The sequence below is a fragment of the Mesorhizobium sp. M6A.T.Cr.TU.017.01.1.1 genome (assembly GCF_004023115.1).
Lineage (GTDB): Bacteria > Pseudomonadota > Alphaproteobacteria > Rhizobiales > Rhizobiaceae > Mesorhizobium > Mesorhizobium mediterraneum.
This window is the reverse complement of sequence record NZ_RZTA01000002.1, coordinates 1-115,343: the sequence shown is the minus strand read 5'-3', so window position 1 is coordinate 115,343 and position 115,343 is coordinate 1. Positions and strand designations below refer to the sequence as shown.

The window sequence follows — 115,343 nt, the reverse complement described above, 5'->3', positions numbered from 1 at the left end:
AAATATACGGGAACCATAACCGACCCGGAAACCGACAAGACCTATTCAGGCAAGGCCTCGGTCTCAGGCGCCTCGCTCAAGATGAGCGGCTGCGTGCTCGGCGGGCTGATCTGCAGGAGCCAGACCTGGCACAAGCTCTGATCGTTTCCGCTGCCACAAATTGAAAACGGGGCCGCGAAGGCCCCGTTTTGCTTTCGCCGTCTGTTTGGGACGGATCGATCGTGCGAGCCGCGCGCCTTCTGCACTTAACAGCAATTTTTGCGCGTCCTTCGTCCGTATCACCAGCAAGATCGGGGACAGCAGCAAGACTGCGGCGACGCTCGTGGCCGGCGACGGCGCGGTGGGCGGCGGGCACTCAACAACTCGTCAATGAATTTGAACCGCAGATGAACGCTGGCATCAGAGCCGGTTCAGTCGGGCTCGGGCATTTTCGTGCGTATTGAAGGAGACACCACGCAATGCTCGCTCGCCGCTTCACCATCGTCTGCCTGCTGCTGAGCCTGTTCGGAATGTTGTTCGCCATCCTCGTCGCCGAGGCAGGCCGTCCGGCCCGCTCCCTGGACCAGGCCAATTCCTGCCAGTTCGGTTGCGTGAACCATTTTCGCCCCTGAACCGACAAAGACCTCGAGAGACAAAAGCAAAAGCCATGAACCGCATCGTCGCCAACGCCCTGAAAACCCTTCGACTCCTGCCGCGGGCGGCGCTTATCCTGGCCGTCCTTTCGGCGCCGGTTCTGGCCGTGCCCTCGATGCGCGCCGATGCCGGCTCGACGATCGAAGCGCCGGCGTTGAAGAAGAACGGCGTCGGCTTTGTGCTGTTGATCAGCCTGCGGCGTGGTTAGAGCCAATCGACCTTCATCGAAATCCCAATCGACCTTCATCGAAATCACTGAAAAAGAAAAACGATGTTTTGGCCGCGTTCAAGGCGGCATACCCCTCCCAACCGCAAGGCCAAGCCTCTATATTGGGTCATGGAAAAGCGAATCTATCCCCAAGCCATAGACTCAGTCGTGATGCCGGAGCCGTTTGGCCGGCAGAGCTTCAATGATGCTGGAAAGGCCGTCGCGGCCTTGCAGGTCCTTTACGACCGCAACACCAAATTCCTGCGCGATTCGTTTACGGCGCTCGCTGCAGGCGGCGACAACAACAAGCGCTACCGGGCCTTCTATCCCGAGGTCGGCGTCACCACGACTTCGTTCACCCAGATCGACTCGCGGCAGGCATACGGCCATATGCCGACGCCTGGCCATTTCTCGACCACCATCACCCAGCCTGCCCTTTTCGAACGCTATCTCATCGAACAGCTTAGCCTGATCATGCGCAATCACGGCGTTCCAGTCACGGTTTCGGAATCGACGACGCCCGTCCCGCTGCATTTCGCGTTCCTGGAAGGCTCCCATGTCGACGGCACCGCAGCCGAGCGCATCAGGCGGCCGATCCGTGACCTGTTCGACGTGCCGGATCTCGACGGCACCGACGACCAGATTGCCAACGGCACGTTCGAAGTGGCGTTAGGCGAAGCCAGGCCACTGGCGGCGTTCACGGCGCAACGCATCGACTATTCGTTGCACCGGATGTCGCACTACACGGCGACCAGTCCCCAGCATTTCCAGAATTTCGTGCTGTTCACCAACTACCAGTTCTATATCGACGAGTTCGTCGCCCGCGCGCATGAGCTGATGGCGAAGGGCGGCGGCGGATATGTCGAATTCGTCGAGCCGGGAAACGTCGTCACCAAGGCTGGGCAAAACGCGCCTGGCGCTGGGGTGGCGCCGCCGCGCCTGCCGCAGATGCCGGCCTATCATCTGAAGAAGCCGAACCATGGCGGCATCACCATGGTCAATATCGGTGTCGGCCCCTCCAACGCCAAGACTATCACCGACCACATTGCGGTGCTCAGGCCGCATGCCTGGGTGATGCTCGGCCATTGCGCCGGCCTGCGCAACACCCAGGCGCTGGGCGACTATGTGCTGGCGCACGCCTATGTGCGGGAAGACCATGTTCTGGACGACGACCTTCCGGTCTGGGTGCCGATCCCGCCGCTGGCTGAAATCCAGGTGGCGCTGCAAGAGGCGGTCGCCGAAGTCACCGGCCTTTCCGGCTACGACCTCAAACGTATCATGCGCACCGGCACCGTCGCCACCATCGACAACCGCAACTGGGAGCTGCGCGACCAGCGTGGGCCGGTGCAGCGGCTGTCGCAGTCACGAGCGATCGCGCTCGACATGGAATCGGCTACGATCGCAGCCAATGGTTTCCGTTTCCGCGTGCCCTACGGCACCCTGCTTTGCGTCTCCGACAAGCCCCTGCATGGCGAATTGAAGCTGCCTGGCATGGCGACCGAGTTCTACAAGCGGCAGGTGGCACAGCATTTGACCATCGGCATCAGGGCGATGGAAAAGCTGGCCGAGATGCCGATGGAACGGTTGCATTCGCGCAAACTCAGAAGCTTTTCGGAAACGGCGTTCCAGTAGGACCGATCGGCTTCATCGGCCGGAGCATGGCCGTAGCATGATAACATCGCGGCAGGGCATTTCGTCATCTTGATTGGCTGCATTTCTGCCGATAAGCAAAGTAGATGGCACGCGTTCGAAACATGATGGCGTCGGTGGCATTCGTCGCAATGCTCGGCTGCTCGGTTGCGCTGGTGGCCGGGTTTTTCGGAACGCTGCATCCGGCCTTCGATTCCTTCGCCCATTTCCGCGTCCATCTTGCCGTACTGATGGCGCTTTGCGCGCTGCCGCTGCTCGTGACTTCATTTCGCCTGCAGGCGGCCACAGCGCTGCTCTTTGCCGTGGCTGCCTTTGCCACCACGTCGAACGCGCTGCCCGTGCCCCGCCTGTGGCCGGTCCAGGCAGCCTACGAAGTTAACCCCGGTGACCAGACGGTCTACCCCGATGACCAGCCGGTCTATCGCCTGCTGCAGATGAACCTGCGGTTCAACAATCCGACGCCGAAGAAAGTGCTGTCGCTGATCGGCCGGACCAATCCGGACGTGATCACTCTCGATGAAGTGTCGGAGATGTGGACGACCGAGCTTGGCTATATTGCCAGCGCCTACCCCTACCGGATCCTCTGCCCCTACCCCAATGGCGTGTTCGGCGTTGCGCTGCTATCCAGACGACCGTTTGCCGCCGGTACGCAACCGCGCTGCGACAGGCGCGGTGCGATGGCCATCGCGACGGTCGATTTCGGCGGAACCGACGTCGACGCAGCCGCCATGCACCTCACCTGGCCATGGCCGCGCAACCAATCACGGCAGATCGGCGGATTGTCGGAGGAACTCGCCTCGCTTGGCGAGACGTCGATCCTGGCATGCGATTGCAACGCAGTGCCGTGGAGTGCCGCCGTCCGGCGCGTCGCGGATCTTGGCAAGCTGACCATGGCGCCTTCGCCGGGGCCGACCTGGCTCTATATCAAGCTGCCGGACTTCCTGCGCTTCGCCGGACTGCCGATCGACCAGGTTTTCAGCAAGGGCGCGGTTCTCGTCCATTCGGTGTCGAGGCTGGAAGGCACAGGCTCCGATCATCTTCCGGTGATGGTGGAATTCTCGCTTAGGCCGGAAGAGAAAAAGCCGGTCGACGAAGATGAAACCGCGACCGCATCCGTGACACAGAACGGCAAGTTTCGAAGCTGAGCGCCTACTGCTTGCGCAGGGCACCAACGAGGTGCTCGACATGGCCGCCGTCGCGATGCTCGCGCGCGTCGAAGGCGTTCTGTTTCGCCTCGTATTCGGCATAGACGTCCTTGATCCGGCGCCTCGCCTCGCGGTGCGTCTTGCTGCACAACCAGTTGTCGGCGAACTCCAATCCAGTGATCGATTTCTCGGTGGCCCGCATCATTGTCCTGGCGATGCGGCCGTGGCTATGCTCGTGGGCACGAACGCCCGCGAAAAACCGCTTCCAGCGCTTCTGAAGCGCCGGCGTCGCGGCTGAGGCCATGCGGGGCAAGGTGTAGGTGAGATCGAGTGTCCCATTGGCCTGCCGCAGATGGCAGACATCACCCTCCCTGCGAACCTCAAGGTCCCAATTTACGGTATAGGCGGTCAGCGCGATGGCGTGTGTCATGAAGCCGTGCCTCTTTGGACCCTTGCGGTCCATGGCCTCGATCAGGGCGGCGCCCGTGGTTCCTGATATGTCGTAGGTCCGGGTCTTGACCAGCACCTTCGTGTCAGCCGATGCCGATGGTGCGAAGCCGCACAAGGCGCCAATCGCTGCAAGGCACGTCAGGATCGCCACGCGCATGGTCATCTCTCCGGGTTAGGAAGGAAGGGAACCACAAGCGCCGCGCCGCTTCAACGTTTTTTAGAGGCCGCAAATGTAGCGGGCCTCACCGACTGACGGTCGAGACCGACGCGGCGATTCTGGCGGACTGCCGTTTGATAAGCTACATGTTCTGGTAGACAGGTCCCTCGCCACCTTGTGGCGGCACCCAGGTTATGTTTCGGTTCGGGTCCTTGATGTCGCAAGTCTTGCAGTGGACGCAGTTCTGCGCGTTGATGACGAAGCGCACGTCCTTCGCCTCGGGATCGGCGGCGGCGTTGCCATCCTTGTCGACCCATTCGTAGACGCTGGCCGGGCAGTAGCGTGTCGAGGGCCCAGCAAAGACATCGTGCTCGGAACGCTGCTGCAGATCCATATCCGCGACCAGCAGGTGGACAGGCTCGTTTTCCTCGTGGTTGGTGTTGGAGAGAAACACCGACGACAGGCGGTCGAAGGTGAGCACGCCGTCCGGCTTCGGATAGACGATCTTCTTATGCTTGGCGGCCGGTTCCAGCGTCGCATAGTCGGCCTTGCCGTGCTTCAGCGTGCCGAAGGGCGAAAAGCCGAACAGCGTGTTCAGCCACATGTCGAGGCCGCCAATGCCGACGCCGACGACGGTGCCGAAGCGCGACCACAATGGCTTGACGTTGCGCACCTTCTTCAAATCCTTGCCGATGTCGGTCGCCCGCCATGCCGCCTCGTAAGAAGCCAGTTCGTCATTGCTGCGACCGGCGCCGATCGCCTCGGCGACATGCTCGGCCGCCAGCATTCCTGAGAGCACGGCATTGTGCGAGCCTTTAATGCGCGGCACGTTGACGAAGCCGGCGGCACACCCGATCAGCGCGCCCCCGGGGAAGGACAGTTTCGGCACCGACTGCCAGCCGCCCTCTGTGATGGCGCGGGCGCCATAGCCCAGCCGCTTGCCGCCCTCGAATGTGCCCTTGATCGCCGGATGGGTCTTGAAGCGCTGGAACTCGTCGAACGGCGACAGATAGGGGTTCTTGTAGTTGAGGTGGACGACGAAGCCGACCGCCACCTGGTTGTCCTCCAGATGGTAGAGGAAGGAGCCGCCGCCGGTCTTCATGTCGAGCGGCCAGCCGAAGGAGTGCTGGACAAGGCCCGGCCGGTGGTTCTCCGGCTTGACCTGCCAGAGCTCCTTGAGGCCGATGCCATATTTGCCGGGCTCGCGGCCGTCGGAAAGATGGTATTTGGCGATCAGCTGCTTGGCCAGCGAGCCGCGCGCGCCCTCGCCAATCAGCACGTATTTACCCATCAGCGCCATGCCCGGCGCGAAGCCCGGGCCATGCGTGCCGTCCTTCTCGACGCCCATATCGCCGGTGACAACGCCGGTGACCGCGCCTTCGTCACTGTAAATAAGGTCCACGGCGGCAAAGCCCGGATAGACCTCGACGCCCAGCGCCTCGGCCTTGGTCGCCAGCCAGCGGCAGACATTGCCGAGGGAAACGATGTAGTTGCCATGATTGTTCATCAGCGGCGGCATCAGGATGTTGGGCAGACGGAACGAACCGGCGGGGCCGAGGACCAGGAAATGGTCTGCCGTCACCGGCGTCTTGAAAGGATGACCCTCTTCGTCACGCCAGCCCGGCAACAGCCGGTCGATGCCGATCGGATCGACGACGGCGCCGGACAGGATGTGGGCGCCGACTTCGCCGCCCTTTTCCAGGACGACGACGGAAAGCTCGGGATTGACCTGCTTGAGACGGATCGCGGCGGCGAGGCCGGCCGGACCGGCGCCGACGACGACCACGTCGAATTCCATGCTTTCGCGTTCGATATCGCTCATCAACCCCTCACTGCCCAGAGTGCCGCGCGCCCATTGGACGCGCAAAGGACACTCTGGCAACTTTTATTTTCGCATGATCCTTTCCAAAAAGTGATTTCATTTTTTGGGGTCATGCGAGCGCATTTGCGCATCTTGCTGGCTTATCCGCTGCATAGCGCATCAATTCGCGACGCGAAACCGGCGCTGACGTGACAATGCCGATTTCGTCAAAAAGTCGCGCATCGTACTACAGAATCGCGATTTGGGGTCCACCCGAACATCGATCTGGGCCAGGCTCATTTCCAAGGAGAGCCGTCGCCCTCACGTTTTTAATTGTTCGACGGCTTGCTTATCGTCCATACTTCGCGCCATGCGCATATACGGGCCGACTGGCTTTTCATCGACGCGCTTTTTTTCCTCGCCCGGACGGATTTGCCGGGCGCTCGTTTTGGCCCTTTTGCCGTTGGCGCCCATTGGCGCACATGCCGAGCCGCAAAGGGTCTGGGCGGCCGGAGCCTACTCCTTTTCTGACGAGCTCGGCGGCTTCCGCATCACCAGCGCCTCGGGCGTCGGGACAAAGGAGGACCCGCTTGTCATCACCGAAGAGCTCAATTCGGCAACACCGGTGACACTGACTATCCGCACGACAAAGCCGATCCAGCCGTTCGGCACCGCGGGCCAATTTGCCAACGGCCTCATGTATATGCGCATCGACGTGCTCAACAACAGCGGCCAGGCCTGGGTCGAGTTCCAGTTCGAACTCCAGGAGGTGCTCCACCGGCCGAGCGTGTTCGGCGACGGCCTGTCATTCGACCAGCGCAACAAGACGCCTGATAACATCTGGTCGAGCAGCTTTGCCGATTTCGATCGCGACTTCGAACCCTATGATCGGCTGCTGTTCAAGAGCGGCAAGATCGACCCCCTGAAGACAGCAAAATTCGATTACCTGATCACCGACTACACACCGCGCTGGACGTTCTATCTGGTGCAGGATCCGCGTATACCGTCGAGCTGAACTTGCAAATTCCTGCCGCGCGGCCGAATGTGAAGGCATGACTGCCGTTTCCCGAGACAACCGACCTGATATCGCCGACCTTTTGGCCTTCTACGCCAGCGCGGGCGCCGATGAAGCGCTCGAAGACGAGCCGGTGAACAGGTTTGCCGAGGCTGCGTCAAAGCCACCTGGGCGGGCGCCAGCGACGGTTACGCCGCCAACTGGTGAAAACGCCGCACTGCCACGCTCGACCAGCGTGTCACGCGCCGAAATGGGCGAAAGGCAAGCTGCGGCACCGGCGGTGCGCGCGCCGTCGGGCACAGCGACGGTGCCCGACGAAGCGCAAGCGGCATTGGCGCGCCAGTTGGCAATGACGGCCGCAACCCTGGACGAGCTTCGCCAGCACATGGCGGCGTTTGACGGCTGCAATCTCAAGTACACCGCCAAGAACCTGGTGTTCGCCGACGGCAATCCGAATGCCGCTGTCATGCTGGTCGGCGAGGCGCCCGGCCGCGACGAGGACATAGAGGGATTGCCGTTCGTCGGCCGCTCGGGCCGGCTGCTCGACCGGATGCTGGCTGCGATCGGCCTCGACCGCACATCGGCTTACATCGCCAATGTCATCCCCTGGCGGCCGCCGGGCAACCGCACGCCGACACCGCACGAGACCGAGATTTGCCGGCCGTTCATCGAACGGCAGATCGAGTTGGTCAATCCGAAGGTGCTGGTCAACCTGGGCGGCCCCTCGGCAAAGACCCTTCTCAACACCACCGAGGGGATCCTGCGGCTGCGCGGCAATTGGCGCGTCCACACGACCGCTTCCGGCATTGCCATTCCCGCCATGCCAACCCTTCACCCGGCCTATCTCTTGAGAACCCCCGCGCACAAGAAGCTGGCGTGGCGGGATTTCCTTGAGGTGAAGGCGAAACTGCGGGCGCTGGGTTGACGACCAGCGTTTCCTCGCCCCGCAAAGCCGGGAGAAGCGCCATAACCTGCCAGGTAATTGAAATGCATCCGCTGCAGGCCTAGTCATGCGCTCATGACAGCAACCCAGACGTCCGCCGGCAGCCTCATTCGCGAATGGCGCACGCGCCGGTGCATGAGCCAACTCGATCTCGCCATGGAAGCCGAAATCTCACAGCGGCATCTGAGCTTCGTGGAGAGCGGTCGCGCGGCACCTTCGCGCGACATGGTGCTGCATCTGGCCGAGCAGCTCTCGATCCCGCTGAGGCAGCGCAACCAGCTCCTGCTGGCCGCGGGTTTTGCCCCTAGCTTCAGCGAGCGCTCGCTCACCGATGCCTCGCTGGCGCCGGCGATGGCGGCCGTCGAGATCGTGCTCAAGGGGCACGAGCCCTTCCCAGCCCTCGCTGTTGACCGGCACTGGAACCTGGTGTCGGCGAATGCCGCCATCGGCCCGTTCCTGGCCAATGTCGCCGAGCCCTCCTTGCTGAAGCCCCCGGTCAACGTGCTGCGACTCAGCCTGCACCCGGGTGGCGTCGCGCCGCGCATCGTCAACCTCGCCGAATGGCGCGCGCATCTTCTCGACCGGCTGAAACACCAGAACGACGCCTCAGGCGACCCGGTCCTGGTCGAACTGGAACGCGAGCTTCGGACCTATCCGTCCGGCCTGAACGGCGCACGACCGGTGCCGGTCGAGCCGAACGCAATCGTGCACCCGCTGCGGCTTGCCCATGGCGATGCTGTGCTGTCGTTCATCAGCACGATCACCGTGTTCGGCACGCCGCTCGACGTGACGCTGTCGGAACTGGCGATCGAATCCTTTTTCCCTGCCGATGAGCAGACAAGGACGGTGCTGGTGCGATTGGCGAAGGAGCGGGCCGAGCCGTTCTGATCATCCTTGCGGCGGGGTCGCCTGTCGGGTGCGCGCACGTTCGAGGCCAAGCTGGCGCTCGCGCCAGATGATAAAGATACCGGCGGCAACGACGATCAGGCCGCCGATGAGCATATGAACCGTCGGGACGTCGCCGAAAGCAAGATAGCCGACGGCTATGCCGAGTATCATAGACGTGTACTCGAAGGGCGCCACGACCGAGGCCTCAGCATGGCGATAGGCTGCCGTCATCAGTATCTGAGCGACCCCGCCGCAAAAGCCTGACACAACCAGAAGGCCTGCCTGCACCGGTGTCAGCGCCTGCCAGCCGAACGGCAGCGAAAGCAACGCCAGGACGCTCGCCGTCACCGAAAACCACAGCACGATGGTTGCCGTCGGCTCGCTCTGGACGAGATTGCGCACCAGCAGCATGGCTACGGCCGAGATCGCGGCCGCGACCAGGGCGGCGATGACGCCGAGCACCTCCTGATCGCCGAGTGCTGCGCCCGAGCTCAGCAGGGTCAGTTCCGGCCATGAGATGACCAGCACGCCGACCAATCCGACCGCAACCGCGCTCCAGCGATAGACGCGGATCGCTTCGCCGAGGAAGATCGAACTGAACACCACCACCAGCAGCGGCTGTGCGTAGTTCAGCGTGATCGCCTCGGGCAGCGGCAGACGCGTCAGCGCGAAAAAGCCGAGGCCCATGGCGCAGACGCCAACAACGCCGCGCGCAATATGGTTGAGCGGGCGTTTGGTGGAAAATGCGGTGCCAAGCTTCCCCTGGAAGGCCAGGAAGATGATGATAGGAAAGATGGCGAAGAAGGAGCGGAAGAAGACGATCTGGCCCGCCGGTACGGTGCCCGCCGCCTTGATGCAGGACGACATGCCGACAAAGACCGCCACCGACACGATCTTGAGCATGATCCCGGTCAGCGTGTTGTGTCCGCCGGGATGATCTGTAGGGCTCACTTAGCAGTTGCTTCCTGGATCGCTGCCCAGATGCGCGCCGGCGTTGCCGGCATGTCGATGTGCCTGATGCCGTAGGCGCGAAAGAGTGCATCCGTCACCGCGTTGAGCGCGGCTGGCGTCGCTCCGATCGTGCCGGCCTCGCCGGCCCCCTTGATGCCCAGCGCATTGGTGGTCGATGGCACATTGCGGGTCTCGAAATGGAAGAACGGTAAATCGTCGGCGCGCGGCATGGCGTAATCCATGAAGCTCGCCGTCAACAGCTGCCCGTCCTCGTCATAGACCGTGTTCTCGGTCAGCGCCTGGCCGATGCCCTGGACGACGCCGCCATGCACCTGGCCAGCTAGCAGGATCGGGTTCACGGTGACGCCGAAATCGTCGACGATCGTATAGCGAACAATCTCCGTCGTGCCGGTGTCGGGATCGATCTCGACCTCGCAGATGTGGGTGCCGTTCGGATAGGTGCATTCGTCCTGCACGAACTCGCCAAAGCCTTTGAGATCGTCCGGGTTCTTGGCGGCCTTGGCGATGCTCGAAAAATCGATCGTGCGATCGGTGCCGACGATTCGGGCGACGCCGTTGGACAATTCGATGTCGCCGGCCGAGGCTTCCAGTTCATCCGCGGCGATGCGCTTGATCTTGTTGGCCAGATCCTCACCCGCGCGAGAAGCTGATACACCGCCAAGAGGGATCGAGCGCGAGCCGCCAGTGCCGCCGCCGGCCTTCAGCTCGTCGGTGTCGCCTTGGCGGACCTGGATCTTGTCGATATCGAGATGAAGCTTTTCCGAGAGGAATTGCGCATAGGCGGTCGCATGTCCCTGCCCGTTGGTCTGGGTGCCGATCTTCAGCGTCACCGTGCCGTCGCCGTTCAGTTCGACAAAGGCCGGCTCAGAGCCCGGAAACGCACAGGCCTCGATATAGGTCGCCATGCCGATGCCGCGGATCTTTCCTTCAGCCTTCGACTGCGCCAGCCGTTCCGGGAACGCCTGCCACTCCGCCTGTTCGATGGCGCGGTCCATATGGCCTGCGAATTCGCCGGTATCATAAAGGCGGTCGGTCTGGGTGCGATAGGGAAACTGCGCAGGCCGAATGAAATTGCGCCGGCGGATCTCTTCGACGGGAAGGCTGAGATCGTGGGCGCAGGCGTCGACGAGCTTTTCCAGCAGGAATGCCGCTTCCGGGCGGCCAGCGCCGCGATAAGCATCGACCGGGCAGGTATTGGTGTAAAGGCCGGTCACCGAAACATCGAGCGCCTGGATATCGTAGACGCCGGTCGACATGGTGACGCCGATATAGGGGATGAACGGGCCGTATTGCGAGATGTAAGCGCCGATATTGGCGAGGAGATCGACCCTCATGCCGAGGAAGCGGCCGTCCTTGTCCATCGCCATCTCGGCGGTCACGACATTGTCGCGGCCTTGCGCATCGGTGAGGAAATGCTCGGTGCGGTCGCCGGCCCATTTGACCGGGCGGCCAAGACGCTTGGCAGCCTCGAGCACCAGCGGATGCTCGCGATAGACGAAGCTTTTCGGTCCGAAGCCGCCGCCGACATCCGGCGTGATGACGCGCAGCTGGTTCTTCTTGATCTTGAACACATCGGCCAGGATGTACTGCATCGAATGCACGCCCTGCGAGCCCGTGGTCAGCACGAAGCGGTTCTCTTGCGTGCTCCACTCGCCGATCGCCGAGCGCGGCTCCATGTAGTTGCAGACCAGCCGGTTGTTGATGAATTCGATGCGAGTGACATGCGCCGCCCCGGCGAATGCTGCCGCGGTCTTCGCCTTGTCGCCGATGTGATAGCTGAAGGCGCGGTTGGAGCCGAGTTCCGGCCAAACCAGCGGCGTGCCTTCGTCAAGCGCCGTGGCGGTGCCGGAGGCGGCATCCTCGCCCTCGTAATCGACCTCGATCAATTCGGCCGCGTCCTGCGCCAGCGCGCGGCTGTCGGCGACGACGAATGCGACGGCGTCGCCGACATAATTGACCCGGTCGCGGCAAAGGACCGGAATGTCGCGGGTCGGCGCCTTGGTGCCGTCCGGCTGCCTCTGCATGACGCCGGATTTCAGCTTGCCGAGATGAGCAAGATCCGCACCGGTCAGCACCAGATGGACGCCAGGTGCCGCCTTGGCCGCCTCGGTCGAACCGATGGTGAAGCTTGCCTTGGCCACCGGCGAGCGCAGGACGTAGCCGTGCAGGAGGCCGGCCGGCTGGATGTCGTCCGTATAGCGACCGAGACCTTTGAGGAAGGCCTGGTCCTCGCGACGCAGCACAGATGCGCCCATGCCGAATTTCGGTGTGACCACGGTCATGGATACCTCGCGATGATGTGGAGAACGAGTGCCTGAAATAGGCATTGCGCCAGTTTTGTCGAGTGACGGTTTCGTGTAAAGAGCGCGGGCTTCAAATTTTTAGACCAGCGGACCCACTTGCCGCTGCGGGAATCGACAGGAAACCCCACCGAATGCGCACTGACACCGGCCAGGTCTTCAAGCTCGAAGACTATCGCCCCAACGACTATCTCATTCCGGAAACCAGCCTGACTTTCCGCCTGTCGCCAGAAGCCACGCGCGTCACCGCCGAACTGACGGTCGAACGCCGCGACGGCGTGGCGGCGTCAGTGCCACTGGTGCTGGATGGCGATGGCCTGACGCTCAGCCGCATCGCAATCGACGGCCGGACACTCGCGCCGATGGATTTTTTTGCCACGCCCGATCAGCTGACGATCACCACGCCGCCCGCAGCACCCCGCTTCCAGCTCCTGATCGAAACCGAGCTAGCGCCGGCACACAACGAAGCCCTGATGGGCCTCTATCGCTCCAGCAACGTCTATTGCACGCAATGCGAGGCCGAGGGCTTTCGGCGCATCACTTATTTTCTCGATCGCCCCGATATCCTGTCCGTCTATACGGTGCGCATCGAGGCGCGGCGCCACGAGGCGCCACTGCTTCTTTCCAACGGCAACCCGGCGGGCAGCGGCGAACTTGCCGACGGCTGGCACTATGCGGTCTGGCACGACCCCTTCCCCAAGCCGTCCTATCTATTCGCACTGGTGGCGGGCGCGCTCGGCAAAGTCGCAGACAGCTTCATCACGCTATCCGGTCGCAAGGTCGATCTCGGCATCTATGTCGAGCCGGGCAAGGAGCGGCTCGCCGGCTACGCCATGGACGCCCTGAAGCGGTCGATGAAATGGGACGAGGAGGCGTTCGGCCGCGAATACGACCTCGACGTTTTCAACATCGTCGCCGTGTCCGACTTCAATATGGGCGCGATGGAGAACAAGGGCCTCAACATCTTCAACGACAAATATGTGCTGGCCGACCAGGAGACCGCCACGGATGCCGATTTCGCCAATATCGAGGCGATCATCGCGCACGAGTATTTCCACAATTGGACTGGCAACAGAATCACTTGCCGCGACTGGTTCCAGCTTTGCCTGAAGGAAGGGCTGACGGTTTTTCGCGATCACGAATTCTCGGCCGACCAACGCTCGCGAGCGGTAAAACGCATTGCCGAAGTGCGCACGCTCAGGGCGCATCAGTTTCCCGAAGACCAGGGGCCGCTGGCGCATCCGGTGCGGCCGCGCCGCTACCGCGAGATCAACAATTTCTACACGGCGACGGTCTACGAAAAGGGCTCGGAAGTGGTGCGCATGATCCGCACCATTCTCGGCGCCGAGACGTTCCGGGCCGGCATGGACCTTTATTTCCAGCGCCATGACGGCGAGGCTGCGACGATCGAGGACTTCATCAAGGTGTTCGAGGATGTGTCCGGCCGCGACCTGTCGCAATTTTCGCTCTGGTACCATCAGGCGGGCACGCCCAATCTGACGATCAGTTCGACGCACAATGCGGCAGCCCAGGAATTCACGCTCGAGATCGAGCAGTCGGTGCCGCCGACGCCGTCCGAAAGCCGCAAGCGGCTGATGCACATTCCGCTGGCCTTCAGCCTGGTCGGCGCCGATGGCAAAGCGATAGCCTATAACGGCGTCGAGGGAGCTTCCGTCGAGGACGGCGTTATCCACATCCGCAAGCGCCGGCACATGGTGCGCTTCTCGGGCGTTGCCGAGCGCCCGGCCATGTCGCTCAACCGCGGCTTCTCGGCGCCGGTGACGCTTTCCGTCGAGCAGAAGGCCGACGATCAGTTCTTCCTTGCCGGCCATGACGACGATACCTTCTCGCGCTGGCAGGCGTTCAACACGCTTTTGACCGACTCCCTGATATCCGCCTTCCGCCAGGTCCTTGGCGGCAAGCAGCCCAATTTCGCATCACGGTTGACCGATCTTGCCGGCAAGATAGCCGGCGACGAGACACTTGAGCCGGCCTATCGAGCGCTGGCTCTGGCGCTTCCGAGCGAAGCCGATATCGCCCGTGACATCGGCAAGAACATCGACCCCGATGCCATCCTCTCGGCCCGCGAGGCGCTGACGGCCGCGATCGCCGAGACCAACAGCGAGATATTCTCCCGCCTCTACGATCGACTGGCCGACAAGGACGCTTTCAGTCCGGATGCGGCGAGCGCCGGGCGGCGGGCGCTGCGCAACATCCTGCTCGACTATCTCTCGCTGCTGCCGGGAAGCGCGGCGCTTGCGGCCCGGCATTTCCAGTCCGCGACCAATATGACGGACCGCGCCGCTGCATTGACCGTGCTTGCGCTCCGCCACAGCGGTTCGCCCGAGACGGTCAAGGCACTGGCTGACTTTGGAGCGAAATATGCGACCGATCCTCTGGTGATGGACAAGTGGTTCCAGATCCAGGCCAGCGTGCCAGGCCCGCAAACCATTCATGCGGTGCGCGCCCTGACCGGCCACCCGGCCTTCTCTATGGCCAACCCGAACCGGGTGCGCTCGCTTGTCGGCACGTTTTCCAGCGCCAACCAGACCGGCTTCCATCGCGCCGACGGCGAAGGCTACCGGTTTTTCGTCGAAACGGTCTTGCAGGTCGAAAAGCGCAACCCGCAGTTGGCCGCCAGGCTGGCGACGGCACTCAGATCATGGCGCTCGCTCGAACCTGCCCGGCAGGCCAAGGCAAGGGAAGCGCTGCGATCGATTGCCAATGTCGAGAACCTGTCGGCTGATTTGCGGGACATCGTCGAGCGCACTCTTGCGTGATCCCTCCCCCTTGAGGGGAGGTTGGACAGCCGCCGAAGGCGGATGGACGGGTGGGGTCGCTGCGGCAGTGCGCGGCCTCGACCGATCCCACCTGCCTCGACCCTTGATTCAAAGATGGAGCGCTTCGCCGACGACCCCTTCCGGCCCTACGGGCCACCCGCCCCTCAAGGGGGAGGGAGATCGGCGGATTTAGCCATTATTTTAGTCGATTTTTAATCTTTTTTCGCCGCGCCTCTGGACAAGGCGAATCACCTTTGATTCTTTAGCTGAAGATTCGGAAGTGCGGCGTCGCCGGATCGTCAAGCAGATTCAAAATCGGGGAGAGCCATTTATGGCGAAGGCGGACGCGTGGGGCGCGCCCGGAGGGACGGCTTTTGAGCGGCGTGAGGCGAGAAGCGATGGTCTCGCCGGCAATGCGCGGCTCATCGCCGAACCCGCCTACCGACGGCTCCTGGCAGCCGAGCCACTGTTGCGCCGATCGATACCGGCCCTGATCATCATTTTCCTGCTCGTCATCGCGGCGCTGCGGTTCCTGTCGCTGATGAACGAGCGCGACGACGTGGAACGCGACGCCAAGGCGATCCTCTCGCTCGCGGCGGGCCAACTGGCCAGTTCGATTAGCGTCGATGCGAAGATGGCGCCGGGCGCGACGCAGGACCTGTTGGAGGGCATTAGCCGTCAGGGCGCCATGGGCCGAAGCCACGTGCTTGCGGTCACCGACGGCGCGCTCAAGATCATTGCCGTGACACCGCTATCAACGCGCTGGGAGGGGCGACCGCTCGACGGCATCGTCCAAGGCGGTCAACCGCTGTTCATGTTCGGCGACCGCGCCGGCGTCATGGAGGTCAGCATCGGCGGTCAGGACTGGTATGCGGCAGTGAGCCTGGCAAGTGGCGGGAAAGGCGCTGCCGCAGCGCTCGTTCCGCAGGAAGCGGTCTTCGACACGTGGCGCAAGACCGTTTCGCTCAACGTCACCCTCTTCGTGCTTACAGCCGGCGTGCTGATCATCATCCTCTACGCTTATTTCGGCCAGGCGGCGCGCGCCCAGGCCGCCGACCGCATCTATCTCGAAGCGCACCAGCGCATCGACATGGCGCTGGTGCGCGGCCGCTGCGGCCTGTGGGACTGGGACATGGTGCGTGGCAAGATGTACTGGTCGCGCTCGATGTACGACATGCTGGGCTACGAGCCCTGCGACACGATGCTGTCGTTCGGCGAGGTCGACGAGATCATCCATCCCGAGGACGGCGACCTGTTCGAGCTTGCCAACAGGATCGTCGCACGCGAGATCGATCACATCGACCAGGTGTTCCGGATGCGCCATGCCGACGGACAATGGGTGTGGATGCGCGCAAGGGCGCAGGTGATCGACCCGGAAGCGCCGGAGATCCAACTGATCGGCATCGCTGTCGACGTCACCGAGCAGCGGCACCTGGCGCTGCGCTCCGAGGCCGCGGATCTTCGTCTGCGAACGGCCATCGAAAACATCAACGAATCCTTCGTGCTCTGGGATTCCGCCCAGCGTCTGATCATGTGCAATTCCAAGTACCAGCAGGATAACGGCCTGTCAGATCGCGACGTGATGCCGGGCGCCTCGCGCGCCGTTCTGGAGGAACGCATGCTTGCCTTCGCTTCGGAGCGGCGGCTTGCCAACACCAACGGGCAGCAAGGCGGCGTGACCTTCGAGCGGCAGCTTGCCGATGGCCGCTGGCTGCAGGTCAATGAGCTCAGAACCAGGGACGGCGGCACCGTCTCGGTCGGCTCCGACATCACCCAGATCAAGCTGCACCAGGAGAAGCTGGTAGACAGCGAGCGCCGGCTGATGGCGACGATCCACGACCTCAGCCTTGCCCGCCGGGCGGAGGAAGAGCGGTCGCGCGAACTGGTCGAGCTCAATCGCGAATACATGAAGGAAACCGAGCGCGCCGAGGCCGCGAACCGGGCCAAATCCGAGTTCCTGGCGAACATGTCGCACGAACTGCGCACGCCGCTCAACGCGATCATCGGCTTCTCGGAGCTGATGGAACAGGCGCTGTTCGGGCCCTTGGGCTCGCCGCGCTACGAGGAATATGCCACCGACATCAACGGCAGCGGCAAATATCTTCTGGGCGTCATCAACGACATCCTCGACATGTCGAAGATCGAGGCCGGCCAGTTCTCGATGGATCAGGAGGAAATCGACCTCTGCCCGCTGATGAGGGAAACGGTGCGCGTCATCTCGCTGCAGGCAGCGGAAAAGTCGATCACTGTCGAAACACGCATCCCCGATTCACTGACGCTTTTCGCCGACCGCCGAGCAATCAAGCAGATCGTCATCAACCTCCTGTCGAATGCGGTGAAATTCACCGGCCAGGGCGGCCGCATTGCGGTAAGGGCCCGCAACACATCCAGCGCCCTGGTCCTGACGATCGAAGACAATGGCTGCGGCATCCCGAAGGAGGCGCTGAGCAAGCTCGGGCGGCCGTTCGAGCAGGTGCAGAACCAGTTTTCCAAGAGCCATGCCGGATCCGGCCTTGGCCTTGCCATCTCACGCTCGTTGGCCGAGCTTCAGGGCGGCGCCTTGAAGATCCGCTCCACCGAAGGCACCGGCACGATCGTGTCGGTGCGCATTCCGATCAAGAAGTCGACGCAGCCGGTCAGGGCGGCGGCCTGACCCTCAGTTGTCGTGAAGCGGTTGGAACTTTCGGGAACGCCGGAGGGACAGCGCCCCCGATGCTCTCGCCGAAACAGCCGTTTTGACGTTACGCCCTCATGGTCGTTTCGCACGAAGCAGAAGGTCGAAATCTTTCCTGACCTTTTGCGACGTCTCCTTGAGGTGCGCTTCCAGCACACCGAAATCCGGCAGGTCGGTGACCGCCAGAAGCAGATCCGAAAGCCCCGGCGGAACGTCGTCCCGTTCGAACACGCCGGTGAGGCAGAGCCGTATCATCTGAGTCAGCGCCAGATAGAGCGCATAGGCATCGCAAAGCTCCTGCCTGACCTGGGCTTCAGCGAAATCCGGCGCCAGCCTCGACAGGACTTCCGCTGTCCCGGTGACCCGGCGGCCGGCTTCGACCTTGCCCGTGATCACCGCCACCTGCGCGATGAATTCGAGATCGATGAGACCACCCTGGATCAGCTTGATGTCCCAGAGATCGCGCGGCGGCTTCTCCTTCTCGATCATCGCGCGCATCTCGGACGCTTCGGCCATCACCTTGGCGCTGTCGCGCGGCAGGGCAAGCACCGCCGCCACCTCGGCCTCGACCTCGGTGCACAGCGCTGGATCACCACCGATCGCGCGAGCCCTGGACAGCGCCATGTGCTCCCATGTCCAGGCGTCCTGGCGCTGATACTTCTTGAAGGCATCGACATGGGTCGCCACTGGCCCCTTGTTGCCGGACGGCCGCAGGCGAAGGTCGAGCTCGTAGAGAACGCCCTCGGCGGTCGGCGCGGACACGGCCGATATCAGCCGCTGCGTCATCCTGGAGTAATAGTGGGACGGGGCGAGCGGCTTGTCGCCGTCGGATTCTTCGGCATCGGTGTCGTGATCATAGAGCAGGATGAGGTCGACGTCGGAGCCGGCCGTCAGTTCGCGGCTGCCGAGCTTGCCCATGCCGAGCAGCGCAACAGTGCCGCCAGCGACGCGGCCGTGCCGCAGCGCGAACTCGGCGATGACCGCCCGCAGCGCCGCGTCGATGGTAAGATCGGCCAGATCGGAAAAGGCACGGCCGGCGCGGACCGGATCGATCGAGCCGGCAAGCAGCCTGACGCCGATCAGGAATTTTTGCTCGGAAGCAAAGATACGCAAGCGGTCGAGCACGTCCTCATAGGCCCTGTCGCCTTCGAGGAAGGCGGCGAGACGCGCCGAGAGATAGGCGCGGTCCGGCAGCTCGGTCAAAAGGGCCGGATCCAGCAGGCCATCGAACACGTGCGGGCGGCGCGTGATGATAGCGGCCAGCCGGGGAGCCGCGCCCATGATCGTCGCCATCAGCTTCAGCAGAGCGGGATTGGACTGGAGCAGCGAGAAAAGCTGGATACCGGCGGGCAGGCCGGCAAGAAACTCATCGAAGCGTATCAACGCCTCGTCCGCCCGGCGCGTCTGGCCGAAGGATTGCAGCAGCGCCGGCGTCAGTTCGGTCAACCGCTCGCGCGCCTCGGCCGACCGGGTGACGCGATAGCGGCCGAAATGCCAGCCGCGGATAACGCGGCAGATGTCGCTCGCCCGCTGGAATCCCAATCTCTGCAGGGTCTGCAACGTGTCGGGATCGTCGACATCGCCGGTAAAGACCAGATTGCCGATGCCCGCCGAAAGCTCGGGCGCGGTTTCGAAAAGCGCTGCGTAGTGGCGTTCGACCTGATGGAGTGCAGCGCGGAACGCCCCGGCAAAGGCCGCCGTATCGGCAAAACCGAGCATACGGGCTATGCGTTCAAGCCCTTCGTCATCTTCCGGCAGTATATGCGTCTGCTCGTCGGCGACCATCTGGATGGCATGCTCGACGCGGCGCAGGAACCAGTATTGCCGGGCGAGCGCGTCGCGTGCATCGGCCGTGATCCAGCCGCGTGCCGCAAGTTGGCCGAGCATCGGCACGGTCTCGCGGCCGCGCAGCTCGGCGAAGCGGCCACCGGCGATGAGCTGCTGGGTCTGGACGAAGAATTCGATCTCGCGAATGCCGCCGCGGCCGAGCTTGACGTTGTGGCCCTTCACGGTGATCTCGCCATGGCCCTTGTGGGCGTGGATCTGGCGCTTGATCGAATGAACGTCGGCAATCGCCGCATAGTCCATGTATTTGCGCCAGATGTAGGGCTGGAGGTCCTTCAGGAACGCGGCACCGGCGGCGAGATCGCCGGCCACCGGTCGCGCCTTGATCATGGCAGCGCGCTCCCAGTTCTGCCCGCGCGCCTCGTAGTAGCGCAGTGCCGCCTCGACCGGGATCGCCAACGGCGTCGAACCGGGATCGGGACGAAGCCTTAGGTCGGTGCGGAAGACATAGCCGTGTTCGGTGCGGTCCTGGAGAATGCGGACCAGCCGGCGCGTCAGGCGCGAAAACAGCTCCGTCGCGTCGAGCGGATCGACGACGGCAGGTGCCTGCGGGTCGAAGAAAACGACGAGGTCGATGTCGGAGGAGAAGTTCAGCTCATGCGCGCCAAGCTTGCCCATGCCGAGCAGAATCCAGCCCGACCGGCGCGCCGGATCCTCGGGGTCCGGCAGGTTGAGCTTGCCTTGTCCGTGCGCGTCGCGAAGCAGAAAGTCGACAGCAGCGCGGGTGCAGGCGTCGGCAAGACTGCTGAGCCGCCGTACCGTGACGGCGGTTTCAGCCTCGCCTGCAAGATCAGCCAGTGCGATCAGGACATGCGCTTCCGCTTTCCATTGCCGCAGCTCCATCATCAGGCTGCTTTCGGAGATGGCTTCCGCCCGCGCGGCCTTGTCGATCGCCGTGCCGATCGTAATCAGCCGGGCCTCGACGGTTTGATCGAAAAGCGCATCGAGTATCTGCGGGCGGCGGCGCACTGTGTCGCGCAGAAACGGCGACAGGTCGAACACCGCGGCAAGGAAATCCTGGACGGCGCCCTTGCCGGCGAGAAATTTCGCCAGCCGAGTAAGCTCCTCTTCCTGCGCAGTGGAAGCGATTTCCGACAATTCCCGCCTGACGCGGTTCTGATCCAGGGGAACGAGCTTTGCCGCCGGCTTCAAGAGCCAGTTGGTCTGTTCCGCAGCCGCCCTCACCGCCATCAGCGATCCTCCCGTTCGGGAAAACTCATGACGACGGACAATCCGGGATCGGCCGGCAGAAGATCAAGCCGTCCGTTGTGGAATGTCATGATTGCCTTGGCGAGGCTGAGGCCCAGGCCGGAACCCGGCTGCGAGCGACTTTTCTCCAACCGCACGAAACGCTCGGTCGCCCTGGCGCGATCGGCATCGTCGGGGATGCCGTGGCCGTTGTCTGTGACGGAAAGCCTGATTTCCCTGCCGACGCGATCGAGCGCCACGCGGACGGACGGCTTGGCTGTCGAGTCGGTAGAATATTTGATCGCGTTGTCGACGATGTTCGACAGCGCCTGGCCGATCAGCTCGCGATTGCCTTCGACGGCGAAGGCATCCTGCACCGAAGTCTCGAGTGTCACCCCCGCCTCCTCCGCCACCGGCTCGTAGAGCTCGACGACATCGCGCACGGACGCAGCCAGATCGACCCGGCTGGTGCTTTCGGAGGAATAGCCCGCCTCCAGCCTGGAGATCATCAGGATGGCGTTGAAGGTTTTTATCAGCTGGTCGGACTCGGCGATGGTCCCTTCCAGCGCCTGCCGGTAGTCGGCGGCCTTGTACTTACCGGAAAGCGTCGCCTCGGCGCGGTTGCGCAGCCTAGTCAGCGGTGTCTTCAGATCGTGGGCGATGTTGTCGGAGACCTGCTTCAGCCCTTCGTTGAGCGTGGCGATCCTGGCCAGCATGGAATTGAGGTTTTCGGAGAGGCGGTCGAACTCGTCGCCTGCGCCGGTGACCGGCAGCCGGCCGGAAAGATCGCCGCCCATGATGCGGCGGCTCGCCTCCGACACCGAGTCGATACGCTTCAGCGCCGCGCGTCCGACAAAGAACCAGATCAGAAGCCCGCCAAGCCCCATCATGCCCAGCGCCAGCATCAGCGCGCGGCGGATGACGGCGCGGAACCGCTCCGGCTCGCCGAGGTCGCGACCAACCAGCATGATCATCTGGTTCGGCAGGCGCAACACCAGCGCAATGGCGTTATGCCCCTTCTCGCCCTCCACTTGCACTTCGTTCTGGCCGGACTGGGTGTCGTTCGGGTCGGCGACCGGATTGCGTTGCCGCTCGAGCTCGGCCTCGCCGAAGCGCCGGTAGGAAAACGGCTCTGTCGTCCAGCCTTCGGCCTCGAGAACGCCGGGCTCCAGGCTCTGCACGTTTCCGGTCAGGATCTGGCCGTTGGTGTCGGCGATCAAATAGAGATTGGCGCCGGGCTGGCGGGAGCGCTGCTCGACCACGCGGACCAGCAGCGGCAAGCCGCCGCGCTGATAGGCCCGGGCGAGGCCGAGCACCTCGTCGTTGATCGTGTCCTGGGTCTGGCCGGTCAGCATGCGCGCCGACAGCGAGGTCATGTAGAAGACGAGCAGCACCGCGCAGATGGCGAACAGCAGGAGATAGAGCGCCGAAAGCCGCGCTGCCGTCGTCCTCATGATGGCCGGCATGGAAAGAGCCATGCTACCCGCTCTTGAGCATATAGCCGGCGCCACGAACCGTGTGCAGGATCGGCTTGTCGAAGCCCTTCTCGATCTTGCCGCGCAGCCGCGAGACGTGAACGTCGATGACGTTGGTCTGCGGATCGAAATGGTAGTCCCAGACATTCTCCAGCAGCATGGTGCGCGTCACCACCTGGCCGGCATGGCGCATCAGATACTCCAGAAGCCGGAACTCGCGCGGCTGCAGCGTGATCTCGCGCGCCGCGCGCCGCACCGAATGCGAGAGCCTGTCGAGCTCAAGATCGCCAACCCGGTAGACGGTTTCGGCTTCCCTGGCGCTGGCGCGGCGGTTCAGCACCTCGACCCGGGCCAGAAGCTCGGAAAAGGCATAGGGCTTGGTCAGATAGTCGTCGCCGCCGGCGCGCAAGCCGGTGACCCGGTCGTCGACTTCGCCGAGTGCCGACAGGATCAGCACCGGCGTCGTGTTGCCTCTTGATCTCAGACCGGCGATGACCGACAGGCCGTCGCGGCGCGGCAACATGCGGTCGACGACCATCACGTCATAGTCGCCGGAATCAGCGAGCGCGAAGCCGGTTTCGCCATCGCCGGCGACATGGGCGGTGTGTCCGGCCTCAGTGAAGGCTTTCTGGAGGTAATCGGCCGCTTCGCGATCGTCTTCTATGACGAGAATCTTCATGGGACCGTTATACGCGATTTCGCTGGAAGATTGAGTGGCCGGCATATGCATCGTGGCCTCACCAGAGCGTATCGCGAACAAAGTGATTCAAGGATACGCCGTAAGTCTTTGTTTTGGAATGTCGTTGTCCCAAAGCCACCGGCACCCTCGGATCAAGACCGAGGCGGGCTTTTGGGCGACATGCTTCGTTGTTTGAGCATGTCGTCATCCCAAAACCGCTTCACACTTTTGGGCGACATGCTTCGTGTTTGAGCATGCCGTCATGCTCTGTTCGAGCGGCAGCGGGCGATGGGAGTCCGCTGCCGCTGGGGAACACGATGACTGACTGACTAACGTATTCAGGCCCCGTGCTTTCCGGTGCGGCGGCTCGGGGGGTGTTGAAAACCGCCGCACCGGAAAAGTCTGGAACGTCAGCCCTTGGCGACAGGCAGCGCGACGAAGCGGTTGCTATCGTCGCGGGTGATCTGCATCAGCACCGCCTTGCGGCCCGACTTCACCGCGTCGGCCATCGCCTTGGCGACATCGTCGGTGCCATTGACCTCCGTCGAATTGACCGAGGTGATGACGTCGCCCGGCTGGATGCCGCGATCGGCGGCATCGCTGTCGGGGTCGACATCGGTCACCACAAGCCCTTTGCCATCGTCGGATCTGGTGACGGTGAGGCCGAGATCGGCCAGCGTGTCGGCCTTTGGCGGAGCGGAAGGCTGCTGGTCGGCCGAAGCCTGCTTGTCGCTCGAAGGCAGCGTGCCGAGATCGACCTTGACGGTCTCACTCTTGCCGTCACGCCACAGCGTGACCTCGACCGGTTTGCCGGGCTGGTAGGCGCCGATCAGACGCGCGAGTTCCTTCGGCGAAGCGACGTCCTTGCCGTCCACCTGAGTGATGACGTCACCGGCTGATATACCGGCCTTCTTGCCCGGACCATCGTTCTGGGCGCTGGAAACGAGCGCGCCCTTATCGGACTTCAGCCCAAGCGATTCGGCGATTTCGGAGGTGACCGGCTGGATCTCGACGCCAAGCCAGCCGCGCTGGACGGTGCCGTCCTTCATCAGATCCTGCACGACAGCCTTTGCCGTCGAGGCAGGAATGTCGAAGGCGATACCGACGCTGCCGCCGGACGGCGAGAAGATCGCGGTGTTGATGCCGACGACCTGGCCGTTAAGGTTGAAGGTCGGGCCGCCCGAATTGCCGCGGTTCACCGAGGCGTCGATCTGGATGAAATCGTCATAGGGGCCGGCGCCGATATCGCGGCCACGAGCCGAGACGATGCCGGCGGTGACCGTGCCGCCGAGGCCGAACGGATTGCCGACGGCCACGACCCAGTCGCCGACGCGAACCTTGGAATCATCGGCGAAGTCGACATAGGTGAACTTGCCGTCGCCTTCGACCTTGAGCACCGCGAGATCGGTGCGTGGGTCTGTGCCGACCAGCTTGGCGTCGAGTTCCTTGCCGTCATGCATCACCACCGTGAAGGACGAGCCATCTCCGACGACATGGTTGTTGGTGACGAGGTAACCATCATCGGAGATGAAAAAACCGGACCCCTGGGCGACCGGCCGCGGCTGGCGGTTCTGATCACGGCGTCCGAAGCGCCGCATTCCATCCTGGCCCCCCTGATCGCCAAAGCCACGGAACTCCCTGAAGAAGCGGCGCAATTGCGGATCGTCGGGAAGATTGCCGAAGCCGTCGGGCAGGTCGGAGCCGTCGTCGGCGGTCGATTCTATCTTGGCTTTGACGCGTACACTGACGACCGCCGGCGAAACGCGCTCGACCACATCGGCGAAGCTCGGGACCTGCGGCGCCTCGACACGCACGGCCTCGGCCAGGACCGGGGCTGTCACGGTGGCAACCGCGCCGAAGCCGATCGCGCCGGCAATGGCCACTGAAGCTGCGGCAGCCATCAGGCGTTTGCGGGTGCGGGGATATGAACTGGGGGCAATATTCATGGGTCTCGTATCCTCTTCAAGGGATGCGCTTCGGTCGGCATCCTCGGGCAAGAGAAATAGAGGGGCGCACATTACGGCGCCATTTCCGGTGCATGAAACTTTCGTAATGTTTGCGGGGGCCGCCGCCTTCAGTCCCGGTGCAAAATAGTGTCCAGCTCCGCCTGTTCCTCGGCGGTCAACGCATTGGTTGGCGCTGAGCGGCGCGAGCGGGCGCCGAGCACGATGACGGCGCCGCCGGCAAGGAGCAGAAGGATCGGCGTGCCCCAGAGTAAAGCATTGCGCAGGCTGAAGCGCGGTTTCAACAGCACGAACTCGCCGTAGCGGGAAACAATATAGTCTATCACCTGCTGGTCGGTGTCGCCGGCAACGAGGCGCTGGCGCACCAGCACGCGCAGATCGCGGGCAAGGTCTGCATCGGATTCATCGATCGACTGGTTCTGGCAAACCATGCAGCGCAGCTCTTCCGAAAGCGTCCGCGCCCGCGTCTCGAGCGCCGGGTCGGCCAGAACCTCGTCGGGCTTCACCGCAAGTGAAGCGCCGGCAAACAACAGCGTCAGCAGCAGGATCAGCGAGGCCAGTGAAAATCTTGCGGTCATGGCAGGCTCGCGGAAGGCACTGCGCCGGTCGACTTGCGGCGGCGCGACGGTGCCCCGACGCGCAGGCGCCGGTCCATGAGCGACATCGCAGCACCTGCCATCATGACCAGGCTGCCCCCCCAGATCAGCGTCACCAGCGGCTTCCACCAAAGCCGCACCACGACGGAGCCGTCGGTCCCTTCGTCGCCAAGCGAGAGGTAGAGCTGGCTGAACCCAATCGTCTTGATACCGGACTCGGTCGTCGTCATCTGTCGGACCGGATAGGAGCGCTTGGATGAGGTGATTATGGCGGTTGTGCTTCCATCGGCGTCGAGCAGCGCAAAGCGGCCACGATCCTCGCTGTAATTAGGCCCCTGAGCGGGATAGAGCCCTTCGAAACGCAGCGTGTGGCCGGACAGTTGCACGGTCTCGCCCGCATGCATCGACAATATCTTCTCGGTGCCGAAGCAAAGCGTGCCGACGATGCCCAGCGTCGTCAGCCCGAGGCCGAGATGGGCGAGCGCGGTGCCGAAGACCGAACGCGGCAGGCCGGCGAAGCGCCTGAACATGGTGCCGGTTGCGACAGTGCCAAAGCCGGACTTGACGGCAATATCGGTGAGCGCGCCGCAGATCAGCCAAAAGGCCAGGCCGACGCCAAGTGCTGCGAACACCGACGCGCCGTCGATGAACAAGGCCGTCACCAGCACGGCCAGAAGCGCTGCGGCGAAGGCCGCCATCAGGCGCTGGGCGACGGCGAAGATGTCGCCGCGCTTCCAGGCCAGCAGCGGCCCGAACGGGACCACGACCAGAAGCGGCACCATCAGCGGGCCGAATGTCAGGTTGAAGAACGGCGCGCCGACCGAAATCTTGTCGGCTGAAACGGCCTCGACCGCCAGCGGATAAAGCGTGCCGATCAGCACGGTGGCGGTGGCCGTGGTCAGGAACAGATTGTTGAGGACCAGCGCCCCTTCGCGCGAGATTGGATGGAACAGGCCGCCGGCCGTCAGCCTCGACGCGCGAAAGGCGAACAGCGCCAGCGATCCGCCGATGAACAGTGTCAGGATGCAGAGGATGAACACGCCGCGCGTCGGATCGGTGGCGAAGGCGTGGACCGAAGTGAGCACCCCGGAGCGCACCAGGAAGGTGCCGAGCAGCGACAGCGAGAAGGTCAGGATCGCCAGCAGCAGCGTCCAGATCTTCAGGGCCGAGCGCTTCTCCATGACGATCGCCGAGTGGAGCAGCGCCGTGCCCGCCAGCCATGGCATAAAGGAGGCGTTCTCGACCGGATCCCAGAACCAGAAGCCACCCCAGCCAAGTTCGTAATAGGCCCAGTAGGAGCCCATGGCGATGCCGCCTGTCAGGAACATCCAGGCGACCAGCGTCCATGGCCGCACCCAGCGCGCCCAGGACGCGTCGATGCGGCCTTCGATGAGGGCGGCGACCGAGAAGGAAAAGCAGATCGAGAAGCCGACATAGCCGAGATAGAGCAGCGGCGGATGGATGGCGAGACCGAGATCCTGCAGGATCGGATTGAGATCGCGGCCCTCGATCGGCGCCGGATTGAGCCTGGCGAACGGGTTGGACGTCGCCAGGATGAACAGGAAGAAGGTGGCGCCGATGGCCCCTTGCACGGCCAGCACATTGGCTCGAAGCGTCGCAGGAAGATTGCTGCCGAAAGCAGCGACGAGCGCGCCGAAGAAGGTCAGGATCAGCACCCAGAGCAGCATCGAGCCTTCGTGATTGCCCCAGGTGCCGGTGATCTTGTAGATCAGCGGCTGCAGCGAATGCGAGTTGTCCCAGACATTGGCCACCGAAAAATCGGACGTTGCATAGGCTATCGCCAGCGCCGCGAAGGACAGAGCGGTCAAGGCGAAGCCGGTCACCGCGACCGGACCGCCGACGGCCATCATCTTCTGGTTGTTCATGCGCGCGCCGAACAGCGGTACCAGCGTCTGCACCAAGGCCAGCGCAAACGCCAGGACCAGCGCGAAATGTCCGGTTTCAACCAAGGCTGTTACTCACTCTTGCTCTCCTGCCACACGCCCTTGGCCTTGAGACCGTCGGCCACCTCCTTGGGCATGTAGTTCTCGTCGTGCTTGGCCAACACGCTGTCGGCGACGAAGACGCCGTCCGGGCGAAACGTGCCTTCAGTGATGACGCCCTGCTCCTCGCGGAAAAGGTCGGGAAGAATGCCGGTGTAGGTGACTTTCACCTGCTTCTGATTGTCGGTCACCGAAAAGGCGACAGTGGCCCCCTGGCCGCGCTCGATCGTGCCTTTTTCGACGAGGCCGCCGAGCCTGATACGCTGCCCGGGCTGCAGGCTGGCGGTGGTCAGATCGGCGGGCATGTAGAAGTAGGAGGCCTTCTGGCCGAGCGCGTAGAAGGTCAGACCGGTGGCGGCACCGAGAAAGGCCAACCCTCCGGCGATCACCGACAGTCTTTTCTGCTTGCGCGTCATGTTTTACTCCGTCGCCGTCAGACCAAGCGAGACGGCAAAGGCGGTGAATTTCTTCGCTTCCTCACTATCGGAGCCAAAAACGGCGATACCGCGATTGAGCGCGTCGCGTGCCTGATCGGCCTTGCCCAGCACGACATAGGAACGAATAAGCTGCATCCATCCTTCCGCATCGCGCGGGTTTTGACGAAGTTTTTCATCAAGTCCCGCAACCATGGTGTTGATCATCGCTTCCCTGTCCTGCGGCGACATCGACGAGGCGGCATCGACATCCCCGGCGCCCGGGCCTTTTGCAGGCTCTCCCGAAGCGACGCTCCGCTTGGCGGATTCGGCCAGTGCCTGCTCGACGGCGCCGCGCCAGGCTGAGTCCTGCGGCAAGGCCGCTAGCATTTTCTGCCAGCCAGCTGTCGCCTCCTCAATGCGGCCTTCCTGCGCCATGCCCATCGCGAGATAAAAGCTCGCCTTCGGATTTGCCGGATCGAGCTTCAGCGCCGCCTCGAAAGCGGCCTGAGCGTCGGACGAAACAATGCCGCCCGCTGCGTTGGCGATCGCCTCGCCGAGGCCTGCCTGGCGGGCGGCGCTGTCACCGTCGAGGCGAATGGCGTTGCGATAGGCCGTCACCGCATCGGCGAAGCGCTGCATGCGCAGATAGATGGGCGCCAGAACGTCCCAACCCCTGCCATCGGACGGATTGGCGGCAAGGTGAGCCTCGGCGCGTGCCACCAGCTCGTCCACCGAACTGTCGGCGGGATTCTTGGTCAGCCGCTCGCTGAGCGGCTGCGACGGCAGATCGGGCGAGCCCAGCTGGCTGTACAAGCCCCAACTGACCAGCGGAACCACCAGGACCGCGGCCGTCGCAACCAGCCTGGTCGCCATCGACGGCTGCCGCGCCGCGGCCTTGTCGGCCGGATCGGCCCCGGCCCCGGCATTGTCCAGGCGAAGGATGCGGCGAGCGATTTCGGCACGCGCCTCTTCGGCCTCCGCCGGCTGGATCAGGCCGCGCGCCACGTCTCGGTCAAGCTCCGACAGCTGGTCGCGATAAACTTCAAGGTCATGATCGCTGCTCGCCGAACCATCCTTCGGGCCGCCGGCCAGCGGCAGCAGAACCGCCAGGCTTGCACCCAGCGTGAGAATGGCAGCTATGACCCAGAACAGCATGCTTCTTCCAATAACGGCAGAGCCCTGCCCTGCCAACACAGGCATCCTGCGACGCTTTGACGGCAGGTGCGTCGCATGTGCTTGATTGATGTCAACCGGACCTATCCGCCCAGTCGTTACGTCAGCGGCGTCCAGCTGCCATCGGCGTTGCGGCAAGCGGTTCCGCGCGCGGTGGCGCCGGCGGCCCCGGTAAAGACCGTATGGGTGTATTGCCGGCAGTCCTGCGAGCCGACACGATAGGGCTGGGCGGCGACAACCTCGCCATAATGCGCCGACCGATCGCTCTTCCACGTCACCTTCTGGCCACTCGCTGTGTACTCGAGCGCCTTGTATTCCGCCTCCAGCGCCTTGCGCTTCTCGGATTCCTTCAAGCCGGCACCGATCGATCCGCTGACGAGGCCGCCGCCCATGGCGGAAATGATCGTCGTCGCGATCTTGCCGTCAGTTGGCGGCGTGACGGCAGGCTGCGGCGCCACCGTGGGGGCCGGGCTGTTGCCCAGCGTCGTGCAGCCGGAAACGGCCAGCAGTGCGGAAACGAGCGCGACGCGAATCTTCATGCCAACAACCGGTTTTCTTGAGTTAGAGCTGGGAGCCGCGCCATCGGGGAAGTCGGTGTGGCCATTAGTGTTGATGTTTGTCCGAAATTTGGCCGCGGCCGACGCTCCGGGACCAATCGACATGCCGCCATATCACGCACCGTCGATCAAGCATCATTGAAGGCTCCGCAATCGAACCACTGCCTTCAACCCGCCCATGCCGGACCGTTCCAGAGCCAGAACGCCTCCATACTCATTGACGAGGTCGGCGACAATGGCAAGTCCAAGCCCGGTCCCCGGCTTGGTCTCGTCGAGCCGCCGTCCGCGCCTCAGCGCCTCGCGCGCCTTGTCTTCGGGAATGCCCGGGCCGTCATCCTCGATACTGATCTCGAACAGATTGACGGCACCCTCCTTGCCGGCGCCACTCGTCTTGTCGGAGATTGGTGCCACCGACACTGCGACCGCGCTCTTTGCCCATTTCATGGCGTTGTCGAGCAAATTGCCAAGCAATTCTTCCAGATCCTCACGTTCCCCGGCAAAGACGATATCGACTGCCGGCAGCGAAAGCGAGAGAGCAGTCTGCGGGTTGAGTTTTTGCAGCACGCGCACCATGCGCTGGACCAGCGGCGCCACCGGCGTACGGTAGACGACGCTGTCGCGTTGCGCCGCGACGCGGGCGCGCTGCAGATAGTGGTCAACCTGCTTCTGCATCGAGGCGGCCTGCTCGGCTATGAGCTTGCCCTTGGCGCCGCCAAGCGCCCGCCCCTCGTTGATCAGCACCGCCAGCGGCGTCTTCAGCGAATGGGCGAGGTTGCCGACCTGCGTGCGCGAGCGCTCGACAATACGCTTGTTGTTTTCGATCAGCGCGTTGGTCTCGTTGGCAAGCGGCTCGATCTCGGCCGGGAAGCGGCCGTCTAGCCTTTGCGCGGTTCCTTCCCGCACCATGGCGAGAGCGTTCCTGACCCGGCGCAATGGCTGCAGGCCCAGCAGGATGGCGATGGCGTTGATGGCGATCATGCCGACGCCGAACAGGGAAAGATAGGTCAGAAGGCGACGCTGGAAGGCGCCTATCTCCTGCTCGAGCTCGGTCTGGTTGCCCATGACACGGAAGCGCGCCGCGCGATTTTTCGCGTCGAGAACGAATTCGCTCTCGAACACTTCCAGCTCCTCGCCATTGATGCCTTCGGTGGCATAGCTGCGCTGGAAGCTGGCATTGAAGGGAACCTCGGCGACGCTTGGCGACGGGATCGTCTTGGTCATCGAGGAGGAGTGCAGATCGCCGCGCACGCCTTCCGACGCAGGCTCCACCGACCAGTACCAGCCGGAATTCGGCTCCGAGAACCGAAGATCGCCAAGGTCGGGAGCGCCGGTCAGCGAACCGCCTTCGGACACGCCGACCGAGCCGATCAGATTGAACAGATGCGCCGACAGCAAGCTGTCGAAACCGCGCTCGCTCGCCTGGCGATAGAGCGTCGTGATCAGCGTGAAGATGACGACCAGGGTGAGTATCGCCCAGACCGTGGAAAAGGCGATCACCCGGAACGCCAGCGAACGCGGCCAGAACCGCAGCGAAAGCGGCGTTCTTGCAGTCTGTTTGAGCGGTTCCGCCTTACGCCTCCGGCTCACGCATTCGATAGCCCATGCCGCGAACGGTTTCTATCATGTCGATGCCCATCTTCTTGCGAAGCCGCCCGACAAAGACCTCGATTGTGTTGGAATCGCGGTCGAAATCCTGATCGTAAAGATGCTCGACCAGCTCGGTGCGGGACACGACCTCGCCCATATGGTGCATCAAATAGGCAAGCAGGCGGAATTCGTGCGACGTCAGCTTCAGCGGCACGCCGTCGACATCGGCCTTGGAGGCCTTGGTGTCGAGCCGCAACGGCCCGCAGGTCAACTCGGACGACGCATGGCCGGCCGCGCGCCGGATGAGCGCGCGAACCCTGGCCAGCACCTCTTCGATGTGGAACGGCTTGGTGACGTAATCGTCGGCGCCGGCGTCGATGCCGGATACCTTGTCGCTCCAGCGATCGCGCGCCGTCAGAATCAGGACCGGCATCTTGCGGCCGCCGCGTCGCCAGCGCTCAACCACACTGATGCCGTCCATCTGCGGCAAGCCGATGTCGAGCACCACGGCGTCATAGGGCTCGGTATCGCCAAGGAAATGCCCTTCCTCACCGTCGAAGGCCCGGTCGACGACATAGCCGGCATCGACCAACGCGTCTGATATCTGCCGGTTGAGATCCTTGTCATCTTCGACGACCAGTACGCGCATGCTGGGATCAACACCTGTTGAAGAATTGGTCAGATATAGGCCGATTCCGACACGCTGGGAAACGGCGGGTCAATTCTGCGGAACGACGATCTCTGTGCGGCGCGGGCGCTGCCCGTCCTTGCCTGGAACCAGCACGACGATGACGCAGACCGGCTGGCCACCGCGCGTCGACTGTGATGCCTTGGCCAGCGTGCCGCCATTCTGCTCGGCGACCTGCTGACCGATCGCGTAGCAGTCGGAGGCAGCCAGGACGACCGGCCGGTTCTGCTCGGGCACGACGACCGGCAGCGCCGTCGCCTGCGATGCGAACAGAGCGGCCGCTGATAGCGCCAATGTCGCGGTTCGGAAGTGGGAACGAAGCGTTTTCATGGTCAGCGTTCTAACGCATCGGTGCTGAACGTGAAATGAACAGTGAACGCCTGCAACACATGCCTATCCCACCCCTGAAACGCGAGACAACCGACCTTATGATTTCGCCGCCCCAACCCGGCAAAATTCATCGAAGCGCCAGTCTAGACTGTGTTGCAGCCATATTGAAAGCGCGTCAGGCGTTTTCTTCCGTCACGGCGCGAAAACGCAGCAGCCCGTGATAGGCCGAAAGGTCCTCGTCGTAACGGCCCTCGGTGAATTCGAGCCTGAGATTGAGTCGGTGATGCTCGTCGAGCGCGAGCGCCGCATCCTGGAGCCGGGCGCTGACCATGTCCATCACATCGAGCATTTCTTTCCTGGCCTCGGACTTCGACCAGAAATGCAGCGTGAAAAGCTGCTCGGCGTCGTTCTCCATGCCCGTTGTCCAGTCGTAGACGCTGGTCCGGCCAAAGGTGACATAGGGAAACGGGACATTTTCCGGGGCATGGTCGAACAGTTTAGCGCCGCCCAATGCCGCTGACAGGAAACCATCACCGTTCAGCGTTTCGAACAAGGCCTTCTGCAGCGCGGCCGCCGGCGCGGTCATCGTCTTCTCCCTCGCCCGTCACGACTGAACAGGCCTTCACCGTCAGCGATTCCTGCTTGCAGCGTAGCCGCGTTGACGTTCTGGCGCCAGATCACGGGACGGTCGGGATTTATCGAAAATCGGCTGCGGTCAGCACGTACATGCTCTTGCCGGTACGGGCATAAGCATTCCTTGCGACGTCATGTATGGGACCGACAGCCGCATCGAAGGCGGCGAGATATGTGGCTTCGGCTGTCGCCGTCCCCGACGGTGCCGTCGAGATGGCATCTGCATCGACAAAGAAAGAAATCTGGGACATGCCGTCATAGCCGACGAAGCGGATCCGTCGGCTCGCTTCGTCGTAGCTGCGGCTTTGGTTTGGAAATGTCAGGCTCATGACTTGACGCCGTTAAGCGGCCCCCGCCTTCTTGACTGCCGCCCGCTTTTTCTTGGGGGCGACGGGATTGAGGGCCTCCGCGGCGCGGTCGGCCTCTTCCTTGGCCAGCCGCAGCGCCCGCAGCCTTGCCGTCTTGATGATCCTGGCCTTGGCTTCCGAAACATATTCGGCCGTTGCCTGGTTTCGCTCCGCGGTTTTCTTCTGCTTTTCCATGAAGCGCGCCTCAGCTTTTTCCATTATATTCTGACTGAATTCCGCCATCGATAAAATCTCCTTCTTGACTGAGATTATGAAAGTGAGTTTCTCATCTAAAATAGGTACTCGGATAGAAAAAATCAATTCCAGGATTATTTTATGCTCATCGAATTCATGGGAATGAAACTGCTAAATAATACTGTCAATAGTTTCCGATAAAGGACTAATATTTTTTGGCACTCCTATCTATCGAGTGCCAAAACGCCTATACAAGGGCGTGGCCGCCTAAGCCGGCCCCAGAAAGAAGTTCCCATGAAATTCCGGCCACTCCACGATCGCGTCGTTATTCGGCGCGCCGAAAGCGATACCAAATCCAAGGGCGGCATCATCATCCCCGACAATGCCAAGGAAAAGCCGCAGGAAGGCGAAGTGATCGCCGTCGGGCCAGGCGCGCGGGACGAAAGCGGCGCGCTGATCGCACTCGATGTCAAGGCCGGCGACCTCATCCTGTTCGGCAAATGGTCGGGAACCGAAGTCAAGATAGACGGTGAGGACCTTCTGATCATGAAGGAGGCCGACATCATGGGCATCATCGACAAGAGCGAGATGGGCATCACCGACAAGATCGTGGCTGCCAAGAAAGCCGCCTGATTGGAGCGCCGCGCGTCCTCTTGGACGCGCAGAAGATGCTCCAAGTTTTTGATTCAGGCGGGTGCTGCCAGCGCCTTGCCACAACCAATTGAACGGGACGAAAAAACATGTCTGCCAAGGAAATCAAATTCTCCACCGATGCGCGTGACCGGATGCTGCGCGGTGTCGAAATCCTCAACAACGCCGTCAAGGTGACGCTCGGCCCCAAGGGCCGTAACGTCATCATCGACAAGGCCTATGGCGCGCCGCGCATTACCAAGGACGGGGTGACGGTGGCCAAGGAAATCGAGCTTGCCGACAAGTTCGAGAACATGGGCGCCCAGATGGTGCGCGAAGTGGCCTCGAAGACCAACGATCTCGCCGGCGACGGCACCACCACCGCCACGGTGCTTGCCGCTTCCATCCTGCGCGAGGGCGCCAAATTCGTTGCCGCGGGCATGAACCCGATGGACCTCAAACGCGGCATCGACCTTGCGGTCACCGCCGTCGTCAAGGAAATCCAGGCACGCGCCAAGAAGGTCAAATCTTCCGGTGAAATCGCGCAGGTCGGCACCATTGCCGCCAATGGCGATGCCACCGTCGGCGCCATGATCGCCAAGGCGATGGACAAGGTCGGCAATGACGGCGTCATCACTGTCGAGGAAGCCAAGACCGCAGAGACCGAACTCGACGTCGTCGAGGGCATGCAGTTCGACCGTGGTTATCTCAGCCCCTATTTCGTCACCAATGCCGAGAAGATGCGCGTCGAGCTGGAGGACCCTTATGTCCTCATCCACGAAAAGAAGCTTGGCAATCTGCAGGCGATGCTGCCGATCCTCGAAGCCGTGGTGCAAAGCGGCAAACCGCTGGTGATCATCTCCGAGGACGTCGAAGGCGAAGCGCTGGCGACGCTGGTCGTCAACAAATTGCGCGGCGGCCTCAAGGTCGCGGCAGTCAAGGCGCCGGGCTTCGGTGATCGCCGCAAGGCGATGCTGGAAGACATCGCCGTGCTCACTGCCGGCCAGATGATCTCGGAAGACCTTGGCATCAAGCTCGAGAACATCACCATCGACATGCTCGGCCGCGCAAAGCGCGTGCTGATCGAGAAGGACACGACGACGATCATCGACGGTGCAGGCGAGAAGGCCACGATTCAGGCGCGTGTCCAGCAGATCAAGGGGCAGATCGAGGAAACCACTTCCGACTACGATAAGGAGAAGCTGCAGGAGCGGCTAGCCAAGCTCGCCGGCGGCGTCGCGGTCATTCGCGTCGGTGGTGCGACCGAGTCCGAGGTCAAGGAAAAGAAGGACCGTATCGACGACGCGCTGAACGCTACGCGCGCGGCGGTGGAAGAAGGGATCGTTCCCGGCGGCGGTGTTGCTCTGCTGCGCGCCAAGGCCGTGCTGAACGGGCTGACCGGAGCCAATGCCGATGTGACGGCGGGCATTTCGATCGTGTCGAGAGCGCTCGAAGCGCCGATCCGCCAGATCGCCGAGAACTCCGGCGTCGAAGGTTCGATCGTTGTCGGCAGGCTCATGGACAGCAAGGATCACAACCAGGGTTTCGATGCTCAGAACGAGATCTATGTCGACATGATCAAGGTCGGCATCGTCGACCCGGCAAAGGTGGTGCGGACCGCGCTCCAGGATGCCGGTTCGATCGCGGCATTGCTGATCACTGCGGAAGCCATGATCACCGACATTCCAGCCAAGGATGCCGCGCCTGCGGCCGGCGGCGGCATGGGGGGCTACTGACCATCGCCTAGACAAGCCTGCAGCGCCCGGCCGGAAAGGCCGGGCGACCGATCCCAACACCAACCAGGAAGGAACTGTTCCGTGGCCACACAAAGCAGCAAGCCATCTCTCGCGCGTCGATGGGAAGATTACCAGCCGGCCAAATCCACGCTTTTGTGGGCATGTGCGGCAACCGTCGTCGCCACGCTGATCATCGGTTTCAACTGGGGCGGCTGGGTGACCGGTGGCACCTCACGCGCGCTGGCGACAACCGCCGGCGACGTGGCGCGCGGCGAGCTGGCCTCGGCGGTCTGCGTCGATCGCTTCAATACGGCACCCGATGCCGCCGCCAAACTTGTCGAGTTCAAGGCCATAACCGACAGTTACAAGAAGCGGCAGTTCATCGAGACGGGCGGCTGGGCGACCATGCCCGGGAAAACCTCGCCCGACAGGCTGGGTGCGCAAAGCTGTGCGGTCGCTCTCGCCGCCTGATATCATCGACCTCTCCGAGAGAAACGAACTCTACACGAGAGCCTGAAAGAAAACCGCCGGGGCATCTCCCCGGCGCGCGGCCCGCCGGCAAGGAGATCGATCCATGATTGCGTTCGTCCCGAAGCCAAATGCCGTCGCGACAATCAAAGCGGTTGAGGAAAGTCGCTTCGATCGCATTCGTAGACTTGCCGATAAGCATAGGAAAGCTGACACCGGCACGATACGCCGCGACCCGCAAAAGACCGGCGACAAACGCCCTATGTGACGCCCGCGTGCCGCCACCTCACGAAACCGGTGCCGCACCGCCCTCTTCGGTGCGCCGCGCTATGAATTCGTCGAGGACGTCTGATGTGACAGCGGCCGAGGGCGGTGGCCGGAAGTCGGCCAACAGTCGTTTCCAGATGCCGGTGGCGCGCTCCGTGGCGGTTCTTGACCCGGCCTGCGTCCAGTTGCCGAAATTCGACCAGTCGGCCACCAGCGGCTCGTAGAATGCGGTGCGGTAGCGCGCCATTGTGTGTCCGGCCGAGAAGAAATGCCCGCCCGGCTGCACTTCCGCGATGGCCTCGAAGCCGATCGCGTCCTCGTCGCCAGGCGTCGCCGCGCAGAGTTCGGCGACCGTCTGCAGCGCCTCGATATCGGTGATCAGCTTCTCGAAGGAGACGCTCAGCCCGCCTTCGAGCCAGCCCGCGGCATGGATGCAGACCGTGGCGCCAGCAAGCACCGAGCCCCACAGCGCGAACTGGGTTTCGTGGGCTGCCTGCGCGTCCGAAATGTTGGCGGCGCTGCCGCCACCGGACCGCCAGGGAAGGCCGGTGAAGCGCGCAAGCTGACCGGCGCCGAGCGTCGCCTTGATGTGCTCCGGTGTGCCGAAGGCCGGCGCTCCGGATTTCATGTCGACATTGGACGAGAAGGAACCATAGACGACCGGCGCGCCTGGCCGCACGATCTGGGCCAGCGTCAGCCCGACCAGCGCTTCGGCATGCTGCAGCGTCAGCGCGCCGGCCACCGTGATCGGCGCCATGGCGCCGGCCAGGCAGAAGGGCGTGATGATCAACACCTGCCCCGCCTTGGCAAAGTCGATGATGCCTTGCGCCATCGGAATGTCGAGCTGACGCGGCGAATTGGTGTTGATGACGGTGTAGCAATAGGCCCCCGAACGGAATTCGTCCTCGGACAGGCCGCGCGCCAGCCGCAGCATCTCGAACCCGTCCTCGACCTGCGGCGTGCCGCGCGCGAAATGAACGGGAACTTGTCGGACAGCGTCAGCTGAGCCCGGTTGACGGCATAATGGCGCAAACGGTTGTCGATGTCCTGCGGCTCGATGCAAGGCCCCAGCATATGCAGGACGTCGAAATGCTGCACCAGCCGAATGAGATCCTCGAAAGCGGCAAGCGTCCCCGGCCGCCGGCCGCGCTCTAGATCGGTGACGTTCGGCGCGCCGGATCCCGCCAGGAACGTCATCGAGCCGAGCTCGAGCATCAGGTCTCGGGCACGGTCGCCGGCGTGCGCCCGGATCGATTTCGGCGCCGAGGCCAGCGCCGCCGCGACGATGTCGCGGCCGAGGCGCACCATCTGACTGTCCTCGTCGACCAAAGCGCCGGCACGGGCAAGAATGAGACGCGCTTCCGGCAACAGCACCTTGACACCGAGTTCCTCGAGCACGCGCAGCGCCGTGTCGTGGATCGCGGCGACGTGGTCGGCCGAAAAGACAGGCTGCGGCAGGAACGGGTTCTTCAGCGAACGATAGTCCGGCCGGCGGCTGCTCTCGCTGCCAGCCTCGCCGGTTCGTCCGCGCCTGCGTTCGCGCCTGAGGTTGCGTGCGGCGTCATCGACCATGGCGGATACTCCTCATTGCCGTATTGCCTTGCCCTGGGGATCGTAGGGAGAGGCCGCGATGACGCGCGCCGGCCGTTCGTTAGAGGCGGCAGGATACTTGCACTGTACATATGTGTCTAGTATGGTTGTATGCAGCTCTCCCCCATGCCTATTGTGCGGCCATGATCATGATTGCTCCGCGGGACGAGCCGGCGCCCGGCAACATCAAGGTGACGCGCTGGGACTGGATCAGTCTTGCGCTCCAGACATTGATTTCAGACGGCATCGAAAGCGTGCGCGTGCTGCCGCTCGGCCAGAAGCTCGGCGTTTCGCGCTCAAGCTTCTACTGGTATTTCGATAGCCGTCAGGATCTGCTCGACCAGTTGCTTGCCCATTGGCGGGATACCAACACCAAGGCGATCGTCGAACGCGCGCAGCGGCCCGCCGAAAGCATCATCATCGGTGTCATGAACGTGTTCGAATGCTGGGCGGACGAGCGCCTGTTCGATCCTAGGCTCGACTTCGCCATCCGGGAATGGGCGCGTCGCTCCGATGACGTGCGCCGGGCAATCGACCAGGCCGACAATGACCGCCTGGGCGCGATCCGCGACATGTATCGCCGGCATGGCTATGATGAAGAGGATGCCTTCATCCGCGCCCGGGTGCTCTACTACATGCAGATCGGTTATTATGTGCTTGACCTCAAGGAGCCGGTCGAGGCGAGGGTCAGTCATCTCGCCGCCTACCTGCGCAGTTTCACCGGCCAGGAGCCAAGCGACGCCGACGTGGCGCATTTCATGCGCTTTATCGCGGCGCGGTAATATTGAAAGCGGATGCGCGCCTGCAAAGCGGTGGAGGTGGCCCCTCAAACTCCTATCTAGAAACTGTAACGCGCAAGTCTACCTCGCCCTTGTGAGCGGCGCCAAAATGAACGAATAGTCTTGGTAGGCGCGTCGCCCTGAAATTGCCCCGTGCAGTTTCTCACTGGGAGGCGTAGCCGCAGCCGGATCCTGGAATGGCCAGTCCTTTGAAACCACGCAAGAGAAGAGGTCCGATTGCCGCAAGACTGCTGGCTGCGGATGCGTGGTTCGATTCCTCGCTCTACGAGATCGGCTTCAAGGCGCGCCGGTTCTGGGAAGCGGCCACCATTTTTTTCCGGCGCTTCCGCGTCTCCGGCTGGCGCCGCGGCATCATCGAACTGTTGAGCGAGGCCTTCACGCTCGGCGCCGGCGGCATCGTCGTCATGCTGGCGCTTGCCCTGCCAGCCTTCCAGGAGACCGCCGGCGACTGGCGTGCCCAGGGTGATTTCGCCGTCACCTTCCTCGATCGCTACGGCAACGAGATCGGCCAGCGCGGCATCATCCAGCGCGATTCTGTGCCGGTCGACGAGATGCCCGACCAGGTCATCAAGGCGGTGCTGGCCACCGAGGATCGGCGTTTCTTCGATCACCACGGCATCGATGCGCTCGGTCTTTCGCGCGCGATCTTCGCAAATGTGCGGGCGAATTCCGTGGTGCAGGGCGGCTCGAGCATCACCCAGCAGCTGGCCAAGAACCTGTTCCTGACCAATGAACGGACATTGGAACGCAAGATCAAGGAAGCCTTCCTGTCGCTGTGGCTCGAGGCCAATCTGTCGAAGAAGGAGATCCTGCAGCTCTATCTCGACCGCGTCTATATGGGCGGCGGCACCTTCGGCATCGAAGCGGCCGCTGATTTCTATTTCGGCAAAAGCGTCAAGGATCTGAACCTCGCCGAAGCGGCGATGCTGGCCGGCCTGTTCAAGGCACCGACCAAATACGCGCCGCACATCAACCTGCCTGCTGCCAGGGCGCGGGCCAATGTGGTGCTGTCCAATCTCGTCGAGGCCGGCTTCATGAGCGAGGGCCAGGTGCTGCAGGCGCGGCTGCATCCGGCCGAAATCGTCGACCGCGGCGAGCAGAAAAGCCCGGATTACTACCTCGACTGGGCATTCGAAGAGGTCAAGAAGATCGCGGCGAAATCCGGCCAGCATTCGCTGGTCGCTCATACCACTTTCGACGCCAACATCCAGAAGGCGGCGGAAGAATCGATGGAGTTCCATCTCCGCCAGTTCGGCAAGGAATACAACGTCACCGAAGGCGCCATGGTCGTCATCGAAACCAATGGCGCAGTCAGGGCGATCGTCGGCGGCCGCGACTACGGCGCCAGCCAGTTCAACCGCGCCACCAAGGCGCTGCGCCAGAGCGGCTCATCGTTCAAACCCTATATCTATGCAACGGCGATGGAGCACGGCTTCACTCCGGACTCCGTCGTTTCCGGCGGGCCGATCTCCTGGGGCAGTTGGTCGCCTCACAATTACAATGGCGGGTCGGCAGGCAAGGTCACGCTGATCACGGCGATGGCCAAATCGATCAACACCGTGCCGGTGCGGCTGGCCAAAGATTATCTCGGCATCAAGCCGATCAAGGCGATGGCGGAAGCCATGGGCGTCGAATCGCCGCTCGAATCGCACAAGACGATGGTGCTCGGCACTTCGGGCATGACCGTGATGGACCAAGCGACAGGCTATAGCGTCTTCGCCCAGAACGGCTTTGTCGGCTCCCGGCATGGCATCACCCAGCTCGTCACCCATACCGGCGAGATGGTTTACGATTTCGCCAAGGATGCGCCGCCGCCGCATCGTGTGCTGTCGGAACAGGCGCTGAAATATATGAACACCATGCTGGCGGCGGTGCCGGTGATGGGCACGGCGCGGCGCGCTGCCCTTCCCAACATCGTTTCGGCCGGCAAGACCGGCACCACGCAATCTTACCGTGATGCCTGGTATGTCGGCTTCACCGGCAACTATACGGCTGCCGTGTGGCTCGGCAATGACGACTTCACCCCGACCAACAACATGACCGGCGGTTCGCTGCCGGCGATGGTGTGGCAGCGGCTTATGGTCTATGCGCACCAGAATATTGATCTCAAGCCGATCCCCGGTCTCGATCATCCCTTCGTTGACGAAAAAATTGCCGCCGAGGCCGAGGACGCGGAAAAGAAGAACGCCGAGCAGGCAGCGGCCGACGCCGCCGCCGAGCGCCCGCCGGTGCTGTCCAGCCAAACCACGCGGGCGCTCAAGGACATCACGAGGCTGTTCCAGTCGGCGCCCGTTCTCAAGGCACCTGCGACGCCGGAGACCCTATCGGCGCTTTGACGCCCGCACACGACCGATCATGCTCGCGCCGGCAATTCCACAGAGGTCCGCTTGCCATAGCCCCCTGCCCCGCGATATCCCCGAGCGGCACTCCTCTTTCCCGCGGCTCCTCATGCTCAAAAACGCATTCCTGACGCTCCTCGCGCTTGCCATAACCATCGGCGGCGGCGGCGGCAGTGTCTGGTACGCTCTCAAGACGCAGGATGGCATCGGCGCGATCCGGATCGGCCCATGGACGGCGTTTCCCGATATCGGAACGCAGGCGGCGGACCCCTATTCGAAAGCCCGTGTGGCGCGCGAGGGTGTGCTGGCGCTCGGGCAGGCAGAGGGCCTGTCTTTTGTCGCCGAACGCGATTCCGGCGGCGAGCAATTGAAACGTCAATGCGCCTATGAAATAGAAGGCGGATTTCCCACGGCCCGGTTCTGGACCCTCTATGCCACCGATCAGTCGCTCGGCGTGATCGAGACCGAAAAGCCGAGGCTTGCGGCACTTCAATCCTACCAGGTGCTGCGCCAGCCCGACAATTCGGTGGTGATTTCCGTCGGCCACCGCCCCGCGCCCGGCAACTGGCTGCTTTCCGACGGCTCCGGTCGGATGTATTTCGTGCTGACATTCTACGATACGCCGATCGCCAGCAGCACGGGTCTTTCGGATATCACGCTACCGCAGATCCTGAAGGTCGGCTGCAATGCGTAGGCTGCTGCACGCGATCTTGCTCGGCCTGCTTGGCGCCGGTGTCGTGCATATCATCGTGCTGCTGCTCGTCCCGGAATTTTCCGAACGTGACGCCTGGTCGCGTCTGGCCATGGCCTCGGACCTCTATAGGATGACCAGGCTGGACGCAGAGGCCGGCGGCACGCCGGTGGTAAAATCCGTCGATCCACTGTTTTATGCGGCGGCTTGCCGGTTCGATCTGTCCGAAGGGATCGTGCGGGTCAAGGCACCCGGAAACGTCCCGTTCTGGTCCGTATCGGTCTATGACCGCAGCGGCCACAACATCTATTCCTTCAACGACCACAGTGCGACCGGAAGAGTGCTGGACAGTATCGTATTGACGCCGGCGCAGATGATCGAGATCCGCAAGAATCTTCCCGAGGAATTGCAAGGGGCAATCTTCGTCGAGGCGCCCATCGACGAAGGCATGTTCGTCATCCGCTCCTTCGTGCCCGACGACAGCTGGAAGCCGGTCGTGTCACGGTTTCTCGAGCAGAGTTCCTGCGAGCTGCAGGATTTCTAAAGGGATCCCGAAACTCAGTGGTGCGGAACAGGCAGCGTCCCTGACGAGCCCGGCTTGTCCAGACCGGCGCCTGTCCGGGTCTCGCCCGTCAGTGGCCGTTGCTCATAACGGACGCCGGGGAAAATGATCACCGCCGCCGGCGTACCGGTGTTTCGTTCTGCTCGATTGGTTGCCGCCGTTCGCGGCACGAAAGACAGTACCATGCCCATGGTTCGTGCATTCCTCTCGGTTGCCCCGGAGCACAACGCAACGCCTCCAATCTGATTAAGGACGGCAGTAGGTTAACGGAACGCTAACGGATCGCCGCTAACTTGATCTTTGTTCTTGCGAAATGCGAAACCGACACAGTCCCGGTCGAGCATGGTCCAGATTGTGTCGAGTGTCAGGCGTATCCTTCGTGTCAGCTTCGGATTTCAGGCAAATCGCTATACGGGCTGAATCGGGAAAGGCTGAAAGGCTGTTCCGTGCCGCGGTGTCGGCGTTCTGTTCGCTCACCCGCCCTTCGCGCCGGGAGATCGCACAGCTTGAAGATCTGACGCTTCCACTTTTCGCCAATGTGTCGGTCGAATCGCGCCGCTACGTCGCTGCCGCCCTTTCCGAGTGCGAATATGCGCCCACGGCGCTGGTCCGGCGGCTTTGCGAGGAGCCGGTCGACATCGCCGCCCCGCTGCTCATCCGCTCGCGCGCGCTCAGCAACATCGATCTCATCGCGCTGATCGGGCGGCACGGCCTGCCGCATGCGCGCGCCATTGCGCGCCGCAAGGACCTGAACCCGACCATCGCCCACCTGATCAAGGCGCTTGAAAAGCCGACGCTGGTGAGCGTGCGTCAGCCGGAGGCGATCGCTAAGACGGCGCCCGAAAGCGCCGAAGTCGTTGTGCCCGGCCCCGAGAGGCAGCAGGAGCCCGGCGCCGCCGCCGAAAATGCAAGGCGCCGGCTGCGGTCGATGATGCATGCCGACGCGGAGAGCGGCGGCGCAACCATCAATCCGTTCACCGGTGCTGAAACCTATGTCAAACTGCGCGAGACGGCGCTGACCGGCAACGCCGCATTCTTCCAGACAGCACTGGCCGACGCGCTCGAAATCGATTTTTCAACGGCGCGGTCGCTCACCGCAACCCAGAACTACACGTCGCTGCTGGCCGCCCTGCGCGCGCTCGACCTCAGCGAAGACAAGGCGTTCCTGATCACCGTTGCCGTCTACCCCACAGAGTTTCCGCATCCGCAGGCCATCCGCATCTTCCTCGACCGCTACCGTCTGCTGCGTCGCGATGCAGCGCTGGACAGGGTTCGCGGCTGGAAGGCCGAGATACTGTCGAAGGCCATTCGCAGTACCGGACCCGTTGCGGCAAACGCCGACATCCGTAAGGCAGACAGCGACAATGCTGCCATCAGCCTTAAGGTGCGGCGCGTCTGAAGAGATTCAAGCGACGCGCCTTAAGTTTTTTGTTTTTATGCATGTCGTTATCCCAAAACCGCTGCGCACTTTTGGGCGACATACATGAAGGCGCGGCGCGTCTGAAGAGATTCAAGCGAACGTTTCAAGCCTTTGTCTTTCATGCATATCGTTAGAGCGACTTGACGGAAATAAGCTCCTCGACGGGAACAGCGCCGGCCTCGATCTCGACCACCCAGATGTCGGGATCGAATTTTTTCTCCCTTTCCAGTCGCGCGTCAAAGACGGCGGCATCGTCGCCAGCGCCGAGCAGGCTGAAAAACCGGTCGTCGGGTTTGGCTGAATCGTAGCTCGTCTGCGGCGCCGGCCCAAACAGGGCGATCTCGCCCATGCGGCCACGCGCCAGCACGAAGACCGCGCCGGCCTCGGTCGCGCCGCGCTTAACCACGGCGGCGAAGCCCCCGGCGCTGAAAACCCGGCGCAAAAGGGCCGACACCCACAGATCGGTGGTTACGCGCATGGCAAGGTTCTGGACGACATCGGACGGTACTTAGAGCAAAGGTCCGAAAACCGAAATCGGTTTTTGCCCATCCGGTTGGCGAACGCCTCGACCGTCAGGCGTCGACTGTCAGTTGGTCAGGCCGATCTCGCGCATCTTGACGTAGACGACCTCGTCGGGCTCGCCAGTCTCCGGTAGCCCGAACAGTGACTGGAACTCCTTGATCGCTGCCTTGGTGCGTGCCCCGACCACGCCATCGAGCTGCATGTCGTCATTGCCAAATGCCTTCAAACCGGCCTGAATCTTGATAATGCGGGCGTCAGGTGCCTGCGCCGACGCATCCGCCGGCGCCGAAGCGGAAACGGGAATCGCGGCCATGTCGTCCGGGCGGGGCGCCGGATGCGGCACGACCGTCGAGGCGGTTGGCGTGGCGCCTAGTTGATCGAGCAGCACACTGTCGATCTCGCCGGAAGCGTTGAGCCCGACCTTCTGCTGATAGGCCTGTATGGCGTTGCGCGTGTTGGGGCCGGAAATGCCGTCGACGGTGCCGGAATAGAAATCGAGATCCTTCAAGATGCCCTGGACCTGCTTGACGACTGGATCGCTCTTGATCGGTGCCGGAGCCGGGCCGGGCCGCACGATGTTGATGGTGGTCTCTGGCTCGTCGGCGTCTGCGCGAGGAAAGCCCTCTATGCTCCTGGTCGCGAAGAACGCGCCGGCATGAGGAAAAGGCTGATACCACAGGGCATTCGCCGAGACGTAAAACAGCGTCACCAGGAAGGCGGTCGAACCGCCGACCAGAATCGGATTGCGCGAGATCAGGCTGCCGACGGCGACCGCGCCACCCTGGAAGGCATTGCCGCGGCGCTTGACCGCCTTAGGCTGTTTTGCGGAGCGAGCCATGCCTGTCCCCTTTCGTCTCCGCCTTGGCCACGGGCATCGGCAGCACGCCGGGCTTGTCCGTCGAACGTCCCTTCGGTCCGTTCACCGGCAAGCTGATCGTTACTGTGGTGCCCTCGCCCGGCATGCTTTCGATCGACATCGTGCCCTCGTGCAGCGCCACCAGGCCCTTCACCAGCGACAGGCCGAGCCCGGTTCCCTCGAAGCGGCGCGTATAGTCGTTCTGGATCTGCATGAACGGCTTGCCGAGATTGGCAAAGTCTTCCTCGGCGATGCCGATGCCGGTGTCCCTGATCCAGAAATGCAGTCGCGAGCCGATCCGCTTGGCGCCGACGATGACATCGCCGCCATCGGGCGTGAACTTGATGGCGTTGGAGACGAGATTGATGAGTATCTGCTGCACGGCACGGCGATCAGCGTTTATCTCGCCGGCATCCGGTGCGATCTGAGCCTGCAGATCGATGTTTTTTGCCTCGGCCTGCTGCCGCATCATGGACTGGCACATTTCGACCGCTTCCACGAAACGGAACGGTTCCGGCTCGGCCGCGTAGGCGCCCGATTCGATCCTCGACACGTCGAGTATCGAGGTGACGACGGCAAGCAAATGCTGGCCGGACTCCTTGACCAAGCCGACATATTCCTTCTGGCGCGGATCCTTGAACGTGCCGAACATCTCATGCAGCAGCATGTCGGAGAAACCGATGATGGCGTTCAACGGCGTGCGAAGCTCGTGGCTGACGACCGCCAGAAACCGTCCCTTCGCCACTTCGGCAGACGCGGCCGCCTCGTTCGCAGCGGCAAGCTCTTCGCGCAATCCGGCGACTTCGTCGTTTTCGCGCAAGACGAGCGTGAAGACGTCCTGCTGCTCCTTCGCCCGCGTCAGCTCAAGGGAAAACGGCCGGTAATTGTCCGCCGTTGGGCCGTGGCCGTTTTGCGGCAGCCGGACGCGAAAATCGAGCCGGCGCGTCGACGCGCCATCGCGCATGTCGGCCAGCGCGCTGAGGTATGCGACGCGATCGGACAGATGGATACGATCGAACAGGCCAGTACCGAACAGCAGCTCCGGCTGCAGTTTCAGGATCGTGCGCGCTTTTGCCGACGCATCCAGAACCTCGCCATGCCTGCCGACCCGCAGGACAACGGCGTCGATGACGTTCTCGAGCCGTTCGTCGGTCGCCGGATCAAGCTGCGCGCCGGCCGGGCTGCCAAGTCTCGCGACGCGGGGAACGAGGGTGAGCGCCCAGGCCAGCGGCAGCAACCAATGCCACGCAGCGATTTCTGCCGCGCCGAACGGGAAGACGGAACCGGCAAAAGCCTGCAGCACGATAGCGACAAATGCGGATACCGCACCCCACAATGCAGCGCGACGAGACGCGCCAATCCACCAGGCTTCGAACGGGAGCGCCACGACAAGCATGGCAACTGGAGAGGCCAGACCGCCCGCCGCGGCAATGACGCCGGCAAGGGCAAGACTGCCCATCGCCAGGGCGACCTGGCTGGCGAACGCCATCTTACCCGATGCTGCCACCAGCAAGGCGGCAAACCAGCAAAGGCCGAAAGCCGCAAAGATCGCAGCCATGGTCAGGGCCGCGCCCATGCCCGAGGTGACCAGCGTGACTGCTGCACCTGCGGCGAAGAACGGAGCGGCCAGCATGACACCGATAAACCGGCGCTGGCACCGGCGATCGTTCTGTCCGAGGATGGACGGATGAACCATACGTTCGCAACCGGCTGCCATCGCGCCGGGCAACTCAACGTATCTGGCCCCGATCGAACTCAACTCAACGCACTCGCACCCGGTCGTGAACAGCCCTGCTTCGCAGGTTGCTTTTGTTGCTCTGAAACTCGCATCCAGCGTTTAAGGAATGGATAAGGCGGGACCGACCAATGCCCGGCCTGAGGCAAATATTGGGAGACCGGCGCGGCAAAACCTGGGCAATTGCAGCCATAGTAAATGGAGCGTTATTCGGGCGGATCGTCCTTCTGCCTCTGACAGTCGCCACCGGCACGCCGCACTTCTGGGAAATACCTATAGAAAACAGCCAGATGGATGGTTAACCCCAAGTGAAGAAAATCATCTGGATTTGAGGCAAACGCATTGCAAAATGCTTCGTTTCGAATTTGCCTAAAATTTGAGGAAAATTTTCGCTGACCAGGCAAGCCGTCCTTTGCGCGTCTATGCCACTATCGTATCCAAAGAGGTCATGCCGCACGAATGCATGATCCGATCACGGATGAGAGGCATACAGATGGGCTTTCTGATAAGAATGGCTTTCTGGTTTTCGCTGGTGCTTCTGGCGCTGCCGCTGAATGTCGGCTCCGACGAGACAGGCCACCAAAGCGTCGGGCCGATCCAGGCCTTGTTTGCGGCGCGTGAAGCGGTCGGCGACATTGCCGGCATATGCGAGCGCAAGCCCGACGTCTGCGAGACCGGCAAGTCCGCAATGCACACGATCACCGCCCGAGCCAAGGAGACCGCCAAGATCGCGGCCGCCATGTTGGACGACAAGACCGCCGAACCCGACACTGCGACGACGACCGGCAGCGTGCCCGAAGACATCGTCTTGCCCGCAAAAGTCGACCTGCCGGCGAAGAACTGAGACATTTTGTCAGCGCATCTGTCGCTGCATCGCAGGCCCTCCGCCCTCTCGACGCCTATGGTGTTTTTCCTCTTTTTCCGTGACGCGGCGTCGCCGGATGACTATATCCGGGGTGATGACCACGACGATCCAAACGATCCGCGACGACTTCTCCCTGCTTGACGAGTGGGAAGACCGCTATCGCTATGTGATCGAGCTGGGCGAGGCCCTGCCGCCGTTTCCCGATGAGAAACGCAACCCCGCCAACAAGGTGCCTGGCTGCGTCAGCCAGGTCTGGCTGACCACTGAATATGGACCGGGGCCCGACCCAGTCGTCACCTTCGCCGGTGATTCGGACGCCCATATCGTGCGCGGCCTCGTCGCTATCATGCTGGCGCTGTTTTCGAGACGACCCGCCAGCGAGATCCAGAAAACCGACGCGGAAGCCACGCTGAAGGCACTCGGCCTCGACGAGCACCTGTCGCCGCAACGCGCCAATGGTCTTCGTTCTATGGTCAAGCGCATCAAGCGCGACGCCGAGGCGGCCTTGAGGCAGACCGCCTGATTAGGCCACAGCGGGATTGGCCTGCATGATGGCGAGCCCTCGCATATGGCGCAACCCCTATCGATTGCTCCAGCAATGCCCCAAAAGCAAAACGGCGCCCGAAGGCGCCGTTGATCGTCTAACCCAGGTTGGGAAAGACAGCCGGTATCAGCGCCCCTTGCGCTTGCGGCCGAGACCCATCTTCTTGGCAAGCTGTGAGCGGGCGGCAGCATAGTTGGGAGCAACCATCGGATAGCTTGCGTCCAGGCCCCATTTTTCACGATACTCGTCGGGCGTCAGACCGTAGTGGGTCATCAAATGGCGCTTCAGCGACTTGAACTTCTTGCCGTCTTCAAGACAGACGATGTAGTCGTCATGGACGGAGCGCTTCGGGTTTACTGCCGGCTTCTGCTTGTCGGCAGGAGGCTGTTCACTGGCCCCGCCCACGCGCCCGAGGGCGGCATGGACATCGGCGATAAGGCTCGGCAGCTCGCCGACCGGCACCGGATTGTTGCTGACATAGGCGGCTACGACATCGGCCGTCAATTCGATCAGCGCATCACTATTTCTGGAAGGTGTTTCGATAATATCCATGGCTTCATGGCCCCAACGAGAGTTGTTTCTATCCGCGCCCTATTTTTGGCAGGTCGGGCACCGCGCGAAATTTTTGCAGGAAAGAGCCTCTGCGATTCGCGTCGCAGCATTCTAATGAGCCAGTGCACCAAGTAAGTCAATTCGCTTCTTGTGCTATATTCATCGATGTTAATAAAATATTCCACGATCAGCTTCAATCTTTCGTGCACTCTGTAACTTTGCGATATTTTCTGGTCAGACCAGTGGCGGCTGACGCAGCGTCAAGCTGCCGTTACATCCGTGATGGACAGTAAAAATATCTGAATGCTTGGCTATGCTTGGTTGTAGCGTAAGCTATTTGGTTGTTTTCAGAGTCTACGAAACCATAGGTTGCGATTTATCCCTGCTGTCTGCGAGCAAGCCGGAAATCGGCGCTGCGGACCGGCACCGGGCCTTCATTGTGGCGTGATGTACTTTCCATAGACCCAGCCGGTGACGAAATTGCCGCTTTGGGCCGGATCGTGCCAGACTTCGCACCAGCGATAGCGGACCTTTTCCACCTGCTGCGAGGCCGGCTGATTGGCGATGTCGAGCAGGTTTATGCCGCCGGTGCATTTGCCGGTCATCTGCAATACGGCACCGTTGGGATAGGCGGCCTGCTTCTGCGATGACCCGGCCGGATATTTGCGCACGTTGAGTGTGTCGCCAAACGGAACGTTGGTCACTTGCCAAGCTGCGAACACGGTTGCATGAGATTGGCCGGTAAAGGCCAAAACAGTCGAGGCGACGGCGAAAGCCGCGGCAGCGTGAAAACGGAATTTCATTTTTTCTCTCTCCTCCGGCTCATCTTCTGGAGCTCGGCGCAAAACATATATTCCGGCTCTTGAACCTGCGCTGATCGGCGTGTTCATTCTCCATTCAAGTAACTTCCACAGCGAGACGCAATGACCAGAACCCCAGCATTTCCGACTGTCAGCCCGCCACAACCAGAGAAGCGACCGGTCTTCGATATACATCATGGAGTAAACCGGACGGACGACTATGCCTGGCTGAGAGCCGACAATTGGCAAGAGATGTTCAGGGACCCGTCCCTGCTCGACGGCCAAATCCGCGCCCATCTCGACGCCGAGAACGTCTATCAGGCAGCGTTGATGGCCGACACCGCCCAGTTGCGGACGCAGCTTTTCAAGGAGATGAAGGGCCGCATCAAGGAAGACGATTCTTCGGTGCCGATGAAGGATGGGCCATACGCCTACGGGTCATCTTTCAAGCTTGGCGGCGAGCAGCCGCGTTATTTCCGAACACCGCGCGATGGCGGCGACGAGCAGATCCTGCTCGACGGCGACCTCGAGGCCGAGGGCAAGGCCTATTTCCGCCTCGGCGGCGTCGACCATTCGGCCGATCACGGCAAGCTCCTGTGGGCGTTCGACGCCAAGGGCTCTGAATTCTTCACGCTTCGCGTGCGCGATCTCGCCAGCGGCGAAGAGTTGCCGGATAGGATCCCGGACACAGGTGGCGGCGGCGTGTGGGACGCAGGCAACGACGGATTTTTCTATACCCGTCTCGATCCCAACCACCGTCCTTCCAAGGTGCTGTTCCATACCCTTGGCGACAGTCATGAGAACGACCGGCTGATCTATGAGGAAACCGATCCAGGCTTCTTCATGAATGTCGGCGGCACGCGCTCCAACGAGTGGATCATGATCGGCATCAACGATCACGAGACGTCGGAGTACCGACTGATGAGCGCCAGCGAGCCGTTCGCCGAACCGAAGCTGGTTTCGCCGCGCGAGACCGGCCTGCAATACGACCTCGAAGAAGGCGGCGACATCTTCTTCATTCTCACCAACGCCGACGGCGCCAAGGATTTCAAGATCATGACGGCGCCGGCGAACGACCCGGTGCGTGCTAACTGGCAGGAACTGGTGCCGCACGAGGCGGGCCGGCTGATCCTCTCGGTGATCGGCTTCAAGGACCATATGGTCAGGCTTGAACGCAAGGAAGGCCTTCCGCGCATCGTCGTGCACGATCGCAAAAGCGGCGAGGAACACCTCATCTCTTTCGACGAGGAAGCCTTCTCGCTCGGCCTGTCGGGATCCTATGAATACGACACCGAGATCATGCGCTTTTCCTACTCGTCGATGACGACGCCGGCGCAGGTCTTCGACTACAACATGCGCACCCGCGAACGTGTGCTGCTGAAGACCCAGGAAGTTCCGTCCGGTCACGACCCGGACCATTATGTGACGCGGCGGCTGATGGCGCCCGCCGCCGACGGCGAACTGGTGCCGGTCTCGCTCATCCATCACCGCGAAACACCGCTCGACGGATCAGCGCCTTGCCTGCTCTACGGCTACGGATCCTACGGCATCACGGTGCCGGCCGCGTTCAACACCAACTGCCTTTCACTGGTCGATCGCGGCTTCGTCTACGCAATTGCCCATGTCCGCGGCGGCAAGGAAAAGGGTTACGGCTGGTACGACGACGGCAAGCGGGCGCACAAGATGAACACGTTCACCGATTTCGTCGCAGTCGCACACCACCTCGTCGCCGAGCGCTACACGGCCCATGACCGCATTGTCGCCCAGGGCGGCTCGGCCGGCGGCATGCTGATGGGCGCGATCGCCAACATGGCGCCGGAATGTTTTGGCGGGATCGTGGCCGAGGTTCCGTTCGTCGACGTGCTGACCACGATGCTCGACGCGACCTTGCCGCTGACGCCACCGGAATGGCCCGAATGGGGCAACCCGATCGTCTCGGAGGAAGACTACCGGACGATCGCAGCCTACTCGCCCTACGACAATGTCGCCGCGCTCGACTATCCGCCGATCCTGGCGCTTGCCGGCCTCACCGACCCGCGTGTCACCTACTGGGAACCGGCCAAATGGGTAGCGCGGCTGCGCGACCGCAAGACCGGCGACAATCCGGTGCTGTTCAAGATCAACATGGACTCCGGCCATGCCGGCGCATCCGGCCGGTTTTCCAGGCTCGAGGAAATCGCCTTCACCTATGCCTTTGCGCTGAAGGTAGCGGGCAAGGCCACCACAGCGCCGACCGCCCTTATGGACGCGCAAAGGGCGCTGTAGGAGCTTGATCTTGCGCATGATCCTCAGCGGAAATTCGATTCCGATTCCGGGCCATGCGCTACTGATTTTCTGCTCGCAATTGCGATGGCCGCGCGCTACCCAATGCGCGGCTTTTCGCGGCCGCGCCAACCAAAATCACCCAGTCACTCCAAAGGGTCTGCCATGTTGCTCGTCGACGTCTATCTCGACAAATCGCCTATCCAAGGCATTGGTGTTTTTGCCAAGAACCACATTCCCCGTGGCACACTGCTTTGGAAGCTCGATCCCAATTACGACCGGCGCATCCCTGTCGAGACCTATGAGCGCGAAACCGGGCCGATCAAAGCCTATCTCGATCGCTATTCCTATCCCGACCGGCGCGACCCCAACTACATCGTCTTCGAAGCCGACGACGCGCGCTACATGAACCATGCCGATGACCCGAATTGCGACGTCGCCTCGCCCGAGGAGACATATGCGTTGCGCGATATCGCGGCCGGCGAGGAATTGACCTGCGACTACAATCATTTCTTCGAAACCGGTTTCGATTTCCTGGGCGATCGCCACCCGTAATCGAACATTAGCTCGAAGGCTGCTTGCGTGCCGGATAGCCGTTGGGATGCGGCGGTATGGCCTTCAGATAGGCTGCGATCGCCGCGCGGTCCTCGGGCGTCAGCTCGGCCATGTTTCTCTGCACATCGACCATAGCGCCACCCACGGAATCGAAATCCGGCGTGAAGCCGGTTTCGAGATAGTAGGCGATATCGGTCTCTGACCAGTCACCGAGCCCGCCTTCGCCCGAAGTGATGTTCGGGACGATGCCGCTGCCTTCGGCGGCCGCAGCACCCGCTAGCCACTGGCTTTTCTTGCTGCCACCGATGAAATCCCGCGGCGTATGACATTCGCCGCAATGGCCAGCCCCTTCGACCAGATAGCGACCTGCCAGCACCGGCTGCGGCGTCCCGTCCGGAAAGGAAACCACCGGCTGATCGCCCAAATAGAGACGTTTCCACAGCCCGATGCCGCGACGGATGTTGAACGGGAATCCTAGCGCATTGGGCGGCGCCTTGCCGGTGACAGCGGGGAGCGTCTTCATGAAGGCATGGAGATCGGCAATATCGGTCGGCTTCATGCGCGCGTAGGATGAATAGGGAAACGCGGGGTAAAAATGTTCGCCGCCCGGCGACACACCCTTCAGCATGGCGTTGGCGAGGTCTTCCACCGACCAGGCGCCTATACCGTCCTTGGCATCCTGCGAAATGTTTGGCGGCACGAAAGTCCCGAACGGCGTCTTGAGTTGGAGACCGCCGGCCAGTTGAAGGCGGGTATCGCCCTGCGAGCCTGGCTTCGCATGACAGGACGTGCAGCCGCCGGCATAAAAAATACGCTTGCCCCTGGCGGCATCGCCGGGGCCGAGCTGCGCCAGGGTCTCAGTGTCTAGCCTGACCGGCGCCGACAGGAACCAGCCGGCAACTGCGCCGGCGGCGCCTAGAAGAAGAGCGGCGCCGACGAGTTTTTTCAGCAGGCGCATCGCCCGCTATCAGCCCTTCTTTATCCTGTAGGTCTGGTGGCAGGTGCCGCAATCACCGCCAATGGTATTGAACTGCGCCTTCAAGGCATCGACGTCGGCAGGGGCGGCGGCCGCCGCAGCCTTGACGTTGGCGAGATACTTGCCCTCAACCTCCTTGAAGCCGGCCATATCTTCCCAGATCTTGGGAGCAGCCGTGGTGTCGCCGGTGTCGCTGCCCGCCGGGAAAAAAGTGTCGACGTTGGCATGGAATTTCTCCGCGTTGGCCTGCAGCGCCTGCAATGCCGTCAGCACGGCGGCGGCATCGTAAGGGGCCTCGCCCTTGACAACTTTCGACAATTGGCCGGCGATCTTTCCACGTTCCTTCATCAGGGCCTGCCGGTCCTGGATCGGATCGGCAAACGCCGCCGAACCGGCGAAGGCGAGCATCGAGATGGCGAGGATAAGCTTTCTCATTCAACTGGCTCCTTGGTGAAGACGTTTTCGGGTAAAGGTCGGTACCGATCGATAACGGCAAAGGTGGCTTAAAAATTCCGGAAATTCGCCTCACGCTTGTGTGAATTTTTGCGACAGTCGTTCTTGTGTGGAAATGAGCGACCGATCTCGAGCCAAAAGAAAAGCCCCGTTTCCGGGGCTTTTCTGCAACTCGAACGGCTTACGCCTTTTCGTATGTCTCGAGAACGTAGTCCCAGTTGATGAGACTGTCGACGAAAGCTTCGAGATATTTCGGCCGGGCGTTGCGATAGTCGATGTAATAGGAGTGCTCCCAGACATCGACGCCCAGGATCGGCGTCGCGCCATGGACCAGCGGGTTCTCGCCGTTCGGGGTCTTCGAGATCGCCAGCTTGCCGTCCTTGACCGAAACCCAGGCCCAGCCCGAACCGAACTGAGTGGTTCCGGCGGCGATGAAGTCCGCCTTGAATTTGTCGTAGCCGCCAAGGTCGCTGTCGAATGCCTTTTGCAGCGCGCCCGGCAATTTGTTGCCGCCGCCGCCCTTCTTCATCCACTTCCAGAAATGGATGTGGTTGTAGTGCTGGGCGGCATTGTTGAAGAGCCCGGCATTCTTGCCGAAGGACTGTTTTACAACGTCTTCGACCGACAAATCGCCCAGGCCGGCTTCGGCAGCCAGCTTGTTGCCGTTGTCAACATAGGCCTTGTGGTGCTTGTCGTGATGGTACTCCAGCGTCTCCTTCGACATGTAAGGCTGCAAGGCCTCGTAGTCATAGGGCAAGGCGGGCAGTTCAAAAGCCATCGGTCGTACTCCTCGTGGAAAAAATCCGGTGTCGATACCGGACTAACATAGGTCTGGATTGATGTGGAGCAACTCCGGAATGAAGCGCCGGTTCGCTTTTTAGCCAGTCAGCTTTAGCCAGTCATCCGGCCGAAGTCGAATGCGCCCAATCCCAATAGAGTTCGCGCGCCTTCTTGGCTACAGGCCCGGGTTGTAGATTGCGGTCCTCGATGCGGGTGACCGGCACGACTTTCGAATGGTTTCCCGTCGAGAATATCTCGTCTGCTTCGAGGAAATCGCGCACCGACAGCGTCTTCTCGGTGGTCTTGAACCCGTACTCGCCAAGCAGCGTCATCGTCCGCGAGCGGGTGATGCCGGACAGGAACGTGCCATTCGGCGCCGGCGTCAGGACATGGCCGTCCTTGACCAGGAAAATGTTCGAGGTTCCGGTCTCGGCGACATTGCCCAACATGTCGAGCACCAAGGCGTTGTCGAAGCCGCGCATCTTGGCTTCGAGGATGGCACGGCCGTTGTTGGGATAGAGGCAACCGGCCTTGGCATTGGTCGGCATGGTTTCGATGGTCGGGCGCCGGAACGGCGAGACGCTGACCGAAAAGCCCGCTGGCGAGATCATCGGCGATTCGTAGAGGCAAAGGCAGAAACGGGTCGAGGCCGGATCGGCCGGCACGCCCATGTAACCACCATGCTCGGCCCAGTACATCGGCCTGATATAGACCGCCGTCTTGCCATCGAACTTCTTCAGCCCGTCCCAGGTTAGCCCGACGATTTTTTCGGTGCTCATGGATGGTTTGAGGCCGAGCGCGATCGCCGAGGCGTTCACCCTCGCGGCGTGGCGATCGAGGTCGGGGGCGACGCCCTCGAACCAGCGGGCGCCGTCGAACACGCTGGTGCCGAGCCACATGGCATGGCTGCGCGGCCCCAGAATGGCGACGTTGCCTTCGTGCCAGTCGCCGTCCACGAAGGTCCATGTCGCGGATTGCGCCGCAGTCGCCAGTGTCATCGCTTGGTTCCGTTTCAGAGCTGTCCTGTGTCGCCAATGGAAGATGCTTTGGCGTCTGCCGTCAACGGGCATCGCTGAGATTTGTTGAGGCCAGCGCTATGTGAACTGCAATCTGTGCTTGCGCCTTGCCCTGCCTCGCCGCAAAACTGTCATCATGCACCATGCGGCTTACGTTTTCGACGCCTACGGCACGCTGTTCGACGTGCATGCCGCCGTACGCCGTCATGCCGACCAGATCGGGCCAGACGGCCAGCTGCTTTCGGAGATCTGGCGCGCCAAGCAGCTGGAATATTCCTGGGTGAGGACGCTGATGGGCGCCTACGCCGATTTCTGGCAACTCACCGAGCAGGCGCTCGATTTCGCCTTGCGTAAGGTTCCCTCCGCAGACAAGGGGCTCAGGGCCAAGCTGCTCGACGCCTATTGGCGGCTCGACTGCTATCCGGAGGTGCCGGCCGTGCTCAAGGCGCTCAAGGCATCGGGCGCGAGACTGGCGATCCTCTCCAACGGCTCGCCTGAAATGCTGGAAGCGGCGGTCAAATCCGCCGCGCTCGACCAGGTTCTGGACGACATCTATTCCGTCGATGCCGTCAGGCGCTTCAAGACCGATCCGTCGGTCTACGACTTGATCACGACAGGCTGGCGCCTCTATCCGGGCGCGGTGTCGTTTCAGTCATCCAACCGCTGGGACGTCGCCGGCGCGACCAAATTCGGCTTCCGGACAGTCTGGATCAACCGCTCCAACCAGCCCGAGGAATACCGGGACTTTCCGCCGGCCCTGATCCTGCCCTCGCTCGAAGGCCTGTTGGCCGGAGGCTAGCGCATGACCCCAAAGTCGGAATCGATTTTTGGAAAGGATCGTGGGCAAAGTAAAAGTGCCACAGCGTCCTTTACGCGTCCAAATGGACGCGGCGCCGTAGGCCTGTTGCCTCGGTGCAACAGCGGCGGCGCCGTCACAGCTTTGCCTTTGTTTGTCCACCCTCAGGCCAGAATCGGAACCGCCTATCGCGCCGGGGCATTGGTAGGGCTGGCGCCGTAGTGATCGGCGTATTCATGTTTTGTTTCGATTTGAGACCTAAAAAAAGGCAACCATGTCCACAACCGAAATCGAATCCTATCGCCTGAGCCGTCGCGGCTTTCTCAACGCCGCTGCGCTCGGCGCCGCCTCGATTGCGGTTTCCGCCTGCACCACGGTGGGAGGGCAGCCGGTTCAGCCTCCGCCGCCAGTCAGTGTCGAGCCGCCGCTCCTGGACTATGCAACAATGTACGCTCCGGTCAGCGACGGTGGGTTCGACCTCCCGGGCATACCGTTCGAGAAAATCGACGAGCAATTTCTGCGTCAGATCGTTCCCGATCCGACCGGCCAACGGCCCGGCACCATCGTCGTCGATACGGCCGGCCACCACCTCTATCTCGTGCGTCCGGGCGGACAAGCCATCCGTTATGGCGTCGGACTGGGTCGTGCCGGTTTCGAATGGTCGGGCGACGCCGTCGTCCAATGGAAGCAGAAATGGCCGAAATGGACCCCGCCGGACGAAATGATTGCCCGGCAGCCTGAGCTCGCAAAATACAGCGCCGACAATGGCGGCATGCCCGGCGGCCTCACGAACCCGCTCGGCGCGCGTGCGCTGTATCTCTTCCAGGGCAACCAGGACACACTTTACCGCCTGCACGGCTCGCCGGAGTGGAACTCCATAGGTAAATCGGTGTCATCTGGCTGCGTTCGCTTGATAAATCAGGACATTATCGATCTCTACGACCGCGTGCCCGGCAAGGCGCCGGTGATCGTTACCTCCGGTATCGGTGAACCGATGGATGCCCCAGCAAACCGGAAGGCCATTCCGATCGATGACGGCGTGCCGGAAGGATCGATCCTGCTCGGCGCGGCCAGAACAATCTCGGACTCGATTTTCTGAGCTGGTCGAAAGTGCTGGAGGAGCGGACATTCGCCCTTCTCACTGTCGATCCGGACACGCCAAAGCATTCACGCACCCCGCCGAGTTCTCTGCCGCCGTCACTTGGCGGAATCTCGAAACACGCCGGCGTCCACGTCGAGCATGAAGCGGCTCACAAGAGCCGCGCATTCTCTATGATGGGTTTCCAAAAGCTGGTGTCCGCTTTCGAAGACGTGGATCTCCAGCGCATCAAGGGTGCGGTTGTATGCCATGATCTCGTTGATATCAAAGAAGGGATCGTGCCTACCCCAAAGCAGAAGGCACGGCGGCTGATGCTCGGAGTGGTAGGCCCGGATGGTCGGGAAACGCGCAATGTGCGACCCGTAATCGGAGAAGATCTTGAACTGGATATCGATGATTCCGGGCCGCGACAGACGCTCCCAGTCGAGATGCCAACCCTCGGGAGGATAGAGAGACGCCAGGCGCTCCGGCTGCTCTCCGACATACTGGTATCGGGTCGTCTCGAAATTCATCCAGTCGGGGAGCTTGGCCCTGTTCTCCTCGGTCGGGTCGGCAAAGAACGCCTTCGGGGCGTCCCATCCCTGCCCCAGCCCCTCCTCATGCGCATTGCCGTTCTGGACAATCAGACCACGGATGCGGTCCGGCCGGCGTGTTGCGAGGTGATAGCCTACCGGGGTGCCGAAATCGTGGATAAACAGGAAGAATCCCTCGAGGTCCAGCGCAGCGAGGAACGCGTCGATCGTGTCGGCAATGTTCTCGAACGTGTAGTCGTAGGCATCGGCGGATGGCGCGGAGGAGTAGCCGAAACCAGGCAGATCCGGCGCAAGGACATAGGCGGTTTCCGCCAATGGCTCGATGATGTTGCGATACATGTAAGACGAGGTCGGATAGCCGTGCAGCAGCAGGATCGCCGACCTCGCCGGGTCGCCGGCATGCCGGTAGAAGATGTCCAGGCCTTTGACATCGATGGTCTCGTGGCGGGTCTTGTGGTGATGGTTTTGCATCTCTCATTCCTCCTTCTCGTGCCGGACGTGACATCGCCCTGGCCTCGAAACCGGATTTCCATATTATAGCGGTTACAGTGCTTGTAACCGGATAACAGGTCAGACGAGGTTAGGTTCCGTGGCGAACGCACATACGCAATGGGTGCAGGAGCACTTCATTGGCGGGCACCCCGCCCTCGACCTGGCGAACGCCGTGTTCAATCGGCGGGTGCCCGAGCAGGATAACGAACTGCTTAAATCCGCCCGGGACATCGGAAACTGGTTCAAGGCATCGGGGCTTGCAGATGCTCGCCAGGCAGAAGCGGTCGCCAGCATAACGGGCGAACCGCTCATCGAACGGGTCCACGCGGTGCGGGAGGCGTCGGCCCGGGTCTTCGGGGCGATCGCCGCGGGCCGGCCCCCCGCGATGGAGGCGCTGAGCTTCCTGTTTTCCGGTGCGGCAAGCGGGCTTGCCGCCGGGTCCATCTTACCGACCGACGCGCGACCGGAACTCACTTTGGTCGAGTGGCGGAACCCGGCCGCCGTCACGGCCTTCCTGGCCGTGCTGTCGGTGGAAGCCTTCTTCACCCTGTCGCGGGAAAGGCTGCGCTCCTGTCCGCGCTGCGGCTGGCTTTTCCTGGACACGTCGCGAGGCGGGAAACGCCGCTGGTGCAGCATGCGGACTTGCGGAAACCGCGAGAAGGTGTCGCGCCACAGGGAGCATGCCTAACCGAACGGCTTCATCGTGATGTAGCGGCAGAGACAAGACCACAGCGGATGCCGTCGGCCGCCACATCTATCTTGGCGCTACCGCGTCCAGTTGCGCAAATGCGCTATGGCTGCTCAGGTTCGGACCACGTCGAGGCCCGCGGAAGGCTGAAGGTCCGCTTCCAAGAAATCAAGCCTCAAAGCTGCCAATCCTGCTTCGGCCCAGAAGCAGTCATCAAAAAGGAGCCGAACTCGCCGGCTGAACTGGCCAAGAACTCTCGTGAATAACCGAGGTTTCTCGAGCCTACATGGCAGGTCAACACGGTTGTCCAGTCATCCTCCGGCAAGACGCGGCAGCAGGAAAATTTCAGCACCTTCTGGCAATTCCTTCGACCAGGTATCGCGATAGATCGTCCCGTCTATGGCGACGGCAATGCCGCGATCGATCAAGGGCTCCAGGCCGGGATACTGTTCAGCCAGCTTCCTGAACAGCTCCCTTATGTCCTTTGCTTCGATGTCGACCTTGTTCTTGCCTCCGGCGGCCGCGCCAAGCGATCCCCAGAGCGTCACTTCAACCATCAGCCTGCCCGTTCGGCCTCGATCGCCGCCAGGATGCGCGGCGGCGACATCGGGATATGCGTCATCCGCACGCCCGCGGCGTTCGACACCGCATTGGCGATCGCCGCCAGCGGCGGCACGATCGATGTCTCGCCGACGCCGCGCACCCCGTAAGGGTGGTTGGGGTTGGGGATCTCGAGGATCTGCGTGTCGATCATCGGCAGGTCCGAGCAGACCGGGATGCGGTAGTCGAGGAAGCCAGCATTCTGAAGCCGCCCGTCCTTGCCGTAGATATACTCCTCGTTGAGCGCCCAGCCGATGCCTTGCGCGGCGCCCCCCTGGTACTGTCCCTCCACATAGGTCGGGTGCACCGCCTTGCCGGCGTCCTGGACGACGGTGTAGCGCAGCACCTTCGTGGCGCCGGTCTCGGGATCGACCTCGATATCGCAGATATGGGTGGCGAAGGAGACGCCCGCGCCATCGGCGACGAGTTCGCTGTGGCCGGCAATCGGCCCTCCAGTTTTGCCCGACTCGGCCGCGATCTCCTTCAGCGACAGTTTTCCGAGGTTGCCGTGCTTCTCGCCCTTGGCGACCGCATGGCCCTGTTCCCAGGCCACGTCGTCGACGGAAATGTCCCACATCTGCGCGGCGCGTTCCCGCAGGACCTTGATCGCGTTGCGGGCGGCCGAGATCGTCGCCATAGAGGACGAGAAGGTGCCCCGACTGCCGTCCGTCATATCATTGTAACCGAGGCTGGAAGTATCGGCGACCACCGCCTTGACCTGCTCATAGGCGATGCCAAGTTCTTCCGCGGCCACCAGCGACAGCGAAGCGCGCGAGCCGCCGACGTCAACGGTTCCGACGGCAAGCGAGACCGAGCCGTCCATGCCGATGTTGAGGTCCGTACAGGTCTGGCCGCCGAAGTTGAACCAGAAGCCGCAAGCCATGCCGCGGCCCTGGTTCTTGCCGAGCGGAGCCTTCATGTGCGGGTGGTTCTTCGCCGCTTCGAGCGTCGGGCCGATGCCGATCGGGCCATATACCGGGCCGTAGGACGATCTGGTGCCCTCCTGCGCGGCGTTTCTGATCCGGAATTCGACCGGGTCCATGTCGATCTCCTTGGCCAGTTCGTCGATTGCGCTCTCCACCGCGAAGGCAGCCATCGGCGCTGACGGCGCGCGATAGGCGGCGGTCTTCGGCCGGTTGACCAGAACTTCATAGCCGACCGTCTTGACGTTCTCGAGCCTGTAGCAGGCAAACGCGGTCATGGCACCGATCTCGGCCCACATGCCGGCATAGGGGCCGCAGGAATAGCGCAAGGTCGCCTCGGCTGCGGTGATCGTGCCGTCCTTGCGGGCACCGATCTTGACGTCGATCGAGGTGGCACTTGTCGGCCCAGAGGCGCGGAACACCTCGTCGCGCGTCATGACCAACTTAACCGGCCGGCCAGCCTTGCGCGACAGCGCCAGCGCCACCGGCTCGGCCCAGACATGAGTCTTGCCGCCGAAACCGCCGCCGATCTCCGACGAGGTGACGCGCAGCTTCGAGGCTTCCATGCCAAGCAACTGGGCGCAATGCTGGCGATAGACGAAATGCCCTTGCGTGCAGACCCAGAGGTCGGCGGTCCCGTCGGAGCTGACATTGGCCACGCAGGCATGCGGCTCGATATAGCCCTGATGCGTCTGCTCGGTCTTGAAGGAACGTTCGACGACGAAATCGGCCTGGCCGAAACCCTCATGGATGTCGCCATGGCCATACTGGGTGCGCTTGGTGACGTTGGAAGGCTTGACGGGCTTCTCCTCAAGGCCCTCGGTGAAGATCGCGTCGTTGAGCAGGGGTGCCGTGTGCTTCATCGCCTCGTCGACATCGGTCACATGCGGCAGCACCTCATAGTCGACCTCGATCAGCTTCAGCGCTTGCCTCGCTATGCGGGCGTCGACCGCTGCGACCGCGGCCACCGCATGGCCGTCATAGAGCGCCTTCTTGCGCGCCATGCAGTTGTCGAGGATGTCGTACATGGCGGCATCGCCATCGGTGAGGTCCGGCAGGTCGGCGGCGGTGATCACCGCCTTGACGCCGGGGAGCTTCTCCGCCTTCGACGTGTCGATCTTCCTGATCGTGGCGTGGGCGTGCGGGCTTCTCAGAACACGCCCGACCAGCTGGCCGGCCATGTTGAAATCCGCGCCGTAGCGGGCGCGGCCCGTCACCTTGTCGACGCCGTCGGGACGGATGGGGCGAGTGCCGACGGATGTGAAATTGCGTCCCGAATAACGCGGATCGAAATTCATCGTCAGGCTCCCTTCATCACGCTGGCGGCGTCCTGGACGGCGCGCACGATCTTGTCATAGCCGGTGCAGCGGCAGAGATTCCCGGCGAGGCCAAAGCGGATTTCCTCCTCGGTCGGGTCGGGGTTCTTGGCCAAAAGGTCCTTGGCCGCAATCAGGAAGCCCGGCGTGCAGATGCCGCATTGCAGTGCTGCGTGTTCGAGGAACTTCTGCTGCAGCGGATGCAGCCTGTCGCCATGCGCCATGCCTTCGACGGTCTCGACGCGCCGGCCCTCGGCCTCCGCGCCAAGCACCAGGCACGAGCACACCAGCCGGTCGTCGAGGATGATGCTGCAGGCGCCGCAGTCGCCGGTGCCGCAGCCTTCCTTGGCACCGGTCAGGCCGAGGCGGTCGCGCAGCACATCGAGCAGCGTCTCGTCCGGTTGGCAAAGGTATTCGAAATTGTCGCCGTTGATTGTCGTTGAGACTGCTACGCCGGCCATCATTTGCCTCCTGCACGTGCATAGGCGGTCATGGCGGCCCGCCTGGCCAGCACACCCGCAACTTTTCTTCTGAATTCGACGGTGCCGCGCTTGTCGTCGATCGGACGGCAGGCCCCCGCGCAGACCTTGGCGAGCCGCTCAAGTGCTGCTTCGTCCATCTTCCTGCCGATGAGGGCCTCGGCGGCCTCCTCGACCAGCAGCACCGTCGCGGCCACGGCGCCCAGGGCCACGCGGGCCGCCTTGACGACACCTTGCTCATCAAGCGTCAGGTTCACGCCGGCGCTGACCACGGCGATGTCCATCTCCGTGCGTGGAATGAAACGCAGATAGGCATCGCCGGAGCGCGGCGCGCGCCTGTCGAGCAGGATCGCCTCGATGATCTCTCCCTTGGCGAGCGACGTCTTGCCCGGCCCGGTCGGCACGGTTTCCACTGGGATTGTGCGCTTGCCTCCGGGCCCGATAACCAACGCCCTGGCGTGGGCGGCCACCAGCGCCGGCACGCTATCGGCGGCCGGCGAGGCGTTGCAGAGATTGCCGACGATGGTGCAGCGCCCCTGTACCTGCTTGGAGCCGATCAGCTTAGCCGCTTCGACGACGCCAGGCCATGCTGTCTTCAGGGCCGCGTTCTCTCCCAATGCAGCGCAGGGGACCGCGGCACCAATGCTGAAGCCCTCCGCCGTTTCCCTGATTTCGCTGAGCCCATCGATCGCCTTGATGTCGACGATCAGCTCGGGTTCGATGAAGCCGCCTTTCATCCTCACCAGCAGGTCGCTGCCTCCGGCGAGAATGGCGGCTGTGCCGGACGAGCCGGTCAACTGGCCAACGGCGTCTTCGATTGAAAGCGGACGTATGTAACGCATCGTCTCCCCTTGGTTATCGCAATCTCATCAACCGTTATAAGGAGTCTCCTCACAATGGCCACCCGGTTCTGCATTTGCGGCAATTCAGCTAGGGCCAACCTGAAATGACGTGTGCCGTGACGGGATTTTTCAGACTCGGCGCGCCCGGCCGATTCCCACCTTTTTGGGTCCGATGCTCTCACCGCCCCCTGGCGAGACTCCCCAGAATGCCGCGCACGATCGCCCGGCCCACGGACGAGCCGACGGAACGAACCACCGATTTGATCGCCGCCTCCGCCACCGTCTGGCGATTGGACGGTCTGGGTGCCGATGTACGCCTGCTGCCGGTGGTCTGGGGCGGGGGGCTGTCATTGTCGAAGCCTGGAATGGTCCAGCGTGAGCGGCCGCTCTCCTGCTGCTGCGCCTCTGCGTCCAGAGCGTCCTTGGCTTTTTTCTGCAGCATCTCGAAAGCCGATTCGCGATCGATGGTCTGGTCGTACTGCCCCGCAACCGGGCTCTCAGTGATCAGCTTGCGGCGCTCGTCAGGCGTGATCGGACCAAGTCGTGACGACGGCGGGCGAACCAGCGTCCGTTGGACCATCGAAGGAGCGCCCTTCGCTTCCAGCGTCGAGACCAACGCCTCGCCAGTGCCGAGCTGTGTGATCACGGTCGCGCAGTCGAAGTCGGGATTGGGCCTGAACGTCTCGGCGGCCGTCCTCACCGCCTTCTGCTCCCGCGGCGTGTAGGCGCGAAGCGCGTGCTGCACCCGGTTGCCGAGCTGGGCCAGAACCGTTTCAGGGATATCCAGCGGATTCTGGGTGACGAAGTAAACGCCGACGCCCTTCGAGCGGATCAGGCGGACCACCTGCTCGACCCGGTCGATCAGCACCTTCGGCGCATCGTCGAACAGAAGGTGCGCCTCGTCGAAGAAGAAGACCAGCTTTGGCTTGTCGGGGTCGCCGACTTCAGGCAGTTCCTCGAACAGCTCCGACATCAGCCACAAAAGGAATGTCGCATAGAGCCGGGGATTCGCCATCAGCTTGTCGGCGGCCAGCACGCTGATGGCGCCGCGCCCGTCGCGGGTGGTGCGCATGATGTCGGCGATCCGCAGTGCCGGTTCGCCGAAGAAATTCGTCGCCCCCTGCTGCTCCAGGACCAGCAAGGTGCGCTGGATAGCGCCGACCGAAGGCTTGGTGACATTGCCGTAGCGAGCTCCGATTTCTTGGGCGCGATCGGCAATGTTGGCAAGAAGTGCTTGCAGGTCCTTCAGGTCCAGCAGCAACAGGCCTTCTTCGTCGGCGATACGGAAGGCGATGTTCATGATGCCTTCCTGCGCCTCGGAGAGGTTCATCAGCCGCGACAGAAGCAGCGGCCCCATTTCCGAGACGGTGGCGCGTATCGGATGGCCCTGCTCGCCGAACAGATCCCAGAAGATGACCGGAAACTCCTGGAATTCATAAGGATCGAGCTTGACCTGCTCGGCGCGCTTGACCAGAAAATCCTGTGCCGTGCCCATCATGGCGATACCGGACAGGTCGCCCTTGATGTCGGCGCAGAAGACCGGCACGCCGGCATTGGAGAAACCTTCCGCCAGAATCTGCAAGGTCACGGTCTTGCCGGTGCCGGTCGCACCGGTGACCAGGCCGTGGCGATTGCCATACTGAAGCAGCAGATTTTCGGCGCGCTGGTAGCTGTCATCAGGCTTGCGGCTGGCCCCTATGAAAATACTGGTGTCGTCAGCCATGTGTCGGGTCTCCGCAAACCTGAAGTGTTGAACGCCCTGATCTATTGAAAGTAACCGGGCTCGCCGCAGGTATAATGACGCCATTGCGCAGCGACAATGGCCATGGTCGAAATTGAGTTTTTTTGGAGCTTGCGGATTTTGCGCATGTTTGGCAATCGGTTGACGGTTCACTGTCGCAGGAAGCGTGTTGCATTGTGATCTGCGACTGGGAACCGTAGACTGACGTTCCAGGCCGATGCGGCCGATAAGACGAGGAGAGCGGATGGGCGCCGGTGCCTTGAACCATGATGCCGAACTTCCGAACCCTGACCGGCAGCGGTGGCTGGCCCTTGCGGAAAAAGCCCTGGCCGGCGGAACCTTCGAGGAAAAGCTCGTGTCCCATACGGACGATGCGATCCGCATCGAGCCGCTCTATGATCGTTCGGTCACCGCAGAGCCTCTCGCGCGGGCAAATCCGAGATCGCCGTGGATCGTCAGCCAGCGTATCGACGATCCGGATATCGGCCGCGCCAAAGCCCAGGCCCTGGAAGACGTCGCACAGGGCGCCACCGGATTGTCGCTTGTCTTCGAAGGCGCGCCGAATGCGTTCGGCTATGGCCTGCCGAGGACTGCCGAGGCGCTGGAGACCGTGCTGGACGGTGTGCCGCTCAATCGCACCCAGGTCCGCATCGACGCCCATCCCTGGAGCCGCGCCGTGGCCGACTGGCTGGTTGCGTTCTTGAGCAAGCGCCGGTCAGATCCGGCAAAGCTCAACCTTTCATTCGGCATCGATCCGGCGGCGATATTTGCCGGAACCGGCCGGTTGCGCATGTCGATCGAAGCCCTGCAGGCGTCGATGCCGCAGTCCCTGGCGCATTTTTTCTCGATGGGCGTGCCCGGGGTTCTGCTGGAGGCAGACGGGCGCGTCTTCCACAATGCCGGCGCCACCGAAGCGCAGGAGCTGGGCACCATGATGGCTTCGGCGGTCTCCTATCTCCGGATGTTCGAGGAGGCGCGCCAGCCGCTTGTCTATGCGGCGCCCCATATCGGCTTTGCGCTGAGCGTCGACCAGGACCAGTTCGTGTCGATGGCCAAGGTCAGGGCCCTGCGCAGGCTGTGGGCGCGTGTTCAGGAGGCATGCTCGATCTCCGCCTCCACCGCCAACATCCATGCCGAGACGTCGTTCCGCATGATGACTTCGGCGGACCCAGAGACCAATATCTTGCGCAGTACCATTGCCGGTTTTGCCGCCGCGGCCGGCGGGGCGGATTCGATCTCCATCCTGCCGCATACGATAGCGCATGGCCTGCCGGCGGGCTTTGCCCGCCGTGTCGCCCGCAATACGCAACTGATCATGGCCAACGAAAGCCATATTGATCATGTCGTCGACCCTGCTTGCGGTTCGGGCGCCGTCGAAGCACTGACCGCCGAACTCTGCGAAGCGGCCTGGGAAGAATTCCAGCGGATCGAGGCGGAAGGTGGCGTGCTGTCCAGCCTGCAGCAAGGACACATCCAGAAACGGGTTCAGGCCGCCTCCGCCCGCCGCAATGCTGCCTATCAGGCGGGCGAGCGGGCCATCATCGGCACGACGCATCACCCGTCGAAGACCGAACGTCCGGTCGAGACGCTGGCGGCAGAGCCGCGACCCGCCTTCACGGAAGGCGTGGCGGTGTGCGAGCCGCTGTTTCCGATCCGCATCGATCAATCGATCGGAATAGCAACATGATCCCGGATTTCAGCCAAGTCGGCTGGTCGACGCCGCGCCGGGCGCCGGTCGAGGTCAAGGGCCAACGGATGACGCCGGAAGGTCTGGCCATCAAGCATCTGTATAACCAGGGCGACCTCAAGGGATTGCCGCATCTCGACACTTATCCGGGCCTGCCGCCATTCGTGCGCGGCCCCTACCCGACCATGTATGTCCAGCAGCCCTGGACGATCCGGCAATATGCCGGCTTCTCGACGGCGGAAGAGTCGAATGCTTTTTACCGGCGCAACCTTGCGGCCGGCCAGAAGGGACTGTCGGTCGCTTTCGACCTCGCCACGCATCGCGGCTACGACAGCGATCATCCGCGTGTTGCCGGCGATGTCGGCATGGCCGGCGTCGCCATCGATTCCATCCTCGACATGCGCCAGCTCTTCGACGGCATCCCGCTTGATGAAATGACGGTGTCGATGACGATGAACGGCGCGGTGCTGCCGATCATGGCGCTCTACATCGTGGCGGCGGAAGAACAGGGGGTTGCGCAGAAGGATCTCGCCGGGACCATTCAGAACGACATCCTGAAAGAGTTCATGGTGCGCAACACCTACATCTATCCGCCAAAGCCTTCGATGCGGATCGTGTCCGACATTTTTTCCTACACTTCGCAGCACATGCCGAAGTTCAATTCGATTTCGATCTCCGGCTATCACATGCAGGAGGCAGGAGCGACCGCCGACCTCGAGCTCGCCTATACGATCGCCGACGGCATCGAATATGCCCGCGCCGGCGTCGCCGCCGGTCTCGATATCGACCGCTTCGCGCCGCGCCTTTCGTTCTTCTGGGCGATCGGCATGAATTTCTTCATGGAGGTCGCCAAGTTGAGGGCAGCCCGCCTTTTGTGGTCGAGCCTGATGCTGAAGAACTTCTTGCCGAAGGACGAGCGCTCGCTGTCGCTGCGCACCCATTGCCAGACTTCGGGCTGGTCGCTGACGGCGCAGGACCCTTACAACAACATCGTCCGCACCATGATCGAGGCAATGGCGGCGACGCAGGGTCTTACGCAATCGCTGCACACCAACGCCTTCGACGAGGCGATGGCGCTGCCGACGGATCATTCGGCTCGCATCGCCCGCAACACCCAGCTGATTCTGCAAAAGGAATCCGGCACCACCCGTATCATCGACCCGTGGGGCGGCTCTGCCTATCTCGAACGGCTGACGCATGATCTGGCGGCGCGCGCGCTTGCCCATATCGAAGAGATCGAGAGCCTGGGCGGCATGGCCGCTGCAACCGAAAAAGGCATACCCAAGCTGCGTATCGAAGAGGCCGCCGCGCGCACGCAGGCACGGATCGATTCCGGTGAGCAGATACTGGTTGGCGTCAACGCCCACCGCCCCGGGACTGATATCGAGGTCGACGTGCTGAAGATCGACAATGCCGAAGTCAGGGCTCGGCAATTGTCGAAGCTGCAAAGGCTGAAAGGCACGCGCGACGTCGGCGCTGTCGAGAGCGCGCTGGATGCGCTGAGCCGCGCTGCGGAGGGCGGCGAAAATCTGCTGGAGTTCGCCATCCGCGCCGCGCGCGCCAACGCCACGGTCGGGGAGATTTCGCTGGCGCTGGAAAAGGTCTTCGGCCGCCATGTCGCCTCGGTCCAGACGATCTCCGGCATCTACCGCAAGGCGCTTGGCGACAATCCGGTGGTCGACCGGCTGCAGGACAAGATCGTGGCGTTCGAGGAGAAATCCGGCGGCAAGCCGCGCATTCTCGTGGCCAAAATGGGACAGGACGGCCATGACCGCGGCCAGAAGGTCATCGCCACCGCCTTTGCCGATCTCGGCTTCGACGTCACCGTCGGGCCGATGTTCCAGACGCCGGAAGAGATCGCGAGGCTCGCGGCCGAGCATGACGTGCATATCGTCGGCGCCTCCTCGCTGGCAGCGGGGCACCTGACGCTCATTCCCGAACTCAAGGGTGCGCTGAAGAAGCTCGGGCGCGACGGCATGCTGATCGTCGCCGGCGGCGTCATCCCGCCGCAGGATTACGATGCCGTGTTGCAGGCGGGTGCCGCGGAAATCTTCCCGCCGGGCACAGTCATCCCTGAAGCGGCGGAACGGCTGATCGATCGGCTGCTGCAAGTCGGCTGAGCCTGTTATAATATCCGTTGTAACGGAGAGCAGGTCGCGTTATAATATGTGTTGCAACAAGGGTGCAGCGCTATGAACACGACCATCCGCAAGATCGGCAATTCCGAAGGGGTGATCCTGCCGAGGGAGCTTCTCGATCGTCTGAACCTGAAGGCTGGCGACCAGCTTCAAATCGTTGAAACAGGTGACGGCCTTGCGCTGAAGCCGGTGGACGATAACTTCGAGCGGCAAATGAAAGCTGCCCGCGAGGTGATGGACAAATACAAGGTCGCGCTTCAGAAGCTCGCCGAATGAGCTTGCAATTCCTGAGCCGGCGCGCCGTGGAAGCGATGCACGCGGAGCAGCTGCGCCGGCATGGTGGCGCGCAGCGTTTGAGAGACGAGAATGCTCTTGAATCGACGCTCGCCCGCGCCGAGAACAAGACGAACTACGGTGATCCATCGATCGAGGATTTGGCTGCGGCCTATATCTTCGGCATCGCCAGAAATCATGCCTTTGTCGACGGCAACAAGCGCACGGCCATCGTCGCCGCCAGCGCGTTCCTAATTGTCAACGGCTATACGCTGACGGCCGACAACGGCACGGTCTACGAATTCGTCATGGGCGTTGCCGCCGGCGAGATCGACGAGGCCGGCGCGGCGGCATTCTTCCGCGACCATGTCATCAAGGTCGAGGACTAATTGTCGGAGAGCTTGACGATCTCCCATTCCTTGCCGTTCACCACGGCAATTTCGCCGATCCTCTTGCCGTACAAGGCCAGGGCCATCGGTGAAACATGTGAAATTGTGCCCTTGGCCGGATCGGCCTCATCCTCGCCGACGATCTTCCAGTGTACCTTCCTGCCGTCATCGCCTTCCAGCGTGACGCCCATGCCAAAGCGAACCAGGTCGCTGCCCGGTTCCGGTAGGGAAAGCTCGGCGCTTTCACGCCGCGCGGTCCAGTAGCGCAGGTCGCGCGATATGAGCGCGATGCGCTCGCGGTCGGCCCTCTTCTCCGCCCTGCCCAAATCATCGCGCAGGGCAGCCAGTTCGGAGTCGATCATCGCCAGGCCGCGTTCCGTCACCAGATTGCGGTGATGGCTGATCGGCCGCTCGCCGATGCCGGCAATGGCGTTTTCGCTATCCTCTTCGCGCGTGAAGGCTCTGCTCATTAATCGAACTTATGCCTCGCGCGGCGACTTCACAAGCCATTGCCGCAAACCGGGCCGGGGCCGATCCGGCCTGGCACGATTCCTGCGGTGCGATGGCCGAACGCTGGGAAACTGTGCCGATGTTGAACAGACGAAAATTGCTTACGCCGACCGCCGGCTTTGCCGTCATGGGCCTCTCGCTCGGCAAGGCAGCGGCGGCAAGCCTGCCCGCCGTCGACAATGCCTCGATGCGCGGCTCGATCAACGCTGCCGACCTCGGCGTGCGGCCCGGCGCACTTGACGACCAGAGCAAGGCCTTCACCAGGCTGCTGCGCGACGCAAGCGATCGCGACATGCCGGTGTTCCTGCCGCCGGGAACCTATGTCCTATCCAACCTTTCGCTGCCTAGCCGTATCAGACTTTCCGGGGTGCCGGGTGCATCGCGGATCGTCTATGGCGGCAACGGCCATCTGCTCATGGCGGAACAGGCCGAGCACATCGAATTCACCGGGCTGGTGTTCGACGGCACCAACCGCTGGATGGGCGACTACGCGCAAGGACTGCTCGACCTGCGCCGCGTCGCTCACCTCGTCATCGACAATTGCCAGATATCAGGCAGCGGCAAGAACGGCCTGGCGATCGAGCACGCTTCGGGCCGCATCGAGCGCTCGGAAATATCAGGCGCTGCCGACGCCGGCATCTATTCGGTCGAAGCCACCGGCTTGGCGATATCAGGCAACACTGTGTCCGACTGCGCCAATGGCGGCATCCTCGTGCACCGCTGGCAAGCGGCCGAGGACGGCACGATCGTCAGCGGCAACCGCGTCGAGCGTATTCAGGCGCGTAGCGGCGGAACCGGCCAGAACGGCAACGGCATCAATGCGTTCCGCGCCGGCAACGTCATCATCTCGGGCAATATCGTCTCGGACTGCGCGTTTTCGGCGATCCGCGCCAACAGCGCCAGCAATCTGCACATCACCGGCAACACCTGCTCGCGGTCGGGCGAGACCGCCGTGTATTCCGAATTCTCGTTCGAGGGGGCGATCCTCAGCAACAACATCGTCGACGGCGCCGCCAACGGCATCTCGATCGTCAATTTCAACGAAGGCGGCCGTATGGGCGTATGTTCAGGAAACATCGTGCGCAATCTCTCGACCAGCGGCCCCTATCCTGCCGATCCGCCCGGTTTCGGCATCGGTATCAACGTCGAGGCCGATACCACCGTCTCCGGCAACGTCGTCGAGAATGCGCCGCTCTACGGCATGCACATCGGCTGGGGGCCGTTCATGCGCAATGTGGTCGCTACCGCAAACGTCATCCGCAAGGCCGGAACCGGCATCGCCGTCACCGTGGTCGAGGGCGCCGGAACGGCGGTCATCTCCGACAATGTCATCGACGGCGCCCAAAACGGCGCGATCGTCGGCCACCGCTGGGCCGAGCCGGTGACCGGCGACCTCGCCTCATCAGGCAATGCCGGCTATGCGCATCTGACCATCGAGCGCAATCAGGTGAGCTGAATGCCGTTCTCAGCTCAATGCGGCGGTGGGCCTGACAGCGCCAACCTTGGCGCCAACCCGGCTTTGGATGGGTGGATTTGCCTGCTCGATCAGCTTCGCCGCCAGCGCCCTGTCGGCGTGCAAAAGCCTAGCCATGCATGCCGCGACCATGACTTCCGCCGCGCGGCCAGCGCCATCATCGCATTTCAACGCCACGCCAAGGCCAAGCTCGGGCAAAGCCGCGCAATAGACGCCTTCGGCCCCTCCCTTCACAAAAATCCGGCCGGGTGCGGCCTCCATCAGCGCAACATCAGCCCTGCCCGTGCCGGCGACCAGAAAGGGCTCGGCCATGCAGGCGCAAAGCAGCCGCTTTGCCGCCTTGGCGCGCACGGGTTCAAAGCCGACGCCGGTCGCCATGCGGGCAAAGCCGAGCGCGAAGCTGCGTAGCGGCACGGCATAGGTCGGGATCGAGCAGCCGTCGGTGCCGCAATGATCGATGTCATGGGCGGCCCCGGTCACCGCTTGCATCGCATCGCGCACCATCTCCTGCGAGGCATGGCCTGATTTGACATAGCCGCGATGGGCGATACCGGCGTGAACGCAGGTGCAGAGGAAGCCCGCATGCTTGCCTGAGCAATTGTTGTGCAGCGCGTTTGGCAAGGTGCCGGCGCTGGCCAGCGCAACCGTCGCATCATGGCTGGACGGCCAATGCGCGCCGCATTCCAGCGCCGCCTCGTCCAGTCCGGCTTTCGCCAGCATCGCCCGCGCCAGTTCGACATGCGCCGGCTCGCCGGAATGCGAGGCGCAGGCAAGCGCCAGTTCGCGGTCGCCGAAGCCAAACGCGTCGGCGGCGCCGCTTTCGACCAGCGGCAGCGCCTGGATAGCCTTGACCGCTGAGCGCGGAAATACCGGGCGGGCCGTATCGCCGATTTCCCAGACCGAGTTGCCGTCGGCATCGAAAACCGCAACGGCGCCACGATGCGCGCTCTCGACCACAGCGCCGCGCAAAACTTCGACCAGAACCGGATTTGTCATGATTTCCCCGCTAACGCATGACCTCGAAAATCGGAATCGATTTTCGAAAAGGATCACGCGTAAAATCAAAGTGTTACAGCGTCCTTTGCGCGCCCTAACGGGGCGCGGGGCGCTGTAATGCGGGCCGCTTTTATCTGATCCGGTCGAGAATGGAAACGTAGTTGGCGACTGCGGCGCCGCCCATGTTGAAGATGCCGCCGAGCTTGGCGCCCGGCACCTGGATGCCGCCGGCTTCGCCGACGAGCTGCATGGCGCTCAGCACGTGCATCGACACGCCGGTAGCGCCGATTGGATGACCCTTGGCCTTCAGCCCGCCGGACGGATTGACCGGCAGCCGGCCGTCCTTCGCCGTCTCGCCATCCAGCGCCAGTTTCGCGCCCTCACCCGGTTTCGCCAGGCCCATCGCCTCATATTCGATCAGCTCGGCGATGGTGAAGCAGTCATGCGTCTCGACGAAGGACAGATCGTCGAGCGTCACGCCCGCCTTCTTCAGCGCCTGGTTCCAGGCATGCTCGCAGCCTTCGAAGGCAAGGATGTCGCGCTTCGACATTGGCAGGAAATCCTGCACATGCTCGTTGGCACGGAAGGCGACCGCGCGGCGCATCTTCAACGCCGTCGCCGTGTCGGCAAGGACAAGGGCTGCGGCGCCGTCCGAGACCAGCGAACAGTCGGTACGCTTCAGGGGACCGGCAACGAATGGGTTCTTCTCGCTCTCGTGCCGGCAGAACTCATAGCCGAAATCCTTGCGCATCTGCGCATAGGGATTGTCGACGCCGTTCTTGTGGTTCTTGGCGGCGATCATCGCCAGCGCGTCCGACTGGTCGCCATAGCGCTGGAAATAGGCTTGCGCGATCTTGCCGAAAACGCCGGCGAATCCTGCCGGCGTGTCGCCCTCCTCGGGCAGATACGAGGCCCTGAGAAGGTTCCTGCCGATCTCTGGGCCGGGCGTTGTCGTCATCTGCTCGGCGCCGACCACGAGCACGATACGGGCCGCATTGGCGTCGATGGCGCGGATGCCTTGCCTGACCGCCGCCGAACCAGTCGCGCAAGCGTTCTCGACGCGGGTTGCCGGCTTGAAGCGCAGCCGGTCGTCGGCCTGCAGGACCAGGCTTGCGGTGAAATCCTGCGCGGAAAAGCCGGCATTGAAGTGGCCAAGCACGATCTCGTCGACCTCGTCCGGACCGATGCCGGCATGATCGAGCGCTTCGGTTGCGACCTTGGTGATCAGACTCTCCAGCGTCTCGCCTTCGAGCTTGCCGAAGCGCGAATGCGCCCAGCCGACGATGCATGCTGTCATGGCAATCTCCATCCTGCAGGCCCGGGCTACGCGATGTCACGGCGCGCCTCAGCATTGTTCAAGCATGAACCGTTCCGCCGACTTCGTGAAGGGGCCAGAACCACACAATCGCTTGATCTTGATATCTGGTCATAGCGCCTGACCTTTGCCACAAAATCAGGCTGGATTTTTGTTGATTGATCCGTCAATAAAAAATAATCTTGTCGCAACAGGGCCGGAGCAAGAATGCCGAAAGTCGGAATGGAGCCGTTGCGCCGCAGGGCGCTCATCGACGCGACGATCTCAGCGATCGGCGAGCGCGGCTCGCTTGATGTGACGATGTCGGAAATCGCCGGGCGCGCCGGCGTGTCCTCGGCGCTTGCCCATCACTATTTCGGCGCCAAGGACGAACTTTTGCTGGCAACGATGCGGCATATCCTGGCCGAGCTGACCGCCGACATGCGGCGCGCGCTTCGATCGGCCAGCACGGCACGCGAGCGCGTCTCGGCGGTGGTCGCCGTCAATTTCTCCGACGCCCAGTTCCAGCCGGAGACGATTGCGGCCTGGCTCGCCTTCTATGTCGAGGCGCAGAAATCGGCAGCACTTCGCCGCCTGCTTAAGGTCTATGCGAGGCGCCTGCATTCCAATCTGTTGAGCGGGCTGACCGGCATCCTGCCGAGAAGCGAAGCCGACCGTGTCGCCGAGGCGACCGCTGCGCTGATCGACGGGCTGTATATCAGGCGCGCGCTGAAGGACGGCGTGCCCAATGCCGCGACTGCGATCGCACTGATCGAGGATTATCTCGAAACGAAACTAAGCCGGCGGAGCGCGCAGTGACGTCCAAGCGACCCAATTTTCTGATCGTCATGGTCGATCAGCTCAACGGCACATTGTTCCCGGATGGGCCAGCGGACTTCCTGCACGCGCCGCATCTGAAGCTACTGGCGGCGCACGCGACGCGCTTCAAGAATAACTACACCGCCTCGCCGCTCTGCGCACCGGGCCGGGCAGCGTTCATGAGCGGCCAGTTGCCGTCACGCACCGAGGTCTATGACAACGCTGCCGAATTCGTCTCGTCGATCCCGACCTATGCGCATCATCTGCGCGCCGCCGGCTACCATACTTGCCTGTCCGGCAAGATGCATTTCGTCGGGCCGGACCAGTTGCACGGCTTCGAGGAGCGGCTGACCACCGACATCTATCCGGCCGATTTCGGCTGGACGCCGGACTATCGCAAGCCCGGTGAACGGATCGACTGGTGGTATCACAATCTCGGCTCGGTGGCCGGTGCCGGTGTCGCCGAGATCACCAACCAGATGGAATATGACGACGAGGTCGCTTTCCACGCGGTGCAGAAGCTCTATGATTTCGCTCGCGTCTCCGACGACGCTTCGCGCCGGCCGTGGTGCCTGACGGTTTCCTTCACCCATCCGCACGACCCCTATGTCGCCCGGCGGCGCTATTGGGATCTCTACGAGGACTGCCCGGCGCTTGAGCCCGAGGTGGGCTTCATTCCCTACGACAGGCAGGATCCGCATTCGCAGCGGCTCTACCGGGCCAGCGACTATGACAGCTTCAAGATCACGCCGGAGAAGATCCGCCGTGCGCGGCGCGGCTATTTCGCCAACATCTCCTATCTCGACGACAAGGTCGGCGAATTGCTGTCGGTGCTGCAACGCACGCGAATGCTCGACGATACGATCATCCTGTTCTGCTCGGATCACGGCGACATGCTCGGCGAGCGCGGCCTGTGGTTCAAGATGTGCTTTTTCGAAGGCTCGGCGCGGGTGCCGCTGATGATCGCCGGCAAGGGCATACACGCCAAGCTGATCGAGACCCCAGTCTCCAATCTCGATGTCACGCCGACGCTTTGCGACCTCGCCGGCATCGACATGAGCGCGATTGCGCCATGGACCGACGGCCAGTCGCTGCTGCCGCTGCTCGACGGTAAGGAACGCACTGCGCCGGTGCTGATGGAGTATGCTGCCGAAGGCTCCAACGCGCCGATGGTGGCGATCCGCGAGGGCCGCTACAAATTCATCCATTGCGAGATCGATCCGCCGCAACTGTTTGATCTTGAATCGGATCCGCTCGAGCTGACCAATCTCGCCGCCGACCCGGCACATGCCGCTTTGGTTGCTGGTTTCACCGAAAAGGTCCGGGCGCGCTGGGACATGGCGGCCTTCGACGCCGCCGTGCGCACCAGCCAGGCGCGCCGCTGGGTGGTCTACCCGGCGCTGCGCAACGGCACTCACTACCCCTGGGAATTCCAGCCGCTGCAGAAAGCTTCGGAACGCTACATGCGCAACCACATGAACCTTGACCTGCTCGAAGAGCAGAAGCGCTTTCCGCGAGGCGAATGATGGCACTTGTTCCCTCGCTCGCTGATTTCATGGCGCATATGAACCATGCTTGAGGCGGATTTCGTCATCATCGGCTCCGGCTCGGCCGGCTCGGCCATGGCCTACCGCCTGTCGGAGGATGGCAAGCATTCGGTGATCGTCATCGAGTTCGGCGGCAGCGATGTCGGGCCGCTGATCCAGATGCCGTCGGCGCTGTCGATCCCACTCAACATGAGCCTCTACGACTGGGGCTTTGCCAGCGAGCCGGAGCCGCATCTCGGCGGCCGCGTGCTGGCGACGCCGCGCGGCAAGGTCATCGGCGGCTCGTCCTCGATCAATGGCATGGTCTATGTACGCGGCCACGCCCGCGATTTCGACCATTGGGCCGAACAGGGCGCGGCTGGCTGGGGGTTTGCCGACGTGCTCCCCTACTTCAAGCGCATGGAGGACAGCAACGGCGGCGAGAATGGCTGGCGCGGCCACGGCGGCCCGCTGTCGGTGCAGCGCGGCTCAAGGACGAACCCACTCTACGGCGCCTTCGTCGAGGCAGGCCGTCAGGCCGGCTTCGAGCTGACCGACGACTATAACGGCGCGAAGCAGGAAGGCTTTGGGCCAATGGAACAGACCATTCGCGGCGGCCGCCGCTGGTCGGCGGCGAGCGCCTATCTCAGGCCGGCGCTGAGGCGAAAAAATGTTAGCCTTATCAAGGGTTTCGCCCGGCGGGTGATCATCGAGAATCAACGCGCCACTGGTGTCGAGATCGCAACGCGCAAACGGATTCAGGTGGTCAAGGCGCGACGTGAAGTGATCGTTGCCGCCTCCTCGATCAATTCGCCCAAGATCCTGATGCTGTCCGGCATCGGCCCGGCCGAACATCTCAGGGAATACGGCATTCAGGTGGTGGCTAACCGGCCCGGCGTCGGCCGCAACCTGCAGGACCATATGGAGCTCTATATCCAGCAGGAATCGACGCAGCCGATCACGCTGAATTCGGTGCTGAACCCCTTCTCCAAGGCAATGATCGGCGCGCAATGGCTGTTCTTCAAGTCAGGTCTCGGCGCAACCAATCATTTCGAGGCGGCCGCCTTCGTGCGCTCGCGCGCCGGCGTCGACTATCCCGACATCCAGTATCATTTCATCCCGGCGGCGGTTCGCTATGACGGCAAGGCGGCGGCGAAGGCGCACGGTTTCCAGGCGCATGTCGGGCCGATGCGATCGAAATCGCGCGGTTCTGTCACGCTGCGCTCGCCCGACCCCAGGTCGAAGCCGGTGATCCGCTTCAACTATATGTCGCATCCGGACGACTGGACCGAGTTCCGCCACTGCATCCGGCTGACGCGTGAGATCTTCGGCCAGTCGGCATTCGATCTTTATCGCGGCGAGGAACTCTCGCCGGGCTCGCACGTGCAGTCGGACGATGATCTCGATGCCTTCATCCGCGACCATGCCGAAAGCGCCTACCACCCTTGCGGCACCTGCAAGATGGGTCGCGCCGATGATCCGATGAGCGTCGTCGATCCGGAATGCCGTGTCATCGGCGTCGAAGGGTTGCGGGTCGCCGATTCCTCGATCTTCCCGCGCGTCACCAACGGCAATCTCAACGCGCCGTCGATCATGACAGGCGAAAAGGCCGCCGACCACATTCTTGGCCGCACGCCGCTGGCGCCGTCCAACCAGGAACCATGGATCAATCCGCGCTGGCAGGTGTCAGACAGATAGGCCATGATCCGGCGGACTGCTCCGTTCTGGCGAAGACGATTGGAGAACAGCTATGCGCGCCCAACCAACGGCATCGCACTATGTCAACGGACGCTACATCGACGACGAGCAGGGTGCGCCACTGCCGGTCATCTATCCGGCAACCGGCGAGACCATCGCGATGCTGCGTTCGGCGACGCCGAACGTGCTGGAACTCGCGATCGAAGCGGCGCGTGCAGCCCAACCGGCCTGGGCGCGGCTGAAGCCGGTCGAGCGCGGACGCATCCTGCGCCGCGCCGCCGACATCTTGCGCGCGCGCAACGCCGACCTGGCGCGTATCGAGACGCTCGATACAGGCAAGGCGATCCAGGAGACGCTGGTGGCGGATGCGCCGTCCGCCGCGGATTGCCTCGAATATTTCGGCGGCGCGGTCGCTGCCTATAATGGCGAGGCCTTCGATCTCGGCGGACCCTTCGCCTATACGAGGCGCGAGGCGCTGGGCGTCTGTGTCGGCATCGGCGCCTGGAACTATCCGATCCAGATCGCCGGCTGGAAATCGGCACCCGCACTCGCCATGGGCAACGCCATGGTGTTCAAGCCGTCTGAGAACACCCCATTATCGGCGCTGGCGCTCGCCGAAATCTATACCGAGGCCGGCCTCCCCGACGGGCTCTTCAACGTGGTGCAAGGCTATGGCGATGTCGGCGCCGGCCTCGTCGGGCACGATGTCGTCGCCAAAGTCTCGGTGACGGGCTCGGTGCCGACTGGGCGCAAGGTGCTTTCGCTCGCCGGCTCGAAGATGAAGCACGCCACCATGGAGCTCGGCGGCAAGTCGCCGCTGATTGTCTTCGACGATGCCGATCTCGAAAACGCCATTGGCGGCGCCATGCTCGGCAATTTCTATTCGACCGGCCAGATCTGCTCCAACGGCACGCGAGTCTTCGTGCAGAAGGGCATCCACGACCGTTTCGTCGAACGGCTGGTCGAGCGGACCAAGAAGATCCGCATCGGCGATCCGCTCGACCCGGAAACGCAGATGGGACCGCTGGTCTCGAAGGCGCAGCACGAAAAGGTCATCGGCTATATCGAGGCAGGCAAGCAGGATGGCGCTGTGCTCGCCTGCGGCGGCAATGTGCCTTCGCTGCAGGGTTTCCAGGGCGGCTTCTTCGTCGAGCCGACTGTTTTCACCGGCGTCACCGACACCATGCGCATCGCGCGCGAGGAGATTTTCGGGCCGGTGATGAGCGTGCTCAAATTCGACGGCGAGGACGAGGTGATCGACCGGGCCAACGATACCGAGTTCGGCCTTGCCGCGGGTGTGTTCACGCGCGACCTGCCGCGCGCCCATCGCGTCATCGCCGAGCTGCAGGCCGGGACCTGCTGGATCAACGCCTACAATCTGACGCCGGTCGAAATTCCCTTCGGCGGCTTCAAGCAGTCGGGAATCGGGCGGGAAAACTCGCTTGCCGCGCTGGCGCTCTATTCGCAGCTGAAGTCGGTCTATGTCGAGACCGGGGATGTGGCGAGCCCGTATTGAGGCACGCGGCTACTGCTGGTCAGCCGCAGTATTTGCCAGACTGGAAATCCGGTCGGATGCAAGCTCGATGAATGCCTTGACGAGGGGCGAAAGATGCCGGCTGCTCGGATATAGGACATGCAGCCCGCCAGCCGGCGTCGTGTAGTCCCGGAGAACGCGGCTCAGCCGCCCCCCATTGATGAGGGGCTCGGCGATGCTGTGCGGCAATTGGGCAATGCCGAAGCCTGCGAGCGTGGCCGCAACGACCGCCTGCATTTCATTAGCGGCGAAGCGCCCGGCCACCGTGACCGTTTCCTGACCGTGTGGCCCCTCCAGCACCCAATGGGTGCCGGAGGTCGAAGGGCCTGCGATGACGCACTGGTGGTGCGCAAGATCCGCCAGGCGTTTCGGCATCCCGTGCCTTGCGAGATAGTCTGGGCTGGCGCAGAGCAGCCTGTGCGTGGAGCCGAGTTTGCGGGCAATCAGCGTCGAATCCTGTAGGATGCCGGTTCGGAAGGCGAGGTCTATGCCGTCCTCAACCAGGTTGAGCTTGTCGTCGGTCAGGCGGAGCTCGACCTTGGTCTTCGGATACATTGCCAGAAAGTCGACCACGGCAGCTGTGAGGAAATGGCTCCCGAAGCCAACGGGCGCCGAAATGCGAATCGTGCCCGATGGCTCCGCCTTCGCTTCCGCAAGGCGCAGATTTGCTTCCTCGATCGTCCGCAGCGCCTGGCTGCTCTGCTCGTAATACAGACGCCCGGCATCCGTCACGTTGAGGCTGCGCGTGGTGCGCTGCAGCAGGCGGACCCCAACCTCACGCTCGAGCGCGGCAACGCGTCGACTGACCGTCGTCTTGGGCATGGCAAGCAGCCGCGCGGCAGCGGTGAAGCTGCCAGCTTCGACGACCCGAGCGAACACCACGATATCATTGAGATCGATCATTGTATCCGCACATGGGACAAAGTTTTCCAATTATATGCAATTGTGCATCAATGTGCCAAACCCTAATTTTGCTCCACCGCAAAAAAGGAGCAACCACATGACCACTAAACGAAGAGTTCTAGTCGCCGGCGCCACAGGCCAGCAAGGCGGCGCAGTCGCGCGTGCCTTGCTGTCGAGCGGACATCGCGTCAAGGCATTGACGCGCAGGCCGGACAGCGATGCCGCGCGGCAATTGGCGTCGGCAGGCGCCGAGATCGTGACCGGCGATCTCGGCGATACGGCCTCCGTTATGAAGGCTGCAAAAGACGTCGACACCATGTTCTTGATGGGCAACAGCTACGAGGCCGGGATGGAAGAGGAGCCCCGCCAGGGGATTCTAGCCGCCGATGCAGCCAAGGCTGCCGGCGTCGGGCATCTGATCTATTCGTCCGTTGCCGACGCCAACAAGAAAACCGGCATCCCGCATTTCGAAAGCAAATATCTCGTCGAGCAGCATGTCGAACGGCTCGGCCTTCCCTATACAATCAGCGCCCCGGTTGCTTTCATGGAGAATTTCGTCGCGCCGTGGTCGATCGGCGCGCTCAGCCAAGGCACGCATGCTTTCGCAGTGCCCGCCAAACGCCCCCTCCAGCTGGTCGCCCTGGCGGACATCGGCGCCTTTGTTGCCACCCTGGTCGAGCGGCGCGAGCGCGTGTTCGGCAAGCGTTTCGATTTCGCCGGAGACGAGTTGTCCGGCGAAGACCAGGCCAAGATCCTTTCGCAGGCCATCGGCCGCCCGATCAACTATCAGGAAATTCCGATCGCGGTGGCCCGCCAGCAAAGCGAGGACGTAGCGCTGATGTTCGAGTGGTTCGACCGCGTCGGCTACGACGTCGATATCGCGGCTTTGCACCGAGATTTCCCGGAGGTCCGCTGGCACAGTTTTGCTGACTGGGCGCGGAAGTTCGACTGGAACGCTCTTGAGCAGGCATCTTAAGCCCGACTGAGTTCCCCGTTTGCGATGATGCCCGGCGGAAGCGGATCAGCGACAAGCTGGACCGCTTCCCTTGCATGGTCCTCTCACCCTGGATGCGATGAGGCGCTACCTAGAAGGTCTGATTATAAGCGCCGACTTCCGGGCTGCGGCGCAGCACTGCATCGACGCCTTCGAACATCTGCCGGCGCCGCTCCGACGACACCGGGCTCTCCACCACCACGACAAGCTCCGGCTTGTTCGATGACGCCCGCACCAGGCCCCAGGTGCCGTCCTCGGCAACGACGCGCACGCCATTGACTGTGATCAGCTCGGCGATCTTCTGGCCGGCGAAGACAGTGCCGTCCTGCTTCATGGCCTGGAAATCGGAAACGACCCGCTCGACCACACCGTATTTCAGTTCGTCGGCGCAGTGTGGCGACATGGTCGGCGTGCCGAAGGTCAGCGGCAGGGCGCGATAGAGATCGGCCATGCTGCTGCCCGGGCTGCGATCCAGCATCTGGCAGATGGCGATGGCTGTGATGAGACCATCGTCATAGCCGCGCCCGATCGGCGGATTGAAGAAGAAATGACCGGATTTCTCGAAACCAGCGATGGCGCCAAGCTCAGCCACGCGCCGTTTTATGTAGGAGTGGCCGGTCTTCCAATAATCGGTGACGGCGCCATCGGCGCGCAACGCGGCGTCGGTGTTGAACAATCCGGTCGACTTGACGTCGACGACGAAGGTCGAGCCGGGATGCAGTCGCGCGATGTCGCGCGCGAGCATGACGCCGACCTTGTCGGCGAAGATCTCGTTGCCTTCATTGTCGACCACGCCGCAGCGGTCGCCATCGCCGTCGAAGCCAAGCCCGACGTCGGCTCCCGTCTCCAGCACCTTGTCGCGGATCGCGTGCAGCATCTTCATGTCTTCGGGATTGGGATTGTAGTTCGGAAATGTATGGTCGAGCTCGACATCGAGCGGGATCACCTCGCAGCCGATCCGCTCCAGCGCTTCAGGCGCGAAGGCGCCGGCAGTGCCGTTACCGCAGGCGGCGACCACCTTGAGCTTTCGTGATATGCGTTTCCCAGTGGTCAGGTCGTCCAGATAGGTTTTGCGGAAATCCGCAACGAAGTCATAGGAGCCGCCGCCGACAAGGTCGAAGTCGCCGGCAAGCACGATCGTCTTCAATGCGCTCATTTCTTCCGGACCGAAGGTCAGGGGACGCGCCGCCCCCATCTTGACGCCGCTCCAGCCGTTTTCGTTGTGCGAGGCGGTGACCATGGCGACGGACGGCGTGTCGAGCGCGAACTGGGCAAAATAAGCCATCGGTGACAGCGCCAGCCCGATATCCCTGACCCGCGCGCCGGCGGCCATCAGCCCGGAAACCAGCGCCAGCTTGATCGCCAGCGAATAGGAACGGAAATCATGCCCGGTCACGATATCCGGCCCGGCGCCCAGGCGCCGGATCAGCGTGCCGAGCCCCATGCCGAGCGCCTGAACACCGATCAGGTTGAGCTCCGGCGGCTCCGCAGAGCCCGGATGGCCGAACCACCAGCGCGCGTCATACTCACGAAAGCCGGACGCTTTGATAAGCGCCGAGGTTTCAAACTCGAAGGTATTGGGACGGGCTTCGCTAACGATCTTCAGGGGCAAGACAGCAACTCCAAGCGGCTGGAATCAGAGTGGTTTCAACGCAGGTGGCCGATGCCTATAACACGAGCCTTTAAGCCGTGTTTATCCCCCAGGAAACTGAAACCTGTATGACGTTAAAGCGAAAGCGGAAGAAATGCGACAGAAGCGCTGCCATTGGCGCTTGCAGGAACGAAGTGCGGCGGCTATAAGCCCGCGGTCTGGTCACGGAGTGTAGCGCAGCCTGGTAGCGCACATCGTTCGGGACGATGGGGTCGCAGGTTCAAATCCTGCCACTCCGACCAGAAAAAACAAATACTTAGGCGGCCCGAATACCGCCTACCCCACAGAAAACCGGAAACAGCATCTAGGCACCTCGGTGCAGCTGGCAGACGCATGATTATCAAGCGCTATCTATGCCATTGCACCCGCCAGCCCGGATCGGCTTGTTTCCGCACCGACCAAAGCCAAGACCACATTAGCCACTCGCGATTTTGCAGATGGTGCTCTCTGAGGCCGCGCCATCCAAACTAGTCTGCTGCGCGCCAAAAGCTCGCAACCGCCGACAGCTGTCGAATGACTTCAATGGGCAGGAAGCGGTCCGACCGGTTCTGGTAAGACGCGCGAGAATGCAAAAATTCAATCCGGTGGGTCCGACGTCTCGAACTGACCCGAAGACAACATCCATACTTCGAGCTACGGCCTGCCCCTCTGCGCCTCCATATCGCAACTGGCGATATGACCGCCTCGCGACTACAGCGCGGATTGTTTCGTTGTTTCCGATGCGTCCTCAGTCCCGCCGCCCTCTCATCGAGTGGACCAGTCTCGTTTCGCGTCGCCCCGTTCCTTAGAACTGAGGCGATGGAACCGCGAATGGAATAGGACAAGATCGAGCAACGGTCGCCGGATAGTGCGCCGCCTCAGCTTTATCCACCTATGGAATAAATCGATAGGGGGATAAACACATGATCGAGCCCGAACAGGAACTCGTAGCCCGTAGTGCGGCAAGTGGTCAGGCCGGACGCGTCAGCGTCAGCATTCCTCTTCCCGCATTCGTTCATCGACCGCACAGCGAAGAAGCGTGCGCTTTTCTTGCGGCATGCCATGAACGCTGCGTTTGAACTCAGGCATCGGCGTCAGCGTTTTCATGATGAAAATCATCGGCCGCATCGAGCGCGCCGGCAACCGCCACGCCGCCGAGCGAGCAAAGAGCGAGTGACCCGAGACAAGCCGGGAGCCTTAACCGCCTGATGCTTGCAACACCTTGATCTAAGCGCAATTTGCCTCATTCAAACAGACGAGGACAGTGGGCCAGCCTGCCCCTACGGTAGGAGATCGTTCTGTCGAACTCGTTCGGGGGCAATTATTGTGCGGAAACAGGGGCAACCTCGCGATTCTTCATGCAGACACTATGGCAGTTCATGCGCTCGCATCCCATAGGGCGGACATTGTCGAAGAACGATTGGGGGAATAACGATTTTCTCGGTGTTACGGCAAAAATCTACAAACCCCATTCGGTGATAGGCCGCCAGGATGACGGCAACGATGAGATATTCATCGTAAAATCGGGTTGGGCCATCCTTTACCATGGGCTGCCGGACGGAGAACGGCAGATCATCGACACTCCCCTCACGGGGGACCTTGTCGGTTTCCGTTCTGTGGAAGGACCACGTTTAGCATCGCTGGCGTCCATAACCGAACTAACGGTTTATGAAATTTCCAGTAAGGAACTTGTCGAGGCCATCTTGTCGGAAGGCCGTCTCGGGAAGAAGATCGCCTGCTCCCTAGCCCGCCTGAACGCCATCCTTGCCGAACATCTCATGAATACCGGGCGACGGACCGCGATGAGCCGCACCGCCCATTTCCTGCTCGAGTTGGAGGAGAGGCTCTCCATGGTTGGCTTGTCGGCCCATGGAAGATATGAGTGTCCCCTTACGCAATACGACTTGGCCGACATCCTCGGAATGACCACCGTTCACGTCAACCGAACGTTGGGGGAACTCCGCAAGGCCGATCTCGTCTCTTTCAAGGCGGGCCATGTACAGGTGATCAACCGCAGGAAGCTGGTCGAAATAGCCGGATTCGACAACGAGTATCTCAGGTAACAGCTATCTCCTGGAGCGGCAGCGCATGGGCCATTAGCAAATTTCCCGCTGGAAGACGACCCTAGGCCGTCGCTGGACCAGTTCCAGCCAAATGTTTCCGGACGACTGGTCGTGCGCGGCTTGGCGGGGCGGTGATATATCTCGACCACAGGGTATCCGCATCCGGCGTGCGGTGAAGGACGGGCCGAGCGGAACTTAACCTCGTCCGTGTTGAGCAATATGCAAAAGGCCCGACCATCATGACCGACGGCGACACGGCCTATCGCGCGGCGAGAGCGTGCCGCAGAATAAGTGCAAGTGGCTCACACACTGCGGCAGATCTATCGGGTGTTCTCACCTAAAGCGTTGGGCAACGATATCAAAGCGCTGCGACCTGACCATGCCAACCACCGCCTTCAGGAATCCTCGCCTATCGCTGCAATCGCCGCAGGCACCATCCCGATCGTCGTTCGACTACCAGCGGCTTGAGATGGCTAAGCCGTCCCATCCCTGCGTCTTCAGGCAGATTGCCGCGCCCTTGGGTTCCAGTTTGGCGTCCGTTGCCGGCAAAATTTACCGAAAAAGCAACCTATGTTAGAGACTGCTTATAAATAGGTCTTACACTGCCCAACCTATTCTCGCCAAGGAGGGAGTGAGGAACTGCAAGAGACTCAAACCGGGGGGCATCGAGTGCGGTTGGCGCGTGGAGTGCCCTACTCGACGCGTGTACCTCAATCGCGCCGGAGCGGGAGGCAATGATGACAAGACAATCTTTTATAACAGTACTTGTCGGGCCGAGCGAGTTACTCCGAGAAGGCCTTAGTCGAATCCTGAATGCGGCAAAGTTTCGTGTCCTTTTCTCTGCGGCTTGTGTTCACGACCTTCTGCAGAAGCCGCTAGCCCAGCACCGGCCCATCTTGCTCATCATAGATGTCGGCGGTACTGATGCGGGTGCTGAATTCGCACAAATTGCAGAATTCAAAGCGATTTATCCGACCAGCCATGTCGTCGCGCTAGCCGATCACTGTCGATCGACCGATATAGTTTCAGCTTTTCGTGCGGGGGCAGACGGGTATTTGATAAAAATCGCTGCTTACGACACCTTCATCAAAGCTCTCGAATTGGTTATGCTAGGGCAGACGGTGTTACCTGCCGAGACTTCAACAGCGATTCAAGATATAAGGCATGATCTGAAACCTGACGCGGTAGCTGATGAGTTAACAAAGGTGGTTGTTAAATTGGAGAATGAGGATCAAGAACTATCAATTTTGTCGAATCGGGAAAACTGTATTCTACGTCGCTTAATCGAAGGGGAGTCTAACAAAGCCATCGCGCGCGAGATCAACATTGCCGAAGCTACGGTGAAGGTACACGTCAAGGCCATCCTCCGAAAGATCCGGGTCCGCAACCGTACACAGGCTGCAGTTTGGGCGATGAACCATGGCATGCTTACTCCCGCGTCTGGCAATGGCCCGTCAGGGAACGAAAAGATAGCAACTCAACCGTCTCACCATCCGCAAGATCTACTTAAGGCACAAAAGGGGTATCACTTTCTCGATAATATTCATTCAATGAGACCCGCTTCCCTGCCTTGATATCGTCATTCGGGCTGGTGCATTCACTTGCCAAGCCTCACCCTGATACGAGGCTCCGCGATCAAGAACGTCCAGGTTCAAATCACCCTCGGCGGTGGCAGCGAAGGAGGTGCGCCGTTTGTACTGGCAGCGGGCCGTCTCCGATCGGTTTTCCTCAAATGATGCGGCAAGCGTTGTCGTCTGTTCCTGCGTCGGCGGGACGTGCGCGACGCGGTAGCGTTGTCCAAGCGGCACGGGCTTCGGCCGAGGACGTGAGAGCTGACGAAAGGAATATGAGGCGGGGCCAGGTCCGCTATGGTTACCTCACCTCGATGATGAAGTTGGAAACAGCCCAGCCATCCTGCGAATGCATGCCGGAGCCGCAGACGGTTCGAGGCGCTGCGTCGGTAACCAAGATTTCCGCCTCTTCGTTGCGTTCGATCGCTTTTGTCCCGTTTGCCATCAAACAAGTTCTCCTGCAGCGCAGCAGTCTGGCTATTGGACGAAGGCCGCGCTTTATCCGGAAGGAGTGCCCACAAAGGGATAGTTGTGCCGCTGGCGGCGAAGGGTCACGATAAGGCAGAGCCGTGCCCGTCGACCCGTGCTCGACCAGTTCGGGACGGGATGGCCGCCATTGAAAGCCACGCGCCATGGCCATGGATACAAAATACAATTCCGACCCCGTCGCTCCTTCGTCACGGGCGGCTCGCCGCAGGGGAATGAAGGCCATCCTGCTTGCCTTTGGGCTCTGCGGGGTCGCCGCCCTGGGAGGGGCCGCGATCGGAAACTGGCCGGCCGTCGAGGTTGTTTCCGGACCCGTGATGCAGAAGATCGAGGATATCTCCGGAGCCGTGATGCAGAAGGCCGAGGATGTCTCCGGCGCCGTGGTGCACAAGGCCGCGGATGTCTCCGGAGCCGTGGTGCAGAAGGTCGCGGATGCCTCCGGAGCCGTGATGCAGAAGGTCGAGGATGCCTCCGGAGCCGTGGTGCAGAAGGTGTCTGCTGCTATCGATAGCTGGCAAGGACAACCGGTCCAAGCCACGGCCGAACCCTCTCGCGCGATCGTGTCGGGACCGGCTGCGGCGGCGCCGGTCGAACAGAGCGCCGTCCCTGCGGTCCCCACCAGTGCCGAGCCCCCCAAAACTCTCAGCACGGGACCGGATGCGTCCGCCGCGGCGTTGGTCGAGCGGAGCGTCGTCCCTGCCGTCCCCACCAGTGCCGAGGGCTCCAAAACCCTCAGCAATGCGCCAGGCGTGCCAACCGGAGCCCTGTTTGGCATCGGCGACCGCCTCAAGGTCACGTTCTACGAGCGCGTCGACGTCGAGGAAGACAAGTGGGGGCGCGCGTCCTCTGCCTTGCACGGCATCCTGCAGCGTCCGGAACTGAGCGGCGAATATATTATCCAAGAGGACGGCACGATTTCCGTGCCCTTGCTTGGCTCCATTCCGGTCGCCAACCGGTCGACGCAACAGGTACAGGCCGACCTGGTGGAAACCTTCAATCAACTGCTGGGCCGCGAGGGACTGGTGAACATCCTGCCGCTGGAGCGCCCACCCATTTACGTGCTGGGGCCGGTCAAGAATCCAGGCTCGTTCAAGTATGCGGCCGGCATGACGATCCTGCATGCGATCGCGCTGGCCGGCGGACTCGACCGGGCCGAGAGCGAACCGTGGCAGAAGATCGAAACCGTGCGTGAGACCCAGAAGCGGAGCGCGGCGATCGATGCGATGTTGAAGTTGCTCGCGCGCGCGGCGGTGCTGAAGGCCGAGCGCGACGGCACGGCACCCACTATCCCGCGCCAGTTGCTGGAGCTGGCCGGCGCGACCGAAGCTGCTAACCTCGTCAACGAGCAGAGCGACCGGCGCAAGGCCGTCGCCACGGCCCGCAAGGATCGCGAGCGCGCGAGCCTGCGGGCGCTGGAGGCGGCCAGGCAGGATGTTGTCGCTTATAGGCGCATGGAGTCGCTCGACGAATTGGTCAAGCTGCGCCAGGAGCGCGTCAACAGCATGCGCACGCTCGTGGACCGCAAAGTTCTCAGCATGACGGTGATGGCTCAGATCCAGAGTGAGTTGTCCGACGCGGAACAGCGTCGGCAGGACGCCCTTAACCAGTACGCGAGCGCCAACCAGCGCCTCGCTTGGTTAGAGTCTGAGGTGTTGCGGACCCGGGCCGACCTCAGGAACGATCTGGAGGTCGAGATCGAGACCGCGGAGAGCCAGATCGCGGCCAATGTGCGCGAGTTGAACGCCAGCGAAGGCATCCTTTACACGTTGCCGGTGACCCGCGCCCAATTTGCGAAGGACGCAAACAGCGTAATTTATCAAATCGTGCGGCAATCGGCAGCCGGGCCGGTCAGCATCGAGACCGTTGGGATGACCCTGTTGCAGCCAGGCGACCTCGTCAACATCATCGTGGGCGAAAGCGAGCCAAGAGAACCGGCCGATTCGTCGGTCCCGACCTTGTCGCCGACCTGCGAGAGCTTGCCTGCCGCGTGCAACCCAAGCGACGTCGACCCTGCCCGCGTGGTGAGGGAGGAGAGGATCGATCCGAATTGATGTGGCTGCTTGTCTCCTGCCAGAATGGCTTCTGCCAGTGATGCGTGCCAGTTGATGCGGTCACTACTTTCTAAGCCTGGTCTTGGAAACGTCGAAAGCCCTGATCGGCGCCAGCCTGACGGGCCTTCGCCGCGACGAAGCGGCTTCGGCCCGCGCAGGCGGCAGACGCGGCATGAAGACCAACAACGCTGTCGATACCGCCAAGTTCAGCCTGCTCCCCAACGAACTCCGCTTGCCGCCAAGCGAAGTTGTGGGATCGAGATTCCCATCATGTCGAGACCAATCCTGCCCATCCGACGAATACGCCATAATAGCGTTGTATCGGACGCCAGTGATCGGTTGTAAGATGCTTCAGCAAGCGACCATTCATCACAGGCAACTTTGACGGGATCACTGTAGTACGTCTGAATTTTCTCGACGCCCATTCCGGGCGTGGCTAACCATGTCGGAATATGATGGCATAACCGATCAACATCGGTTAGCACTTTATTGAGACCGGTACCCGCCGCCGGATCGCTGGTAGCAAAACTGTCACCGGCCAATACCAGACCGGGTTGCTGTTCGTGATTCTGCGCGGCGTAAAGATCAACGGGTCGAATTTGAATATCGCTTGACACGACAGCATCACCGAGGAGACGCTTCAATCGGGGCATTGCCGCATACAATGCAGATAACGGCGATGTGCGCACTTCCTGACACCACGGATGGCGTATATCACCATGGTAGACGAACACATTGGCGCGCATTCTTGAACCAATCGGAAACATGCTCACGTAACCCATAGGCCCTGGCTTTTCCGCAAAATACGTTAAAGCTTGAAATTTGAAACCAGCTTTAGAGGTGAGATCAAAACCAACACTGATCGAGTGGCATTTGCTGATCTCGGATCGCGTGATCGCACCCCGGACGACATTGTTTAAGCCGGTCGCCACCACAATCAATCGGGTCGACCATGTGTCACCATTTGACAGGGTAATTTCCTGCCGGTCGGAACTCGTCGTTATTTTGGTCACTTTGGCGCAGATGAATTGGACACTATCTGGAATCTGGCGGCGAATAACATTTACCAAATCCTGATAAGCCACCCCATATTCGCAGGGCTCGCCGTGTTTCCCATGCTTTTTACCGATGACATAACCGTGACGGGCCACCCATATCTCAGTCATCGGTGTCGCAGCCGCCAATACGGCATCCGCCAGCCCGGTTTTTTTGAGCAAGTCGACTTGATCGTCATCGAGTTTTTCGCAGCGAAACTCCCCTGGATAGACTTGATGGATATCAACAAGGATGGTCGAAATCTCCATCCGGCCAAGCATCGCAGCGGCTAACGAGCCGGCGGTACCACCCCCGAGGACCGCTACATCAATATTATTCAATTCCCGCTCCTTCGCCCACCACTTCATTGACAGCACGATCGTGACGGCGAACCAAACGGTGTCGAAGAAAATTCAAGACTCCGTCTTTTGCTGCAAAACCAAACCAGGGGCGCTTGTTTATCACCCGACCAAACCGCGCAATCCACAGTTCGGTAAACAGCGTTGACGCGGCAACAATCCCAATTTTCTCGCAGCGAAAATCCTCCGGACAGGGATGATGCGCGTCGATCAGGACGACCGAGAATCCGGCTCGCCCGAGCGTCGCGGCGGCGATAGAACCCTCCAGACCGCCGCCGACAATCCCAATATCTGCGCTATACATCATCGTCTCCCACAAAGTAATCGCATTATACTATACTCTTTCGCGAAGCTCGATGATTGCATCCCGCGCCGAGATCAAAAACTCGTGATCGCCCGGTCAGAGAAACATGCGATGCAAGGATCGTCTCGTCTTACGAAGAACCTGCCGCAGCGGTGGCTTTAATAACGGCGTTTGATTATACCATGTATCCACATAATTGATTGCCATTTTCATCGCAATGACAATACGACCGCGCAAAGTTCTGCTATCAAAATGGAAAAACAAAAGCGAATTTATATCGGACCATGAGAGCTTATAAGGCTCGTCGCCGATCGTAAAATCGAATTTCTGCATCTTTTGGCCAATGGCATATTGCATAATTTCCTGAATATGCTGACGCCCGGGACTGTATTTGGCGAACTCCTCCTGATAACTCGACATCACCAGTGAATAACTGGAATTTAACTGGAGACCCAGACCCGTCGCCACCGGAATCCCATCCAAATCCAGCCGCGTGACATGGATGACCTCGCGCAACCGAGGATTGGCGACAATCGCCAAATAAAATTCGCGAAAACCCGGACGTTCGAACATATCATGAACACCCATTCGGGCATAGCTGCTCCGTTTTTGTTCGATCAGCTTTGCAATGGTGCACTCGATCTCGGCCTGATCTTGCACGTCTACAAAGCGAACCGCCCCGCCACCTTGCTTGGCGAGGTTTTTGGCCTTGCGCCGGTGGGTATGCAGCGTCGAATTCGAAAACTTTGACGCATAAAACCGATCCCAGTTCGCTTCCGGGAGGGTTGCGACATGTCCGGCGCAATTAGCCAGCAAGACTGGCAAGTCGAGAAAGGGATTAGGTTGAGAGCCGACAACACTAGGCATATTGTAAAGTTCAACAGCGTCGAAACGAAGTTGAGGATAGTTTTGAATCGCCCGAATTATGTCTTTCCACAGGCGGCCGAATTTCCCAGGTTTCACGTGATCGCTAAAGTTTATCGCCAGAATGGGCGAATTATAATCGCACAATTCCGATCCAAACCAGACAAGCCGGCGGATCAGACCATGGCGTTCGATCGCCAATGGCAGAATAAAAATCGCCGCGCCCGTATCGTCGAGACCCAGCACGATCACCGGAATCAGTTTCTCTCTGGAGCCGATGTGGCGATACCATTCCATCTGCCAATCAAACAATTGGAATACGGTACAATCCGCATGCTGCTCTAATGTTCTCCACTGAGCTTCCACCGCGTCCATATCGGTGAAAATTTGCAGAGCAATATTCGCCGTCGTCATTGGGTGTGCCTATGTAACAAAGGTTTTAGCCAGTCTGCTGCTAGAGATGTTCTGGTTGAAATCCCAAGAGCTGGCGTGCCTTGTCCGGGTCGCCGATCGAATTATAGGGAAGAACCTGCGGATGACTTCGCCCGCAGGGGCTTGCTCCAGTCTGAACAGCAAGTTGCGCGTGATCAGGAAGCCACTCAGGACGAAGAACAGTTGGACCCCCAGCGCTCCCGCCCCGATGGGGAAGTGCGTTCTGACCCGCGGCCCGCCGAAGTGCTCGACGCCGACGAGTCCGGCCGCGATGGCCCGCAGGCCATCTAATTGCGGTCGATAACCCAGCGCCATGATCGGTGTCTCCTCAAGTCTGGAGCGGCGACGCGGTCGGTCGTTCGTGCGCGGGGCCGGCGGCAGAATCCAGTTTCATCGCGAAGGCCAAAATCAGGGCCGCACATGCACCCTCGATGCTGACGGCGAGCGTCCAGCCTAGGACCAGGCCTTGAAGTCCATCAAGCTTCGCCCCCGCGACCACGAAGCACAGCTCCAGCAATCCGCCAAGCGCGAACCAGCGAGATGCCTTGCGCATCCTGTCGCGCAACCGCGCCAGCGTACAGGCATGAAATTTGAGCGTTGATCCCAACAGGCTGAAGCCGAGGAAGCGCAGGCTCGAACCGGCGATCTCAGGATAGACGGGATTGAAGACCGCAAGGATCTCCTGCGAATAGGTGAAGATGAAGGCGGCGCAGACCAGTGAGAAGAGCAATGACGCCGTCAGCGACAAAAGGATATCGTGCCTGGATTGTTTCGGGCTTGCTCTGACCACGGGGAACAGCACCGTGGCCATGGCTGCGGGAATCAATGAGGCCATGGAGACCAGCATCCACAACGGCACGAAGGCGGCATTGGTGGTCGGCGACAGGAGAACCAGCACAAGGTAGGGCATGATGACGCCCGGGGCCTGTGCGGCCACATCGAGCGCGTAGTGACCGAATACCTTGCGCCGAAGCGTATGGAGCAGCCGGAAATCGGGGCGCCCAACGAGGCGACGCGCACCGCCCCGGGTCAGGAGATCAAAGCCGATCCAGGACGCCGGCAGCGCGGCCACCCACGACAGAAGAATCGCGGCATTGGAGGCGTAGCCGGCAGCCGCGAGGGCTGCGATCAGCATCAGCTTGACCACGGAGAACAGCACCTGCCGGATCATCTTGCCGCTGCTCCGCAAGTGGCCGACGAGCGCCTGATCGCCCACCATGCTGAGACCAGTCAGGCCGCAGCCGAGGACGAACGCAGCGCCCACGAACCAGCCGCCGATCAGCCCGGTCGAGCTATTGAGGTGCGCCTCCTCGAAGACAAACAACAAGGCCAGGCCGACCGTCAGCGCCACCCCGACGGACGCTGCTGCGGCCACGAGGCCGCGCTCCTTGCCGGGATGCCGGACGATCTCCCCCATCAGCAAGGTCCCCAGCCCGGCCTCCCCCAGCAGACCGACGAGGCCCATCACGGACAGGAGGGCGGAGGCCTTGCCGATCACCTCCGGCGGAAACAGCCGGGCGGCGAGCCACCAATAGACAAACCCAAGACCGGCCGCTGCAATCGTTCCGATCGCCAGAGCGCCGGAATTCAGAACGAGCGCGGCGCTCTTTCGAAGCTCTCGTCGGGCGCGAATAGTGGCCGTCCCGACGAGGCCTACCGGCATGATGGCTCTCCCGAACCTTGGTGCGCCGGCACCGCGGACCTGCTGGCGGTTGGGCGCAGGACGTCCCGGTAGACCTGCTCGATCCGGGTCACGACCGCTCCGGCCTTGAGGCGCCCAACCCTGGCGAGGCTTGTCGCCTCCAGGCGGGCAAGCAAGGCGCGGTCCTCCAGAAGTGTCTGCATCGCGTGGGCCAAGGCTGACGCATCACCGGGCGGCACGAGAAGCCCCGTTTCGCCGTGATCGATCATATCGGGCATGCCTCCGACGTCGGTTGCGACGACGGCCTTGCCGGACGCCATCGCTTCCATGATGACGGTCGCACAGGGTTCCAGCCCGACCGATGGCGCCACGCCGAACAGTGAGCGCCGCCATGCGTGCATGACGGCGGAATGAGGCCACATGGTGAACACATGGACGTTCGGCGGAAACTCAGTCGGTGTATCGGCGAGCGGGCGCCCGATCAGGACCAGCGGAGGCGCGCGCTCGAGGTCGGCATAGGCTTGCAGGAGAGCGTCAATGCCCTTGAGGCGCATCATATCGCCGACGAACAGGATGAATCCATCCCCGGGTAGCTCCCGCAGGCAGGGATCTTCCGGGCCAAGCTGCTCGACATCGTCGGGCACGAAATTGGTGATGACCTCGTAGGGGGCGCGGCCTTGGGTCAGGCCGTTGTGACGCGCCACCGCGTGGCTCACCGCGATGAAACGGTCCACCACACGCCGGGCGGCGAAGCTCGACCCCCAGTTGCCAAACGTGGTCACGGCTGCCTTCACGGCCCCGTAATGCCCGGCAGCGCAGGGCAGGCACTTCGCCAGTGCTGGGCCACCGCAGAGATGGGTGCCCAAGTGCATGAAGTTCTTCTTGGCGCAGACAAGGCCGTAATCGTGGAGCGTGACCACGAGGCGTGCCCCACTCAGAACTTTGAGCGGCAGGAAGGACGCGTAGATCCAGTTATGGGCGTGGACGATGTCCGGCCTCTCCTGGGCGACCAGCCGCCTCAGGGCTAGCACCAGTTCGGGATCCGGGAAGGGTGGTGCGTGGCGGCGCTCGGGATCGCTGTGGAGGTCTGACAGGCGCTGGAGCGTGCCGCGCAGGCGGTGCACGCGGACCGCGCCGTCCAGCTCGGTTTCGGGCGATCCGGGATGCATAAAGGTGCCGACGCTCACGTGATGGCCCCGCTGCGCCAACGCCGCGCCGAGGTTGCGGACGTGCCGCTCCTCTCCCCCGATCACCGGAGGATAGAACTGCGACAGCAGCAGGATGCGCATGGTCGGGCTCCGTTTCAGATGTGCGGCACCAGCGTCGAAACGCTGCGATAGAGTCGGTTGTCTTCCGGCCGATAGAGCCGGGCATCTGCCTTCTGCGGGGTGGCCAAGACGGGCACCGGGATCTCCCGCGCCCAGGTCTCGCCCGGCGCGATGGTGAGCGATCGGAAGATGGCGAACGGTTGCCCGTCGAGGGTGATTTCCAGGTCGAACAGCTGAGGTTGAGTCTCGGCGCTCCTGATGCCGACGGTGATCCGGCCGGACTCGCCACTTGCCGACGGCAACAACCAGAACGCGGTGTATTTGAATTCCCGGTAGGCCGCTTCGTCCCGGACGGCCAGCGCATAGGCTCCGGTCGCCACAAGCAGCGCTAGCATGAACGCGGCCCCCTGCCAGAGCCGGACCCGCGCCGGAGCCGGCCAGGCTGGCAGATCGGGAGTGTCGCGGCGGCCGGCGGCCACCAGTGCCGCGGCGGCCGTCACGGCCCAGAACCACAGCGCCCAGCCGAGCGGCGTAAGGGAGCCCGCGGCGTTCAGGGCAAATCCCCCGGCGATGCCGGCGGCGAGGCTTGCTCCGACCGCGTAGACGAAGTGTTGCAACGCGGAGCCGGTCCTCACGCCAATGGCCCGCAGCACCGTGTGGCCCGAGACGAGGAACACCATGGGCGCGCCCAGGGCAGTACGGATGAGCAAGCTGTCGCTGACCGCAACAGCCGCCACCGCGGCCCCCGCCCACAGGCACGCGGCCAGAAGGTCCAGCTTGCTACAAATTCTCATGCAATCCTCTCACGTCATACATGACGATCCAGCCGTTGTCGTAGATGCGGGTGACGCCCTTGATGTCATTGAACTTGAGCAGCTCTGCGCCCGAGAGCGGCGTTCCCTGCCGTTGCCACGGCTCGAAGTAGAAGCCGAGCACCGGGGGAGCCGTCGTCAGGCGTAGGTCAATCATCAGGAAATCGATGTCGCTTCGCGCCAAGGCCCAAAACTCGTCGGGCCCCAATGTCTCGGCCTCGAATATGCGCGCGGAATAGACGCCTTCGATGATCCTGACCCTCACGTCCTGCCGGCCGTAGCTCGCAAGCAGAAGGCGGTTGATGCGGTCGGAGGTGAAGCGGTTGCCGGCACCGAGCCATTCCTTGGCCCAGCGTGCCGTTTCGATCCCCATGGGCTCGATCGATGCCTGATCTGCCGCCACCCTGTAGCGCCCATGGATCGGATTAATCGTAGAGCTCGCGACGCCGCCCAGGACGATGACCGCCAGAGCGACGGCCGGTGCGATGCGGCGCCACCCGCGTGGCGTGCGGCCCTGCCAGAAGTGGACGATGCTCACCGCGACGACCAGCCCGACGGCGATGAACACGAACGTTCCCATGCGGTTGCCGATTTCCCATCCGGCGATGGTCAGTCGGAAGGCCACCGAGACTGGGAGCCCGAAAGCCAGCAAGGCGAGGAGCACGAGGCGGCTGTCGCGCCAGCGGCGTTTGAGAATGTCCCGGATCGGACGCCAACCCGACCGCGCACCACTCGGCGCTGCCATGGCCAGCGACCGAAAGAATCCCGTTGCCAGGCCGAGTGCCAACAGCAGGATCGCCAGCAAGGTGGTCAGCCGCATGTAGAGGGCCTTGTCCGGCGCTCCGGGGTACTCCGACCGTGGAGTGGGCGCGCCCAGGATCTTCCCGAGCAATGTGTCGAAGCCGGATTCGACCATCGGGCCGAGATAGCCTGTGAGAGGGATGCCACGGGCCTGCACCCAAAGGGACGGCAGGGCTATAGCCAGAAGCGCCGTGAAGCCCGCGGCGGTCCTGGCCCCAATCCGCAAGGGCCCCTGCCGGCGCAAAGCCTCGAGGGCCGCCAGCGCTCCGAAGTAGGTGGCGGTGAAAGTGGCCGAGAGGTGGTGCGTGACCGCGAGGCTCGCCAACAGCAAGGCAATCAGCCCGAGCGCCTTCAGTCTCGGTCGCCCGACGAGATCCTTGGACGCTGCTTCGACCGCGAAGGCCAGCACGCACAGCACGATGCCGAGGCTCTCGTAGGAGAACATCGACTCGAACAGGACGAAGGTTGAGCAGCCCATATAGGCCAGGCAGGCGATGGCCGAGATGCGCGGCGATCCGGTGATGCTTTCGAAGAACAGAAACAGGGCACCGATGAACGTGCCCCTGAGGACGGCCAACAATAGAGTCCCCGCCGCAAACAATGGCAAGCCCGTCAGATTGACGATCGCCGTCGTCAGGATTTCCAGGGCGGGATACGTTGGCCCGATTGGGAAAAGCGGGTTGGACAGAAATAGCCGGCGGGCCGTCATAAGATCGTCGGCTGCGATCCAGTGCAAGAACTCGTCGTGATTGATGAAGCTCGTCGGGGAATAGACCGTCTTGTAGTAGAACAGGGCTTCGGCAAGCAGAAACAGGAGGAACAAGCGCTCACCCCGGGCTACCATCGGCCAGGTGATGCGAAGGCTGGTCGGAACGACCAGGAGGACGACACCGGACCAGAAGAGCAGCGGCGCCACGTCATAGCCCCGGCGCCCGGCCGCGTGCCCGGCCACGACCAGGAGTAGAGCCGTGGCGATCGTCAGGCATAGAACCGCGATCCACCCGGAATTGGCGCGTTGCGACGGGGCATCGGCGCCGCCGTCGCGAAGGTCGGGGCCGATAACGGCCGAGACGAATCGTATCCCGGCCCGGAGCGGGTTGATCCTGGTTCCCGCGGTGAAATGAGCCGGCATCATCAGCCTCATACCCCCGTCGCAGGAGGCCACGACATCACGCCGCCGGGGGGCAAGCGGACCACGGATCGGCTGCTCAGGACATCACAATAAACGTCGCTCAGCGCTTGAGCGCAGGCATCCCAGTCCGGTAGCGCCAAATCCGGGACCTCCCGATGGGCCTTTAGCTCGTCGGCCATGGCGGCGGCCAACTCTTTCGGACCGGCGTTGGGCGGAATCGCCCGGCACAGGCCCTTGGCGGCCAGCTCCCGCAGACCGGACGTGTCGCTGACAAGGACCGGACGGCGCAGCGACAGGGCTTCCATTACGGCGATCGGATGGGCTTCGTAGTCGCTGAACAGCACGAACAGCGCAGCCCTCGCCAGAAGGTCTGCCATTTTCTGCCGCTCGGATCCGGGGATACCCGCAATGGTGACCCGCTTCTCGAGGCCTAGCATCGCGACGAGGCGCCGCAACTCTCTCTCATACGGGCCTGTACCGACGACGTGCAGTCGCGCGTCTGGCACCCTGCGGATCAGTTCGGGCAAGGCCCCAATCACCCGGTGATGGCCCTTGTAGCGCTCCAGCCTGCCGCCCGAGACGATCAGGTGCGGATCGACCTTGATGCCGGGGCTCGGAGCTGGCATCGCGGCGCCGTTCGGGATAACGACAAACCGCTCCCGTGGCACGCCCATCCTCCCGCTGAAGAAGCTGGCTTCGAATTCGGAGACGCCAATCAGCCGCGCGGCCTGGGCCACCAGAGGCCGGAGCAGCGCGTGCTGCGTGCCGCGCACGGTGTTGCGCAGCCGGGAGGAATGCCCGCCGCTATGGAAGGTCAGGATGAACGGCAGGTCCCCGCGCACGGCCGCGAACAGTCCGATCGGCGCCACGAAGGTGTTGTAACCTTGGAAATGGATCAGATCCCAAGTCCCGCGCCGGATCGCGGTATAAATGCGGGGCGCAAAATAGAGGTCCAGCTCCCTCGGCCAGGCCCGCACGCGCCGGACGCGCATGCCGCGCACCTCCTCCTCAACCGGCAACTCCCCCGAGGGATCGGTGGTGAGCACGTCGACGGCGTGGCCCAGCGTTACCAAGCGGGGGCCGACTTCCTGGATGTGAGTTTCGATGCCGCCTATGAGGGGGTAGCAGCGGGCGGCAACCATCAGGATTCGCATCAGGTCTGTCCACCGACAACACAGGCTGTCGCGCTCCGCCTGCGCTGTTGGTGTATCCTCTCGCGCAGGATGGTTTTGAGGACGCGCCAGCCGTCCGGCATGGCGCGCAGATGGCTCACACCGCTGATGCGCTGAGCCTCGAAGCTCGCCACCTCTACGATATTGAGGTGGTTCTTCAAGGCCCGCACGTTGATGAGCGTCTCGATCTCGAACCCATCGCAATCGCAGTCCAGCGTGGCGACGTGTTTGGTCCAGAAGGCTATGTATCCGTAGCATAGATCGGAGTACCAACCGCCATAGAGCAGCCGCACGAAAAGGGTCAGCCCCCTGTTGCCGAACATCCGGACCAGGGACATATCGTCGGTGCCGGCGCCCTGGATAAAACGTGAACCCTTGACGAGATCCGCGCCGGCCATCAGCGCACTTACAAAGACGATCGCCTCCTCCGGGACCATGGAGCCGTCGGCGTCCAGCATGACGATGATGTCGCCTGTGGCGGCCAGGAATCCCGCTTGCAGTGCAGCGCCCTTGCCCCGACGGGGCTCCATGACAACCTTCACGTCCTCGCGCAGGCGGCGCGCGACCGCGACCGTGTCGTCGGTCGAACGACCATCCACGATAATGATCTCATGCGCCCAGTTGGGGATGCGCGGCAGAAGCCAAGGGAGGTTCTCGGCTTCATTGAGCGTCGGGACGACGAAGCTGACTCGAGGCAGAGTCAACGATCGCCGCAGCGCGAAATCGATCGGGTCAGGCGGCGATGCGGCACCGATTGGGGCGACAATGCTGGAAAGACGGGCGTTCATGGCAGCGCTTTGAGGTCGTACGATGGGACCCAGGGGGCGGGCTGGAAGCGCGCCAGGACTGCCGATAGGTATCGGGCGAGATGATGGGCCGGGTGATACGTCCGGTGCTCCGCATCGCGCGCACGCAAATGCGCGGCCAGCGACAAGCCGTGGGGGCCAGATCCAATGACCGCCACATCCACGGATGTGCTTGATCCAACCATATGCGGACTCCCGGCCATAATAAAATGAAGATGAGATGAAGATCGGTACGCTTGCAGCCCCCTAATCTTAGTTTGTTATGCGAGCATTACTGATGCATATCTTAAATGGAAGGACGATGGATGGTTAGGAAAAGACAATAGATGATTAGCTCTCTTGGGGTATCCCTTCAGGTTATTTCCAGCCCATACCACCAGCGCGGATAGCACGGCAGCGGCACCGATCATCTTCAGCAGCTGTGTTGGCAGCGTTGCCAAACCCGTTTAGACCTCTGGGGCCACCTTCAACGCCAGCGAGGACATCCATCGACCCGCGGCCGGCACTAGCTCACAAGCGACAATTTCTACTGAGCGAGCCGTCGGGGCGAAGAAATGAACGTCCAGCGCAACGCTGACATTGCCACTGGCCAGAAGCTGCGATGTGCAGGTGGGCTCGCTCCTTCACTCGGCCGTGATTTCCGAGCTTATTCTGTGCCCGAGAAGGGTCGAGCGCGCCCGGCCCTTCGCAGGCGGGGTACCTTGCGCTCGACCGCCTGGCTACGGGTAGCTAGCCGGACGAGACCGGCCAAGAGAGGGACTGCCCACGCGGTCCCGAGACCCCACGCGGTCCCGAGACCGGCGCGTCGGGTACCAGCAAACGATAGGAGGTCGTGACCTCTCGCAAACCCCGGATATGCCCGAACAGGTCGATCACCTCCAGGCCAGACCGGCGGTTGTAGGTGTGACACCCCAACGCTCCGGACCAAATGCGACCGACCGGGGTCTGGGCAAACTCCGACACGCCGAGCGCATCGATCTGGCAGAACGTCACCGCGCCGCCATAACCGCGCGCGCAGTCTTGGACCGGGCGTAGCGTGCGTCCGCCGTGTCGGATGACGGCGCCTGCGGGGCGGCTGAGCCTGGCATCGAGCAGGACGGGGTTGGCGGCATGGGGCATCCAAGACCCGGTCAGGCTCTCGGCACGGTAGAGGCTGAGGGCATCCCAGGACGTGGACCTCCACAGCCTTGGGCTGACGAAAAACCAAAAGCCGCCCGCATGGCAGAGCGGCGTGGTATCGTAGCCCTCAATGCCTTCCATGAGGCAGGCCTCCCGCGTCCACCGGTAAGGGAATTCCACTGCCCGGTAGAGGCTGACATTCCTGGCCGCCCCCGATTCGGGGATCATCCAGATCTGCCCATCCTGCTCGAACAGGAACGGGTACGAGAGGTGATGCGGTTCCTCCACGACGATCCGGGATGCGCCGGCGGTCCCGTCCCGGTTCACTGTCACGACCGCAATGCACCCCCGGTTCTTCGAGTAGAGGTACTGTTCGACAAAGATGAAATCCTGCCCCTGGTGCCGGAACGGGAACGGGTCGGCAAGATAGCTGTCGGCATTTCCGGTGAGCACCCGGAAGGTCGCTTCGCCTTTGTCGAGCAGGCTCGCCGATTCATCGAAGCGCCAGCCAATCCCCCACATCCTGCCGCCCCTCGCCAGGACGTCCAAAAGCCCGATCGCCTTCGATGCAACCGTGCCGGTCGCCCTTGCAAGCGCCGAAAATGCGCCAAGCGAAGGCACGGCCGTCCGTGAACCGGGGACACCGGACGCAGCTGAACCGGTTTCCTCGCGCAAGACTTTGAGGATCAGCAGCACAGCGCAGGAGAGGACGCTGTCGAGACTCGCTGAGAACACTCCACGGTCTACACTGGCCGGACGGGCCATCCACGGCCGCAACGGGCGCGCCGTGTCGTGCAGGTCGACGAGAAGGTCCTGATCATTCGCCACGGCCGCCATGACGCCGATCTCGCCGGGTACGCCGTTGAAGAGCGGCGTCAGCACGCGCAGCCCCGCCGGGCGCGTCTCCTCTCCGCTCAAATCGATCACCACGTCCACTTGGTCGGACGGAGGCGGCGGCAGGGACCGCAGCGCCGCCTCGACGGAGTCAGTGGCGCCGTTCCCGCGAAAGCCATAGACCAGTCGTTCGAGTTCGAGCAGCAGACGGCAGGTCAACGGCAGCGGGCGGCGACCGGCCGCCAAAGCGCAGGAGACCTCGTTGCCGGGCACTTCAGCAAGCGCTTCTGCCAGCCAGAGGTGCCACCGAAGTAGCCGCGATGGATCGAGACTCAGGCAAATGCGCATTGTTGTTCTGACCGCGGATTTCAAAAGGACGCCGGCTCACAGCTTGACGAGAACCGCCTGCGGCGATCCGCCTTACCAAGACTCCGCCGCGGGCCTGCGGGCCAGGGAGGTAGATGGAAAGCGATGGCGCGTGCCACAGCGCGAGAATACTTCCCACCTATTACTACCGCGGGGAATCGCCAATACGAGGAGCCGAACTCTTGGTTGGGAGCGATGTCTGACAGCACGGGTCTATACTCGAGCGACCGGAATCGGCCAAGCACCACTATGCCCGAACGACGCCCGGGCTGTGCGAGGTCAGAGGAGGTAATCCTTCGGGGCTGTTGCACTCGGCGCCCGGCGAGAGCCACATGCCCGGGTGATTGTCGGCTGGCAACGAGTGAAAAATAGGCTGCGCAACGCCGGACTGCGGGTGCTGGTGTGCGCGTTGCTGTCCGTTCCGGCAGTCGTGAGCGCCGCGGATGATCCGTCGGCAACGTCCTTCATCAAGACTTCCGGAACGAACTTCACCTTGGACGGCAGGCCGTTCTTCGTGACCGGCGTAAACAACCACTATCTGACCTACGGGTCGCCGGATGAGGTCACCCGCGTTCTCGATGACGCGGTGGCGATGGGCGCCAATGTGGTCCGCACCTTCCTCCAGCCGGTGATCGGGTCGCTCGACGGAAGCAAGCCTACGATCTGGGATTGGCGGCTTGAAGGCGAAGCCAGCAATCTCGCGGTCAAGGGCACGTACCTGCTCTACTGGGACCCGAGCCAAAACAGGATGGCGGTCAATGACGGCGCCGACGGCATGCAGAAGGTTGATTTCCTCATCGCCGAGGCCGGCAAGCGACGCCTGAGGCTGATCATCGCCGTCCTGGATTTCTGGGCCTTCACAGGCGGCGCCCAGCAGATGCGGGCCTGGTATGGGAGCCGGGACGCCCCAGGGGTGCAGAGCCAGTACAACACCGACCTCAGCAAAGAGAAGTCGGAGTTTTTCTTCCAGGATCCGCGCACGAAGCGCGACTACAGGACCTGGGTCAGCCACGTCGTGCAGCGAGTCAACCCGCTCACCGGGCTCGCCTACCGGGATGATCCGACCATCATGGCCTGGGAGCTAATGAACGAAGGCAATGCGCAGCCGGAGGCCTTACGATTGGCTTGGACCACCGAAATGACGGCCTACGTGAAGTCGCTCGATCCCAACCATCTCGTCACCTCAGGGCACGCTAACGTCGAGTCGAAGCTATCGGATCTGACGATCCCGACTCTCGATTTCGGGACCTGGCACGGCTACCCGCTCTACTACAAGCTCACCGTCCAGCAGTTCGACAGCTTGATCACCGAGTTCTGCCGGTTGGCAGTTCGCGCCGGAAAGCCGGTGCTTCTGGAGGAGTTCGGCTATGCCCGCTCCAATCAGAACTTTGCCCAGGCTTACGCGATGTGGCTCGACACGCTGACGCGCGAGCGCAACTGCGCCGGCTGGATGGTGTGGCGGCTGGTGTCGCGGCAGGACAGCGGACGCTATCCCGTCGACGAATATGACAAGTTCGATATTCACAACGACGGAGGTCCGCTCTGGAGCATCCTCAAAGCCGCCACGGCTCGGGCGACGCAGACACGCGAAACCAGCCCGGCCTCAGAAACCAGCCGGCAGTTGCCATGACCGAAGCCTCCGTCGTGATCTGCGCCGACACACTCGATCGCTGGGACGATTTGAACGCGGCCATCGCGTCGGTGCGCCGCCAGACCTGCCCGGCCCGCGAGATCATCCTCGTCGTCGACAACGATGAGGCGCTCTTGGAGCGCGCCCGGCGCGGGATCGAGGGTGTCGTCGTCACACCTAATACCAACGTGCGTGGACTGTGCGGAGGTCGCACGACGGGAGCCGGATTGGCGTCCGCGCCGGTCATGGCGTTTCTCGATGACGATGCGATCGCCGATGAGCGCTGGCTGGACGAGTTGCTGATGCCCTACGCCGACCCGCGCGTGCTTGGCGTCGGCGGCCGCCTCGAGCCTCTGTGGCGCAAACCTCGGCCCTCGTGGTTTCTTTATGCTGAGAACCGGCTTCCGGGTAAGCCGAATCCAGCGCGTGGAAGTCTGGCTTTTCAAAAACCAAGACCATCGCACCGTCTATCGAAGAGCTTGGGGCAGACATTGGCAGCTCAAGTCGGGAGAATTCCTAGATGCGTATTCTGATGCTTGCGCAATCCTGTACGCCGATTGGCGTTGGCCAGCGGGGCCACGTCCGGAACCTAAGTATCGGTCTCGCCCGCCGCGGTAATGACGTTGCCGTTGCCACAACCGGTCAGCCTGGATCGAAAACCGGGCAGACCGAGGATGGCGTCACCAGCGAACGCCAGCAGGTCCCGCGCCCCCCCACGATCTCGGTGATTATCTGTGCCTACACCGAGGACAGATGGGAGCTGATGCTTCAGTCGGTGGCCTCGGTTCAGGAGCAGACCTTGCAACCCTGTGAGATCATCGTTTGCATCGACCATAATGAGACCCTGTTCCACCGTTGTGCCGCGTACTGGGCTCACTTCGCCGCATCCACCCCTCCGATACGGGTGATCCAGAACAAGTACGACGGGCACCTGGGGTCGGCCCGAAACACGGCAGCCGAGATAGCTGCCGGAGACATTCTGGCGTTCTTGGATGACGATGCAGCGGCCGACAAGGACTGGCTCGGGATTCTCACCGACCCGTATCAGGATGAGCGCATCGGGGCCGTCGGCGGTCGTCCCATACCGGTTTTCAAGGCTGGCCGCCCGGCCTGGTTCCCTGTGCAGTTCGACTGGGTGTTCGGATGCGCTTATGACGGCCTTCCGACCAGCCGAGGCCCTTTGGCTCACCTCATAGGAGCCAACATGTCGGTGCGGCGGACCCTCCTCGAGCAGGTGGGAGGGTTCCACTCCGACAATCACGACGACATGGACATGTGCCACCGCGTGGCGCATATCAAGGGCAGTGAGGCGGTCATCTACGAACCGGCGGCGACCGTCCGCCACTTTGTACCCGCCTCACGGCCGACTTGGAAGTACTTCTGGCGCCGCTGCTTCTTCGTCAACAAGGGGAAGGTCGAGGCCTTTGCCCAGATGGGCGACGCCGCCACACTGGGTGCAGAGGCCCGCTTCGTCTGGTACGCGCTGACCAAGGGCGTACCGCGGGGGATTTCGCAAGCGGCCAAGGGTGACGCCCACGGGCTGGCCCGGTCCGCGGCGATAATCGCTGGCGTGGGGCTGGCCGCGGCAGGCCACGTCGCCGGCCGGATCGAGTTGGCGCGGCGATTGCGCCGGCAGGGCCAACAGGCAACCAAGCAGATGCTGGACACAGCCGCGCAGCCGGTGGGCGAGGGAAGTAAATGCCGTCTTCGATAATCATTGGTTCGGGTCCAGCTGCAGCCGCCGCCGTGTTGGCGCTGTCCGAGAAGCCAGACGAGAAGATAACCGTGTTCGATCCGGGCACCGTGCTGGACGCGGGGACGCAGGAGGTAATCTCCAGGCTGTCCAAGCTGCGTGTCGACGACTGGGATGAGGAGGACGTCCGCCGGGTCAGCCTGCAACCCAAGCAGGTCCAGTCCGATTCGCTGCCAGAAAAAAGAAGCTACGGATCCGATTTCCCGTTTGTCAACAAGGGCCAGCTCGACGGCGTGCACTGCGAGGGTAGAGTCAACTCAGCTGTCATCTCAAGCGCCTACGGGGGGTTTAGCAATGTCTGGGGGGCCCAGATCATGCCCTTCAGCGCCGCCACGTTCAGAAGATGGCCGTTCGACTTCTCGGACATGGAAGAGCACTACAGGACGATCCTGGGTCACATTCCTTTCGCTGGAGAGTCCGACGATCTCGAGGAGTGGTTCCCGCTCATCGGATCCCCGGACCCGCTTCCGCCCCTGGCACCGCGGACGCAGATGGTCCTGGCCAATTACGACCGGCACCGCGATCGTGTGCGCTCCACGGGAATAACCATAGGCCGCGCCCGGCTCGCCTTCTCAGCGCCCGGATGCCAGCCCTGCGGCCTATGCATGACTGGGTGCCCGCGGTCGCTGATCTTTTCGGCCTCGCACAGCTTCGATCGCTTCAGGCGCAGCGGGAGGATCGACTACCGCAGCGGGCTGCTCGCGGTGCGAGTCGACCAGGAGGGCGACACGGCCGTCGTACACGCCCGGGAGCTGTCCAGCGGCCGGATCCAGCGATTCACAGCCGACCGGGTCTTCGTGGGCTGCGGGCCAATCGGGACCACCCGGCTGATCCTGGGCTCGCTCGGATCGGACCAGCCGGTACATCTTTCGGAATCGGCTCAGTTCGTTCTTCCAATGATGTCCATGAAGCCGACCCCCGACCCACGTACAAGGCGCGAGTTCACACTCAACCAGTTCAACATGGTCATCGGCGAGGACGACGAGGGCTTCGATGTCTCACAAATTCACTTCTATCCGTTCAACCAGGCATACTACGATGCGCTGCCCGGCTTCCTCCAACATCCCGCCGCCGCCTTCGCGACGGATCGGCTCCTGAGCCGGTTGACGGTAGGCCTGGGCTACTTGCCGTCCTGGGCATCACCCAAGGTCCGGGTCACCGCCCAGATGTCCGCAGCTCCTGATGAGCTACCCCAGATCACCCTCACTTCGGAGGGCTTCAGCGAGGCCAAGGTCAAGGGCAAAGACGTGCCTCCGATGCTGCCTGACGTAATAAAGCGGATCCGCAGGGCGGCACCTTACCTTGATTTGTGGCCAGTCACACCGCAGATGTTGTGGTCGGGCGGGGCCAAGAGCTACCACTTTGGCGGCAGCTTTCCCCACGCCAGTGAGCGGAATACTGGGAGGGCGACGACAGACCGCCTCGGGCGGCTGGCGCGCTGGGACCGGATCCATCTTATCGACGGGTCGGTTTTCCCAAATGTTCCAGCTACTACCTTTACCCTGACTGTGATGGCCAATTCTCATCGCATCGCCTGCGAAGCGATGGAGCTGACGGGGTGAGGGTTTAATGCGGGTCGGTATCACCGGAGCCAACGGATATGTCGGGACTATCCTGCGTGCCGCCTTCGCCGAAGAAGGGCATGAGGTCATCGCGTTCGCCCGTTCGAACCGGGTGACCTCCGAATCTGCTGCCGCAATGGTCGGCATCGCCGAGTGGCGCCCATACGAGATCAAGCGCCCGCCATCGGGGGCCGCATTCAGCGACCTAGATGTGCTCATCCACGGTGCATGGGACCTGACTCTCGTCAGCGCCGGCGATGTGTGGGGTGTCAATGTGTCCGGCTCGCAGCAGCTCCTCCGCAATGCCGCCGACGCAGGGGTTCGCCGGGTTATTTTTATCTCCTCGATGTCCGCCTATAAGGGAACCCGACAGTTGTACGGCCAGGCGAAGCTGGCCTGCGAGCGCACCGCCAGCAGTCTGGGAGGTGTCTCCACCCGCCTCGGACTGGTGTACGGCCCCGGTTGGGGCGGGATGGCGGGCGCGCTCCGCAAGCTCACCAACCTGCCGGTCACACCTCTCATCGGGGCGCGCTCCCATCAGTTCACTGTGCATGAGGCGGACCTGGCAGCCGCCATGGTGCGTATTGCCGAGTCGGACATGCCCCTGCCGGAACCGGTAGGGCTGGCCAACCCCGAACCGGTGCCGTTCCGACGGCTCATGAAAGAGATCGCCGCGTCACAAGGCAGAACACTGCGCGCCGTCCCAGTGCCCTGGCAGCTTGTCAGTGGCGTCCTCAAGGCAGCTGAGGCCCTGCGTGTCCCCCTCCCCTTCCGATCCGACTCCATCCTTGGGCTCGTGCACCCGGCGGCAGAGGTTCCCGGTGTAGAGCGGCTCAAGCAACTCGGAATCGAGTTTCGGAGCTTCTCGCTGGACGGCGATCAACGTTGAAAGTATGCGAGATCCGCCCGGCCTTGCGGGTGACCGTAGCAGTTTGACGTTTTCCGGGGACCACTGTCAACTTTGCCTTCGTGAGCCTCCACGCACACAAAAGGTCAGTTCGCGCTGGACGAGTTTGAGTACCAGCCGAGACTACAAATTGCCACGTCGCTTCATGCTGAAGTATCAGCGCAAGAGGTCGTATGGGCATCTGCGCAAGCACCGTGGCGAGGTTCCGCGAATAGCGAATTCATGCGGTCGGCGCGATCGCAAGGAGCAAGCCGACCCGATCTCGGGAACACCCGACATTGCTGAAGATCGCCGGCGTCGAGCAAAATACGATACTGCAGCGTCTCGCCCTCGAGTCTCGCCATCTCCCTTGCTGCCACCACTTGGAGTCGGTTGTTCTGACGCCTAACACCACCTCAGCTAGTGAGGACCATCAGTGAGGCGCCGCCGAGTAAGCGCACCGACAGATCCTCTCCGGCAATAGTCCGGACAATGCGCCGTGCGGCGTTACCGAGGATGGCTGTCGTGGTTCGCCATTCGGGATGGATCAGCAGGATATCTTCCGTCCTAGTGTACTGTGCGTCAATAATCTTAAAGCCTGTGTCGCGCAGAGTCGCTAGAGCTGTTGCCTGATCAAAGTAATGCAGGTGACCGACCTCCTTGCGTTGCTTAAGGTGCTGACCGCGCAGAAGGCCGACAATACTGATATCGAGAGGAATATGAAACGCATAGTATTTTGAACGTCCTCTGAGCCTCCGAAGAAAGCCCATATAGTCATCTATGTGCTCGAAAACATCGATGCACAAAAGAAGATCGTAATTTTCGTTGGTTTGCAGGAAGTCGCCGCAGTGAAATCTTAGGTTTTTTCTTTCTCGCTGCTTCGCCAAATTTATAGCATAGGGAGCGATGTCGTAGCCGGTAGCCACTGAGTCACGGAAGATATCGTGTTGAAGAAGGGCATTCAGAACGCCTCCCGTCCCGCAACCTGTGTCGACGATTTTCTGGCAACTGATTTTGTTGGCGCGCACGATCTTGGCGATGTTCGCGGCCTTAACACCGCCATCTTCGTCATGCCAAGTCGGATTGGCAGCAGCATAGTCTTTTCCGGTATAGAGATCGTTACTTGAAATCATCTCTGCCCACATCAGTGCGCTTGAGTTGCCTCTTCGAATACTTCGACCTAACAATAGCTTTGTTGCTTTGAATGAAAACAACCAGCGATCGAAATCTCTGCATGGCCCCAATGCCAGTTCCAGAAGGGGAATCCTAAGTCGCTCCAGTTGATCGAATTTCACATTTTGAGAATGAACGGATCTTAGGACGGCATTGAGGTCGCTCCAGAGTTCTAGAGTTCCTCCCTTGCCCGGGCTGCACGTTAGGGACCGCGCACCTCAGAAAGTGGGCGCAACCGGATAAAAACAAAACAAATGTAACGACACCCTCGATCCAGTCAAGCCGCCGGCTGCGAAGCTTCCGGGGGAGGCACCTCAAGCACGCGGCCCATCTGAGGTAGCTCATAAGAAAGAACCAAACTCTTCACTCCACAGCGACGCTGCCGGTAGAATGTTGTCGCCGATCAGGGACAAGCGATGCCGCATTATCGCTGTGCGTCCTGAACGAAAACGGCCAATTCTGGGTGCGTCAATCTAGCCTGCATTGGGCTGCGCTCGATAACGGTGCCAGGTTCCATCTTCGATCATTGAAAGCGGATGATGCGGGACATCGCCGCCCCGTGCCGCCGGCGACGTCGCTCAGCAACACGTGTAGAGACTGGAGCGTAGTCAACGCCGCAACGGCGGACCTCGGCCAAGCGCATCTGCCGCGCAAACGGCACGGTCGAACATCGGGATCGGCAGCTCCAGCCATAGCTCCGACGGCTCGTCCGCCACGCAGCATCGCAAGACATCCCGGCCGTCCTTCTCGACGATCTCATATGCGAACGACCCGCTCGAACCACTGGCGCCCAAACCAGCGCAACATTTCAGCCGACGGACACGGTTTTTCGTAGGACGTCCGGAAGGCTGTTTCGGTGCGGCCGTTCGACACACCCCTACATTAGAAGGTGTTAATAAGTTTTCGCCCAGCCTCATTCTCGCCGCATATGGCAGGTTGGGTTACGTACATCGTCCTCGAGTGATCAACTCACGTAGATACAAGACGGTGCGTGAGTAAGCCAGAAAGCGGAAATACCAGCGCTTGACTTAGGGGTGTGGGCGTAATGAAAACAAAAAACAGGAACGACTAAGGATTCTACTGTGATTATACTAAACTGCAAGCCCGGCGATACTTCTGCCGGAACAGCTGCGCTCGACTTTTGTCCGGCTACGGCTCGATCCGTTGACCCCCTTGCGCCCGTCTGCAGCGACACCGTTTATGGTTTCGAGGACGAGGGCCTGATGAGCATTCCCGTCGACAAAACTCACCTTCTATGGCGAGTTCAACGTTAAGTTCGCTCGACAATAATGTCTGGGCGAGGACTTCCAAATCTCCGCTACTTTGAAATCCGTTCGCGGTGCCGAACTGCGAGCATGCGATATGTCGTGCGCCTTGGCGATGCGCGGCTGTTTTCAACGCCACAGAGGATCACTGAATGACTCTTTCCGCACCCGCAGGCTTTGCCTCTAGCGATCTCGTCTTCGAGGAAACCTTCTCCGGTACGGCGCTCGACAGCGACTGGAATACCTACATCACCAGCAATGCCGCCAACGGCTGGCCATGGAATAGCAATGGATCAGGAGGAAGCAACGCAGGCTCGCAGTATTATGCCGACTACGATGTGCCGAGCCAAGTGTCCGTGACCAACGGGCAGTTGGATCTCACGGCGATCAAGCAGCCCATCAGCGGCATAAATCAGGGGACGACACAGACATACCCGGTCACGTCCGGCGCGGTCAGCAGCTACGGCAACTTCGAATTCAATGGCGGCTATCTTCAGATCAGCATGAAGGCGCCGAGCGGCGATGGCGCATGGCCGGCCCTCTGGATGTTGCCCGGCGAAGGCGCCGGCAGCAGCGGCGACAATTTCGAGATCGATATACAGGAGGGTGGATTTACCGGTTCGGGGCCGGCAGACCAGATGTTCTCCTGGCACCTCCACTCGCCGTCAGGGTGGGTCGGCAACAGCATCGATACCGGCACCGACCTCACGGCCGGCTTCCACACGTATGGGATCAACTGGGTGCCCGGTGAATCGATCACCTGGTATCTCGATGGGCACCAGATGGCGCAAGTGACCAGCGCACAGGCCCCGATCCCGGATGAACCGATGGAATTGATCATGAATAATGGGGTCGCGAATTCGAACGCGGCCGGATGGCATACGACTCTCGATAGCTCGACCCCTTCGTCGATGCAGATGCAGATCGACGAGGTGCAGCTCTATCAAAAGGCAGGTAGCGGCGACACTGTAACGGGCGCGAACGTCACTCCCCCGACCACTGGCTCGACCGAGACTGGGACTGGGACCGGGACTGGGACCGAGACTGGGTCTGGGACTGTCCCTCCTTCCGGCGGCACCGGCGATGGCACCTTGTACGGCACCAGCGGCGCCGATGTACTTCAGGGAACTGGTGCCGACACGATGACAGGCTACCTCGGCAACGACGAATACTATGTCGACAACGCGGGCGACAAGGTGGTCGAGGCCTCTGGCCAAGGTCAAGACAGGGTGTGGGCCTCTGTGAGCTATGCGCTCTCAGCCGGCTCGTCGGTTGAAGTCCTTGGCACCACGAGGGACGCCGGCACCACGGCAATCAACCTGACCGGCAACGAGTTGGCCCAAACCATCCAGGGCAATGCCGGCGCCAACGTCATCAACGGCGGCGGCGGTGCCGATAAGTTGAGCGGCTTTGGCGGCAACGATGCGTTCGTTTTCAAAACCGCTCTTGGAGCCGGCAATATTGATAGGGTCACCGACTTCAACAAGTCCCAGGACAAAGTCCACCTCGACGACGCGATTTTTGCCGGGCTTAAGTTGGGAGGGCTTTCATCGGACGCTTTCTTTACCGGCAAGGCCGCGCATGATAGCTCCGACCACATCATCTACAACAGTTCGACTGGGGCGCTCTCGTTCGACAGCGACGGGATCGGCGGCGCAGCTCAAACACAGTTCGCCACCCTTTCTCCAGCTCTGTCGCTTACGGCAGGCGCATTCTTTGTGACCTGAAGGACCTACACGGGGAAACAACATCCCGCGAGGGTTCGCCGTGGCCAAACAAGGACTGGATAAGCAACACCTCAAAGCCATGATCCCGAACCGTAGGTCAGGGTAGCAAAAAGCGGGAGCCCGGTCTTCGGAGGAGATCATGCTCAAATAAAAGAGATGGAGTTCCATCCCGATGCAGGGATGGAACAGGCTCTAGTTGTGAGCTTTCTGTAGGTTGTCCATTCGGACCGAACCGAGGAGACTGGAGTTACCAAGCTTCAGCACTCACCGGACGGTCCGAATGAACATCCACAAGAATGCCCCTCTGACGTATGGTGTGTCGAAGCGAGCTGGCCTGCCGCGGCTGGGCGCGTGCTGGTCGATGGCGTCGATCCGGCGTCACCCCGCACATCTTCCGCCACACGGCCGCGACCCCGGCTGATGCAGCAAGGCTCGGACCCTTGGGCGGCCGCCGGCTTCCTCGGCATGACCGTCGAGATGCTGATCCAGACCTATAGCCACCATCACCCCGACTTCCAGGCGGATGCCGCCGAAGCGATCGTCTCCAAGGCGCGCTCGCGAAATCTACCGAAAAACGTCGTCCGAATGCCCGGGGCACAGAAGGCGAACGCTCCCGTCACTCCTCACATCCCCACAGATAAGCCGGAAAACAAAGGTGAACAGGAGCCGCCGCCGTGATGAGGAATGCCGGAAATCCGGGCTTTTGCTGGCCGACACGCTCGTTCGGGACGATGGGGTCGCAGGTTCAAATCCTGCCACTCCGACCAGAAAAAACAAATACTTAGCGTTTTCCCGAGATTCGCTCGCCACTGGCCGGCGGACTGACCAATGTTCCGCAGCTGGCGTGACGGATTCTTCCCGCGGCGGATCGCGTCGGCCCAACCGTCTTCAGTCCTTAAATTGCTAATGCGCCATAAGGATCGGCATCGGCGGATCTTCAAGCATCGAGATGGTGACGCCGCCGAAGATGCGCTCGCGCAACCGGGAATGACCATAGGCGCCCATCACCATCAGGTCGGCGGCGATGTCGACCGCGTGCCTGCGAAGCACGTCGACGACTGAATGGTTCAAGCTGGGCAGCCGGTCGACCGTGACATTCACGCCGTGCCGCGCGAGATAGGCAGCGGCGTCGGCTCCAGGTTCCGCCCCATGGTGGTATTCGTCCTCCACCGGATCGACCATGACGAGGTGCACCTCATCGGCGCCTGCCAGCATGTCGAGGGATTCGCGGACGGCACGCGATGATTCCAGACGGGCGTCCCAGGCGACCAGCACGCGTTTCGGCTTCAGTGTCGGCCGCGATCCCTGGGGGATGAGCAGCAAAGGCTTTCCCGACGAAAACAATGCGCCTTCGATCGTTTTGCTCTTCAGCGTTTCGTTGGCAAGCAACTCCGGTCCAAAAACCGTGATGTCGGCATAGCGGGCACGACGGCCGATGGTGTCGTCGGCCCAGCCGGCTTCCGGATATTCGCTGGAGACATCGGCCAAAGGCGCCCTGCCGGCGAGAAAAGCCGATACGGCAGTAGCTCGCTTCTTCAACAGATTCTCGTCGGACTGACGCGCCTCGAGCCAGGCTTCTGAAACCACCGCGGCATACTCTCCGACTGGTGGCGGCGCAGCAATGGCAACGACGAGAACAGCAAGATGCGCGCCGATTTCGTTGCACAGGTCGGCGGCGAGTTTGAGATCGTTGTCTCCCGTGTTCGGCCCGGTAACGGTAAGTATCGTCCTGAAAGCCATGGCGGCTGCTCCCGATTTTGCGTCAAAGTCCAATCGTCGTAATAGCGAGACAGCTCGGTGCGTTCCTTGCGCTGAGTGAAGAACGTCGCCGCGCATCATTCGATCCTTATTAACGCGCCCACGTGTGCCGGAACATGCGATCGGCGCCGGGAGAAGTCGCACTAGGGAACGCATCCGTGACTTGGCTGGTTATACCCAGACGCTGCGGCAGTAAGGGCCCGATGGCGCGGAATTTCAGCGAACACGCTCGTCGGATTCCAAAGGTTCGATACAAACCAAGAGGCATGCGATGATCGTCGAGGATCAGGAATCCGTGGCCGCGATGTTGATGGACCCTGCCGCGTATGGCGAGACCGGGCCGGTCCAAACGATCGAAACCCACATCTCGCGTATCTTCCTGGTTGGCCAGCGCGCCTACAAGATCAAGCGAGCCGTCAAGCTGCCCTATGTCGACTTCTCGACCCCGGTGCTGCGGCTCGCCGCTTGCGAGAAGGAGGTGGAGCTCAACTCCAAGACCGCGCCCGGCCTCTATCTGGGTGTGCGGCGCATCACGCGAGAGACTGGCGGCAAGCTCGCCTGCGACGGAAGCGGCAAACTGGTCGATGCAGCGATCGAGATGGTCCGCTTCGATCAGTCGAAGCTACTCGATCGAATGGCAATCGGTGGCGAACTGACGCCTGCGCTGATGACGGCGGTCGCGCGCATGATCGTGCGCTATCATCGCGGCGCGCCGGAGATCCACAACGGCAGTGGATTCTCGAACCTGTCAGGCGTGCTCGACATCAACGAAGCCGGCTTTGCCACCAGCAATGTTTTCGAGGGAGCCGAGATCAAGGCATTCACCGGGATTTTCCGCACCGCCCTCGCCCGTCATCGCGAACTGCTCGACCGGCGGGAATCCGCAGGCAAGATCCGGCGATGCCATGGCGATTTGCATCTGCGCAACATCTGTCTCTTCGATGGAGAGCCCCGCCTCTTCGATTGCATCGAATTCAACGACCAGATCGCCAGCATCGATGTGCTCTACGACCTGGCCTTCCTGCTGATGGACCTTTGGCATCGCGGCTTTCCGGAACTCGCCAACCTGGTGGTGAACCGCTATCTCGACGAAGCAGACGACGAGGACGGCTTCATTCTCTTGCCGTTCTTCATGGCGGTGCGGGCTGCCGTGCGCGCGCATGTCACCGCAACCCAGATCGAGGAAGGCGGTGCCGATTCCGGCGGGCTGATTGCCGAAGCCAGATCTTATTTCGAGCTTGCCCGAACACTTCTCCAGGCAAGGCCTCCTCGGCTGATCGCGATCGGCGGCTTGAGTGGTTCCGGCAAGACGGCCGTTGCCGAAGCACTCGCCGCACATGTCGGCGCGCCGCCCGGCGCGCGCATTATCGAGAGCGACCGCATCCGC

102 protein-coding genes, 2 tRNA genes and 1 pseudogene (1 of these 105 running past the window's edge) are annotated in these 115,343 nt (G+C 62.1%); 49 read left to right on the top strand and 56 right to left on the bottom strand.

What is annotated here, in order from left to right; genetic code table 11:
* From EOB36_RS01280 to EOB36_RS01265, 5 genes are all read left to right on the top strand, one after another.
* Positions 1-141: the final stretch of a DUF2147 domain-containing protein gene (locus EOB36_RS01280; RefSeq protein WP_128284102.1), read on the top strand. The gene continues 204 nt to the left of window position 1, outside the view; 141 of the gene's 345 nt are visible here — the last part of the coding sequence; its start codon lies off the left edge, out of view; its stop codon occupies positions 139-141.
* Positions 142-458: 317 nt separating this feature from the next.
* The gene (locus EOB36_RS34260; protein WP_164546997.1) at positions 459-611 is read left to right on the top strand and encodes a hypothetical protein; all 153 of its coding nucleotides are present in this window, start codon (positions 459-461) and stop codon (positions 609-611) included.
* A 35-nt stretch (positions 612-646) separates the two neighbouring features.
* The gene (locus EOB36_RS01275) at positions 647-841 is read left to right on the top strand and encodes a hypothetical protein (protein ID WP_095486571.1); all 195 of its coding nucleotides are present in this window, start codon (positions 647-649) and stop codon (positions 839-841) included.
* Between the two features lie 171 nt (positions 842-1,012).
* Positions 1,013-2,473, top strand: coding sequence for an AMP nucleosidase (locus EOB36_RS01270; protein ID WP_245467543.1), 1,461 nt, complete (start codon positions 1,013-1,015; stop codon positions 2,471-2,473).
* A 104-nt stretch (positions 2,474-2,577) separates the two neighbouring features.
* Complete coding sequence (locus EOB36_RS01265; RefSeq protein ID WP_128284100.1) at positions 2,578-3,636, top strand: endonuclease/exonuclease/phosphatase family protein; 1,059 nt, start codon at positions 2,578-2,580, stop codon at positions 3,634-3,636.
* 4 nt (positions 3,637-3,640) lie between these two features.
* Here the strand turns inward: EOB36_RS01265 and EOB36_RS01260 are convergent, their stop codons facing one another.
* The 3 genes from EOB36_RS01260 to EOB36_RS34830 form a co-directional block, all read right to left on the bottom strand.
* Positions 3,641-4,243, bottom strand: coding sequence for a DUF922 domain-containing protein (locus EOB36_RS01260; protein WP_128284099.1), 603 nt, complete (start codon positions 4,241-4,243; stop codon positions 3,641-3,643).
* Positions 4,244-4,385: 142 nt separating this feature from the next.
* Complete coding sequence (locus EOB36_RS01255) at positions 4,386-6,065, bottom strand: electron transfer flavoprotein-ubiquinone oxidoreductase (protein ID WP_128284098.1); 1,680 nt, start codon at positions 6,063-6,065, stop codon at positions 4,386-4,388.
* Between the two features lie 300 nt (positions 6,066-6,365).
* Entirely contained in the window at positions 6,366-6,518 is a 153-nt protein-coding gene (locus tag EOB36_RS34830; RefSeq protein WP_164897418.1) for a hypothetical protein, read from the bottom strand.
* On the opposite strand from EOB36_RS34830, the gene EOB36_RS01250 reads away from it, so the two are divergent.
* The 3 genes from EOB36_RS01250 to EOB36_RS01240 all read left to right on the top strand — a co-directional run bounded on the left by EOB36_RS01250 (position 6,493) and on the right by EOB36_RS01240 (position 8,890).
* Positions 6,493-7,059, top strand: coding sequence for a hypothetical protein (locus EOB36_RS01250; protein WP_164759164.1), 567 nt, complete (start codon positions 6,493-6,495; stop codon positions 7,057-7,059). The genes EOB36_RS34830 and EOB36_RS01250 overlap by 26 nt on opposite strands.
* Positions 7,060-7,096: 37 nt before the next feature.
* The gene (locus EOB36_RS01245; RefSeq protein ID WP_128284097.1) at positions 7,097-7,984 is read left to right on the top strand and encodes a uracil-DNA glycosylase; all 888 of its coding nucleotides are present in this window, start codon (positions 7,097-7,099) and stop codon (positions 7,982-7,984) included.
* A 93-nt stretch (positions 7,985-8,077) separates the two neighbouring features.
* Entirely contained in the window at positions 8,078-8,890 is an 813-nt protein-coding gene (locus tag EOB36_RS01240; protein WP_128284096.1) for a helix-turn-helix transcriptional regulator, read from the top strand.
* Here EOB36_RS01240 and EOB36_RS01235 read toward each other — a convergent pair whose 3' ends face one another.
* Positions 8,891-9,793, bottom strand: a complete 903-nt coding sequence (locus EOB36_RS01235; RefSeq protein ID WP_127205181.1) for a DMT family transporter — start codon at positions 9,791-9,793, stop codon at positions 8,891-8,893. It lies immediately after the preceding gene.
* 44 nt (positions 9,794-9,837) lie between these two features.
* Positions 9,838-12,144 (bottom strand): xanthine dehydrogenase family protein molybdopterin-binding subunit, encoded by a 2,307-nt coding sequence (locus EOB36_RS01230; RefSeq protein ID WP_127205169.1) that lies wholly within the window; start codon positions 12,142-12,144, stop codon positions 9,838-9,840.
* Positions 12,145-12,296: 152 nt separating this feature from the next.
* Here EOB36_RS01230 and pepN point away from each other — a divergent pair, with 152 nt between their 5' ends.
* Both pepN and EOB36_RS01220 read left to right on the top strand, forming a co-directional pair.
* Positions 12,297-14,942 carry an aminopeptidase N gene (gene pepN, locus EOB36_RS01225; protein WP_127205168.1) on the top strand — a complete coding sequence of 882 codons (2,646 nt, stop codon included), beginning with the start codon at positions 12,297-12,299 and terminating at the stop codon, positions 14,940-14,942.
* Between the two features lie 331 nt (positions 14,943-15,273).
* Entirely contained in the window at positions 15,274-17,595 is a 2,322-nt protein-coding gene (locus EOB36_RS01220; RefSeq protein WP_126102915.1) for a PAS domain-containing sensor histidine kinase, read from the top strand.
* A gap of 96 nt (positions 17,596-17,691) precedes the next feature.
* Here the strand turns inward: EOB36_RS01220 and EOB36_RS01215 are convergent, their stop codons facing one another.
* The 15 genes from EOB36_RS01215 to EOB36_RS01145 all read right to left on the bottom strand — a co-directional run bounded on the left by EOB36_RS01215 (position 17,692) and on the right by EOB36_RS01145 (position 33,340).
* The gene (locus EOB36_RS01215) at positions 17,692-20,652 is read right to left on the bottom strand and encodes a bifunctional [glutamine synthetase] adenylyltransferase/[glutamine synthetase]-adenylyl-L-tyrosine phosphorylase (RefSeq protein WP_128241951.1); all 2,961 of its coding nucleotides are present in this window, start codon (positions 20,650-20,652) and stop codon (positions 17,692-17,694) included.
* On the bottom strand, positions 20,652-22,127 hold the full coding sequence (locus tag EOB36_RS01210) for an ATP-binding protein (RefSeq protein WP_095486560.1): 1,476 nt from the start codon (positions 22,125-22,127) through the stop codon (positions 20,652-20,654). Before EOB36_RS01210 ends, EOB36_RS01215 begins: the two co-directional genes overlap by 1 nt.
* Before the next feature lies 1 nt (position 22,128).
* Entirely contained in the window at positions 22,129-22,803 is a 675-nt protein-coding gene (locus EOB36_RS01205; protein WP_164547000.1) for a response regulator transcription factor, read from the bottom strand.
* A 410-nt stretch (positions 22,804-23,213) separates the two neighbouring features.
* A complete protein-coding gene (locus EOB36_RS01200) occupies positions 23,214-24,749 on the bottom strand; it encodes a Do family serine endopeptidase (protein WP_095486558.1) in 1,536 nt (511 codons plus the stop codon).
* Between the two features lie 128 nt (positions 24,750-24,877).
* Entirely contained in the window at positions 24,878-25,345 is a 468-nt protein-coding gene (locus tag EOB36_RS01195; RefSeq protein ID WP_095486557.1) for a cytochrome c-type biogenesis protein, read from the bottom strand.
* A complete protein-coding gene (locus EOB36_RS01190; RefSeq protein ID WP_095486556.1) occupies positions 25,342-27,333 on the bottom strand; it encodes a heme lyase CcmF/NrfE family subunit in 1,992 nt (663 codons plus the stop codon). The genes EOB36_RS01195 and EOB36_RS01190 overlap by 4 nt, the downstream gene beginning before the upstream one ends.
* A 5-nt stretch (positions 27,334-27,338) precedes the next feature.
* Positions 27,339-27,782, bottom strand: coding sequence for a cytochrome c maturation protein CcmE (gene ccmE, locus EOB36_RS01185; RefSeq protein WP_095486555.1), 444 nt, complete (start codon positions 27,780-27,782; stop codon positions 27,339-27,341).
* Between the two features lie 3 nt (positions 27,783-27,785).
* Positions 27,786-28,937, bottom strand: coding sequence for a c-type cytochrome biogenesis protein CcmI (ccmI, locus tag EOB36_RS01180; protein ID WP_095486554.1), 1,152 nt, complete (start codon positions 28,935-28,937; stop codon positions 27,786-27,788).
* 116 nt (positions 28,938-29,053) lie between these two features.
* Positions 29,054-29,494 carry a hypothetical protein gene (locus EOB36_RS01175; protein ID WP_095486553.1) on the bottom strand — a complete coding sequence of 147 codons (441 nt, stop codon included), beginning with the start codon at positions 29,492-29,494 and terminating at the stop codon, positions 29,054-29,056.
* A gap of 153 nt (positions 29,495-29,647) precedes the next feature.
* Entirely contained in the window at positions 29,648-31,099 is a 1,452-nt protein-coding gene (locus EOB36_RS01170) for an ATP-binding protein (protein ID WP_127204079.1), read from the bottom strand.
* Entirely contained in the window at positions 31,083-31,748 is a 666-nt protein-coding gene (locus EOB36_RS01165; protein WP_023800820.1) for a response regulator transcription factor, read from the bottom strand. Before EOB36_RS01165 ends, EOB36_RS01170 begins: the two co-directional genes overlap by 17 nt.
* Before the next feature lie 69 nt (positions 31,749-31,817).
* The gene (locus EOB36_RS01160; RefSeq protein ID WP_095486551.1) at positions 31,818-32,117 is read right to left on the bottom strand and encodes a hypothetical protein; all 300 of its coding nucleotides are present in this window, start codon (positions 32,115-32,117) and stop codon (positions 31,818-31,820) included.
* Positions 32,118-32,292: 175 nt separating this feature from the next.
* A complete protein-coding gene (locus EOB36_RS01155) occupies positions 32,293-32,703 on the bottom strand; it encodes a DUF3168 domain-containing protein (RefSeq protein ID WP_095486550.1) in 411 nt (136 codons plus the stop codon).
* A gap of 109 nt (positions 32,704-32,812) precedes the next feature.
* The gene (locus EOB36_RS01150; protein WP_095486549.1) at positions 32,813-33,079 is read right to left on the bottom strand and encodes a DUF1488 domain-containing protein; all 267 of its coding nucleotides are present in this window, start codon (positions 33,077-33,079) and stop codon (positions 32,813-32,815) included.
* 12 nt (positions 33,080-33,091) lie between these two features.
* Positions 33,092-33,340: a hypothetical protein gene (locus EOB36_RS01145; RefSeq protein WP_095486548.1), complete on the bottom strand. Its 249-nt coding sequence runs from the start codon at positions 33,338-33,340 to the stop codon at positions 33,092-33,094.
* Between the two features lie 246 nt (positions 33,341-33,586).
* Between EOB36_RS01145 and EOB36_RS01140 the strand changes: the two genes are divergently transcribed.
* The 4 genes from EOB36_RS01140 to EOB36_RS34250 all read left to right on the top strand — a co-directional run bounded on the left by EOB36_RS01140 (position 33,587) and on the right by EOB36_RS34250 (position 36,394).
* Positions 33,587-33,925, top strand: a complete 339-nt coding sequence (locus tag EOB36_RS01140) for a co-chaperone GroES (RefSeq protein WP_095486547.1) — start codon at positions 33,587-33,589, stop codon at positions 33,923-33,925.
* Between the two features lie 107 nt (positions 33,926-34,032).
* Complete coding sequence (gene groL / locus EOB36_RS01135; RefSeq protein ID WP_095486546.1) at positions 34,033-35,658, top strand: chaperonin GroEL; 1,626 nt, start codon at positions 34,033-34,035, stop codon at positions 35,656-35,658.
* 81 nt (positions 35,659-35,739) lie between these two features.
* Entirely contained in the window at positions 35,740-36,129 is a 390-nt protein-coding gene (locus tag EOB36_RS01130) for a hypothetical protein (RefSeq protein WP_095486545.1), read from the top strand.
* A gap of 103 nt (positions 36,130-36,232) precedes the next feature.
* The gene (locus EOB36_RS34250) at positions 36,233-36,394 is read left to right on the top strand and encodes a hypothetical protein (protein WP_164547001.1); all 162 of its coding nucleotides are present in this window, start codon (positions 36,233-36,235) and stop codon (positions 36,392-36,394) included.
* An 18-nt stretch (positions 36,395-36,412) separates the two neighbouring features.
* Here the strand turns inward: EOB36_RS34250 and EOB36_RS01125 are convergent.
* Positions 36,413-37,965 (bottom strand): annotated as a pseudogene (locus EOB36_RS01125) (trimethylamine methyltransferase family protein).
* A 161-nt stretch (positions 37,966-38,126) separates the two neighbouring features.
* Here EOB36_RS01125 and EOB36_RS01120 point away from each other — a divergent pair.
* From EOB36_RS01120 to EOB36_RS01095, 5 genes are all read left to right on the top strand, one after another.
* Entirely contained in the window at positions 38,127-38,765 is a 639-nt protein-coding gene (locus EOB36_RS01120; RefSeq protein ID WP_128284095.1) for a TetR/AcrR family transcriptional regulator, read from the top strand.
* A gap of 194 nt (positions 38,766-38,959) precedes the next feature.
* Positions 38,960-41,119: a PBP1A family penicillin-binding protein gene (locus EOB36_RS01115; RefSeq protein ID WP_128284094.1), complete on the top strand. Its 2,160-nt coding sequence runs from the start codon at positions 38,960-38,962 to the stop codon at positions 41,117-41,119.
* 112 nt (positions 41,120-41,231) lie between these two features.
* A complete protein-coding gene (locus EOB36_RS01110) occupies positions 41,232-41,816 on the top strand; it encodes a DUF1214 domain-containing protein (protein WP_128284093.1) in 585 nt (194 codons plus the stop codon).
* Positions 41,809-42,357, top strand: a complete 549-nt coding sequence (locus EOB36_RS01105; protein WP_128284092.1) for a DUF1254 domain-containing protein — start codon at positions 41,809-41,811, stop codon at positions 42,355-42,357. The genes EOB36_RS01110 and EOB36_RS01105 overlap by 8 nt, the downstream gene beginning before the upstream one ends.
* 397 nt (positions 42,358-42,754) lie before the next feature.
* A complete protein-coding gene (locus EOB36_RS01095) occupies positions 42,755-43,774 on the top strand; it encodes a hypothetical protein (protein ID WP_164547002.1) in 1,020 nt (339 codons plus the stop codon).
* A 151-nt stretch (positions 43,775-43,925) separates the two neighbouring features.
* On the opposite strand, the gene EOB36_RS01090 is transcribed toward EOB36_RS01095, so the two are convergent.
* The 3 genes from EOB36_RS01090 to EOB36_RS01080 form a co-directional block, all read right to left on the bottom strand.
* On the bottom strand, positions 43,926-44,273 hold the full coding sequence (locus EOB36_RS01090) for a DUF1491 family protein (RefSeq protein WP_095486537.1): 348 nt from the start codon (positions 44,271-44,273) through the stop codon (positions 43,926-43,928).
* Positions 44,274-44,381: 108 nt separating this feature from the next.
* Positions 44,382-45,155 (bottom strand): peptidoglycan-binding protein, encoded by a 774-nt coding sequence (locus tag EOB36_RS01085; RefSeq protein WP_126102926.1) that lies wholly within the window; start codon positions 45,153-45,155, stop codon positions 44,382-44,384.
* Positions 45,130-46,869, bottom strand: coding sequence for a HAMP domain-containing sensor histidine kinase (locus EOB36_RS01080; protein WP_126102927.1), 1,740 nt, complete (start codon positions 46,867-46,869; stop codon positions 45,130-45,132). Before EOB36_RS01080 ends, EOB36_RS01085 begins: the two co-directional genes overlap by 26 nt.
* 532 nt (positions 46,870-47,401) lie before the next feature.
* Between EOB36_RS01080 and EOB36_RS01075 the strand changes: the two genes are divergently transcribed.
* Positions 47,402-47,752, top strand: coding sequence for a DUF5330 domain-containing protein (locus EOB36_RS01075; RefSeq protein ID WP_095486626.1), 351 nt, complete (start codon positions 47,402-47,404; stop codon positions 47,750-47,752).
* A 115-nt stretch (positions 47,753-47,867) separates the two neighbouring features.
* Entirely contained in the window at positions 47,868-48,296 is a 429-nt protein-coding gene (locus EOB36_RS01070; RefSeq protein ID WP_128284109.1) for a SufE family protein, read from the top strand.
* 147 nt (positions 48,297-48,443) lie between these two features.
* Here the strand turns inward: EOB36_RS01070 and EOB36_RS01065 are convergent, their stop codons facing one another.
* Positions 48,444-48,869, bottom strand: coding sequence for a MucR family transcriptional regulator (locus EOB36_RS01065; RefSeq protein ID WP_023800837.1), 426 nt, complete (start codon positions 48,867-48,869; stop codon positions 48,444-48,446).
* Positions 48,870-49,303: 434 nt separating this feature from the next.
* Complete coding sequence (locus EOB36_RS01060; RefSeq protein ID WP_095486534.1) at positions 49,304-49,672, bottom strand: hypothetical protein; 369 nt, start codon at positions 49,670-49,672, stop codon at positions 49,304-49,306.
* Between the two features lie 120 nt (positions 49,673-49,792).
* Here EOB36_RS01060 and EOB36_RS01055 point away from each other — a divergent pair, with 120 nt between their 5' ends.
* The gene (locus EOB36_RS01055) at positions 49,793-51,934 is read left to right on the top strand and encodes a S9 family peptidase (RefSeq protein ID WP_128284090.1); all 2,142 of its coding nucleotides are present in this window, start codon (positions 49,793-49,795) and stop codon (positions 51,932-51,934) included.
* Between the two features lie 162 nt (positions 51,935-52,096).
* Positions 52,097-52,486, top strand: a complete 390-nt coding sequence (locus tag EOB36_RS01050) for an SET domain-containing protein-lysine N-methyltransferase (RefSeq protein WP_095486532.1) — start codon at positions 52,097-52,099, stop codon at positions 52,484-52,486.
* A 7-nt stretch (positions 52,487-52,493) separates the two neighbouring features.
* Here the strand turns inward: EOB36_RS01050 and EOB36_RS01045 are convergent, their stop codons facing one another.
* From EOB36_RS01045 to EOB36_RS34245, 5 genes are all read right to left on the bottom strand, one after another.
* On the bottom strand, positions 52,494-53,444 hold the full coding sequence (locus tag EOB36_RS01045) for a cytochrome c (RefSeq protein WP_128284089.1): 951 nt from the start codon (positions 53,442-53,444) through the stop codon (positions 52,494-52,496).
* A 9-nt stretch (positions 53,445-53,453) separates the two neighbouring features.
* A complete protein-coding gene (locus tag EOB36_RS01040; protein ID WP_095486530.1) occupies positions 53,454-53,897 on the bottom strand; it encodes a cytochrome c in 444 nt (147 codons plus the stop codon).
* A 199-nt stretch (positions 53,898-54,096) separates the two neighbouring features.
* Positions 54,097-54,693, bottom strand: a complete 597-nt coding sequence (locus tag EOB36_RS01035; protein ID WP_095486529.1) for a superoxide dismutase — start codon at positions 54,691-54,693, stop codon at positions 54,097-54,099.
* Between the two features lie 121 nt (positions 54,694-54,814).
* Positions 54,815-55,693 carry a branched-chain amino acid aminotransferase gene (locus EOB36_RS01030; protein ID WP_128241971.1) on the bottom strand — a complete coding sequence of 293 codons (879 nt, stop codon included), beginning with the start codon at positions 55,691-55,693 and terminating at the stop codon, positions 54,815-54,817.
* A gap of 61 nt (positions 55,694-55,754) precedes the next feature.
* Entirely contained in the window at positions 55,755-56,030 is a 276-nt protein-coding gene (locus EOB36_RS34245; RefSeq protein WP_158302625.1) for a hypothetical protein, read from the bottom strand.
* A gap of 139 nt (positions 56,031-56,169) precedes the next feature.
* On the opposite strand from EOB36_RS34245, the gene EOB36_RS34240 reads away from it, so the two are divergent.
* The 3 genes from EOB36_RS34240 (at position 56,170) to EOB36_RS01020 (ending at position 57,606) form a co-directional block, all read left to right on the top strand.
* A tRNA-Phe gene (locus EOB36_RS34240) sits at positions 56,170-56,248 on the top strand.
* Positions 56,211-56,510: an HAD-IA family hydrolase gene (locus EOB36_RS34235; protein ID WP_158302624.1), complete on the top strand. Its 300-nt coding sequence runs from the start codon at positions 56,211-56,213 to the stop codon at positions 56,508-56,510. The genes EOB36_RS34240 and EOB36_RS34235 overlap by 38 nt, the downstream gene beginning before the upstream one ends.
* Before the next feature lie 271 nt (positions 56,511-56,781).
* Positions 56,782-57,606 carry a L,D-transpeptidase gene (locus EOB36_RS01020; protein ID WP_095486527.1) on the top strand — a complete coding sequence of 275 codons (825 nt, stop codon included), beginning with the start codon at positions 56,782-56,784 and terminating at the stop codon, positions 57,604-57,606.
* A gap of 98 nt (positions 57,607-57,704) precedes the next feature.
* On the opposite strand, the gene EOB36_RS01015 is transcribed toward EOB36_RS01020, so the two are convergent.
* The gene (locus EOB36_RS01015; RefSeq protein WP_128284088.1) at positions 57,705-58,610 is read right to left on the bottom strand and encodes an alpha/beta fold hydrolase; all 906 of its coding nucleotides are present in this window, start codon (positions 58,608-58,610) and stop codon (positions 57,705-57,707) included.
* A gap of 118 nt (positions 58,611-58,728) precedes the next feature.
* On the opposite strand from EOB36_RS01015, the gene EOB36_RS01010 reads away from it, so the two are divergent.
* Positions 58,729-59,319 (top strand): CGNR zinc finger domain-containing protein, encoded by a 591-nt coding sequence (locus tag EOB36_RS01010; RefSeq protein WP_095486525.1) that lies wholly within the window; start codon positions 58,729-58,731, stop codon positions 59,317-59,319.
* Positions 59,320-59,630: 311 nt separating this feature from the next.
* On the opposite strand, the gene EOB36_RS01005 is transcribed toward EOB36_RS01010, so the two are convergent.
* From EOB36_RS01005 to EOB36_RS00985, 5 genes are all read right to left on the bottom strand, one after another.
* A complete protein-coding gene (locus EOB36_RS01005) occupies positions 59,631-59,876 on the bottom strand; it encodes a MoaD/ThiS family protein (RefSeq protein ID WP_095486524.1) in 246 nt (81 codons plus the stop codon).
* Entirely contained in the window at positions 59,876-62,140 is a 2,265-nt protein-coding gene (locus EOB36_RS01000) for a xanthine dehydrogenase family protein molybdopterin-binding subunit (protein ID WP_095486523.1), read from the bottom strand. The genes EOB36_RS01005 and EOB36_RS01000 overlap by 1 nt, the downstream gene beginning before the upstream one ends.
* 2 nt (positions 62,141-62,142) lie before the next feature.
* Positions 62,143-62,619, bottom strand: coding sequence for a (2Fe-2S)-binding protein (locus tag EOB36_RS00995; protein WP_095486624.1), 477 nt, complete (start codon positions 62,617-62,619; stop codon positions 62,143-62,145).
* Positions 62,619-63,479 carry a xanthine dehydrogenase family protein subunit M gene (locus EOB36_RS00990; RefSeq protein WP_095486522.1) on the bottom strand — a complete coding sequence of 287 codons (861 nt, stop codon included), beginning with the start codon at positions 63,477-63,479 and terminating at the stop codon, positions 62,619-62,621. Before EOB36_RS00990 ends, EOB36_RS00995 begins: the two co-directional genes overlap by 1 nt.
* Before the next feature lie 178 nt (positions 63,480-63,657).
* Positions 63,658-65,202: a helicase HerA-like C-terminal domain-containing protein gene (locus EOB36_RS00985; RefSeq protein ID WP_095486521.1), complete on the bottom strand. Its 1,545-nt coding sequence runs from the start codon at positions 65,200-65,202 to the stop codon at positions 63,658-63,660.
* A 262-nt stretch (positions 65,203-65,464) separates the two neighbouring features.
* On the opposite strand from EOB36_RS00985, the gene EOB36_RS00980 reads away from it, so the two are divergent.
* The 4 genes from EOB36_RS00980 to EOB36_RS00965 all read left to right on the top strand — a co-directional run bounded on the left by EOB36_RS00980 (position 65,465) and on the right by EOB36_RS00965 (position 69,707).
* Positions 65,465-66,907: a methylmalonyl-CoA mutase subunit beta gene (locus tag EOB36_RS00980; RefSeq protein WP_095486520.1), complete on the top strand. Its 1,443-nt coding sequence runs from the start codon at positions 65,465-65,467 to the stop codon at positions 66,905-66,907.
* A complete protein-coding gene (gene scpA / locus EOB36_RS00975; protein WP_095486519.1) occupies positions 66,904-69,027 on the top strand; it encodes a methylmalonyl-CoA mutase in 2,124 nt (707 codons plus the stop codon). Before EOB36_RS00980 ends, scpA begins: the two co-directional genes overlap by 4 nt.
* Positions 69,028-69,099: 72 nt before the next feature.
* Positions 69,100-69,321, top strand: coding sequence for an AbrB/MazE/SpoVT family DNA-binding domain-containing protein (locus EOB36_RS00970; protein WP_095486518.1), 222 nt, complete (start codon positions 69,100-69,102; stop codon positions 69,319-69,321).
* Entirely contained in the window at positions 69,318-69,707 is a 390-nt protein-coding gene (locus EOB36_RS00965) for a type II toxin-antitoxin system death-on-curing family toxin (RefSeq protein WP_095486517.1), read from the top strand. Before EOB36_RS00970 ends, EOB36_RS00965 begins: the two co-directional genes overlap by 4 nt.
* Here the strand turns inward: EOB36_RS00965 and EOB36_RS00960 are convergent.
* A complete protein-coding gene (locus tag EOB36_RS00960) occupies positions 69,704-70,177 on the bottom strand; it encodes a GreA/GreB family elongation factor (protein ID WP_095486516.1) in 474 nt (157 codons plus the stop codon). The genes EOB36_RS00965 and EOB36_RS00960 overlap by 4 nt on opposite strands.
* A 119-nt stretch (positions 70,178-70,296) precedes the next feature.
* Here EOB36_RS00960 and EOB36_RS00955 point away from each other — a divergent pair, with 119 nt between their 5' ends.
* On the top strand, positions 70,297-71,673 hold the full coding sequence (locus EOB36_RS00955) for a TIGR03808 family TAT-translocated repetitive protein (RefSeq protein WP_128284087.1): 1,377 nt from the start codon (positions 70,297-70,299) through the stop codon (positions 71,671-71,673).
* Between the two features lie 9 nt (positions 71,674-71,682).
* Here EOB36_RS00955 and EOB36_RS00950 read toward each other — a convergent pair whose 3' ends face one another.
* Together EOB36_RS00950 and EOB36_RS00945 are read right to left on the bottom strand one after the other, a co-directional pair.
* A complete protein-coding gene (locus EOB36_RS00950) occupies positions 71,683-72,687 on the bottom strand; it encodes an asparaginase (protein ID WP_095486515.1) in 1,005 nt (334 codons plus the stop codon).
* A 130-nt stretch (positions 72,688-72,817) separates the two neighbouring features.
* Positions 72,818-73,984: an acetyl-CoA acetyltransferase gene (locus tag EOB36_RS00945; RefSeq protein ID WP_126102943.1), complete on the bottom strand. Its 1,167-nt coding sequence runs from the start codon at positions 73,982-73,984 to the stop codon at positions 72,818-72,820.
* Positions 73,985-74,209: 225 nt separating this feature from the next.
* Here EOB36_RS00945 and betI point away from each other — a divergent pair, with 225 nt between their 5' ends.
* The 4 genes from betI to betB are packed head-to-tail and all read left to right on the top strand — an operon-like array spanning position 74,210 to position 79,540.
* Complete coding sequence (gene betI, locus EOB36_RS00940; protein WP_095486514.1) at positions 74,210-74,800, top strand: transcriptional regulator BetI; 591 nt, start codon at positions 74,210-74,212, stop codon at positions 74,798-74,800.
* Positions 74,797-76,326 (top strand): choline-sulfatase, encoded by a 1,530-nt coding sequence (betC, locus tag EOB36_RS00935; RefSeq protein WP_128284086.1) that lies wholly within the window; start codon positions 74,797-74,799, stop codon positions 76,324-76,326. Before betI ends, betC begins: the two co-directional genes overlap by 4 nt.
* 45 nt (positions 76,327-76,371) lie before the next feature.
* Positions 76,372-78,024 (top strand): choline dehydrogenase, encoded by a 1,653-nt coding sequence (gene betA, locus EOB36_RS00930; RefSeq protein WP_128284085.1) that lies wholly within the window; start codon positions 76,372-76,374, stop codon positions 78,022-78,024.
* 52 nt (positions 78,025-78,076) lie between these two features.
* A complete protein-coding gene (gene betB, locus EOB36_RS00925) occupies positions 78,077-79,540 on the top strand; it encodes a betaine-aldehyde dehydrogenase (protein WP_127289074.1) in 1,464 nt (487 codons plus the stop codon).
* A gap of 9 nt (positions 79,541-79,549) precedes the next feature.
* On the opposite strand, the gene EOB36_RS00920 is transcribed toward betB, so the two are convergent.
* Positions 79,550-80,461, bottom strand: a complete 912-nt coding sequence (locus tag EOB36_RS00920; RefSeq protein WP_128284084.1) for a LysR family transcriptional regulator — start codon at positions 80,459-80,461, stop codon at positions 79,550-79,552.
* A 97-nt stretch (positions 80,462-80,558) separates the two neighbouring features.
* Here EOB36_RS00920 and EOB36_RS00915 point away from each other — a divergent pair, with 97 nt between their 5' ends.
* Positions 80,559-81,437 carry an NmrA/HSCARG family protein gene (locus tag EOB36_RS00915; protein ID WP_128284083.1) on the top strand — a complete coding sequence of 293 codons (879 nt, stop codon included), beginning with the start codon at positions 80,559-80,561 and terminating at the stop codon, positions 81,435-81,437.
* Between the two features lie 109 nt (positions 81,438-81,546).
* Here the strand turns inward: EOB36_RS00915 and EOB36_RS00910 are convergent, their stop codons facing one another.
* Entirely contained in the window at positions 81,547-83,067 is a 1,521-nt protein-coding gene (locus EOB36_RS00910; RefSeq protein WP_126102950.1) for a phosphomannomutase/phosphoglucomutase, read from the bottom strand.
* 204 nt (positions 83,068-83,271) lie between these two features.
* On the opposite strand from EOB36_RS00910, the gene EOB36_RS00905 reads away from it, so the two are divergent.
* The 3 genes from EOB36_RS00905 (at position 83,272) to EOB36_RS00895 (ending at position 86,722) form a co-directional block, all read left to right on the top strand.
* Positions 83,272-83,348, top strand: a tRNA-Pro gene (locus EOB36_RS00905).
* Positions 83,349-84,491: 1,143 nt separating this feature from the next.
* Positions 84,492-85,148: a Crp/Fnr family transcriptional regulator gene (locus tag EOB36_RS00900; RefSeq protein WP_245467540.1), complete on the top strand. Its 657-nt coding sequence runs from the start codon at positions 84,492-84,494 to the stop codon at positions 85,146-85,148.
* Between the two features lie 734 nt (positions 85,149-85,882).
* Positions 85,883-86,722 (top strand): response regulator transcription factor, encoded by an 840-nt coding sequence (locus EOB36_RS00895; protein ID WP_127204098.1) that lies wholly within the window; start codon positions 85,883-85,885, stop codon positions 86,720-86,722.
* A 298-nt stretch (positions 86,723-87,020) separates the two neighbouring features.
* Here EOB36_RS00895 and EOB36_RS34230 read toward each other — a convergent pair whose 3' ends face one another.
* The gene (locus EOB36_RS34230; RefSeq protein ID WP_158302623.1) at positions 87,021-87,164 is read right to left on the bottom strand and encodes a hypothetical protein; all 144 of its coding nucleotides are present in this window, start codon (positions 87,162-87,164) and stop codon (positions 87,021-87,023) included.
* A 256-nt stretch (positions 87,165-87,420) separates the two neighbouring features.
* Between EOB36_RS34230 and EOB36_RS00890 the strand changes: the two genes are divergently transcribed.
* A complete protein-coding gene (locus EOB36_RS00890; RefSeq protein WP_158302622.1) occupies positions 87,421-89,256 on the top strand; it encodes a polysaccharide biosynthesis/export family protein in 1,836 nt (611 codons plus the stop codon).
* A gap of 206 nt (positions 89,257-89,462) precedes the next feature.
* On the opposite strand, the gene EOB36_RS00885 is transcribed toward EOB36_RS00890, so the two are convergent.
* The 11 genes from EOB36_RS00885 to EOB36_RS00835 form a co-directional block, all read right to left on the bottom strand.
* Complete coding sequence (locus tag EOB36_RS00885) at positions 89,463-90,632, bottom strand: NAD(P)/FAD-dependent oxidoreductase (RefSeq protein ID WP_158302621.1); 1,170 nt, start codon at positions 90,630-90,632, stop codon at positions 89,463-89,465.
* Positions 90,625-90,957 (bottom strand): NAD(P)-binding protein, encoded by a 333-nt coding sequence (locus tag EOB36_RS00880; protein WP_245458069.1) that lies wholly within the window; start codon positions 90,955-90,957, stop codon positions 90,625-90,627. The genes EOB36_RS00885 and EOB36_RS00880 overlap by 8 nt, the downstream gene beginning before the upstream one ends.
* A 93-nt stretch (positions 90,958-91,050) precedes the next feature.
* On the bottom strand, positions 91,051-92,232 hold the full coding sequence (locus tag EOB36_RS00875; protein ID WP_128284081.1) for a GNAT family N-acetyltransferase: 1,182 nt from the start codon (positions 92,230-92,232) through the stop codon (positions 91,051-91,053).
* 9 nt (positions 92,233-92,241) lie between these two features.
* A complete protein-coding gene (locus tag EOB36_RS00870) occupies positions 92,242-92,565 on the bottom strand; it encodes an acyltransferase (RefSeq protein WP_095486502.1) in 324 nt (107 codons plus the stop codon).
* Between the two features lie 13 nt (positions 92,566-92,578).
* Positions 92,579-93,913 carry a hypothetical protein gene (locus EOB36_RS00865; RefSeq protein WP_095486501.1) on the bottom strand — a complete coding sequence of 445 codons (1,335 nt, stop codon included), beginning with the start codon at positions 93,911-93,913 and terminating at the stop codon, positions 92,579-92,581.
* The gene (locus tag EOB36_RS00860) at positions 93,904-95,181 is read right to left on the bottom strand and encodes a glycosyltransferase family 4 protein (RefSeq protein WP_128284080.1); all 1,278 of its coding nucleotides are present in this window, start codon (positions 95,179-95,181) and stop codon (positions 93,904-93,906) included. The genes EOB36_RS00865 and EOB36_RS00860 overlap by 10 nt, the downstream gene beginning before the upstream one ends.
* Before the next feature lie 14 nt (positions 95,182-95,195).
* Positions 95,196-95,954, bottom strand: coding sequence for a hypothetical protein (locus EOB36_RS00855; protein WP_126102956.1), 759 nt, complete (start codon positions 95,952-95,954; stop codon positions 95,196-95,198).
* Positions 95,941-97,908 (bottom strand): hypothetical protein, encoded by a 1,968-nt coding sequence (locus EOB36_RS00850; protein WP_164897419.1) that lies wholly within the window; start codon positions 97,906-97,908, stop codon positions 95,941-95,943. Before EOB36_RS00850 ends, EOB36_RS00855 begins: the two co-directional genes overlap by 14 nt.
* 5 nt (positions 97,909-97,913) lie before the next feature.
* A complete protein-coding gene (locus EOB36_RS00845) occupies positions 97,914-99,059 on the bottom strand; it encodes a glycosyltransferase family 4 protein (protein ID WP_128284078.1) in 1,146 nt (381 codons plus the stop codon).
* Positions 99,059-99,865, bottom strand: a complete 807-nt coding sequence (locus EOB36_RS00840) for a glycosyltransferase family 2 protein (protein ID WP_095486496.1) — start codon at positions 99,863-99,865, stop codon at positions 99,059-99,061. Before EOB36_RS00840 ends, EOB36_RS00845 begins: the two co-directional genes overlap by 1 nt.
* Before the next feature lie 747 nt (positions 99,866-100,612).
* Positions 100,613-102,184: a hypothetical protein gene (locus tag EOB36_RS00835; protein ID WP_095486495.1), complete on the bottom strand. Its 1,572-nt coding sequence runs from the start codon at positions 102,182-102,184 to the stop codon at positions 100,613-100,615.
* Between the two features lie 358 nt (positions 102,185-102,542).
* Here EOB36_RS00835 and EOB36_RS00830 point away from each other — a divergent pair, with 358 nt between their 5' ends.
* Genes EOB36_RS00830 through EOB36_RS00810 form a run of 5 tightly spaced genes read left to right on the top strand, consistent with a single transcriptional unit; the run spans position 102,543 to position 108,036 of the window.
* Entirely contained in the window at positions 102,543-103,832 is a 1,290-nt protein-coding gene (locus tag EOB36_RS00830; RefSeq protein WP_245329930.1) for a cellulase family glycosylhydrolase, read from the top strand.
* Positions 103,829-104,365, top strand: a complete 537-nt coding sequence (locus EOB36_RS00825; protein WP_128284077.1) for a glycosyltransferase family 2 protein — start codon at positions 103,829-103,831, stop codon at positions 104,363-104,365. Before EOB36_RS00830 ends, EOB36_RS00825 begins: the two co-directional genes overlap by 4 nt.
* Complete coding sequence (locus tag EOB36_RS00820) at positions 104,353-105,546, top strand: glycosyltransferase family 2 protein (protein WP_206072975.1); 1,194 nt, start codon at positions 104,353-104,355, stop codon at positions 105,544-105,546. Before EOB36_RS00825 ends, EOB36_RS00820 begins: the two co-directional genes overlap by 13 nt.
* Positions 105,531-107,147 carry a GMC family oxidoreductase gene (locus EOB36_RS00815; protein ID WP_128284076.1) on the top strand — a complete coding sequence of 539 codons (1,617 nt, stop codon included), beginning with the start codon at positions 105,531-105,533 and terminating at the stop codon, positions 107,145-107,147. The genes EOB36_RS00820 and EOB36_RS00815 overlap by 16 nt, the downstream gene beginning before the upstream one ends.
* 7 nt (positions 107,148-107,154) lie before the next feature.
* A complete protein-coding gene (locus EOB36_RS00810; RefSeq protein WP_126102962.1) occupies positions 107,155-108,036 on the top strand; it encodes an NAD-dependent epimerase/dehydratase family protein in 882 nt (293 codons plus the stop codon).
* 413 nt (positions 108,037-108,449) lie between these two features.
* On the opposite strand, the gene EOB36_RS00805 is transcribed toward EOB36_RS00810, so the two are convergent.
* Positions 108,450-109,166: a class I SAM-dependent methyltransferase gene (locus EOB36_RS00805; RefSeq protein ID WP_245329929.1), complete on the bottom strand. Its 717-nt coding sequence runs from the start codon at positions 109,164-109,166 to the stop codon at positions 108,450-108,452.
* A gap of 1,457 nt (positions 109,167-110,623) precedes the next feature.
* Between EOB36_RS00805 and EOB36_RS00800 the strand changes: the two genes are divergently transcribed.
* On the top strand, positions 110,624-112,198 hold the full coding sequence (locus tag EOB36_RS00800) for a family 16 glycosylhydrolase (RefSeq protein WP_095486488.1): 1,575 nt from the start codon (positions 110,624-110,626) through the stop codon (positions 112,196-112,198).
* Between the two features lie 351 nt (positions 112,199-112,549).
* Positions 112,550-112,876: a hypothetical protein gene (locus EOB36_RS00795; protein WP_206637130.1), complete on the top strand. Its 327-nt coding sequence runs from the start codon at positions 112,550-112,552 to the stop codon at positions 112,874-112,876.
* Between the two features lie 225 nt (positions 112,877-113,101).
* Here EOB36_RS00795 and EOB36_RS00790 read toward each other — a convergent pair whose 3' ends face one another.
* Complete coding sequence (locus EOB36_RS00790) at positions 113,102-113,938, bottom strand: universal stress protein (RefSeq protein WP_126102964.1); 837 nt, start codon at positions 113,936-113,938, stop codon at positions 113,102-113,104.
* A 322-nt stretch (positions 113,939-114,260) separates the two neighbouring features.
* Here EOB36_RS00790 and EOB36_RS00785 point away from each other — a divergent pair.
* Positions 114,261-115,343, top strand: a 1,083-nt coding sequence (locus tag EOB36_RS00785) for a phosphotransferase (protein WP_245467549.1), incomplete at its 3' end; no start/stop codon positions are given.

Coding starts and splice junctions, on each gene's coding strand:
- EOB36_RS00825 (WP_128284077.1), top strand. CDS start 103,829: ATGACCGAAGCCTCCGTCGTGATCTGCGCCGACACACTCGATCGCTGG.
- EOB36_RS00980 (WP_095486520.1), top strand. CDS start 65,465: ATGGGCGCCGGTGCCTTGAACCATGATGCCGAACTTCCGAACCCTGAC.
- EOB36_RS01195 (WP_095486557.1), bottom strand. CDS start 25,345: ATGACCGCAAGATTTTCACTGGCCTCGCTGATCCTGCTGCTGACGCTG.
- EOB36_RS00820 (WP_206072975.1), top strand. CDS start 104,353: ATGCGTATTCTGATGCTTGCGCAATCCTGTACGCCGATTGGCGTTGGC.
- EOB36_RS01160 (WP_095486551.1), bottom strand. CDS start 32,117: ATGAAAACGCTTCGTTCCCACTTCCGAACCGCGACATTGGCGCTATCA.
- EOB36_RS00895 (WP_127204098.1), top strand. CDS start 85,883: ATGATGACAAGACAATCTTTTATAACAGTACTTGTCGGGCCGAGCGAG.
- EOB36_RS01255 (WP_128284098.1), bottom strand. CDS start 6,065: ATGAGCGATATCGAACGCGAAAGCATGGAATTCGACGTGGTCGTCGTC.
- scpA (WP_095486519.1), top strand. CDS start 66,904: ATGATCCCGGATTTCAGCCAAGTCGGCTGGTCGACGCCGCGCCGGGCG.
- EOB36_RS00915 (WP_128284083.1), top strand. CDS start 80,559: ATGACCACTAAACGAAGAGTTCTAGTCGCCGGCGCCACAGGCCAGCAA.
- EOB36_RS01270 (WP_245467543.1), top strand. CDS start 1,013: ATGCCGGAGCCGTTTGGCCGGCAGAGCTTCAATGATGCTGGAAAGGCC.
- EOB36_RS01230 (WP_127205169.1), bottom strand. CDS start 12,144: ATGACCGTGGTCACACCGAAATTCGGCATGGGCGCATCTGTGCTGCGT.
- EOB36_RS01120 (WP_128284095.1), top strand. CDS start 38,127: ATGATCATGATTGCTCCGCGGGACGAGCCGGCGCCCGGCAACATCAAG.
- EOB36_RS01140 (WP_095486547.1), top strand. CDS start 33,587: ATGAAATTCCGGCCACTCCACGATCGCGTCGTTATTCGGCGCGCCGAA.
- EOB36_RS34230 (WP_158302623.1), bottom strand. CDS start 87,164: ATGGCAAACGGGACAAAAGCGATCGAACGCAACGAAGAGGCGGAAATC.
- EOB36_RS01240 (WP_128284096.1), top strand. CDS start 8,078: ATGACAGCAACCCAGACGTCCGCCGGCAGCCTCATTCGCGAATGGCGC.
- EOB36_RS01030 (WP_128241971.1), bottom strand. CDS start 55,693: ATGACACTGGCGACTGCGGCGCAATCCGCGACATGGACCTTCGTGGAC.
- EOB36_RS00850 (WP_164897419.1), bottom strand. CDS start 97,908: ATGATGCCGGCTCATTTCACCGCGGGAACCAGGATCAACCCGCTCCGG.
- EOB36_RS01105 (WP_128284092.1), top strand. CDS start 41,809: ATGCGTAGGCTGCTGCACGCGATCTTGCTCGGCCTGCTTGGCGCCGGT.
- EOB36_RS01015 (WP_128284088.1), bottom strand. CDS start 58,610: ATGCAAAACCATCACCACAAGACCCGCCACGAGACCATCGATGTCAAA.
- EOB36_RS01050 (WP_095486532.1), top strand. CDS start 52,097: ATGTTGCTCGTCGACGTCTATCTCGACAAATCGCCTATCCAAGGCATT.
- EOB36_RS01065 (WP_023800837.1), bottom strand. CDS start 48,869: ATGGATATTATCGAAACACCTTCCAGAAATAGTGATGCGCTGATCGAA.
- EOB36_RS01090 (WP_095486537.1), bottom strand. CDS start 44,273: ATGCGCGTAACCACCGATCTGTGGGTGTCGGCCCTTTTGCGCCGGGTT.
- EOB36_RS00945 (WP_126102943.1), bottom strand. CDS start 73,984: ATGACAGCATGCATCGTCGGCTGGGCGCATTCGCGCTTCGGCAAGCTC.
- EOB36_RS01155 (WP_095486550.1), bottom strand. CDS start 32,703: ATGACCGCGCCGGCGGCCGCGCTGCAGAAGGCCTTGTTCGAAACGCTG.
- EOB36_RS01220 (WP_126102915.1), top strand. CDS start 15,274: ATGGCGAAGGCGGACGCGTGGGGCGCGCCCGGAGGGACGGCTTTTGAG.
- EOB36_RS00790 (WP_126102964.1), bottom strand. CDS start 113,938: ATGGCTTTCAGGACGATACTTACCGTTACCGGGCCGAACACGGGAGAC.
- EOB36_RS01245 (WP_128284097.1), top strand. CDS start 7,097: ATGACTGCCGTTTCCCGAGACAACCGACCTGATATCGCCGACCTTTTG.
- EOB36_RS01055 (WP_128284090.1), top strand. CDS start 49,793: ATGACCAGAACCCCAGCATTTCCGACTGTCAGCCCGCCACAACCAGAG.
- EOB36_RS01275 (WP_095486571.1), top strand. CDS start 647: ATGAACCGCATCGTCGCCAACGCCCTGAAAACCCTTCGACTCCTGCCG.
- pepN (WP_127205168.1), top strand. CDS start 12,297: ATGCGCACTGACACCGGCCAGGTCTTCAAGCTCGAAGACTATCGCCCC.
- EOB36_RS01035 (WP_095486529.1), bottom strand. CDS start 54,693: ATGGCTTTTGAACTGCCCGCCTTGCCCTATGACTACGAGGCCTTGCAG.
- EOB36_RS00860 (WP_128284080.1), bottom strand. CDS start 95,181: ATGCGCATCCTGCTGCTGTCGCAGTTCTATCCTCCGGTGATCGGGGGA.
- EOB36_RS00995 (WP_095486624.1), bottom strand. CDS start 62,619: ATGGCCGGCGTAGCAGTCTCAACGACAATCAACGGCGACAATTTCGAA.
- EOB36_RS01150 (WP_095486549.1), bottom strand. CDS start 33,079: ATGAGCCTGACATTTCCAAACCAAAGCCGCAGCTACGACGAAGCGAGC.
- EOB36_RS00880 (WP_245458069.1), bottom strand. CDS start 90,957: ATGATGTATAGCGCAGATATTGGGATTGTCGGCGGCGGTCTGGAGGGT.
- EOB36_RS00970 (WP_095486518.1), top strand. CDS start 69,100: ATGAACACGACCATCCGCAAGATCGGCAATTCCGAAGGGGTGATCCTG.
- EOB36_RS01080 (WP_126102927.1), bottom strand. CDS start 46,869: ATGGTTCATCCGTCCATCCTCGGACAGAACGATCGCCGGTGCCAGCGC.
- EOB36_RS00985 (WP_095486521.1), bottom strand. CDS start 65,202: ATGGCTGACGACACCAGTATTTTCATAGGGGCCAGCCGCAAGCCTGAT.
- EOB36_RS00855 (WP_126102956.1), bottom strand. CDS start 95,954: ATGAGAATTTGTAGCAAGCTGGACCTTCTGGCCGCGTGCCTGTGGGCG.
- EOB36_RS01205 (WP_164547000.1), bottom strand. CDS start 22,803: ATGAAGATTCTCGTCATAGAAGACGATCGCGAAGCGGCCGATTACCTC.
- EOB36_RS00845 (WP_128284078.1), bottom strand. CDS start 99,059: ATGCGAATCCTGATGGTTGCCGCCCGCTGCTACCCCCTCATAGGCGGC.
- betB (WP_127289074.1), top strand. CDS start 78,077: ATGCGCGCCCAACCAACGGCATCGCACTATGTCAACGGACGCTACATC.
- EOB36_RS00965 (WP_095486517.1), top strand. CDS start 69,318: ATGAGCTTGCAATTCCTGAGCCGGCGCGCCGTGGAAGCGATGCACGCG.
- EOB36_RS34250 (WP_164547001.1), top strand. CDS start 36,233: ATGATTGCGTTCGTCCCGAAGCCAAATGCCGTCGCGACAATCAAAGCG.
- EOB36_RS01085 (WP_126102926.1), bottom strand. CDS start 45,155: ATGGCTCGCTCCGCAAAACAGCCTAAGGCGGTCAAGCGCCGCGGCAAT.
- EOB36_RS00870 (WP_095486502.1), bottom strand. CDS start 92,565: ATGGCGCTGGGTTATCGACCGCAATTAGATGGCCTGCGGGCCATCGCG.
- EOB36_RS00815 (WP_128284076.1), top strand. CDS start 105,531: ATGCCGTCTTCGATAATCATTGGTTCGGGTCCAGCTGCAGCCGCCGCC.
- EOB36_RS01020 (WP_095486527.1), top strand. CDS start 56,782: ATGTCCACAACCGAAATCGAATCCTATCGCCTGAGCCGTCGCGGCTTT.
- EOB36_RS01175 (WP_095486553.1), bottom strand. CDS start 29,494: ATGAAGATTCGCGTCGCGCTCGTTTCCGCACTGCTGGCCGTTTCCGGC.
- EOB36_RS00800 (WP_095486488.1), top strand. CDS start 110,624: ATGACTCTTTCCGCACCCGCAGGCTTTGCCTCTAGCGATCTCGTCTTC.
- EOB36_RS00920 (WP_128284084.1), bottom strand. CDS start 80,461: ATGATCGATCTCAATGATATCGTGGTGTTCGCTCGGGTCGTCGAAGCT.
- EOB36_RS01165 (WP_023800820.1), bottom strand. CDS start 31,748: ATGCGCGTACTGGTCGTCGAAGATGACAAGGATCTCAACCGGCAGATA.
- EOB36_RS01210 (WP_095486560.1), bottom strand. CDS start 22,127: ATGGCTCTTTCCATGCCGGCCATCATGAGGACGACGGCAGCGCGGCTT.
- groL (WP_095486546.1), top strand. CDS start 34,033: ATGTCTGCCAAGGAAATCAAATTCTCCACCGATGCGCGTGACCGGATG.
- EOB36_RS34830 (WP_164897418.1), bottom strand. CDS start 6,518: ATGGGCGCCAACGGCAAAAGGGCCAAAACGAGCGCCCGGCAAATCCGT.
- EOB36_RS00955 (WP_128284087.1), top strand. CDS start 70,297: ATGTTGAACAGACGAAAATTGCTTACGCCGACCGCCGGCTTTGCCGTC.
- EOB36_RS01070 (WP_128284109.1), top strand. CDS start 47,868: ATGACCACGACGATCCAAACGATCCGCGACGACTTCTCCCTGCTTGAC.
- ccmI (WP_095486554.1), bottom strand. CDS start 28,937: ATGCTGTTCTGGGTCATAGCTGCCATTCTCACGCTGGGTGCAAGCCTG.
- EOB36_RS01200 (WP_095486558.1), bottom strand. CDS start 24,749: ATGAATATTGCCCCCAGTTCATATCCCCGCACCCGCAAACGCCTGATG.
- betA (WP_128284085.1), top strand. CDS start 76,372: ATGCTTGAGGCGGATTTCGTCATCATCGGCTCCGGCTCGGCCGGCTCG.
- EOB36_RS01260 (WP_128284099.1), bottom strand. CDS start 4,243: ATGCGCGTGGCGATCCTGACGTGCCTTGCAGCGATTGGCGCCTTGTGC.
- EOB36_RS01215 (WP_128241951.1), bottom strand. CDS start 20,652: ATGGCGGTGAGGGCGGCTGCGGAACAGACCAACTGGCTCTTGAAGCCG.
- ccmE (WP_095486555.1), bottom strand. CDS start 27,782: ATGACGCGCAAGCAGAAAAGACTGTCGGTGATCGCCGGAGGGTTGGCC.
- EOB36_RS00890 (WP_158302622.1), top strand. CDS start 87,421: ATGAAGGCCATCCTGCTTGCCTTTGGGCTCTGCGGGGTCGCCGCCCTG.
- EOB36_RS01060 (WP_095486534.1), bottom strand. CDS start 49,672: ATGAAATTCCGTTTTCACGCTGCCGCGGCTTTCGCCGTCGCCTCGACT.
- EOB36_RS00840 (WP_095486496.1), bottom strand. CDS start 99,865: ATGAACGCCCGTCTTTCCAGCATTGTCGCCCCAATCGGTGCCGCATCG.
- EOB36_RS01040 (WP_095486530.1), bottom strand. CDS start 53,897: ATGAGAAAGCTTATCCTCGCCATCTCGATGCTCGCCTTCGCCGGTTCG.
- EOB36_RS00865 (WP_095486501.1), bottom strand. CDS start 93,913: ATGCCGGTAGGCCTCGTCGGGACGGCCACTATTCGCGCCCGACGAGAG.
- EOB36_RS00950 (WP_095486515.1), bottom strand. CDS start 72,687: ATGACAAATCCGGTTCTGGTCGAAGTTTTGCGCGGCGCTGTGGTCGAG.
- EOB36_RS00960 (WP_095486516.1), bottom strand. CDS start 70,177: ATGAGCAGAGCCTTCACGCGCGAAGAGGATAGCGAAAACGCCATTGCC.
- EOB36_RS01005 (WP_095486524.1), bottom strand. CDS start 59,876: ATGGTTGAAGTGACGCTCTGGGGATCGCTTGGCGCGGCCGCCGGAGGC.
- EOB36_RS01000 (WP_095486523.1), bottom strand. CDS start 62,140: ATGAATTTCGATCCGCGTTATTCGGGACGCAATTTCACATCCGTCGGC.
- EOB36_RS34260 (WP_164546997.1), top strand. CDS start 459: ATGCTCGCTCGCCGCTTCACCATCGTCTGCCTGCTGCTGAGCCTGTTC.
- EOB36_RS00805 (WP_245329929.1), bottom strand. CDS start 109,166: ATGATTTCAAGTAACGATCTCTATACCGGAAAAGACTATGCTGCTGCC.
- EOB36_RS01265 (WP_128284100.1), top strand. CDS start 2,578: ATGGCACGCGTTCGAAACATGATGGCGTCGGTGGCATTCGTCGCAATG.
- EOB36_RS01045 (WP_128284089.1), bottom strand. CDS start 53,444: ATGCGCCTGCTGAAAAAACTCGTCGGCGCCGCTCTTCTTCTAGGCGCC.
- EOB36_RS00990 (WP_095486522.1), bottom strand. CDS start 63,479: ATGCGTTACATACGTCCGCTTTCAATCGAAGACGCCGTTGGCCAGTTG.
- EOB36_RS00875 (WP_128284081.1), bottom strand. CDS start 92,232: ATGACGACGGCGAATATTGCTCTGCAAATTTTCACCGATATGGACGCG.
- EOB36_RS00810 (WP_126102962.1), top strand. CDS start 107,155: ATGCGGGTCGGTATCACCGGAGCCAACGGATATGTCGGGACTATCCTG.
- EOB36_RS01235 (WP_127205181.1), bottom strand. CDS start 9,793: ATGCTCAAGATCGTGTCGGTGGCGGTCTTTGTCGGCATGTCGTCCTGC.
- EOB36_RS01145 (WP_095486548.1), bottom strand. CDS start 33,340: ATGGCGGAATTCAGTCAGAATATAATGGAAAAAGCTGAGGCGCGCTTC.
- betI (WP_095486514.1), top strand. CDS start 74,210: ATGCCGAAAGTCGGAATGGAGCCGTTGCGCCGCAGGGCGCTCATCGAC.
- EOB36_RS01075 (WP_095486626.1), top strand. CDS start 47,402: ATGGGCTTTCTGATAAGAATGGCTTTCTGGTTTTCGCTGGTGCTTCTG.
- EOB36_RS34235 (WP_158302624.1), top strand. CDS start 56,211: ATGCTGGAAGCGGCGGTCAAATCCGCCGCGCTCGACCAGGTTCTGGAC.
- EOB36_RS00835 (WP_095486495.1), bottom strand. CDS start 102,184: ATGCGCATTTGCCTGAGTCTCGATCCATCGCGGCTACTTCGGTGGCAC.
- EOB36_RS01110 (WP_128284093.1), top strand. CDS start 41,232: ATGCTCAAAAACGCATTCCTGACGCTCCTCGCGCTTGCCATAACCATC.
- EOB36_RS01115 (WP_128284094.1), top strand. CDS start 38,960: ATGGCCAGTCCTTTGAAACCACGCAAGAGAAGAGGTCCGATTGCCGCA.